The sequence below is a fragment of the Streptomyces sp. NPDC107538 genome (genome assembly GCF_055657445.1).
Genome location: NZ_JBVKAY010000005.1, coordinates 100,083 through 214,402, shown reverse-complemented (window position 1 = coordinate 214,402; position 114,320 = coordinate 100,083). Strand labels below are relative to the sequence as shown.

Sequence of the window (114,320 nt, the reverse complement as noted above, 5' to 3'; positions counted from 1 at the left end):
GAGGCGAGGCGGCGGGGCGCGCGGTCGCCGGTGGCCCGGGGGAGGTGGGCGATCTCGATCGCGTCCTCGCCCTCCGCGTCCGTCACGTACGCCACCTGCCCGCCGGAGCCGAGCATCTCCGGCAGCCGGACGCGGACGCCGGGGGTGTCGGCGATGGTCCGGGCGGGGCCGTCGCGATGCGTCAGCCAGTACAGGCTGCCGCGTACGACGACCGCGCTCGCCCGGCCCGTGTCGTCGACCGAGAGACCGTCGACGTGCTGCGCGGCCGGCACCTGGTACGGCCGCCGCCCGGTCAGCGCACCGCCGAGCGTCACGTCGAGGCGGCGGGGGACGGAGTCCGGGGCGAGGTCGTCCACGAGCCACAGCTCGCCCGCGCACTGGTACACCACCCGGGTGCCGTCGCTCGCCGCGTGCCGGGCGTAGAAGGCGTCGTGATCGGTGTGGCGGCGCAGGTCGGAGCCGTCGTAGGCGCAGGAGTAGAGGTTGCCGACGCCCTCGTGGTCGGAGAGGAAGGCGATCCGGCCGCCGACGAACATGGGGGAGTGGAGGTGCCCGTCGAGGTCGGCCAGCAGCCGTTCGCCGTGCAGCCAGAGGCGGCCCATGGCCCCGCCCCGGTAGCGCTTCCAGGAGGCCGGTTCGTGCGGCGGGGTGCCGGTGAGCAGGAGGGTGCGGCGCTCGCCGTCGATCTCGGCGCACTGGATGTCCGAGACCGGGCCCCAGGGAAGCTTGCGGCCGGGGTCGCCGTCCGTGGGGACCTTGTAGGCCCAGGTGAAGTGCGAGAACGGCTCGCCGTGCGAGGCGACGGCCAGGATGTCCGAGCGGCCCTTGTCGTTCGGCGGCGTCCAGCCGCGGACCTCGGTGTCGGGGCTGCCCCAGTGGGTGAGCCGCCGGGCGGGGGCGCCGCCGTCCACCGGGGTCAGCTGGATCTCCGGGAGGATGCTCCGCCAGCTCGTGTACGCGATGTGCCGGCCGTCCGGCGAGAAGCGGGGACCGGCGACCTTCGTACGGTCGACGGTGAGCCGCCAGGCGCGGTCCGAGCCGTCGAGGGGGGCCAGCCACAGGTCGTCCTCGGCGACGAAGCAGAGGCGGTCGCCGTGGAGGTGGGGGAAGCGGAGGTAGCCCGGCGCGCTGTCGCCACCGGCCGCGCTCTCGTAGGCCCTCGCCGCGTCCGCGGGCGCGTTCTCGTTCTCGTCGCTCACCTCCCCATGCTTTTCCCCTCGGGGGGCTCCGGCAACTCCACCGCGTGAGCCACACCACGTACGAAACGGTTTCGTTTTCTTTGATGCTCGGGTATCTTCGTAAGCGTACGAAACCGTTTCGTTCGAGAAGCGGGTCGTCCGGTCCGCGCGTGCCGTGCGGCCGGTAGCCTGGCGCCTCGAACGTGCAACCGGAGCAAGGGGAGTGGGATGTCCGAGACCGCGACGGTGCGCCGCAGCCGGATCACGCCCGAGCGCGAGGCCGAGCTGTACGCGGCCGTCCTCGACCTGCTCCGCGAGGTCGGCTACGACGCCCTCACCATGGACGCCGTGGCCGCCCGCACCCGGTCCAGCAAGGCCACCCTCTACCGCCAGTGGGGCGGCAAGGCCGAGCTGGTCGCGAGGGCGATGCGGCACAACAAGCCCCATCCCGACATCGGCTCGGTCGACACCGGGTCACTGCGGGAGGATCTGCACGCCCTGGTGATGAGCACCGACGACTGCGCCATGGAACAGAACAACGCGCTGATGCGGGGTCTGGCCATGGCGGTGCACGGAAACCCCGACCTGCTGAAGGCCTTCCGTGAGCTGATCATCGAGCCGGAGGTGCTGGAGATCCGCCGCGTGGTGCAGCGCGCCGTCGACCGGGGAGAGGTCCGTGCGGACAACCCCGCCGTCGAGTACGTGGTGCACATGTTCGTCGGCGCCTTCGTCGCGCGCGGCATGATCGAGGATCAGCCGCCCACGCAGAGCTTCCTCCGCTCGTACCTCGACGCCGTGGTCCTCCCCGCTCTCGGCGTGTCCACCACCCGGTAGCCCCCGCGGCCGGCACGAACCCCTCACCACCACCCCCGTCTGACGCCACCTGACGCCACCCGCTCATGCCGTCGGGCCGATCACCCCTGCCTCGCCCCGCCTCGCCCCGCCCTGCCTGTTCGCTCCCCGAGGCACGGGCTGATCCGTCCTGCCCTCCGCACGTCCACGACCTGAACGGGAGTACCGCCCCGTGGCCACATTCCTCTACAAACTCGGTCGATTCGCCTTCCGGCGACGACACTTCACCGCCCTCCTCTGGGTGGCCCTGCTGACGCTCGCGGGCGTCGGCGCCGCCTCCGCGCCCGCCGCGGGCTCGACCTCCTTCTCCATCCCCGGCACCGAGGCGCAGAAGGCCTTCGACCTGCTGGACCAGCGCTACCCCGGGATGAGCGCCGACGGGGCCACCGCCCGGGTCGTCTTCAAGGCGCCCGAGGGCGAGAAGATGGCCGACCCCGCCAACAAGGCGATCGTCGAGAAGACCGTCAAGGAACTCGGCGACGGCTCCGAGGTCGTCTCCGCCAGCGACCCGTTCACCACCCGCGCGGTCAGCCAGGACGGGACGGTCGCCTACTCCTCGGTGACGTACAAGGTCCCGGCCATGGAGCTGGAGGACTCCTCCAAGGAGGCCCTGGAAGCCACCGCGCACAAGGCGCAGAGCGCCGGGCTGACCGTCGAGATGGGCGGTGACGCCCTCCAGGCCGAGCCCGAGACGGCCGTCGCCGGTGAGATCATCGGCCTCGCCATCGCCGCGGTCGTCCTCGTCATCACCCTGGGCTCGCTCGTCGCGGCCGGACTCCCGCTGCTCACGGCGATCATCGGCGTCGGCATCGGCGTCTCCACAATCACCGCCCTCGCAAGCGCGCTCGACCTCGGCGACACCACCTCCACGCTCGCCCTGATGATCGGGCTCGCGGTCGGGATCGACTACGCGCTGTTCATCGTCTCCCGCTACCGGTCCGAACTGGCCGAGGGCCGCGAGCGCGAGGACGCGGTCGGCCGGGCCGTCGGCACCGCCGGTTCGGCGGTGGTCTTCGCCGGGCTCACCGTCGTCATCGCGCTGGCCGGACTCGCGGTCGTCAACGTCCCGATGCTGACCAAGATGGGGCTCGCGGCGGCCGGAACGGTCGTCGTCGCCGTCCTCATCGCCCTCACCATGATCCCGGCACTGCTCGGCTACGCGGGCCGCAAGGTCCGGCCGGCCGACGAGAAGGGCAAGCGCGGCCGCAAGCTGTTCGGACGGGGCGGGCCGAAGGGCTCCACGGAGGGTTCTACGGGGGGTTCCGCGAAGGGCTCAACGGACGGTTCCACTGTCGGCTCTGACGGCTCCGCCAAGGACGCCGCCGCGGTGAAGGTCGGCCTGGGCACCCGCTGGGCGAGCTTCGTGGTCCGCCGTCCGGTCGCCGTGCTGCTGCTCGGTGTGGTCGGCCTGGGCACGATCGCCCTCCCGGTCAACCAGCTCGAACTGGGCCTGCCCGACGACGGTTCGCAGCCCACGTCCACCACCCAGCGCCGCGCGTACGACCTGCTCTCCGAAGGCTTCGGGCCCGGCTTCAACGGCCCCCTGGTGGTCGTCGTCGACGCCGAGGACAGCGAGTCCCCGCAGAAGGCCGCCACCGCGGTGACCGACGAGATCAAGGGGCTCGACGACGTCGTGACGGTGACCCCGGCGACGTTCAACAAGGCCGGTGACACTGCGATGATCACGGTGATCCCCGACTCCAAGCCGTCCTCGACCGAGACCGAGGACCTGGTGCACGCGATCCGGGACGCGGGCGCCGGTGTGACGGCGGAGACGGACGCGAAGGTGCTGGTCACCGGCGCCACGGCGATGAACATCGACTTCTCGCAGAAGCTCACCGACGCGCTGGTCCCGTATCTGGCGCTGGTGGTCGGGCTCGCGTTCCTCCTGCTGATCGTGATCTTCCGGTCGATCCTGGTACCGCTGAAGGCGGCCCTCGGCTTCCTGCTCAGCGTGCTGGCCGCGCTCGGCGCCGTGGTCGCGGTCTTCCAGTGGGGCTGGCTGAGCGGGCTCATCGGGGTCGAGGAGACCGGCCCGATCATGTCGATGATGCCGATCTTCATGGTGGGCGTGGTCTTCGGCCTGGCGATGGACTACGAGGTGTTCCTCGTGACCCGGATGCGCGAGGCGTACGTCCACGGGGAGAACGCGCACCAGGCCGTGGTGACCGGCTTCCGGTACAGCTCCCGGGTGGTCGCGGCCGCCGCGGCGATCATGATGGCCGTCTTCGCCGGGTTCATCGGCTCCGGCGAGTCGATGATCAAGATGATCGGCTTCGGCCTCGCGATCGCCGTCTTCTTCGACGCGTTCGTCGTCCGTATGGCCATCGTCCCGGCCGTCCTCGCCCTCCTGGGCGACAAGGCCTGGTGGCTGCCGAAGTGGCTCGACCGCGCGCTGCCCAACGTCGACGTCGAGGGTGAGGGCCTGCGGACGCGGGACGACACCGCGAAGACCTCGGCCGCCGAGGACGACGAGGACAGGGAGCTGGCCCGCGCCTGACGCGCGCGGGACGGCTGCCGGGCGGGATCGGCCGCCGAGCGGGACTGCCGGTGAGGGTCCGTGGGGACGGGCGCCCTCACCGGCTTCCGCGTCGCGGGTGAGCGGGGTAAGTATGACGAGTGACCGATGAGACCAGCGAGATCAGCGAGACCAGCGAGACCAGCGAGATCAGCAAGACCGGTGGGGTCGGTGGGACCGGTGGGACCGGCGGGACTCATGACAACCGCGTGGGCCCGCCCCACTTCGGCACCGAACGCGAGACGCTCCGCGCCTTCCTCGACTACCACCGGGCGACGCTCGCGATGAAGTGCGAGGGGCTCACGGACGAGGAGTTGCGCAGCCGGTCGATGCCGCCGTCGACGCTCTCGCTGCTGGGCCTCGTCCGGCACATGGCGGAGGTCGAACGCGCCTGGTTCCGCCGGGCGTTCGAGGACCGCGACGCGCCCATGGTGTGGTCGAAGGAGATCGACTTCCAGGCGGCGTACGACGCGAGCGCCTCGACGCGGGCGGAGGCGTTCGGGGCGTGGGAGGCGGAGGTGGAGACCTCACGCCGTATCGAACGCGAGGCGGACTCCCTCGACCTCACGGGCTACCAGCCGCGCTGGGACGAGGCCGTCTCCCTGCGCATGGTCATGACCCACGTCCTCCTCGAATACGCCCGCCACAACGGCCACGCGGACTTCCTGCGGGAGGGGGTGGACGGCACGGTGGGGGCGTGAGCCCCTGTCCTCGGAGGTGCTGCTCGGCCGTCGTGACGAGGCGGCTGCCAGCGGGGCGCGGACAAGCTGATCGCGGGGTGACGTGTGCGGACAGAGGGGTGGCGACGGATGGGGCCGTGGCGGACGTGGGTGGGGAGACTGAGGCGGGCCTTTCTGGACTTCGACCGGCGCCACGGTGGCGCGGAGCCGCCACCGAAGGCCCAGGTCTTCGCGGCCCGGCACCCGGTGGGCATGGGCCTGCTCTTCGGTGTGCCCGTCGGTCTGCTGGTCGCCTCCGGACTGTCCGCGTTCGACGACCCCGTACGTCTGCTTCAGGCGGCCCTGCTGGGAGCGGGTCTGGGGCTCTTCGTATGGTTCTTCTGTCGCGTCGAACGCCGCCGCCAGGCTCACTACGCACGCCACGGAGACTTCCGCCGGACCGCTCTCCAGCCGCCTCCCGATGTGAACGACACCGTGCCGGTCTGGAACGAGGGCGTGCACTGGCTCGGCTACTGGACCATCGTCTTCGTGCTCGTCCAGCTCGTGGGGCAGCTGCGGAACCCGCCCTTCACCTGGATCCAGAGCGCGATCTACGCCGGGTTCATCGTCGTGGGAAGCTGGGCGGCGCACCTGGTCAAGGAGCGCCGCCGACGCGGCCGTTGACCATCACCCGTCACTTGTCACTCGTCACTTGTCACCCGTCACCCGTCACTCGTCAGCCGTCACTCGTCAGCGAGGCGAGCACAGGTCGAAAGGGCTCACCCATGTCGCGAAGGACCGAGCGGCCGCCGGCCCGGGCGACGCGGCTTCGGAGGCGCGTACGGGAGGCGGACGGGCGGATCGCGGTCGGGGTGGGGGCCGGGGACGTGGTGGTGTGCGGGGTGCTGCTGCTCGTGGCCGTCGGGGCGCTGTTCGTCGAGCCCACCACGCGTGAACAGGAGACCCAGGCCTGGCAGCTGGCGGGGCGGATCTACGGGTGGTGGTTGGTGGGTGGGCTCGTGCTGCTGCCCGTGCTGGGGGCGGTCCGGGCGGCGGTCGTCCACCTGGCCACGATGATCGCGGCGCCCGTCGCGCTGATGCTGATCCTCGTCCTCCTGCCCGCCGCCCTGTGACCGATAGCCGTCGCGGTCGGCGTCGGCTGACAAGATGTGCACGGCAGACACCTGGGAATCGCACAGGAACCGCTCATAGCATCCGGCCATTCCATGACGGGAACATTCGGAAAGCGCGGTTCGGCATCATGAGCACAGCACCCAGGAACGGCAGCGGCAGTCACGGCCACGACCACCACCACGAGGACGAGTTCGACAGAGGGCTCTCCTACGACCTCCCCGTGTTCGCCCGCCGCCGCATGATCAGACTGCTGGCCGGCGCGAGCATGGTCCCCCTGGTGGCGGCCTGTTCCTCGGACGACTCCGGCAGCGGCACCGCGTCGGACTCGGCCTCCTCCGGCTCGTCCTCGTCCGGCACCTCCGGCTCGGACTGCGAGGTCATCCCGAGCGAGACGGCGGGCCCGTACCCGGGTGACGGCTCCAACGGCCCGAACGTCCTCAAGGAGAGCGGTGTCGTCCGCAAGGACATCACCAAGAGCTTCGGCTCGGCGAGCGGCGTCGCCGAGGGCATCCCGCTGACGATCACGCTGACCGTCGTCGACCAGGCCTCCGGCTGCGACACCCCGAAGGAGGGCGCGGCCGTCTACCTGTGGCACTGCGACCGCGAGGGCAGGTACTCCCTCTACTCCGACGGCGTCACCGAGGAGAACTACCTGCGCGGCGTCCAGGAGGCCGACGACAAGGGCCAGGTCACCTTCACCTCGATCTTCCCCGCCTGCTACACCGGCCGCTGGCCGCACATCCACTTCGAGGTCTACGACAGCCTGGACGACGCCACCGCCGCCCAGAACATCGCCGCCACCTCGCAGCTCGCCTTCCCCAAGGACGTCTGCGACACGGTGTACGCGACGGACGGGTACAGCCAGAGCGTCCAGAACCTCGGCCAGCTCACCCTGGAGACCGACAACATCTTCAGCGACGGCTACGACCAGCAGCTCGCCACCCTGGAGGGCAGCACCGACAAGGGCTACACGGCCACGCTCACGGTCCCGGTGTGACGCCCAGGTGCGACGTGTCCCCCCACCGCGCCGGCCGCAGCCGTCCCCCGTCGTCGCGCTCCCACGACGAGACCGAGGCGTTGGGGACGGGCGGCAGCCGGCCGGGGAACGTCGCGCCGAGCCCCGCGCACACGAGACGTACGGCCACGACGACCGCGTCATGGGCGATCAGCAGCACCCGCCGGCCGGGCGCGACCCGGTCCAGCTCGGTGACGAAGTCCCGTACCCGCAGCACCACATCGGTCAGCGCCTCCCCGCCCGGCGGCCGGTAGAACCACTCACCGACCAGCGCCCGCCGCGCCGCCTCCTCGGGCGCGCGGGCCCGTAGCGCGGCCGGCGGGTGCATCTCGAAGATCCCCATCTCCCGGTCCCGCAGCCGCTCGTCGACGAGGAGCGGCGGCGGGACCACACCCGGGTGCCCCGCCATCACCTCCCAGGTCTGCCGCGCCCGTACGTACGGCGAACAGACCACCAGGTCGGGCCCCGGACCGCCATCCCCGTCCCCGTCTCCATCCCCGGCGGCGACCCCGGCCAGCCATCCCCCCAGCGCCCCGGCCTGCGTCCGCCCCAGCTCGGAGAGCGGTACGTCCGCGCCCCGCCCCGGAAGCGGCTCCGTCGACCCCGTCCGCTCGGCCTCGGCGTACGCGGCGTTCGCGGTGCTCTCCCCGTGCCGTACCGCCCACAACGCGGCGAGCGCGTACGGCGGTGCCAGACCCAGGTGTGCTGTCATGCGTCCCCCATGCCTTCCCGGCGGTCGTGCCTTCGGGCATCCCTACCCCCGGACGCGCGCCGTCAGTGCGCCACCGGCACCGCCGTGTACGTCCGCCGCAGGAAGCGGATCAGCGCCTTCGTGTCGAACTGCAGCACCGCCACCTCCTTCGCCGAGTGGAACTCCATGACGGCCTGGACCCGGCCGCAGGGCCAGATGCTCACGGGGCCCGAGGTGGTGGGGGTGCGCAGACCGCGTTCGAGGAGTTCACGGGGGAACGTCCACTCGGCGGGGCCGGGCAGCCGCACGCGTACGGCGGCGGCGTCGGTGTCGGGGTCGTAGCGGAGGACGACCGGCACGGTGTCCCGGTCCTCGGGGGAGTCCGTGACGACATGGGCCTGGGCGTACTGCTCGACGGTGACGGACATCGTGCGGCTCCTCACGCTGAGTGACACTGCGGAAGCTGTGAATCCGCTGTCCACTGCCTCTCCAATGTCGCATATTTTCCGCGGCACGCCCCCGCGGGGCTTTCCTTGCTTCGGCGAGGTGTTCGCTAATCGGCTCTGCATCGCTCTTGCAAGAGACTCGCAACAGGGCTCTATCATCGTAAGGTTCCAGCCAATCCAGCCAATCCAGCCGTCCGCAGGCCAGGAGAGCGAGCCCTCGTATGCACGTCCCCGACGGATTCATCAACGCCCCCGTCTCGGCGGTCGCCGGTGTCGTCGCCGCCGGCGCGGTCGCCGTCAGCCTGCGCGGCGCCCGGCGCGAGCTGGACGAGAAGACGGCGCCCCTCGCCGGGCTCGTCGCCGCCTTCATCTTCGCCGTGCAGATGCTGAACTTCCCGGTCGCGGCCGGGACCAGCGGACATCTGCTCGGCGGCGCCCTGGCCGCGATACTCGTGGGCCCCTATACAGGGGTCCTGTGCGTCTCCGTGGTCCTCCTCATGCAGGGCATCCTCTTCGCCGACGGCGGCCTCACCGCCCTCGGCGTGAACATCACGATCATGGGCGTGGTCACCTCGGTCGTCGGCTACGCCGTCTTCCGCGGCCTGGTCACCCTGCTGCCCCGGAAGCGCGGCTCGGTCACCGTCTCCGCCTTCGTCGCCGCCCTGGTCTCGGTGCCGGCCTCGGCCGCCGCCTTCACCCTCGTCTACGCGATCGGCGGCACCACCCAGGTCCCGCTCGGGTCCGTCTTCACGGCCATGGTCGGCGTCCACACCCTCATCGGCATCGGCGAGGCCGCGATCACCGCCGCGACGGTCGGCGCCGTCATCGCCGTACGCCCGGACCTCGTGCACGGCGCCCGCGGTCTGACCGCCCCGCTGAAGCTGCGCGTCAACGGCGAACTGGTCGACGCCCCCGCCGCCGAGCCCACCCCCGCGCCCGTCGCCGCGCGCTCCACCCGCAAGCTCCTCCTCGCCGGGCTCGGCACCTCCCTCCTCCTCGCCGGGGTCGTCAGCTTCTACGCCTCCGCCGACCCCGACGGTCTGGAGAAGGTCGCCGCCGACAAGGGCTTCGACGCCAAGGTCGAGGACCATGACGCCGCCGGCTCCCCGCTCGCCGACTACGGCGTCGAGGGCCTCACGAACGCCCGGATCTCCGGCGGTCTCGCGGGTGTGATCGGCGTCGGCGTCACCGTCGTCGCCGGTACGGGCGTCTTCTGGGCCGTACGCAAGCGGCGCACCGGCGAGGACGTGTCCCCGTCCGCCGTGCCCGGGAACGTCGGCTGACATGGGCGCCGGCCACGCCCACAAGCTCTACCGGCACGCGCACTCGCCCGTGCACGCCCTGCCGCCGCACACCAAACTCGCGGCCGTCTTCGCCTTCGTGCTCGTCGTGGTGTCGACGCCGCGGGAGGCGATGTGGGCGTTCGGGCTGTACGCCGTGCTGCTGGGCGTGGTCGCGTACCTGGCCCGGATACCCGCCGGGTTCCTGCTGCGGCGGCTGCTGATCGAGATCCCGTTCGTCGCGTTCGCCGTGCTGATGCCGTTCGTGGCGCAGGGCGAGCGGGTGGACGTGCTGGGGATGTCGCTCAGCGTCGAGGGGCTCTGGGGTGCCTGGAACGTCCTCGCCAAGGGCACGCTGGGCGTCGCCGCCTCCGTCCTCCTCGCCTCCACCACCGAACTCCGCGCCCTCCTGCTGGGCCTCCAGCGGCTCAAACTCCCGCCGCTGCTCGTCCAGATCGCGTCCTTCATGATCCGCTACGGGGACGTCATCACCGACGAGATGCGCCGCATGCGGATCGCCCGCGAGTCACGCGGCTTCGAGGCGAGCGGCGTACGGCACTGGAGTGTGCTCGCCAAGTCCGCCGGGGCGCTGTTCATCCGCTCCTACGAACGGGGCGAACGGGTCCATCTGGCCATGATCAGCCGGGGGTACGCGGGCACGATGCCCGTCATCGACGAGGTGACCGCGTCCCGCGCGCAGTGGTCGTACGCGTTCGCCCTCCCGGTCGCCGCGCTCGTCGTCTGTCTGCTGGGATGGACTCTGTGACCGCATCCGAAGTGTCCGCAGCGCTCGAAGACCTCGTGCCCCCGTCCCTCGACGTCGCCGGGCTCGCCTTCGCCTACCCCGACGGCCATCAGGCGCTGTTCGGCGTCGACTTCAGCATCGGGCGCGGCGAACGGGTCGCGCTGCTCGGGCCCAACGGGGCCGGGAAGACCACCCTCGTGCTGCACCTCAACGGCATCCTCACCGGGGGCGCGGGCACGGTGACCGTCGCCGGGATGCCCGTCGGCAAGCGGCACATGGCCGAGATCCGGCGGAAGGTCGGCATCGTCTTCCAGGACCCCGACGACCAGCTCTTCATGCCGACCGTACGGGAGGACGTGGCCTTCGGGCCGGCCGCGGCGGGGATGACGGGCGCCGAGCTGGAGGCGCGGGTGGACCGGGCCCTCGACCAGGTCGGCATGGGCGAGTTCAAGGAACGGCCGCCGCACCACCTGTCCTTCGGGCAGCGGCGCCGGGTGGCCGTCGCCACCGTCCTCGCCATGGAGCCCGAGATCCTCGTCCTCGACGAGCCGTCCTCCAACCTCGACCCCGCGTCCCGCCGTGAACTCGCCGACATCCTCCGCTCGTTGGACGTCACGGTGCTGATGGTCACGCACGACCTGCCGTACGCCCTCGAACTGTGCCCCCGTTCCCTCATCCTCAGCGAGGGCGTCATCGCGGCGGACGGCCCGACCGGCGAACTGCTCGTGGACGAGGACCTGATGCGCGCCCATCGCCTGGAACTGCCCTTCGGCTTCGACCCGAGGTCGGTCACGACGGGGCGTTGAACGACGGGGGCCCTCCGGTCGAGGGCCCCACCTCCCACTCGGCGAGCCGGGCGAGGATGCGCCGCGGAGAACTGATAGCGCCCCCTGCTGTTCGGCTCGCCCACCATCGCGGCGAACACGGCACTCGGTATCAGCCACGCCGTCATGACCGCCCCGCGCTCGACGTCCACGGCGACGCACAGCAGGTCCAGCCCGGGGCGCGGCTGGAACGTCTGCGACCGTACGAAGGCCATCAACCTGCCTTGCCGGACCTGTGTCCCCGTGGACATTTGGGCGTGGCGGAGGCCGCGACCAGGTACTCGGCGGCCTTGCCCATCCGGGCGGCCGCCGGACTCTTGTCCAGGTACTCCTCGTCGTCACTCATGGCGAAGCATCCAACCAGGTGTCCCAGCAGGTGTCTCGGCAGGTGCCTCGGCAGGAATTCCGCCGCCGGGAGCCAGGCCCCCGAGGCGCTCCACGGGACATCCGTGACAATGGGCGCGTGACGAATCATGAGGAACCCGAACGGCACGGTTCGCTGCTCCTCGACGAGCAGTTGTGCTTCGCGCTGTACGCGGCGCAGCGCGCGGTCACCGCCGCGTACCGTCCGCTGCTCGACGAACTCGGCCTCACCTACCCGCAGTACCTGGTCATGCTCTCCCTCTGGGAGCGCGACGAGACCACCGTCAAGGAACTGGCGGGCGCCCTGCGGCTCGACTACGGCACCGTCTCCCCGCTGCTGAAGCGGCTGGAGTCGGCTGGGCTGCTCCGCCGGGAGCGGTCGCCGCGGGACGAGCGCTCGGTACGGATCACCCTCACCGGACGTGGCGAACAGCTCCGCGACCGGGCGACGGCCGTCCCCGCCACCCTCGCCTCCGCCACCGGCCTGCACGGCCCCGAGGTGACCCGGCTGCGCGAGGAACTCTGGCAGCTGACGGCACGGGCGACGAAGGCGGCGGGCCGCTGAGCGGCCGGTACGTTCGGCGGTGACCTTGTGTTACCCATGGTTACTACCCCCTGGTAACCGCGCGCTGCCTACCGGTCGGTACCTTGTGCACGATGTATTCGTGCGCGCCTGTCCTGGGGAGGCCACGCGCTCGTCCTGGGGGAGGCCAAGGGAATGACTGACGACGCCGCGGTGGAGACCGGTCCCGACACCCGTACCGATGGCCGTCCGGACACGCGTCCGGCGAAGATCATGTACGTCGCCGAGGCCACCGCGCACGGCGGTCGCGACGGCTACATCAGCAGCCAGGACGGCCAGATCGACCTGAAGGTCGCGATGCCGCCGGCGATGGGCGGCGACGGCGACGGCACCAACCCCGAGCAGCTCTTCGCCGCCGGGTACAGCTCCTGCTTCCACAACGCGCTGGTCCTCGTCGGCCGCCGCGAGGGCTTCGACCTGACCGGCTCCACCGTCGCCGCGAAGGTCGGCATCGGCCCCAACAAGCAGCGCGGCTACGGCCTCGCCGTCGCCCTCAGCGTCTCCCTCCCGGTCATCGACCAGGACATCGCGGCCAAGCTCGTCGACGCGGCCCACCAGGTCTGCCCGTACTCGAACGCGACCCGCGGCAACATCGACGTGACGATCGTGCTGGGCTGACGGATCCGCACGGGCCGGCGTCCGGGATGTCCGGGACGGCCCCGGGCGGGGGAATCCGGGGCTGTGCCTGTACGTTGCATCCGTCGTCGTCGCGGTGCGTGGCCGGGGCGGGCGAACGGACAGCACGAACAGCACGGACAGCACGAACGGCGAGGAGCGGCGGCGTGGACGTGAACGGGACGGTCGCCGAGGGCTTCGAGCCGGTCAGGACCGCGTTCGTACGCAACTTCGAGACGCTGGGCGAGCGGGGCGCGGCGGTCGTGGTCTACCGGCACGGACGCAAGGTCGTCGACCTGTGGGCCGGCACCCGGGACGTGGACGGCGACGAGCCCTGGCTCCACGGCACCGCCCAGATCATGCGCTCGGCAACCAAGGGCGTCGCCGCCGCCGTCCTCCTGATGCTGGCCGAGCGCGGTGAACTGGACCTGGACGCACCGGTGGGCCGGTACTGGCCGGAGTTCAAGGCGCACGGCAAGGACCGGGTGCTGGTGCGGCATGTGCTGAACCACCGGGCCGGGCTCCCCGTCCTCGACCGCCCGCTCACTCCCGCCGAGGCGCTGGACCCGCGCCGGGGTCCCGCCGCCGTGGCCGCCCAGGCGCCCGCCTGGGAGCCCGGCACCGATCACGGCTACCACCCCCTGACGTACGGCTGGATGCTCGACGAACTGGTCCGGCGGGTGACCGGCCGGGGGACGGGTGAGTGGATCGCGTCGGACATCGCCGCCCCGCTGGGCCTGGACACTGATCTGTGGCTGGGCCTGCCGGACGCGGTGGCGGCGACGGGCCGGGTCGGCCTCGCGGGCCGGTTGGACGCGGCCCCCGAGCCCACGGGCGGACTGCGCGTCCGCGCCAAGCGCTCGGTCACCGAGGCCTACGACGACCCGGACTCCCTCACCCGCCGCGCCTTCGCCGCGATCACCCCGTTCCCCGACCAGAACGACCCCGCGTACCGCGCGTCCGCCCTGCCCGCGACCAACGGCATCGCCACGGCGGACGGCCTGGCCCGCTTCTACGCGGCGCTCATCGGCGAGGTCGACGGCGTACGGCTCCTCGGCCCCGAGACCCTGGAGGCGGCCCGCGCCGAGGAGTCCTCCGGCCCCGACCGTGTCCTCGTCATCAACACCCGCTTCGGCCTCGGCTACATGCTCCACGGCACAGCGTCCCCGCTCCTGGCCCCCACCTCCTTCGGCCACCCCGGCCGAGGCGGCCCCCTCGGCTTCGCCGACCCGGAATCAGGCCTCGCCTTCGCCTACCTCACGAACGGCTACCGCAAGACCGTGACAGCGGACCCGAGGGCCCAGGCGCTGGTGAGGGCGCTCCGCGCCCTCTAGGGGCGCGGGGAACTGCGCGAGCAACCACGACGCACCCGCACCCGCCGAAGCACAGTCGCCCCCGAGCTATGAGGCGCCTAACCCCCGCCTAACACCCAGCCGCACCGCGAAGGACGGCCGTCACGGATGAGCGGCCGGACCGGCCCAGGGCTCCCCCGCTGGTGTCCTGGCCCGATCCCGGAGATCCGGACGACCGCCCTCCGCGGCGGCGATCACCAGGATGCGGGGAAATCCAGCCAATGTCGTTGGCTGACGGTCCACTATCACTTGGCAACGCGTCCACTGTTCACCCCGTCCCGCCCCGCACCCACCCCACGTCCACGTCACCGCGCCCCGCCCGCCGCAGCTCACTCGGCGGCACCCCGTACGCCGCCCGGAACGCCCGGCTGAACTCGGCGGCCCGCGGAAACCCCCAGCGTGCCCCGATCACATGGATCGGCGTGGCCCGCAGCACGGGGTCGGGGTCGGTGAGGTCGCGGTACGCGTTCCGCAGCCGCTGGTCGCGGACGTACGCCGCCACGGTCAGGCCCTCCGTCTGGAAGAGCCGGTGCAGATAGCTGCGCGAGATGTGGTGCGCGGCGGCGATGGCCGTGGGCGTGAGGCCGGGGTCGCCCAGATGCCGTCGTACGAACGCCTTGACGGTCAGCAGCAGCGTCCGCCCGTGCGCCTCCGGGGTCAGCCGTGGCTCGGTGTCGACGGTGTGTGCGAAGAGGGCGGTGACCAGGTCGGCGACGACCATGCCGAGGCGGGGCGCGTCGGCCGGCCGGTAGGGGTCCGTGTCCGCCGCCAGCCGCATCAGGAACTGGGCGAGGAGCGCACCGACGCCGTCCCGGCCCGACAGCCGGCTGCCGACCACCCGCTCCGCCTTGCGCGGGGGCAGGGCGACGAGCGAGCGGGGTATCTCGATGCCGACGGTGGTGACCGGCTCGGTGCCGGTGAGGATCTCGTACGCCATCGAGGTGCAGTTGACGTGGAAGTCCTGTGCCTCGTACGCGACCTGCTGCCGGCCCCAGGTGGCGGCGCCCTCGCCCTGGAGGAGGAGGGAGAGATGGAACGTCTCCGGATCGGACTGGCGGACCATCTTCGGGGTGCGGCGGAAGACGATCGGATCGAAGGTGGCCGGCCAGATCGTCACGTCGCCGAGGGGGATGACGCGTTGATGCGCGTGGTAGTCGGCGCCGGGGTGGTGACCCCGGTCGGCCGTCGACAGCGGGATGGGGACCAGGTCCATGGGGGCGTGTGTCTGCCGCAGCATCTCCGCCCAGGCCTCGAAACGGGCGTCCACCGGGAGGTCCACGGACCGGAAGACAGACTCGTGCAACACGGGGCAAGTCAATCACAGGGCCCGCCCACGGCCGAGGGGGTGTGGACGGCCGCGGGCGGCCGTATCGCGTGTGTCAGAGCGCGATCGGGTGGGACGTCCTGCCCGATGCCTCGTCTATCTCGTCATGGGCCTTGGTGAGGAGCTTCATGGCCAGCTCGTTCAGGGCCCTCGCCCCGGCGATCTCCTCGCCGACCCGGGGCTGGTTGGAGTCGGTCTGGTGGCGGCTGGCGTAGCCGTTGGCACGTACTTCCTTCCCGTCGGGGAGCCGTACGAGGGCCGCCGCCCGTGTGCGCTGATCGTCCTCCTGGAACTCCAGCTCGATGTGCCATCCGACAGCGGTTTTCATCATGACGATCACCTCCGGAACCACTCCCTCCAGAGTGCCCCTCCCGGCCCCCGCACGCACGGCCTGTGCACCGCCGGTCCGTGCCGTGTCTACCCGGCCCGCAGCATCAGCCCGATCCCCACCACCAGCAGTCCGGCCGCCATCAGACGCGGCGCCCCGAACCGCTCCTTGAAGAACACCGCTCCGATCGCCGCGCCGACGATGATCGAGGACTCGCGCAGGGCGGCGATGGGGGCCAGTTCCGCCTTGGTCTGGGCCCACAGGACCAGGCCGTACGCGGCCACGGACAGGGCGGCGCCGAGGAGGCCGAGGGTGGCGAAGGGGCGGAGGCGGGTGACCGTCTCGCCGCGCCAGCGCCAGACCGCGTACGCGGGGATCGCCAGCCCCTCCAGCGCCATCAGCCAGGCGATGTAGCTCATGGCGGACCCCGAGGCCCGTACGCCGAGGCCGTCCACGACCGTGTACGCGGCGATCGACAGGCCCGTCGCCAGCGCCGCCCCGATCGCCGCCCAGTGCGGCCGGTCGCCGCGCAGGCCCCACAGCGCGACCCCGGTCAGCCCGGCGCAGCTCAGCAGGATGCCCGCCGCAGCCCAGCCGTCCGGCACCTCGTGCGCGAAGACGGCGGCGAGGACGGTGACGACGAGGGGCGCGGAGCCTCGTGCGATGGGGTAGGCCTGGCCGAAGTCGCCCAGTCGGAAGGACGTCATCAGCAGGACGTAGTAGACGAGGTGGATGATCGTGGAGGCGATCAGATACGGCCACGCGGCGGCCTCCGGGAGCGGTACGAACGGCAGCATCGCGAACCCGATCAGCGCCCCGCCGCCGGCGATCAGCGTGAACCCGACCAGCTTGTCCGTGATCCTGTGCGCGATGGCGTTCCAGCTGGCGTGGGTGACCGCGGCGAGCAGCACCGCCGCGGCGACGGCCGGTGTCACGCGTCCGTCTCGCGGACGTCCACCAGGGTGGCGCCCGCGTGCGCGATCAGCGTCTTGGGGTCCATGGGGAAGACGGTGTACGGGGTGCCGGCCGCCGCCCACACCGTCGCGTGGTCGAGGAGCGAGCGGTCCGCGAGGACCCGGGTGCGGGTGCGGTGCCCGAAGGGCGGGACGCCGCCGATCGCGTACCCCGTCGTCTCCCGTACGACGTCGGCGCGGGCCCGGGTGACCTTCGTGGCGCCGAGTTCACGCCGGACCAGCTCCACGTCGACCCTCGACGCGCCGTCCATCAGCACGAGCACCGGGACGCCGTCCGCGGCGAAGATCAGTGACTTGCAGATCTCGCTCAGCTCACAGCCGAGGGCGGCGGCCGCCTCCGCCGCGGTGCGGGTGGCCTCCGGGAAGCGGCGGATCTCGGTGTGGAGTTCGGTGAGGCCGAGGGTGGTGAGGGCTTGGGTGAAGAGGGGGTGGGCTGCGGAGTCGGCGGGGTTCTGCGGGGTGTTCGTCATGTGCGGCACGGTAGTGGTGGGTGTAGCGGCCATGCGACTGGGTTGTGGGGGTGCGTGGGCGGGTGCGGGTGAGTGGGGGTTGCTCGCGCAGTTCCCCGCGCCCCTGAAAAACAGGGGCTGCGCCCCGTGCTTTTCAGGCCCGCCGCCGGACGCTTCTCACGCTCGCCGTCGTCGCCTTTCAGGCACGCGGGGGGCTGGTCTTTCAGGCCCCAGGGCCGCGGCTTTCAGGCCCGCAGGGGCCTGGTCTTTCAGGGGCGCGGGGAACTGCGCGAGAAGCCCCACCGGGCCCGCGCTCGACCCGCGACCCATCCATCCAGCCACAGAGACGGCACTGGACCCACTGATCCGTTTCGCTGACGATCGGGAGATGACTAGAACCCCGCCCGCCGACGGCACCCGCGCCTTCCTCATCCTGCACGGCTGGCAGAACCACCGCCCGGCCCCCCACTGGCAGCACTGGCTGGCCGACCGTCTCACCGACCTGGGCCACGAGGTGGCGTACCCGCAGCTCCCGGAGGCGGACGACCCGGACCTGGAGCGCTGGCTGGCGGAACTGGACGCGCTGCTGGGCGAGTTGGCGGGCCGGCGGATCACCGTGGTCTGCCACAGCCTGGCCTGTCTGCTGTGGCTGCACGCGGTCGCCCGGGACGACATCCTGTCCGGCCCCGTCGACCGCGTCCTGCTCGTCGCCCCGCCCGCCCCCGAAGTCGCCCTGGAACACCCGGAGATCGCCGAGTTCGCCCCGCCGCCGCTGACGCCCGCCCGGCTGGCCGCGACCGCCGCGTACACCCGGGTCGTCGGCAGCGACAACGACCCGTACTGCCCCGGCGGCGCGGCCACCACGTACGCCGAACCCCTGGGCCTGCCCGTCGACGTGCTGCCGGGCGAGGCCCACCTCGACCTCGACGCGGGCTACGGTTCCTGGCCGTCGGTGTTCGACTGGTGCCTGGACGCCTCGCCCCCATCGGAGTCGTACGAGAAGGTTCCGATCCACGGCCGTACGCGCGGTCGATGATCCCCGGCGCTCAGCCCCCGCTGCCCGCCTTGAGCAGCGCGGCCACGATCGGGCCCGCCGACTCGCTGCCGTGGCCGCCCTGTTGGACGACTCCGGCGGAGGCCAGGTCGCCCTTCCAGGCGGTGAACCAGCCGTTGGGCTCCTTCTGGCCGTCGACCTCGGCGGAGCCGGTCTTGGCGCCGTAGTCGGGGCCGAGACCGGACATCGCCTCGGCCGCCGTACCGGCCGCGGCGGTGTACTTGAGGAGTTCGACGAGCTGGGTGCGGACCGTCTCCGACATGGGCCGGGAGGCGGTCGCGAGCGCGCGGTCGTCGACCGACGGCGGGACCAGGTACGGCTGCTTGAAGACGCCCGTCTTGGCGGTCGCGACCACCGACGCCATGTTCAGCGGGTTCATCCGCACCCCGCCCTGGCCGATCAGCGAGGCTGCCATCGGGGCGTCGCTCTGCACCGGCACCGCGCCGTCGAAGCTGGGGACGCCGATGGCCCAGTTGTTCAGGCCCAGCCCGAAGACCTGCTGGGCCTCCTGGGTCAGGGAGTCGTCGTCCAGCTTCTTCGCCTGGGAGATGAAGGCGGTGTTGCAGGAGCGGGCGAAACTCGCCTTGAACGTACCGCCCTTGATCTCGAACTTGTCGTCGTTCTGGAACTTCCAGCCGCCGTACGACGAGAACTTGGGGCACGGGTGGACCTTGTCCGCCGAGGCCAGGCCCTTGTCGATGAGCATCGCCGACGACACGATCTTCATCGTGGAGCCGGGGGCGAGCGAGCCCTGGAACGCCACGTTGAAGCTGCCGGAGTTCGCCGCCGCCAGGATCTCGCCGGTCGAGGGGCGCATCACCACCACCGACGCGCGCTTCGTGGCCGCCACCTTCTCCTCGGCGGCGGCCTGCAGCGCCGGACTGAGCGTCGTCCTCAACTCCCCGGGAGTACCCTCGCTCAGCTCCAGCAGCGTCTTGTCGGCGGCCTTCTCCTTCGCGGACTTGGTGGACTTGGTGGAGTTCCCGGTGGGGTCGGCGGAAGACTTGTCGTCGCCCTTCGCCGGGTCCGCCCGGACGATCCGCAGTTCGACGCCCGCCTTGCCGCCCGCCTTCTTGCCGTACTTCTCCCGCAGACCGTCCAGCACCGAGCCCAGCGACGGGTACTTCTCCGTCGTCAGCTCGCCGCCGTCCCGGTCGAGGGCCTTCACCGGGGGTGTGCCCGCCTCGCCGGTCACCAGCCGGTCGCCCTCGGCGAGTTCGGGGTGGACGACGGACGGCTGCCACTCGACGACCGGTTCGCCGTCCTTCTCGGCCCGTACGACCGTGAGGGCCGACTTGTAGGTGAGCGGCTTCTCGGTGCCCTTGTAGGAGACGGTGCCCTTCACCGTGAACGGCACCTTGTCGCCCGAGCGTTTGCCGCGGGTGAGGGTGACGTCCTCGATGTGGGCGTCCTTGGTGAAGCCGGTCAACGCGGTCTTCGCGGCCGCCGAGTCGTCCGTGGCGGCGGCGGCCTTGGTGACGGTGCCCTTCTGCCAGGCGGTGAGGAAAGCGGTCGAGGCGGTGCGGACCTCGGCGGCGGACAGGGGTCCGGTCTTCACGGCCTTGCCGTCGGCCGAACCGTCGTCGGCGGACGCGCCCGCGCCGAACACCGTGTACACGGCGACCGCGCCGCCGCCGAGGGCCGCGACGGCGACTCCGCCCAGCAGGAGATGCCGTCTCGACCTCCCCGACTTCGCGGTCTTCCGCTCGTCGACACGTCTTCTCTTACCCACGCTCCGACCTTCCGCTGCCCCGGCTGCCTCTCGTTCCCCCGACTCTCAACGAGAACCACCACACTAGAGTCCCGCGGGGCACTCCGTGGGTTGGGCCGTTGTTCGGTGCGGGTGCGTGGGGCTTCTCGCGCAGTTCCCCGCGCCCCTGAAAAAGCGGGGCTGCGCCCCTGCTTTTTCGGCCAGAAGAGCACGGGGCGCAGCCCCGGCTCTTCAGGGGCGCGGGGAACTGCGCGACCAGCCCCCACGCACCCGCACCCGGCAACGCGCCCGCACCCCCTACGGCGTGGCCCCCAGCACATCCACCACGATCGGCCCGGCCGCCTCACCCCCGCGGCCACCGCCCTCCGACATGGCCGCCGCGGCGACGTCACCCCGGAATCCGGTGAACCAACTGTCCGCCACGGCCTGCCCGTCGATCTCCGCGGAGCCGGTCTTCGCGCCGATGTCGCCGGTGAGCCCTTGCATGACGGTCGCGGCGGTCCCCTGGGTCGCGGTGAGCCTCATCATCTGCTTCAACTGGGACGACGTACTGGGGGACAGCCCCTTCGCGGTGGCCAGTTCCCGGTCGTCGAGCTTCGGTGACACCAGATACGGCTGCCGGAACGCGCCCGTGATGGCCGTGGACGTGATCGACGCCATGTTCAGCGGGTTCATCAGCACATCGCCCTGCCCGATGGCGTTGGCGGCGCGGTTGGGGCCGTCGGACGGCGGTACCTTGCCGTCCATGGAGACGATGCCCGTCTTCCAGTCGTCCCGGCCGATCCCGAACCGCTCCTGCGCCTCCTCGGTCAATGAGGCGTCGGTGAGCGGCTTTTCGTCGATCAGCTTGATGAAGGCCGTGTTGCAGGACCGCATGAAACCGTTGGCGAGGGTGGCGGTCGGCGTCTCGTCGGCCTTGAGCCCCGGCAGGTTCTTGAAGGTCTGGCTCTTCCAGGTGGCGGTGTCGGGGCAGGGGGCGGGGCCGTTCATCGAGGTCACGCCGTTGTCGATGAGCATGGCGGCGGTGACGATCTTCATGGTGGAGCCGGGCGGGAGTTCGCCCTGGAAGGCCGCGTTGAAGCCGTCCTGGCGGTTGTTGGCGACCGCGAGGACCTGACCGGTGCTGGGCTGGACGGCGACCACGGACGACTCGCCGTACTTCTTGACCGCCTGCTCGGCCGCCGCCTGTCTGCTCGCGCTGATCGTCGTCTCCAGCTTGCCCGCCTTGCCCTTGGCGAGGGTCAGCAGAGTGGTGTCGGCGGCCTCGGTGGCGGCGTGCTTGATGCCCAGCTCGATACCGGGGGTGCCGCCCGCGTCGGCGCCGTACCGTTCGCGCAGGGTGTCGAGGACGGTGCCGAGGGAGGGGTACTTCTCCTTGGTCAGCACCTTGCCGTCCCGGTCCACGGCCTCGATGGGCGGCGCCTCCGCCTCCCCGGTGAACAGCGTGTCGCCGTCCTTGAGTTCGGGGTGCACGACGGACGGCTGCCAGTCGACCAGCGCGCGGCCGGTCGTCTTCCCCCGTACGACGGTCAGCCGGCTCTTGTAGGCGAGCTTCTGGCTCTTCCCCTCGTACGACACGGTCGCCGCGACGGAGAACGGGACGGTCCTGCCGCCGGCGCCGGTCGGCTTCCCCGGCTCGATCCTCACGTCCTCGACGCGGGCGACGCCGACGAAGCTGTCGAACACCTTCCCCGCGTCCACCGCGTCGTTCGTGTACGACGCCGCCGTGGCCGCGTCCCCCTTCTCCCAGGCCCCGAAGAACTTCTCCGACGCCTCCTCGACCTCGTCGGAACTCGGCGGCCCACTCCGTTTCTCGGTACCGCCCCCGCTCCCGTTGAGCGCGGTCACGAAGTTGTATCCCCCGTACCCCGCACCCCCCACCATCGCCGCGAACACCCCGCCGACTATGGCGACCTTGACCCCCTTGCGCATGACACGACCCCCGTAAGAACTTGAACGCGTTCAGAAACCGCTTGCCGAGGCTCACTGTAAACACGAGGGAGTAACGCGTGGGAAAAATGCTTCCTGTGTGTGCCCTGATTGTTAGCCAGGGGTCCCGGCGAACCGGGTTCAGGCCATCACACCCAGGTATCCAGCCACATCCGGGAACGCCAGTCGTCGATGGGGATGGGCTGGCCGGTGTAGAGGGGCCAGAAGTAGATGAAGTTCCAGGTGATGAGGAGGATCAGGACGCCGGCGGCGGCTGTGCCGGCGACTCGGCGGCGTTCGGGGGAGCCGGGGGGGCCGAGGATGGCGCCGATCATCATGGTGAGGGCTAGGCAGAGGAAGGGGAGGAAGACGACGGCGTAGAAGTAGAAGATGGTGCGTTCCTGGTAGAGGAACCAGGGGAGGTAGCCGGCGGCGATGCCGCAGGCGATCGCGCCGGCGCGCCAGTCGCGGCGGAAGAACCAGCGCCACAGGACGTACAGGACGGCGAAGGCGGCGGCCCACCACAGCAGGGGCGTGCCGATGGCCAGCACCTCGCGGGCGCACTTGTCGGTGGTGTCCACCGCGCAGCCGTCGTTGCCGGGGGACGGCGACTCGTAGAAGTACGAGACCGGGCGGCCGGCGACGATCCAGCTCCACGGGTTCGACTGGTACGTGTGGGGCGAGGAGAGGCCGACGTGGAACTCGTAGACCGCGTGCTCGTAGTGCCACAGGCTGCGCAGCCAGTCCGGGAGCCAGCTGAACCAGCCGCCCTTGCCCTCGGTCGCGGCCCAGTTGCGGTAGTAGCCGCCGGAGCCGTCGTCGGGGGAGAGGATCCAGCCCGTCCAGGAGACCAGATAGGTGGCGATCATCACCGGGACCGTGGAGAGGAACGCCAGGCCCAGGTCGCGTTGCATCGTCGCGATCAGCGGCTGCCGGGCGCCGGCGACCTTGCGGGCCGCGTAGTCCCAGAGCACCGTCATGATCCCGAAGAACACCATGAAGTAGAGGGCGTTCCACTTGGTGCCCAGCGCCAGGCCCAGGCAGAGACCGGCCATCCAGCGGTACGGGCGCCAGCCCAGGCGCGTCGTCTCGGCGATGAGGGAGTTGGGGCGTACGACCCCGTCGCCGTCCGGGGGCAGTGCGTCCGCAAGGCGTTTGCGTGCGCGGTCACGGTCGATCATCAGACAGCCGAATGCCGCCAGCACGAAGAACATCAGGACCTGGTCCAGCAGCGCCGTGCGGCTCATCACGAAGTGCAGACCGTCCACCGCCATCAGCGCGCCCGCGAGACAGCCGAGGAACGTCGAGCGGAAGATCCGGCGGCCGATCCGGCACAGCATCAGGACGGAGAGCGTGCCGAGCAGCGCCGTCATGAAACGCCAGCCGAACGGGTTGAACCCGAACATCAGCTCGCCCAGGCCGATGACGTACTTGCCGACCGGGGGGTGGACGACATAGGCCGCGTCCGTCGGGATGGGGACGTTGCCGTTGTTCTGGAGGATCAGTTCGTTGGCGTTCTTCGCCCAGTTGACCTCGTAGCCGCGGTGGACGATCGCCCACGCGTCCTTCGCGTAGTACGTCTCGTCGAATATCACCGCCTTGGGGCTGCCCAGGTTGTAGAACCGCGTCAGCCCGGCCAGCAGCGTCACCAGCAGCGGGCCGCCCCACGCCGACCAGCGGACCAGGCGCGCCCCGACCTCCTCGCGCAGCCCGAGCACTGCCCACACGCGTGGGCTCGGCCGGGTGTACGCGGGCACCAGGCGGGTGCGGACGTCGCCTCTCGGCGGCACGGCGTAGCCGAATCGGCGCAGGCGGTGCTGCCACGACGGCCGCGGGTCTTCGGTGGCCTGGTCCTGCCGGGTGTCCGTGGAGGACGCGGTACTGGTCACCGCGCCATCGTAGGGAACGGGGCTGTGGGAGTCCCGTGGGATCGGGATGTAGGGCGCCTATCGGGGCGGAAGTGCGTGCGGTAAGCGCCTACGGGGCCGGGGGTGCGTGTGGTGGGGCGACTGCGGGTGGAGTGTGGCTGGTCGCGCAGTTCCCCGCGCCCCTTTTGGGGCTGCGCCCCTCAGGGGCGGGCCCTGGGAGGATGGGGGTGTGACTGGAATCCTTGTGCTGGCAGGTACCCCCATCGGTGATGTCGCGGACGCGCCGCCCCGGCTCGTCCAGGAGTTGGCCGGGGCCGATGTGGTCGCCGCCGAGGACACGCGGCGGCTGCGGCGGCTCACCCAGGCGCTGGGGGTGCAGCCGGGCGGGCGGATCGTCTCCTACTTCGAGGGCAACGAGGCCGCGCGTACGCCGGAGCTGGTCGAGGCGCTGGTGGGCGGCGCCCGGGTGCTGTTGGTCACGGACGCGGGGATGCCGTCGGTCTCCGACCCCGGGTACCGGCTGGTCGCCGCGGCCGTGGAGAAGGACATCCGGGTCACCGCCGTACCCGGGCCGTCCGCCGTCCTCACCGCGCTCGCGCTGTCCGGGCTGCCCGTGGACCGGTTCTGCTTCGAGGGGTTCCTGCCGCGCAAGGCCGGGGAGCGGCTCGGGCGGCTGCGGGAGGTCGCGGAGGAGCGGCGCACGCTCGTCTACTTCGAGGCGCCCCACCGCCTGGACGCGACGCTCGCGGCGATGGCCGAGGTCTTCGGCGCGGGGCGGCGGGCCGCGGTGTGCCGTGAGCTGACCAAGACGTACGAGGAGATCAAGCGGGGGCCTCTCGGGGAGCTGGCCGAGTGGGCGGCGGCCGGGGTGCGCGGGGAGATCACGGTGGTGGTGGAGGGGGCGCCGGAGAAGGGGCCCGAGGAACTGGACGCGGTCGAGCTGGTGCGGCGGGTTCGGGTGCGGGAGGAGGCGGGGGAGCGGCGCAAGGAGGCGATCGCGGCGGTGGCGGTGGAGGCGGGGGTGCCGAAGCGGGAGGTTTTTGACGCGGTGGTGGCTGCGAAGCGGGGGGCGCCGTAGGGGGTGGGGGGTGGGGGTGCGTTTGCGGGTGCGGGTCCGGTGGGGCTTCTCGCGCAGTTCCCCGCGCCCCTGAAGAGCAGGGGCTGCGCCCCGTGCTCTTCGGGCCGAAAAAGCAGGGCGCAGCCCGCTTTTTCAGGGGCGCGGGGAACTGCGCGACCAGCCCCCACGTACCCGCACCCGACCACCGGTCAGACCATGCCGCGGCAAAGTCGAGCAAAGCACAGACCAGCTACGGGCGGGCTTCCCACAAGGGGAGGCCAAATGCGCTTCAACAGTCGGCAGGTGGGGTGCGCGAGGGGCCCGCGCGGGCGTCCACTGGGTGGTGAGGACGTACACGTCACGTCCCCACCGTCCAGCGGACCAGAGGAGCTGGCAATGACCGAGATCGCAGAGCGCGCAGTGCTGCGCGACACCGCCACCGCCATCGTTCACGAGTCGTACGCGTTCGCGTGCATGCGATGCGGGCACGGCTGGGAGCAGTCGTACGAGATAGAGCACCACAACGACGCCCAGGGCCGGGACTTCGTGATGTACGTGGCCGACGGCAAGGTCGTGCCGTCCCCGCTGTCGAGGCCCGCGTGCCAGAACTGCGACGGTCATGTCGTCCGCATCATGCGGGCGGGCCAGGTGGCGTCGATACGGGACGCCGAGCGCCGCCGGCACCTGCCGAAGCCCCGCCCGGCGGCGGACACGCAGGACGCGGAGGACACGGAGGCGCAGGGTTCGGAGCCGGGGGAGCACCACCACTGGCACCTGTCGGACCTCCTGCACCCGTTCCACCGCAAGGCGAGCTGATCCTCCCCCAGTGAGCCTGGAGGGCATGCCCCGCTCCCGCGATTCGTGCGCTTCGTGCGATTCGTAGGATCGGGGCATGCCTTCGAACGACTCCGGCAACGTCTCCGGCAAAACCTCCGGCAAGAACGACAAGAACGCCGCGCCCCCGCTCCCCGCGCCCCTCGGGGTGCCGGTCGCGGACTCGCACACGCACCTGGACATGCAGTCCGGCACGGTCGAGGAGGGCCTCGCGAAGGCCGCCTCCGTCGGGGTGACGACGGTCGTCCAGGTCGGCTGCGACCTCAAGGGCTCGCGCTGGGCCGCCGAGACCGCCGAGCGGTTCGCGGCCGTGCACGCGACGGTCGCGCTGCACCCGAACGAGGCCCCCCGCATCGTCCACGGAGACCCCGACGGCTGGTCCCGGCAGGGCGCGCGGACGCCCGGCGGGGATACGGCGCTCGACGACGCGCTCGCCGAGATCGACCGGCTGGCCGCGTTGCCGCAGGTCAAGGGGGTCGGGGAGACGGGTCTCGACTACTTCAGGACCGGGCCGGAGGGCAAGGCCGCCCAGGAGCGGTCGTTCCGCGCGCACATCGAGATCGCCAAACGGCACGGCAAGGCGCTGGTCATCCACGACCGCGACGCCCACGACGACGTGTTGCGGATCCTGAAGGAGGAGGGCGCGCCCGAGCGGACCGTCTTCCACTGCTACTCCGGCGACGCCGACATGGCCGCCGTCTGCGCCGCGCACGGCTACTTCATGTCGTTCGCCGGGAACATGACGTTCAAGAACGCGCAGCCACTGCGCGACGCGCTCGCCGTCGCGCCCCTCGAACTCGTCCTCGTCGAGACCGACGCGCCCTTCCTGACACCGGCGCCGTACCGCGGACGGCCCAACGCGCCGTATCTCATTCCGGTCACGGTTCGGGCGATGGCCGCGGTCCGGGGCATCGGCGAGGACGCGCTGGCGACGGCGATCGCGGCGAACACGGCGCGGGCGTTCGATTACTGACGGGTCACGCCGGTTCGGCCGTCCGGGGGGCCCAAAAAGATGATCAGCGGCCCGTGTCGCGACACTGTGTGACCACGTTGCTTTGGAGGGTGACCGGAGTCCGCTAGGTTCACGTCGCCCGACCCGGACCCGGATCCCCTCTGGAGCGTGTCGTCGTGAGCAATGCGCAGCCGAATGTGTCGACGAGTGTGCCGCCGAATGTGCCGCCGAATGTGCCGAATATGCCGAATGTGCAGGCGAACGTGCGGTCGTCGTCGTACGAGGCCGAGACGTTGCCCTACGGGGTGTACGAGGGCACCTACCGCCCCGAGGACACCTACCGGCCCGCTTACGAGGATCTCGCTCCGGACGGGCCTCCCGGCGGCGGCCGGGCCTCCTCGCGGCGGGCCGTGCGGCGCAGACGGGCCGCCGACCGGCCCGGGTCGCTGCGGCGGCTGGTGCCGCAGGCGCTGGTGGTGGCGTTCCTCGCGGGCGGGACCTCCGCGTTCGTGGCGAAGGACAAGGCGATCGAGCTGACCGTCGACGGGCGCCCGCGCACGCTGCACACCTTCGCCGACGACGTCTCCGAACTGCTCGCCGACGAGGGGGTCGCCTTCGGCGCCCACGATGTGATCGCGCCCGCCCCCGGCACCGCGCTCAGCAGCGGCGACGAGGTCGCCGTGCACTACGGGCGGCCCGTCGCCCTCACCCTGGACGGTCACCGGCGCAAGGTCTGGACGACCGCGCACACCGTGGACGGGGCGCTCCAGCAGCTCGGGGTGCGTGCGGAGGGCGCGTACGTGTCGACCTCGCGCTCCCAGCGGATCGGGCGGGAGGGGCTGGAGCTGGACGTCCGTACGGAGCGTGCCGTCACGATCATGGCGGACGGGCGGACGCGGACGATCCGGACGAACGCGGCGACCGTGGGGGAGGCCGTGGAGCAGGCCGGGGTCACCCTGCGCGGGGAGGACACCACGTCGGCCGAGTGGACGAGCTTTCCCCGGGACGGGCAGACGGTGACCGTGCTGCGGGTGACCGGGTCCACGGAGGTGCGGGAGGTGCCGATTCCGTTCCGGGTGCGGCGGGTCGAGGATCCGTCGCTCTTCCGGGGGACCGAGGTCGTCGAGCGGGCCGGGCAGGCGGGGGCGCGGCGGGTCACGTACGCGCTCCGGTCGGTCAACGGGGTCGCGCAGCGGCCGCGGCTGGTGGGGACCGAGGTGGTGCGGGAGCCGCGGGATCAGGTCGTGAAGGTGGGGACGAAGGCGGTGCCGACGTCTGTGGCGGGGGCGGACGGGTTGAACTGGTCGGGGTTGGCGGCGTGTGAGTCGGGGGGTCGGCCCAACGCGGTCGATCCCTCCGGGACGTACGGGGGGCTGTACCAGTTCGATACGCGGACCTGGCAGAGCCTGGGGGGGAGCGGGCGGCCCCAGGACGCGTCGGCGGGCGAGCAGACGCTGCGGGCGAAGAAGCTGTATGTCCAGCGGGGGGCGAGTCCTTGGCCGCATTGCGGGGCGCGGCTTCGGGGGTGACGGGGGTGCCTAACAGCTCGGGGGTGCGGGAGCGTTCGCGACTGCGGGCCCGGTGGGGCGTCTCGCGCAGTTCCCCGCGCCCCTGAAAAACAGGGGCTACGCCCCATGCTTTTCAGGCCCGCAGGGCCTGGTCTTTTAGGGGCGCGGGGAACTGCGCGAGACGCCCCACCGGAGCCGCAGTCGCCCACGTACCCGTACCCCCGAGCTATCAGGCGCCCCGGTCCCAACCCGTACCCTGGTGCGGTGAGCAGCACCCCCCGCCTCCCCGACGCCCTCCTGGGCCCCGCCGACGTCCGCGAGCTCGCGGCAGCGCTCGGCGTACGCCCCACCAAACAGCGTGGCCAGAACTTCGTGATCGACGCGAACACGGTCCGCAGGATCGTGCGGACCGCGGACGTCCGCCCGGAGGACACGGTCGTCGAGGTGGGCCCGGGCCTCGGCTCGCTCACCCTGGCCCTGCTGGAGGTCGCCGACCGGGTCACGGCCGTCGAGATCGACGACGTCCTCGCCGCCGCGCTGCCCGCCACCATCGCCGCCCGGATGCCCACCCGCGCCGCCCGTTTCGCCCTCGTGCACGAGGACGCGATGCAGGTGACCGAGCTGCCCGGCCCCCCGCCCACGGCCCTCGTCGCGAACCTCCCGTACAACGTCGCCGTCCCCGTGCTGCTGCACATGCTGGAGACCTTCCCCACCATCGAACGCACCCTCGTCATGGTCCAGGCGGAGGTCGCCGACCGGCTCGCCGCCGGGCCGGGCTCGAAGGTGTACGGCGTGCCCTCGGTGAAGGCCAACTGGTACGCGGAGGTCAAGCGCGCCGGGGCCATCGGGCGGAACGTCTTCTGGCCGGCGCCTAACGTCGACAGCGGGCTCGTCTCGCTGGTCCGCCGGACCGAGCCGATCAAGACCACCGCGGCCAGGCGGGACGTGTTCGCGGTCGTCGACGCGGCCTTCGCCCAGCGCCGCAAGACTCTGCGCGCCGCCCTCGCCGGATGGGCCGGTTCGGCCGCCGCCGCCGAGGCCGCCCTCGTCGCCGCCGGGGTCTCCCCGCAGGCCCGCGGCGAGTCCCTGACGGTCGAGGAGTTCGCCGCCATCGCCGAGCACCGCGTCACCGAGGGCACCACCGAGAGCGCCACCGACAGCAGGACCGACAACACGACCGACACCGAGGAGCCCAGCCAGCCGTGAGCGTCACCGTTCGCGTCCCCGCCAAGGTCAACGTCCAGCTCGCGGTCGGCGGGGCCCGGCCCGACGGGTTCCACGACCTGGCCAACGTCTTCCTCGCCGTCGGGCTGTACGACGAGGTCACCGCCACCCCCGCCGACGAACTGACCGTCACCTGCGAGGGCCCTGGCGCCGACCAGGTCCCCCTGGACCGCACGAACCTCGCCGCACGCGCCGCCCTCGCGCTGGCGGAGCGGCACGGCGTCGAGCCCGCCGTCCACCTCCACATCGTCAAGGACATCCCCGTCGCGGGCGGCATGGCCGGCGGCAGCGCGGACGCGGCCGGCGCGCTCCTCGCCTGCGACACCCTCTGGGGGACCAACGCCTCGCGCGCCGAACTGCTCGACATCTGCGCCGAGTTGGGGAGCGACGTGCCGTTCAGCCTGGTGGGCGGGGCGGCTCTCGGGACCGGGCGGGGCGAGCGGCTCCAGGCCCTCGACGTGGGCGGGACCTTCCACTGGGTGTTCGCCGTCGCCGACGGCGGGCTCTCCACGCCCGCCGTCTACCGCGAGTTCGACCGGCTGCACGCACACGACACCGTCCCCGAGCCCGTCGCCTCCCAGGTGCTGCTGGACGCGCTCGCCAAGGGCGACGCCGACGCGCTCGCGGCCTTCCTGTCGGACTCCAACGGCCTCCAGCCCGCCGCCCTCTCCCTCTTCCCGCGCCTGGCCGACACCCTCGACGAGGGCCGCGCGGCCGGCGCGCTCGCCGCGCTCGTCTCCGGCTCGGGCCCGACCACGGCCTTCCTCACCCGGGACGCCGACTCCGCCCACGCCGTCGCCGAGGGACTCCTCGCGTCCGGCACCTGCAAGGCCGCGCGCGTGGCCGCCTCGCCCGCGCCCGGGGCGACCGTGATCCGGGGAGCCCGGGCGTAGGCGCGTAGGTACTCAGAGGTGAGCTGAGTACGGGAGCGCTGCCGCCCACCCCGGCGCCCGCGCGACCGTACTCCCATGACCGCAACAGCCAGCGCAACAGCCGGGGCAGCAGCCGGCGCGAAGGCCGGTGCAGGCGCGACCGCGAGCGCACTCGCCGCCGCCACCCCGGCCACCCGCGACCGGTACGTCGATCTCCTCCGCGTCGCCTCCCTCGGCACGGTCGTCCTCGGCCACTGGTTGATGGCCGCGGTCACGACCGGCGCCGACGGCCGGGTGGAGGTGGGCAACCTCCTCGCCGTCGAGCCGAAGCTCCAAGTCCTCACCTGGGCCCTGCAGATCATGCCGGTGTTCTTCTTCGTCGGCGGCTTCTCGCACGCCCTCTCCTACCGCTCGCTCAGCCGGAAGCACGCGGCCGGGCACCAGGACGGCGAACCGGGCGGCGAACCGGCCGGCGCGTCCGTCTACCCCGCGTTCCTGCGCGCCCGCCTCCAGCGGCTGCTGCGGCCGACCATGGTGTTCATAGGGGTGTGGGGCGCCGCCGCCGTGCTCCTCCATCTCGCGGGCCGGGGCGGCGGACTGCTCGACGTGGCGCTGCGGCTGGTCGCGCAACCGCTGTGGTTCATCGGGATCTACTTGGCGATGGTCGCCTTCACCCCGCCGCTGCTGAAGCTCCACGAGCGGTTCGGCTGGGGCGCGTTCGGCGGGCTTGTCGCGGCCGCCGCCCTCGTGGACGTACTGCGCTTCGCGCTCGACGTGCCGTTCGTCGAGTTCCTCAACTTCGCCTTCGTCTGGCTCGCGGTCCACCAGCTCGGGTTCCTGCGCGCCGACGGGCGGCTGACCCGGCCGTACCTCCTCGCCGGGGCCGGGCTCGCGGGGGCCGCGCTGCTGGTGGCGTACGGGCCGTATCCGCTGTCGATGGTCGGGATGCCGGGCGAGAAGGTGTCGAACATGGCGCCGCCGACCTTCGCACTGCTGTGCCACGGGCTGTGGCTGGTCGGCGCGGTGGAGTGGCTGCGCGGGCCGGTCGGACGGTGGCTGGAGCGGCCGAAGGTGTGGCGGACGGTCGTGGCCGCCAACGGCATCTCCATGACCGCGTTCCTGTGGCACCTTTCGGCCATGCTCGGCGTCTACGGCGTACTGCTCGCCCTCGATGTCGACCTGCCCGCACCCGCGTCGGGTGCCTGGTGGGTCCAACTGCCGCTGCGGTTCGGGGCGGCGGTCCTTCTGACGGCGGTGCTCGTGGCCGTCTTCCGGAGTTTCGAACGGCCTGCCGCGCGGTCCGGGCGGATCGGGAGTTCACGCAGGTCTGGGGCGTATTCCGGGCCCGCGGCCGCAGTTGGGGTGACCCTGTGCCTGTTCGGTGTGCTCGGGCTCTCCATGGTCGGGTTCGGCGGGCTGTTCGAGGGGCGTACGGCTCTGCTGATCGCCGTTCAGGTCAGTGCGCCGGTGGCCGTGGCGATGACGCTCGCCGGGTGGGCACTGGTGGAACTCATTGGTGGTGGCGCACGGTCAAGTGCCTGACCGGAGGGGTCCCGTGGAGGAAATGTGCAGGTCAGGCAATGGTCCGCCAAACCCTTCAGTTTGTAACCCACGCCACAGTCTTTTAATGTTCACGGAATTCCCTTCTGGGCCCCTTTCCGGTGATCTGCGGCTCATTTTCGGGTGGCATGATCTCGATCCCCGGTGCCTCGTTACCGGCGGTACTTCCCGTGCGCGTGGTGTCGTCCCCGCGGCGGGCGAGAGGGGTTCCTCATGGGACACATGGACCACTTCAGCGCCGGATGGGTCACCCCCGTCCTCTCCTATGTCATGGCCTGCGTCGGCTCCGCGCTCGGACTGCGCTGCACCGTCAGGGCACTTGAGGCCGAGGGTGCCTCGAAGCGGAACTGGCTGACGCTCGCCTCGTTCGCGATCGGCTCGGGCATCTGGACCATGCACTTCGTCGCGATGATGGGCTTCGGGGTGGAGGGGACACCGATCCGCTACGACGTCCCGATGACCGTCCTCAGCCTCGTCATGGCGATCGCCGTGGTCAGCGCCGGTGTCTTCACCGCCGGTTACGGCCGCTCCCGGGTCCGCGCGGTGGCCTTCGGTGGCCTCGGCACCGGGCTCGGCGTGGCCGCGATGCACTACACCGGCATGGCCGCGCTCAATCTGCACGGCCAGGTCAGCTACGACCCGTCCCTGGTCATCGCCTCCGTGGTGATCGCCGTCGTCGCCGCGACCGCCGCGCTGGCGCTGACGCTGGTCGTGCGCGGGGGTGTGCTCGCCGCGATCGCCGCGCTCGTGATGGGGCTCGCGGTCAGCAGCATGCACTACACCGCGATGTACGCCGTGAACATCGATCTCGCGCCCAGCACAGCCCAGTTGGCGGGCGCCACGGCTACCGAGTTCCTGTTTCCGCTGGCCGTGATGCTGGGGTCGTTCCTCTTCCTGACCTCGGCGTATGTGGCGTTGTCGCCGACGGGGAAGCGGGCCGAGTCCTCTTTCGCCGATGAGCTTCTGCGTGAGGTCGAGCTGTCGACTGCGTGAGCGCTCCGCTTTGAGCGCCGTGTATTGAGCGCCGTTTTTGGCTGCGGGCCCGGTGGGGGCTGGTCGCGCAGTTCCCCGCGCCCCTTAAGGCCTACGGCCCTTTCGGGGCGCTCGAATCGCCCTTTCTCAGCGAGGTCCCCAAATGAAAATCTTCCGTGCGACCACCCGGCTGCTGCGGCCCAGATCTGTGCGGGCCAAGATCGTGGCCCTGTTGATGCTGCCCATCGTGTCGCTGATGGCGTTGTGGAGCTATGCGGCCGTGACGACCGTGGCCGCCATCGGTGACACCGAGCGGGCCAAGGACGTCAACAGTGAACTGCTGGCGCCGGTCGCCGAGTTCGTGACCGTGCTGCAGGACGAGCGGACGGCCGCGATGCGGTACGCCGCGAAGCGCAGCGAGACGGGTCTCGACGAGCTGCGGGCCGATCAGCAGGCCACCGACAAGGCGGTGACGGCGCTCCGCGCGGGCCTCAACTCGTCGAGTTCGGACGCGGGTCTGATCGACACGGGCCTGCCCGACCGGCTGGAGACCCTCGAAGCCGACTTCAGCGACCTCGCCGCCCTGCGCGCGGACACCACCGGGTCGGGTGCGAAGGACGCCAAGAGCACGGTGTCGACGGCGTACACCAAGTACTCCACGGTCATCGACCACGCCTTCGCCGTGACCGGCGCGCTGACCAGCGAGAAGGGCACCGACGCGACCTCCGAGGCGCGGGTCGTCCTCGAACTCTCCCGGGTCCGGGACGCCGTGGCCCGCGAGCAGGCGCTGCTGGCCGCCGCCACCGCCTCCGGGACGCTGACCAAGGAGGAGTACGCGCGGTTCGTCGGTGCCGTCGCCACCCAGCGCGAACTGCTGAAGCCGGCCGTCGCCGACCTCAAGGCCGAGCACCAGCCCGCGTACAACGTGCTGCTGGACAGCGACAGTTACGCCACCCTCGTCAAGGTCGAGGACGGGGTGACCGACGCCGGGGCGGGACCGGTGTCGGCGGCCGTGCTGAAGGACTGGGACGCCTCGTCGCAGGCCGTGCTGGAGGGCCTGGCCGCGGCGGAGGAGGACGCGGGAACGGGCGCGGCCGCGAAGGCGGACGTCTTCGGCTGGGACACGCTCGGCGCCTCCGGCGTCGCCGTCGTCCTCGGCCTGGTCGGCGTGCTCCTGTCGCTCCTGGTCTCCGTGGGCGTCGGGCGCGGCCTCATCGTCGAACTCCTCGACCTGCGCAACTCCGCCCTGGAGGTCGCCGGGCGCCGGCTGCCGCAGGCCATGCGCAAGCTGCACGCCGGGCAGGGCGTCGACATCGACGCCGAGGCCCCGATGCGGCGTCTCGCCGGTGACGAACTCGCCCAGGTCGGCACCGCGTTGACGGCCGTGCAGCGGGCCGCGCTCAAGGCGGCCTCCGAGCGCGCGGAACTCCTCAGCGGCATCTCCGGGGTGTACGTCAGCCTCGCCCGCCGCAGCCAGGTGCTGCTGCACCGCCAGCTCGACCTGCTCAGCGTCATGGAGCAGCGCCAGCAGGAACAGCAGAACCACGCCGAGCTGTACGACCTCTACCGCGTCGACTACCTGGCCACCCGGATGCGGCGCCACTCCGAGTCGCTGCTGATCCTGTCCGGGATCGCCCCCGGCCGCGGCTGGCGGGACCCGATCGCGCTGACGGACGTCCTGCGGGCCGCCGTCGCCGAGATCGAGGACGCGACCCGGGTGCAGATCTGGGCCGCGCCGAAGGTGTCGCTGAACGGCGGTTCCGTCGCCGACGTCATCCATCTGCTGGCCGAACTCGTCGAGAACGCCGCCGCGTTCTCCCCGCCCTCCACCAAGGTCCAGCTGCGTGCCGCCCGGCTGCGGGACGGCGTCCTCATCGAGGTCGAGGACAGCGGCTTCGGCATGAACGACGAGGCGATGGCCGACGCCAACCGCAAGATCCAGTCGGACCGGGTCGACCTGCTCGACGCCAAGCAGATCGGCCTGATCGTGGTGAACCGGCTCGCCGAACGGCAGGGGCTGCGCGTCGAATTGCGGCACTCGACCAACGGAGGCGTCGCCGCCGCCGTCTTCATCCCCGAGAACCTGATCCGCGACGACATGCCCGTCCACCAGGAGCCGGCGGTCGGCGACGCCCGCTCCCTGGCCCCGGCGTCGGCGCTGATCCAGCAGCGGCGCCGGTAGGGCGCCCAGGGCCCCAGGGTCTCGCAGGACCGCCGTGTGCCCCGGGTGGTGGTGTCCCCGGGGCGCACGGCCTTTTCTCCGGCTGCCTGGTCCGTGTGGCTTGGTCGGTGTGGCTAGAAGGTCAGCTTCCAGCTGTTGATGTAGCCGGTGTCCGCGCTGTAGACGTCCTGGACCTTCAGCTGCCAGGTGCCGTTGACCGTCGTCTCGCTGGAGGCGTCGACCGTGTAGGTGGCGTCGACGTTGTCCGTGGAGTCGGAGGAGCTGCTGCTCTTCAGGCGGTACGTCGAGCCGTCCGGGGCGACGAGGTCGATGACCAGGTCACCGCGGTAGGTGTGGACGATGTTGACGTACACCGACAGGTCGCTGGGGGCGCTGCCGGTGAGACCGCTGACGGCGATGGGCGAGTACACGGCGGACCCGGCGTCGGGGATCGACACGTCGGTGGCCGACTCGAACGCCGTACCGGTGTCGCCGCCGTCGTCCCCGCCGTCGTCGCCGTCACCGCTCGGGGTGACCTGGAGCAGCAGGTTGGGGCTGCCCGTGCCGACGCTGGTGAGGGTGGACGCGGAGGCCGCCGAGGTCAGGGCCGTGGTGACCGCGGAGGGCGAGGCGCTGGGGTTCTCGCCGAGGTAGACGGCCGCCGCGCCGGCGACGTGCGGGGACGCCATCGACGTACCGGAGTAGGTCGCGGTGGCGGTGTTGGAGCTGTTCGACGCCGAGGTGATGGACGACCCGGGCGCGAAGATGTCCAGGGACGATCCGTAGTTGGAGAACGAGGACCGGGCGTCGGCGTTGGTGGAGGCGCCCACGGTGATGGCGCTCGCGACCCGGGCGGGGGAGTAGCTGGACGCGTTGGCGTTGTCGTTGCCGGCCGCGACGGCGTAGGTGATGCCCGCCGCGATGGAGTTGGCGACGGCCGCGTCCAGGGTGGAGTCCGCGCTGCCGCCGAGGGACATGTTGGCGACGGCCGGGAACTGGGCGTTGTCGGTCACCCAGTCGATGCCCGCGACCACACCGGCGGTCGTGCCGGAGCCGTCGTCGTCGAGGACGCGGACGGCGACGATGTCGGCGGCCTTGGCGACCCCGTAGGTGGTGCCCGCGACGGTGCCGGCGACGTGGGTGCCGTGGCCGTTGCCGTCGTCGGCGCTGGAGTCGTCGTCGACGGCGTCGTAGCCGTAGGAGGCCCGGCCGCCGAAGTCGGTGTGGGTGATCCGTACGCCGGTGTCGATGATGTACGCCGTGACACCGCTGCCCGCGCTGCTCGGATAGGTGTACGACGAGTCCAGGGGCAGGTCGGCCTGGTCGATGCGGTCCAGGCCCCAGGTGGCGCCGGTCTGGGTGTCGCTCATGTGGACGGTCTTGTTGGCGGCGACGGTGGCCACGGCCGGGTCGGCGGCGAGCTGCTTCGCCTCCGCCTCGGTCATCTCGGTGGCATAGCCGTTCAGCGCCTTCTTGTACGTCTGCTCCACCTCGGCGCCGTACCGGGTCGCGACCGCCTTGCCCTTCGCGGAGGCCGCCTTGAAGGGCAGGCTCTCCTTGAGGGTGACGATGTAGCTGCCCTTGATGGCGTTCTCGGCGTCGGCGCCGACGATCCGGCCCACCGCGGGTGCCGCGACCGCGGGGGCGGCGGTCGCGGCACCGACGGTGAACAGGGCCGCGGCGGAGACGACGGCGAGGAGCGCCGTGCTGTGTCTGCGGCGGCCGGGGGTGTGGGGGGCGCGGGAGTTCTGCACGAACATTGGGGGTGGTTCCCCTCTCGTGAAGACTTGCTCGGACGGGCCATCGTGGGGGGTGGCGTCCTGGTCACATACGGTGATGGGTGTGACGCGTTCACGTCAATGAGGGGAATCCCTACGTCCGGTCTGCGACGCTTGGGCGGGGCGCCTGAGGGGTGGGGGTGTCCTGTGATCGGGCGACTGCGGGTGGTTCGTGGTTGCTCGCGCAGTTCCCCGCGCCCCTGAAAAAGCGGGCTGCGCCCTGCTTTTTCGGCCCGAAAGGGCCGTAGGCCCTTAAGGGGCGCGGGGAACTGCGCGAGAAGCCCCACGCACCCGCACCCGACAACGCACCCCGTACTCCCACCCCCGTACCCCCGGATACTCCCGCCGGCAGACGCCCCCGGCGGAGCCACCCGGCACCGTGGCTCACATGAAGACGAACCCCAGCCCCCTGCGCCGCCCCGTACGCCGGACCCTCCTCGTCGTCCATGTCACCGCCTCCGCCGCCTGGCTCGGCCTCACGCTCGGGCTGCTGGCGCTCGGGGCCACCGCGGGCACCACCGGGTCCGCGGCGACGGTGGAGGCGTCGGTGCGGGCCATGAAGCTGTTCGCGGACTGGCTGCTGATCCCGGTCGGGGTCATGACCTTCGCCAGCGGGCTGGCGCTGTCGCTCGGCACGAAGTGGGGGCTGGCCCGGCATCGCTGGGTCTGGACGAAGTTCTGGCTGACCCTGGCCACCCTCACCGCGACCGTCCTCGCCCTGCGCCCCGGCGTGAACACGGCCGTCACCGCCGTCGCGGCAGGCGGCCCGCTGCCCGACGCCGGGGACGTCCTCTTCGGGCCGGTCGTCTCCCTCTCCGCGTACGTCTTCATGACCGTGATCTCGGTGCTCAAGCCCTGGGGCCTCACCAGGCGCGGCCGCCGCCTGCGGGAGGCCGCCGGACGCCGGGGCGAGCGCCCCGTCACGGCCTCCCGGCCCGCCGACTACCCTGGAGGGTCGATCGTCCGCGTGGCAGGAGAGTAATGGCCGTCAACCTGGTCAATGTCGAGAACGTCAGCAAGGTGTACGGCACCCGCGCCCTGCTCGACGGGGTCTCGCTCGGCGTCTCCGAAGGGGACCGGATCGGCGTCGTAGGGCGGAACGGGGACGGCAAGACCACCCTCATCCGGATGCTCGCCAAGCTGGAGGAGGCCGACTCCGGGCGGGTCACCCACTCCGGCGGACTGCACGCCGGCGTACTCACCCAGCACGACTCCCTCGACCCCGCCGCCACCGTCCGGCACGAGGTCATCCGGGACCTGGCGGACCACGAGTGGGCGGGCAACGCCAAGATCAGGGACGTACTCACCGGGCTGTTCGGCGGGCTCGACCTGCCCGGCTTCCCGCAGGGTCTCGACACCGTCATCGGCCCCCTCTCCGGCGGTGAGCGCCGCCGTATCGCGCTCGCCAAGCTGCTCATCGAGGAACAGGACCTGATCGTCCTCGACGAGCCCACCAACCACCTCGACGTCGAGGGCATCTCCTGGCTCGCCAACCATCTGCGCGAGCGGCGCTCCGCGCTCGTCTGCGTCACCCACGACCGGTGGTTCCTGGACCAGGTCTGCACCCGGATGTGGGATGTGCAGAAGGGCACGGTCTTCGAGTACGAGGGCGGTTACTCCGACTACGTCTTCGCCCGCGCCGAGCGCGAGCGGATCGCCGCCACCGAGGAGACCAAGCGGCAGAACCTGGTCCGCAAGGAGCTGGCCTGGCTGCGGCGCGGCGCCCCCGCCCGTACGTCGAAGCCGCGCTTCCGCGTCGAGGCGGCCAACGAGCTGATCGCCGACGTACCGCCGCCGCGCGACAAGAGCGAGCTGATGAAGTTCGCCTCGTCCCGGCTCGGCAAGACCGTGTTCGATCTGGAGAACGTCACCGTGCAGGCCGGGCCGAAGGTGCTGCTGAAGCATCTGACCTGGCAGCTCGGCCCCGGCGACCGCATCGGCCTCGTCGGCGTCAACGGCGCCGGCAAGACCTCCCTGCTGCGGGCCATGGCCGACGCCGCCCGCAGCGAGGGGGAGAAGCAGCCGGCCGCGGGGCGGGTCGTCACCGGCAAGACCGTCAAGCTGGCGTACCTCTCCCAGGAGGTCGCCGAGCTGGACCCGAATCTGCGGGTCCTCCAGGCCGTGCAGCAGATCCGCGACCGCGTCGACCTCGGCAAGGGGCGCGAGATGACGGCCGGGCAGCTCTGCGAGACCTTCGGCTTCAACAAGGAGAAGCAGTGGACGCCGGTGGGCGACCTCAGCGGTGGTGAGCGGCGGCGGCTGCAGCTGCTGCGGCTGCTGATGGACGAGCCCAACGTCCTCTTCCTCGACGAGCCGACCAACGACCTCGACATCGAGACCCTCACCCAGCTGGAGGACCTGCTCGACGGGTGGCCCGGGTCGATGGTCGTGATCTCCCACGACCGGTTCTTCGTCGAGCGGACGACGGACCGGGTCTTCGCGCTGCTCGGCGACGCGGCGCTGCGGATGCTGCCGCGGGGGATCGACGAGTACATCGAGCGGCGGCACGCGATGGAGGAGGCCGCGGCGGCCTCCTCGCCCGTCGCCGCGAAGGCCGCCTCGGCGAAGTCCACCTCGGAGAAGACCGTCTCCGCCGCGGACTCGCGCGCCGCGAAGAAGGAACTCCAGAAGATCGAGCGGCAGTTGGACAAGGTCTCCGAGAAGGAGGCGAAGTTGCACGCGCGGATCGCCGAGAACGCGACGGACTTCTCGAAGGTGGGGGAGCTGGACGCCGAGTTGAGGGCGTTGGCCGGGGAGAAGGAAGAGCTGGAGATGCGGTGGCTCGAACTGGCCGAGGACGCGTGAACGCCCCGCTGGGGGCATAGGGCGCACGTCCCGTGAAGGGGGCGTGGAGGAGCGTAACGAGGGCATCACGGGCCGGTTCTCCCTTGGGAACAGGGGAGCGACCGGCCCCGTGCGTGGAAGTGTCGCAGTGATAGAAAGAGGCGTCTGAGAAGAGTTTCGGCAGTCCGAGACAGTCCGAGACAGTCCGAGAAGCGACACCACGCGTGACCACGGGTGGCTCGAAAGAAGCGAACACACAGCGAACAGGGGGAGAGCGCTGATGGTTCAGCCACCCGATCAGCCGCCGCAGGGCGGTTACGGAGTACCGCAGAACCCACCACCGCCGTCGCAGCCGCAACAACCGCAACAGCCGTACGGCTACCCGCAGACGCCTCCGCCGCAGGGCCCGCCCGCACCGGGACCCGGCTACGGCTACCCGCCCCAGCAGCAGCCGCCCGCGCAGCCGGGCCCGTACACCCAGCCCGGCCCGTACGGACAGCCGCAGCAGTCCGGTCCCTACGCGCAGCCCGGCCCGTACAACCCGGCGTCGCAGGCCGGTTACGGCTATCCGCAGGCGCAGTACGCGGGCGCGCCCACGCCGCCCGCGCCCCCGGCCGGTGGCGGTGGTCCTGGTGGCACCGGTGGTTCGAAGAACCCCTTCAAGGGCAGGCCCGCGCTGGCGATCGGCGCCGCCGTGGTCGCGCTGCTGCTGGTCGGCGGCGCGGTGTTCGCGGTGACAACCCTCGGCGGGGACGACGAGAAGAAGCCGGTCGCCAAGGAGAGCACGAACCCGACCGGGGACGACAAGCCCTCCACCGACCCCTCCACCGACCCCTCCACGCCCGTCAACCAGGGCGACGGCAGCGGCGACGGCGGCGAGGACCTCGACGTCTCCGACCTCAACGCGGACCGCAAGGACGGCGAGGCGAAGGTGCTCTGGTACAAGAGCGCCCCCGACGCCCCCGGTTCCGGCGCGAGCGCCCCCGGCCTGTGGGTCACCGACAAGGTCGCGGTGAAGGCCGCGTACAAGCAGCTGTTCGCGTACAACGTCGGTGACGGCGACCCCGCTTGGGACCCGATCGAGTTCCCGGGCAAGATCTGCACGGTCACGCCGACGGCGACCGCCGACGACCGGGTCGTGATCGCGTACCAGAAGAGCACCTCGAAGAACGCCGAGTGCGACCAGCTCCAGCAGATCGACCTGAACACCGGTGACAAGGGCTGGCAGGTGGAGGTCGAGGAGGGCGAACTCTTCGACAGCAACATCAGCGTCGGGCTGTCCGTCACCGGGGACACGCTGATGGTGGGCCGTTCACAGTCCGGGACGGCGTACGACATCAACACCGGCAAGAAGCTGTTCGACAAGAAGAGTTACGGCCAGTCCTGCTACCCGGCCGGGTTCGCGGGCGGCGCACGGCTGATCCTGGTCTCCTCCTGCGCGGTGACCACCGACAAGGAGCACGACGAGGTCCAGGAGCTGGACCCGAGGACCGGCAAGGCCAAGTGGACGCGGAAGATCCCCAAGGGCTGGAAGGTCGAGCACGCGTACTCGGTCGACCCGGTCGTTCTCTACCTCACCAACGAGGAGGAGAACACCTGGAACATCTCCACGCTCAAGGCCGACGGCTCGACCCGCTCGCAGGCCGACTCCGACGCCACGTTCGCGCCCGACTGCGACGGCGGGATCCTCACCCGTGACATGCAGGGCTGCACGGGCGTCGCGGCCGACGCGAACACGCTCTACCTGCCGACCGAGGAGAAGGACGGCACGAACGAGATCGTCGCGCTGAACCTCGCGACCGGCAAGGAGAAGTGGCGCGTCAAGTCGCCGTCCGCCGACGCGGAGATCTCCCCGCTGAAGACCGAGGGCGGCAAGCTCCTCGCGTACGTGGAGTCCACGCGCGACGCGGGCGGCCAGGTGGTGTCCGTCCCGACCGGCGGCGGCAGCCCCAAGGCCACCAAGCTGATCCAGATGCCGGCGAGCGCCGCGCAGATCGAGAGCTCCTTCTACGCGAAGGCCCTCGACTACGTGGACGGACGCTTCTACATCTCCACGACTTTGCTGAACGGTGTCGACGACGCGAAGGAGAAGTTGATGCTGGCCTACGGCAAGTGACCACTTCGCACGTCCCCGACCCGTCCACCCAGGTCTCCCAGATCCGCTTCGAGGTATTCACGTCATGACACAGCCGCCGCCCCCGCCGAACCAGCCGCCGGGCCCGCCCCCGAACCAGCCGCCCGCCCAGCCCCCGGCACAGGGCCAGCCGCCGGCCCAGCCGCAGCCGCCCGCGCAGCCGCCGCAGGGCACCCCGCCGCCGCAGGGTGGTTTCGGCGCGCCCACGCCTCCGCCGGCCGGCGGTTTCGGCGCGCCGACGCCCCCGCCGCAGGGCCCGCCCGCGCCCGGCCCGGGGTACGGCTACCCGCAGACGCCCCCGCCGCAGCAGCCCGGCTACGGCTACCCGGGCCAGCCCGGTCAGCCCGGCCAGCCGGGTCCCTACGGCCAGCCGCAGCCGGGGCCGTACGGCCAGCAGCCGCAGCCCGGCCCGTACGGGCAGCAGCCGTACGGCTACCAGCCCCAGACCATGCCGATGCAGCCGCAGGTGGGGCACGCCCCGGGCGGTCCGGGCGGTCCCGGTGGCAAGAAGAAGGTGAACTCCGCGGCGATCATCATCACCGCGGCGGTCGCTGCCATCGCGCTCATCGTCGGCGGCGGCGTCTACATCGCCACCTCCGGTGGGGACGACGACAACGGCAAGAAGGACACCGCCAGTTCGGAGGGCACCTCCGGCGGCAAGGACGACACCAAGGGCGACGACGGCGGTTCGTCCTCGTCCGGCGGTTCGTCGTCCGGCGGCGTGGAGATCCCGACCGAGGCCCAGGAGAAGGCGCCGTCCAGCACCAGCGCCAAGATCCTCTTCCAGGTGCCCGCGCACGAGGTCAAGGAGAAGCTGACGATCGACAGCGTCAAGGGCTCCTGGCTGACGAAGACCACGTACGCCAAGTCCGCGCTCAACAAGATCGTCGGCTATGACCCGGACAGCGGGAAGGCCAAGTGGACGCTGGACCTGGCCGGTCAGACCTGCGCGGGTTCCCGTGAGATCACCACCGAGGGCATCGCCGTCGTGGTGACCGAGTCGGCCAAGCGCAAGAACAACGACGACCGCCAGCCCTGCTCCGAGGTCACCGCGTTCAACGTCGAGACCGGCAAGGAGGTGTGGACCAAGAGCGCCGACCTCAGCGGCAGCAAGGTGCCGTTCGGCGAGGTCACCATCTCCGGTACGACGGTCGCCGCGGCCGGCGGCTACTCCGGCGGCGCCGCGTTCGACGTCAACTCCGGCAAGGTGCTGTGGTCGCCGAAGGCCGGCGAGTGCACCGACGAGGGCTACGCGGGCGGCGCCCAGCTGATCGCGGTCCGCAAGTGCGGCGACTACGGCAGCGAGACCTTCGAGATCCAGCTGCTCGACCCCAAGTCCGGCAGCGTCAAGTGGACGTACAAGGTGCCCTCCGGCATCCAGCGCGCCAAGATCATCTCCACCAACCCGGTCGTCTTCGGTGTGGTGACGGGCAGCGACGTCCCGCTGACCGGCACGACCGACATCTTCTCGCTCGACGACAAGGGCAAGCTGCGCGCCAAGATCTCCATCCCGGACGACAAGTACGACTACGAGTGCCCGGTCCGCGGGGTCTGGGCCTGCCGGGGCATCTACGTCGGCAACGACAAGGTGTACATGCCGACCAAGAGCCACGACGGCACCGGCGCCTACAGCTCCACCAACGAGATCGTCTCCTTCTCCCTCGCCACGGGGAAGTCCACCGGCGACCGGGTCGACGCGGGCGACGACTACGAGCTGTTCCCGATCCGGATGGACGGGCCGAACATCATCGCCTTCAAGGACGGCCCGTACGACAAGGGCGCCCAGATCGTCTCCGTCGACGCCAAGACGCTGAAGCAGACCAAGCTCCTGGAGACCCCGTCCTCGGAGTCGGTGCTGCGCGCGATCAGCGCGATGACGCCGACGATGAGCGAGATGCTCTACACCGACGGACGCTGGTTCATCGGCTCCGAACTGGTCAGCAAGCCCTACTCGGACGACGAGAAGGAGTACACGGCGCTCGGCTTCGGGGCGAAGTAACCCCACGCGCCCCCTCCGATCTTCTTCGGTCCCCGCCGACGCCCTCCGACGGCCCCGCCCCAGCTCAGGGGCGGGGCCGTGCACTTATCCCTCATCCCGCTCGAATGGGAGGGAATTTCGGTAATCCGGGGCACTTCTCTCTCATAGGGGGAGCGCAACGTCGAACAAGCGTGTAGCTTCCGGGGGCATGAAGAGCGGGCGTCGACGGGTGAGTCGGCGGGAAGTCGGGGGGCTTCTGTCCGCGAGGTCCGGTGGGCGGCCATAGTGGGCAACCATCTGGGGGACCGTGGGGGACTGGGGGGTGGGGTGGCTCGATGGGAGTGCGGCTGATGGTGGTCGACGACCACCGACTGCTGGCCGAGGCGCTGGCCTCGGCGTTGAAGCTGCGGGGGCACCGGGTGCTGGCGGCGGCGGCGCCCGCCGCGGGCGCGGCGGAGCTGGTGATCACAAGGGCACCCGAGGTGTGCCTGCTCGGCACGGCGACACCCGCCGAGCCGGGGATGTTCGACCCGGTGGTGAAGATCAAGCGCGAGCGCCCGCAGGTGGCGGTCCTGGTCCTCGGACCGGTCCCCAACCCGCGCGGTATCGCGGCGGCGTTCGCCGCGGGAGCCTCCGGCTATGTCCGGCACGACGAACGCATCGAGGGCGTCGAGCGCGCCATCATGAAGGCCCGGGCGGGTGAGGCGGCGGTAGCCCCCCAACTCCTCCAGAGCGCCTTCGGCGAACTCCTCAACCCCGCCGCCCAACCGGACGACGAGGGCCAGCGCCTGCTCCAGATGCTGACCCCACGCGAGGTCGAGGTCCTGGTCCGCGTCGCGGACGGCGAGGACACCCGCCTGATCGCGGCAGGCATGGGCATCGCCCCGTCGACGGCCCGCACCCACGTCCAACGGGTCCTGATGAAGCTGGGGGTGGGTTCGAGGCTGGAGGCGGCGGCTCTGGCGGCCCGCACGGGCTTGCTGGACCGGGCGGGGCCGGTACCGCACGGCCCGCCGCCGGGGATGGAGGCGTAGGGCCGGCTACCTCTGCGACGTCTGCGGCTTCTGGGGCTTCTGGGGCTTCTCGTGCCGGGCGCACAGAGCGTGGTCGATGAGATCGGTGATGCCCCGGATCTGCCGTACGGCGGTGTCCTCGTCGCCCGGCCGGCTGTGTACGGCGACGGTGACGGAGGTACGTCCGTCAGCCGTCGTCCCGGGCCACGTCAGAGAGCCGAAGTTGCTGCCGCTGTGGCCCCAGTAACCGCCGCCGCACGTCAACGGTGTCCACTCCAGCCCGAGTCCGTAGCGCGCCCCCGGCACCTCGCCGGGGGCGTCGGGCACGGCGACGGTACGGCGCATCTCGGCGAGCTGGGCGGGGGCGAGGAGCCTGCCGCCGAGCAGCGCGGAGAAGAAGCGGTTGGTGTCGGCGGCCGTACTGATGATCGACCCGTCGGCGTCCCCGTCGAAGGGGAGGTAGGCGAGAGTGGTGTCGGTCATCCGGCCGTCCTCGCCCCCCGGCTCGAACTGCTGGTAGTTACGGGCGTGGGGGCGGGGCAGCCGGGGATCGTCACCCGGCGCGTACGTCCGCGTGAGCCGCAACGGCCTCAGGATCCGGTCGCGCACCTCCTCCTCCCACCCCCTGCCGGTGACCGCCTCGATCACCATCCCGGCGAGGACGTAGTTGGTGTTGGAGTACTCCCAGCGGGTGCCGGGCTCGAAGACGGGAGGGTGATTCATGGCGAACGCGACGCGCTGCGCCGAGGTGTACGTGGTCGACCGGTGCTTCAGATACCCGGCGGCACTCAGCTCGGGCACGACATCGCCGATGTAGTCGGGCACCCCACTGGTGTGCTGCAACAGCTGCCGCACGCTGACCCGCTCGCCGTCGTTCCCGCTCCCCTTCACCACCCCTGGAAGCCACCGCTCCACCCGGTCCTCCAGCCCCAACCGCCCCTCCCCGACGAGCTGCAGCACGACGGTCGCGACGTAGGCCTTGGTCGTACTCCCGATCCGGATGTACCCGGCGGGGGGTACGGGCGCGCCGGTCTCAAGGTCCCCCACACCACTGCGGACGGTCCGGGTGCGGCTGGGTTCGTCCAACCGCACGGACACCCCGGTCACCCCGCTGTCCCGCAGGGCATCGGCGTCCCGCTGGAGGGGGTCCGCTCCGGCCCGGGCGTGGGCGGGGGCGAGGCTGGCGAGGAGCGCGAGGGCAAGGGCGACGAGCGCGGCCGGGGCGGTACGGGGGGTGGCGGTCATGGGGCCACCGTAAAAACACGCGCCCCAGCCCTGCCATCCAGCGAACCCCCGCGTGTCGCCGGGGGATTACCTCAGCTTGTCGTACGAAGCCCGCGGCTCTTTAGGTGGTGGAGCAGAGCGGCGAGGGGGGTGGGGGTGGTACGGAGGTGGGTGGCGGGGGTGTCGGATTCGCGGAGGCCGAGGAAGTGGGTTGATATGGCGGCGAGTTCGACACAGGTGTCTCCCTCCCCGCCGTCGGAGAACGTCGACTTCTGCCAGCGCGGGGTGTGGTCCATGGGGCGCATCACAACTCCTTCGCCAAGCGGTGGATGAAGTCCCGCGACGCCACCGGTTCCAGTGCCGCCGCCTCCACTCTACGAAGGAGTGTTCGGAGCCGTTGCAGCTGCGGTTCCGCATCGATGAACACGACGCCGGTAGGGGCGTCCCGGAAGACGGTGTCCAGCTTCGGCACCGGACCACCCGCGTACACCATGGAGGCCCCGGCACCGGCGAAGCCGTCCTGGTCGACAGGGATGACCCGCACGGTGGCGTTGCCTTGCTCGATCCGGTCCAGAATCCACCGGAGCTGAACGGCGGAGGTCTGACGGTCGGCCACTCGGACGCGCAAAGCGAACTCGTGGACGGTCGTCTCGTACGGGGTGGGGGCCTGGCCCTCGATGATCGAACGCCTCTTCAGCCGATACTCGACGCGGGGTGCAAGCTCGCTCTCGGACAGCTCCGGGCGCATGTAGCCGAAGACCGCTCGGGCGTAGTCCGGGGTCTGGAGGAGTCCGGGGACGCGGTTGATGACGACCTCGCGCAGGTACGTCGCATGGTGCTCTGCCTCCGCCACGTCCAGGTTCACCTGGGGCAGGACGCCCCGGTACTCGTTCCACCAGCCGCGTGTGCGATCACCCGCCATCGCCGCGAGCGCGTCGATCAACTCCACGTCCTCGCAGGCGTAGTGGGCTGCGAGGCGGCGGATGCGCTCCGCGCTGACGGCCGCAATGCCCGACTCGATCTGACTCATCTGGGTCGAGGTGGAGTTCAGGAACGCCGCGACCCCGCGAGCCTTCAGGCCCGCGGTCTCCCGCAGCTTGCGTAGCTCCGCTCCCAGGCGTACTTGCCTCGCGGTGGGGTTGCTCCTCGCCGCCATGTACTCCCCAACGTCCTTGTAGCCGTGCCACGTTCGGGTGCCAGATTACGACAGCGGGTTGCGTGGGCCTAAATTAATGCCCTACTTTCAGTGACGCGCCGCACACTCTGCGAGACGCCGGACCCCGGAAGCGCACCACTCCGTCACGCCACGACGGCTGCGGCAATGCCACCGCGCACCCCACTCAACCCCCCACCCCCGAACGGAGTTCACCCATGCCCGAAGCGGCAGTCGAACCCTGGGAGTACGTGCTCCACATCCCCCACGACCCCCGAGCCGTCACCGTCTCCCGTCGCACCCTGCGCCTGATCCTGACCGCGCACGGCCTGGCCACCCTCCTCGACCCCGCCGAACTCCTCGCGACGGAGCTGATCGCCAACGCCGTACTCCACACCAAGGGCCCCGCCGCCCTGCGCGTCCGCTGGTCGGGCAGCGCGCTGTGGATCGGAGCGTGGGACGCCGACCCCGAGCCCCCGGAGCCGCCAAGCCGTTTGGTGAAGCCAGACACCGAGACCGGCCGGGGCCTCGCCCTCGTCCGCGCCTGCACCGACATCTGGGGCTGGCAGCCGTCCTCCCGGTTCGGCCACCCCGGCAAATACGTGTGGTGCGAACTGCTGACCGCCTAGCTCGTTGAGCACCCCGACAGAAAGGAGATCCGATGGTCAGCTCGCCGCACGAGGCACTGCACCGCATCTTCCAGAAGGATCCCGCGCTGCTCACCCGCGCCCTGCAACAGGTGCTGGACGTGCCCTTCCCCGAGCCGCGCGAGTTCGCGGCCATGAACATCGACCTCACGGAGATCGAACCGGTCGAGCGGCGCGTGGACACGCTGCTGCGGGCGGAGACCGACGAGGGGACGTACCTCCTGGTCGTCGAGTCACAGGGGAAGAAGGACGAGGGGAAGCGTCGCAGCTGGCCCTACTACCTCAGCTACCTCTACACGAAGTACCACTGCGACCCGGTGCTCATCGTGATCACCCAGAGCGCGGCCACGGCGCGCTGGGCGGCGGAGCCCATCCACCTGGGGGTGCGGGGTCGCCCATCGCTCACGGTACGGCCACTGGTGCTGGGCCCGGACAACGTACCGGTCATCGCGGACGAACGGGCGGCCGAGCGGGACGTACCCCTCGCGGTGCTCTCGGCGATGACACATGGCAAGGGCCGCAAGGCTGCCGCCATACTGGAATCCCTGGTGGCCGCCCTGCGGACCATCGACGCGGAGAGTGCCGCGGTCTTCGTGCAGTTCGTCGACTCGTGCCTGAAGGACCCTGTGGCACAGCAGATCTGGAGGGACCTCATGACGGATACGCAGTACTTCTGGCGACACCCGCTCGCCGAGCAGACGCGCGAGGAGGGCAGGGAAGAAGGCCGGGAGGAAGGCCGGGAGGAAGGCCGGATCGAGGCTCAGGCCGAGATGATCTTCAAGACCCTCGAATGGCGTGGCATCGCGGTACCGGACCGGGTCCGTGAGCGAGTCACCGGTTGTCCCGACCGAGCCCAGCTCATGGTCTGGGCGGAACGGGCCCTCCGCGTCGCCGACGCCACCGAGCTGTTCGACGACGACAGCAGCAAGGGCTGATCCGACGGGAGCACGGGCGAGGGGTCACCGCAGGTCCACGTGTGCGAACCGGGCCGCCAGGGCGGCCGGGACGCACGACGGGTCGTCCTCGTCCTGCTCGTCCGCGACCAGCAGGTCGTACACGTACAGGGATTCCAGCTGAGGCAGGATCGGGGAGTCCACCAGGCCGGTCAGGACCTCTCGCGTCGTCGCGTCGAACTGCGCCTCGCTGAGGTCGAGATGGCGGAGCGCGGGGAAGTGGGCGGGCTGGAGTTCGTCGAGTTGTTCCACCGGGCAGAGGCAGCCGAAGACATCGCTGCCGATCTCCACCTCCAGGGACACCAGGGCCGCGTTCGGGCCGAGGCCGAAGAGGAAGCCGTCGGAGATCGCCGGGCCCCGGAGCCGTAGTGAGGTCAGGCCGCCATGGCTCACGGAGTGGAACAGGAACGCGCCTTCGAGGTCCAGTGAGCGCAGTGCGGGAAGCGCGTCCCATATCTCCGTCTGGACCAGCCCTTCGTGGTGGAAGTCCAGCGGGTCGATGCTCCCGCCCGTCGACGTCTTGCTCGACTCGTACAGATACGCGTAGCCGTAGCCGAAGCGGAGGCTCTTCAGCCGGGGGCGCCGGTGGCCGGCCAGTGCCCGCGCGGCGTGCTCCGCCGAGTGGTGGTAGTCCGTGAGGGACAGAGCGAGGAAGCGCAGACGGCGGGCGGCGGGGTGGGAGAGCAGGGCGTCGATCAGCACGCCCTCCCACCGCTCCGGATCGGCCGGGTCGACGGGCACCGTGTGCCGGTGGTCCGCCAGCAGACGTTCCACCAGCGCACCGCGGTGCGGTCGGGTGTCCGCGGCCAGACAGAAGGTCGCCTCGTCCAGGAAGCCGCGCGACCAGGTGAACTGCCAGGACCCGTCCGCCCGCAACCCGTCCAGCCCCAGCTGCCGTTCCACCCGCGCGTAGGCCGCGTGCAGCGCGGCGGCCGTGTCCGGGTCTGTGTGCGGGTGCGTGTCCACGGCCTCGTCCCCGACCTCCCGGCGACGCGCCTCATGCGCCCGATGCTCCAGCCGGATCGCCTCGCCCCTAGGGTCCCCCGCCCCGGTCAGCCGTTCCGCGTACGCGAGCCAGGCATCCCAGTCGTCCTGGCCGTCCGGCTCCGGAAGCTCCGGAAGCTCCGGAATCTCCGAGGTGGCCGGGGTGTCGAGGGGCCGCATGTCGTTCTCCTATGGGGGTCTTCCGTCGTCAACCGCACGATAGGAGCCCCCACTGACACCGGCCCCACTGACCCGACGCGCTCACCCCGGGTCACTCGGAACCCCGCTCCTCGCCCAACCTCCCCCCACCCACCGGCGGAGCCACCGGCCGCAACCACAGCCACCCCAGGAAGAACACCCCCAGCCCCAACATCCCCAACCCCGTCCACAGGTTGATGTTCACCCCCTCCGCCTTGTCGATGTCCGCGTCGGACGCCGTGATGCCCGCCAGCGTGACGATGACGCCGTAGACGACGAACAGGCCGCCGATGATGCGGCGGATGTCGAAGAGCTGGGCCGCGGTCGCGGACCTGCCCTGGAGTTCGGTGACCTCGCGCTGGAGGTCACGCTCGGAGTACCCGGAAGAACCGGAGTGGTCGGACATCGTGCTCCTCGGTGCCTAGAACGAGAACGGGATGTAGCAGGCGGCGGCCAGAACGATCGCGCCCCAGCCGAGCAGCGCCGGCCGCCGGTACCACGCGTCGTCGCCCTCGCCGGGCGGCTCGTCCATGCCGGGGGAGCGCGTGCCGTAGACCAGGCCCTGGAGGTCCGCGTCCGGCTTCGGGGCCGTGAAGAGGGAGACGGCGACCATCACGACGCCGCCCGCCACGAACCCCGCGATGGCCGAGACGAAGTTCGCGCCCTGGTCGGTCGGGATGTCGACGATGTCCCGCTTGTAGAGGACGAAGTAGTTGACCATCGCGGTCGTCGTGCCCGCCAACAGCCCCCAGAAGCCCGACTTCATCGACGCGCGCCGCCAGAACATGCCGACGATGAAGACCACGAACATCGGCACGTTGAAGAAGGAGAACAGCGTCTGGAGGTAGCTCATGATGTTGGAGAAGGAGGAGGCGAGGAAGGCGGTCCCGATGGACGCCAGGACGCCGATCGCCGTGATCAGACGGCCGAAGCGCACGTAGTAGCCGTCCTCCCGGTCCCGCACCACGTACTTCGCCCAGATGTCCGTCGTGAACACCGTGTTGAAGGACGAGACGTTCGCCGCCATGCCCGCCATGAAGGCGGCGAGGAGGCCCGTCACCGCGATGCCGAGGACGCCGTTCGGGAGCAGGTCCTCCATCAGGTACGGGATCGCGTCGTTGTACTGCAGGTCCGACTCCGGCGTGCCGATCCTCGGGACCAGGACCGCCGCCACCAGCCCCGGGATCATCACCAGGAAGACGATGAAGATCTTCGGGAAGGCGGCGATGAGGGGCGTGCGCTGGGCGGCCGAGAGGTTCTTCGCGCTCAGCGCGCGCTGGACCTCCGCGAAGTTCGTCGTCCAGTAGCCGAAGGACAGCACGAAGCCGAGGCCGAGGACGATCGTCAGCCAGTTCGCGCCCAGCGGGTTGTCGCTGCCGATGCCGGTGCCGCCCCAGGCCGTCACGAAGTCCGGGCCGTGGGTCGCCGTCAGGGAGTCCGACAGGCCGTCCCAGCCGCCCACCTTCTTCAGGCCCAGCACGGTGATCGGGATGAGGGCGGCCAGGATCACGAAGAACTGGAGCACCTCGTTGTAGATCGCCGAGGAGAGACCGCCGAGCGTGATGTACGCCAGCACGAAGATGCCCGCGACCACGATCGACACCCACTCCGGCCAGCCGAGCAGCGCCTCGACGACGATGGCGAGGGCGTACAGGTTCACCCCGGCGATCAGGATCGCGGCGCACGCGAACAGGACCGAGCTGAGCAGATGCGCGCCCCGGTCGAAGCGCAGCAGCAGGAACTCCGGCACGGACCGGACCTTGCTGCCGTAGTAGAACGGCATCATCACCAGGCCGAGGAAGACCATGGCCGGGATGGCGCCGATCCAGTACCAGTGCGTGGTGTAGACGCCGTACTGCGCGCTGTTGGCGGCCATCCCGAGGATCTCGGTGGCGCCCAGGTTGGCCGCGATGAACGCGAGGCCCGTCACCCAGGCCGGCAGCGACCGCCCCGAGAGGAAGAAGTCCAGGCTGGTCCGCACCGACCGCCGGGCGGCGAAGCCGATGCCGAGGACGACGACGAAGTAGAGGGCCAGGATCGTGTAGTCGAGCCAGTCGACGGGGAGCCGTAGCTCGGCCGCGAGATTCTCCATGCGCAGCTCACTTCAGTTGGCATCTGGTGATCTTTGTTTGTTTGTGATGGTGACGGGCGTGGGAACTTGTGCTTTGATGTGTTTGGTTCTGTTTGATGGGTGGGATGGTGGGAGTCCGGCGTGAAGAAGACCTCGACCCGGCTGGCCGACGGTCGTGAGCTGATCTACTACGACCTGCGCGACGACGCCGTGCGCGACGCGGTGGACAAGCGACCCCTGGAGCGCACGGTCACCACTTCGGAGGTACGCAGGGACCCGCTGCTCGGTGACTCCGTCGCGATCGCCTCGCACCGGCAGGGCCGCACCTACCACCCCCCGGCGAACGAATGTCCGCTCTGCCCCTCCGAGGGCGACCGGCTCAGCGAGATCCCGGACTCCTCGTACGACGCCGTGGTGTTCGAGAACCGCTTCCCCTCGCTCGCCGGGGACTCCGGCCGCTGCGAGGTCGTCTGCTTCACCTCGGACCACAACGCGGCCTTCGCCGACCTGACCGAGGAGCAGGCCCGGCTCGTCCTGGAGGCGTGGACCGACCGCACGGCGGAGCTGTCGCATCTCCCCTCCGTCGAGCAGGTGTTCTGCTTCGAGAACCGGGGCGCCGAGATCGGCGTCACGCTGGGGCACCCGCACGGGCAGATCTACGCGTACCCCTTCACCACCCCCCGCACCGCGCTGATGCTGCGCTCCCTGGCCGCCCACAAGGACGCCACCGGCGGCGAGAACCTCTTCGACGCCGTCCTGGAACGGGAGCTGGCGGACGAGCGGGTCGTCCTCGAAACCGAACACTGGGCGGCCTTCGTGCCGTACGCGGCGCACTGGCCGTACGAGGTGCACCTGTACCCGAAGCGCCGGGTGCCCGACCTGCTCGGGCTCGACGAGGAAGCGCGCTCAGAATTCCCCCAGGTTTATCTGGAACTCTTGAGGCGCTTCGACCGGATCTTCGGCGAGGGTGAGCCTCCGACGCCGTACATCGCCGCCTGGCACCAGGCGCCGTTCGGCACCCTGGAGGAGTTCGAGGGCGTCCAGCGCGAGGACTTCGCGCTCCACCTCGAGCTCTTCACCATCCGCCGCACCTCCGGCAAGCTGAAGTTTCTCGCGGGTTCCGAATCCGGCATGAACGTGTTCATCAACGACGTGCCGCCGGAGCGCGCGGCCGAGCGACTGCGAGAGGTAGCGAGTTCATGAGCGGGCAGCAGGACGGGAAGCAGCGCGGACAGCAGGACGGGAAGCAGCGCGGCAAGTACCTGGTCACCGGTGGCGCGGGGTACGTCGGCAGCGTGGTCGCCCAGCATCTGCTGGAGGCGGGACACGAGGTCGTCGTCCTCGACAACCTCTCCACCGGCTTCCGCGAGGGCGTGCCCGCGGGCGCGTCCTTCATCGAGGGCGACATCCGCGACGCCGCCAAGTGGCTGGACGACTCCTTCGACGCCGTCCTCCACTTCGCCGCGTTCTCCCAGGTCGGCGAGTCCGTCGTCAAGCCCGAGAAGTACTGGGACAACAACGTCGGCGGCACCATGGCGCTGCTCGCCGCGATGCGCGACGCGGGCGTCCGCAAGCTGGTCTTCTCCTCCACCGCCGCCACCTACGGCGAGCCGGAGACCACCCCGATCGTCGAGTCCGCGCCCACGAAGCCGACCAACCCGTACGGCGCCTCCAAGCTCGCCGTCGACCACATGATCACCGGCGAGGCCGCCGCCCACGGCCTGGGCGCCGTCTCGCTGCGCTACTTCAACGTGGCCGGCGCGTACGGCACCTGCGGTGAGCGCCACGACCCCGAGTCGCACCTCATCCCGCTGGTCCTCCAGGTCGCCCAGGGCGGCCGGGACGCGATCTCCGTCTTCGGCGACGACTACCCGACCCCGGACGGCACCTGCATCCGCGACTACATCCACGTCGCCGACCTCGCCGACGCCCATCTGCTGGCGCTGGACGCGGCCGTCGCGGGCGAACACCTGATCTGCAACCTCGGCAACGGCAACGGCTTCTCGGTGCGCGAGGTGATCGAGACCGTCCGCCAGGTCACCGGCCACCCGATCCCCGAGGTCGTCGCCCCGCGCCGGGCCGGCGACCCGGCCACCCTGGTCGCCTCCGCCGCCACGGCCCGCGAACGCCTCGGCTGGAACCCGTCCCGCGCGGACCTCGCGGAGATCGTCGCGGACGCCTGGGAGTTCGCGCAGGCGCGCGCCAAGTAGCAAGCAGGGTGCCGGTACGGCCAGTTCCGGCCGGTTCATCAGAAAAGTACGGAAAGGTCAGGAGCACGGCATGAGCGAGGCTGTCGTCGTCGCCGAGCGGTTCGAGGGGCTGTACGGGGCGGAGCCGGAGGGAGTGTGGGCCGCGCCGGGCCGGGTGAACCTCATCGGCGAGCACACCGACTACAACGACGGCTTCGTCATGCCCTTCGCCCTCCCGCACACCACGGTCGCGGCCGTGTCCCGGCGCACCGACGGCGTCCTGCGTCTGCACTCCGACGACGTCGAGGGCGGGGTCGTCGAGCTGACCCTGGACGGGCTGACCCCCGGCGCCGACCGGGGCTGGACGGCGTACCCGTCCGGCGTGGTCTGGGCGCTGCGCGAGGCGGGCCACACGGCGGTGACCGGCGCGGACATCCACTTGTCCTCCACGGTCCCGACGGGCGCGGGCCTGTCCTCCTCGGCGGCCCTGGAGGTCGTCGTAGCCCTCGCGCTCAATGACCTCTACTCCCTCGGCCTCAAGGGCTGGCAGCTGGCCCGCCTGTGCCAGCGCGCGGAGAACGTCTACGTCGGCGCCCCGACCGGGATCATGGACCAGACGGCCTCCGCGTGCTGCGAGACCGGCCACGCCCTGTTCCTCGACACCCGCGACCTCTCGCAGCGGCAGATCCCCTTCGACCTGGCCGCCGAGGGCATGCAGCTCCTCGTCGTCGACACGCAGGTCAAGCACTCCCACAGCGAGGGCGAGTACGGCAAGCGCCGCGCCGGCTGCGAGAAGGGCGCCGCCCTGCTCGGCGTCGACGCGCTGCGGGACGTCGCGTACGAGGACCTGGCCGCCGCCCTGGACCGTCTCGGCGACGACGAGGAGGTCCGCCGCCTGGTCCGCCACGTGGTGACCGAGGACCAGCGCGTCGAGCGCGTGGTCTCCCTCCTCCGGTCCGGCGAGACCCGTGCGATCGGCCCCGTCCTGGTCGAGGGCCACGCCTCCCTCCGCGACGACTTCCGTATCTCCTGCCCCGAACTCGACCTCGTCGTCGACACCGCCCTCGCCTCCGGCGCCCTCGGCGCCCGCATGACCGGCGGCGGCTTCGGCGGCTCCGCGATCGTCCTCGCCGACGCCGGCGACACGGACGCGATCACCAAGGCGATCGAGGAGGCCTTCGCCGAGGCCGGCTTCACGGCCCCGCGTGTCTTCGTGGCGGTGCCTTCGGCGGGGGCGCGGCGGGTTTCGTGATGTGACGTGACGTGGCCCGTGGCGGCCTGACACACGAACGGAAGGCGGTGGTACCCGGGAGGCCCGGGTACCACCGCCTTGCTGCTACCGGCTACCGGCTACCGGCTATCGGCTATCGGAGGGTGATTCGCGCATTTCATACGCGAACACCCGCTCAACTCCCCCGGCAGGGGCAGAACTCGGCCAAGTCGCGCCCCGACTGAGCACACATACCCGTGCGTTCCGCTCTCCCCGGCGCCCACGCTGTCACTGCACATAGCTAAAGTTATTGACGGGACGCTGGCTTACGGGGAGGGCAGTGATGCTGGACGGCGGCGGGTCGGGCGGCGGGTCGGGACCTTCCAGCGGGACGGGACCTTCGTGGATGTCCGGGGTGTGGGATGCCGCGCAGGACGCGGCAGCGGACGTGTACACGGAACTGTCCTCGTTCCAGACGTTCAAGAAGCGCATCGACCAGCTGGTCGTCGACCTCAAGGGCTCCGACGCCGGCCCCGGCAAGGTGGGCCAGGACCAGCTCGTACGCGCCCGGTTCGGCGGCGGTGACGGCGAATGGGCGGAGGCGGCGGGCCTGTTCACCGCGTACGAGACGGTCATCACGGAACTGCAGAACCTCTCGAAGTTGCTGTCCGACTCGATGGAGGGCGTAGGCATCGCGGTCATGGCCTCCCACAAGGGCTACGAGAACATCGACCTCGACATCCGCGACCGCATGGTGGCGATCAGTTCGGAGACGACGGAACACTACGGCGGCACGTACGAACCGAAGCTGCCGGGCGGCGGGTCGGGCGACACGGGCCAGGTACGTCGAACGGACCAGCCGGGGCCGGGGCAGCCGGAGCAGTCGCCGTCGGGTGGCGACGCGGGAGGCACGATCTGATGACGGACGGCGACGGGGGAGGCGGAGCCTGATGGCGGGCGGCATGTTCGAGAACATGAGCCACGAGCGCATGCTGGCGTGGCTGGACCAGGCGAACAGCGGCACCGTGCAGGGTGCGGCCGAACGCCTGGCGAAGGTGGCCGAGGAGATCCACAAGATCGCCGACGAACTGAAGGTCCGCCCCCAGCTGGTGGAATGGAAGGGCGAGGGTGCGGACGCGTTCCGCACCTGGACCGCTGACCTGGCCAACTCCACCCTCCGCCTGGGCGACTTCAGCGTGGAGTCGGCGAAGTGGCTGGCCGAAGCCTCCGGCGCCATCGCCCGAACCCAGGCGGCGATCCCACGTACGCAGGAAGACGCGGAGGGGAACCTGGCGGCCACCGCGTCGGCCCCCAACGACCCCGACTCCGCCACGATTTCCGGCAAGTCGGCGGACGAGCTGGCGGCTCTGGCAGCCGGCAAGGAGAAGGCCCGCCAGGAAGCCGCCTACGAGATGACCAAGCTGGGCCAGGCTTACGAGTTCTCGGCCGTGCAGCTGAACGCACTGGAGAGGCCCAGGTTTCCGCCGCCGCCGGAGGTTGTTCTGCCGCCGGAAGCCGTTTCAGTTGAGGAGATGAGCGACAGGGAACGGAACACCACACAGGTCCAGAGTGTTGCTCCGCCGGTCGACGACGTCTCAGTCGATCGTCCACGGAACCTGGACACAGCGCCGGACACCTCTGACAAAAGGCGGCCGCTGGACGATCCTGCATCAGAGCGCGCCACACAGACGAAGGATGCCCCTCCGACTCGGATGGGTATCGATTCCGTAGAGACATTGCTACCTGATCGACAGCCCGTGACGGGCCCGGTAGGCACCCCTGGCACGGAACGGACCGACGGGACCAGAACCAATCCGTATGCAGGCTGGGCTCCTCCGCTGCTGCGCAGAGAAGGTTCCGTCAGCGATCCGCCGATGCAAGGGCGGCCGTCAGCGAATGGGCGCACGCCGCAACTACCCGGCCAGGTCCCCCCGTCCTCCGGTTCCGTCCGTGGGCCGAGTGGTAATGGCGTCGTGGGTGGTCGCCCTGTCGCACCACACTTGGGCGGGCAGACCGGCTCGGCCCATCGTGGAACGGTCGTGGGGGCGCCGGGTGCGACCGGCCGTGCCCCGTTGGGGCCCACCGCCAATCCCACGACCTCCGCTGGGCGCGGGGTCGGCCAGCATGGTCAGACGGCGGGCGGCCGTATCCCCGCATCGAACGGCGGTGTCATCGGAGGTACTCCACAGCGCGCAGGTCGTGCGGTACCTGGCCCCGCTGGCGTGGTCGGGCCGGGAGCACCAGGATCCGGCTCAACGGGCTCCGGCACGGCACGTGGAGGCGTCGTAGGAGGTGTACCCCACTCGACTCGGCCTGGAGAGAGAGCGGGAGGCGACGCCCCCCACGTACGTCGGGCGGCCTCTTCGGCAGGTGTTGATGGTGCGAAAGCGCGACCACGTCGCTCAGGTGAGCAAGAGGACACCCCACGACAGCGCAACGGACGTCCAGTACCCCCGGTCATCGACTGACGCGTATCTATGAACGGAGACAGCGAAGCTCATGCGCACCAACGGCCCTCGATACACGGGCCCCCGTGCTGCGGCATCGGCGCTACTTGGCCTGCTGTTCGTGGGTGCTGTGGGGGCTCCGGCCCATGCAGAGTCAATTCGCGAGGAACAGTGGTTCCTCGATGCCATGAAGGCTGAGCAGATGTGGCAGACCAGCACGGGCAAGGGTGTCACGGTTGCGGTGATCGACACTGGAGTCGACCCGACCAACCCAGACCTGAAGGGCCGCGTCCTACAAGGTAAGGACTATGCCGAGGGGCAGCCCGGTGATGAGCACACCGACTACGAGGGCCACGGTACGGGTATGGCCGGGCTCATCGCTGGAACAGGTGCTTACGGAGGTGGCCAGGGTGCCTTCGGGCTCGCTCCCGGGGTGAAGATCCTTCCTATTCGTATGCCCAAGTCGCTGGCGGCAGCCAACCAGGCCGACGCCATCCGCCAGTTCAACAAGGCCGCACCGGAGGCGATTCGCTACGCAGCCGAAAAGGGCGCCCAAGTCATCAACATCTCTCTTGCAGTTTCGGAGGGCTCAGCAGGGCTGACCAACGCCGTGAAGTACGCCTTGGACAAGGGTTCGTTGGTCTTCGCCGGCGTGGGTAATGACGGAGACACGACCAATCGGCTCATGTACCCGGCGGCCACGCCCGGAGTGGTCGGGGTGGCCGCAGTCGGCAAGGACCTCCGCAGGACGGCTGAGTCCCAGCACGGCCCTCAAGTAGACATGGCTGCCCCGGGCGAGGAGATGGTGCACGCCTGCGGAACCAAGAGCGGCCTGTGCGAAGGGCATGGCACCAGCGACGCCACAGCCCTCGCCTCCGCCAGCGCCGCCCTGATCTGGTCCAAGCACCCCACCTGGACCAACAACCAGGTCCTCAGAGTCATGCTGAACACCATCGGCGCCCCCACCGACGGTTCCAAGCGCAACGACTCCATCGGCTACGGCATCGTCCGCCCCCGCATCGCCCTGCAGAACCCCGGCGACCCGGGCCCGGCGGACGAATACCCACTCCCGGACCTCGCGGCCGCATCCTCCGCATCGCCGTCCCCTGAGCCCTCGGCCACCGATGCCGACAACGCCCCGGCGGAGGACAAGACCACCGATGAGGCGGCAGCCTCAGATTCCTCCAAGGAGAACAACATGCTGTCCATCGTCCTGGCCGCGGCCGCGGTCGTCGCACTACTCGGCATCGGCGCGGCGGTCTTCGCCCTCGTCCGCAACCGCCGCCCCGCACACCCCACGGCACCGCACCCGACAGCCCCGTACGCACCCCCGCCAGGACAACCCCAGTACCCGGCCCCCCAATACCCGCCTTACGCCGCCCCGCCCAGCGCTCCTAACGGCAACATCACTCCCGGCCAGCACCCTGGCCCCGGCCCTGGCTGAGCTACCGGAAGGCCAGCGGAGGCTACCCGTCGAGGGGACAAACGCAGTTCAACTGGACCGAGTACTGCGACCTGCTCATCGCCGCCCACCAGTAACTCGGCGCACCCATCGAGCTGGTGTGGGACAACCTCAACGTCCACAGAGACCGTCGGCTGCGGGAGTTCATCGACACCCACGACTGGATCACCTGCTACTTCCTGCCGACCTATGCACCGACCTCAACCCCGTCGAAGGCAGCCGGTCACTGCTGCGACGCAGCAACCAGGGCCGACACTGCCCCCCGTCGCACCGTCTCTTGCTTCCGTCCTGCTCCTGGCCATTCATGCCCACAACATCAAGAGGATTCCGGCGAGCGGCCGTTGTCGAAGACGACCCCGCGCTCGCCCACGCTCACCGGGACATTGACCCACCGGGCCTTTCCGTCGACGAACGAGGCGTACTGGCAGCGGTGACCGGTGTCTTGGCCGTATGCGACGAGTTCGAGGTCCGGCATCTCTTCGCAGCGGAGGTGCTTGCTGACCCGGTTGTACTCCCTCCAGAACTCGCCGTAGACAGACTTTGCCGTCAGCGCGGCCTGGCCCGCGTTGGTGATTTCGTATGGTTTCAAATCACCGGCCGGCTCGTCGAAACGAATGGACCAGGGGACCTTCACGCCGTTGTAGGTGACGGTGCACCGTGTGGTCACGCCCGGCTCCTCGCTCACCTTGCCGCCCTCGCATGCAGCGCTGGTCTTCCCTGGTATTCCGGCCATGGCCACCGTTTGTTTACGCATCATCCACAGCACCCGTTCGGTGAACGGGGCCTCGTCGGTGGGTTCAGGCGGCAGAGCACCGAGCAGCGTCTTCACCGTCAGGAGCCCAGGCTCTGCCGAGGTGATCGCGACGGGGAGTTCCTTGCCGCTCTTCGGCGGCGCGCTGTCCGCAGCGCTGGAGGCGTTGTCATTGGATCCCGACCCGCCGCAGCCCGCGGTGACGAGAGCGATCATGGCTATGCCCAGGAGAGTCCTACCGATGCCCATGCAGCCTAACTTTAGCCAGACGCGCGGCCGGTCGAACTGTTCGCAGTTAACGACTTCGGCATGCTCCGGCGCTGTACCGAACGCCGAAGAACGGCCGACGAGTTTTTCCTTGCCCTGGCCAGCACCGTCATCACGGTCCGCTGCCTGATCTGATGAGCCTGGACCCTCTACCGCAGGAACATCCGTCCCCGAAGCCCACGCATCCGGGGACCTACTGGCGGACGCCCTGAGTCCTGATCGATGCGCCGGCGCGAGTGTACGCCGACCACTCCGAATCTGGTTGAACAGAGAGACGTAGGAGGGTGACGGCGGTTGCGCCTGTGATCCCAGCGGGCTGGGCATAATCCGGCGATCATGTGAGGTCTGGCCAATTTCTATTCTTGTTGTGTGCGAGCAGAGCTGACCGGACCTCCGCTGCTGGCAGCGGCGCGACACCGCCGCTTTGAACGCTTGGCGCCGTTCAGCCCGTCGAAGAATCCCACCGGATCAACCTACGGCCGCCGCGCGCGGCACTTGGCGGGAGCACCCGAAATCGGGTCGGCCCACGCGGACTCGACGGTGATGTCGGCCCAGACCGTCATGCTGTCCCGCGTCCCCCGCCGCCCCAGCGACTGGCCAGGGTCTCGGTGATCAGCAGTCCACGCCCCGGCTCCCGCTCAGCTCCCGGCAGCACCCGTGTCAGCGGCAGCGATGCCGTGATCCCCCGACTCGGGCCCGCGTCGGTGACGGCGATGGTGACCGTCGCCGTGGTGAGTACGAGTGCGACCGCCATGCGGTCACTGCCGCCGTGTTCCAGGGCATTGGCCGCCGACTCGCCGACGATGTTCTCCGGATCGTCCACGGCATCCGACGGGAGCCTCCACGACCGAGGCATGTCGCACGCGTAACGGCGAGCGGCACCTGCGGAGGCGAGATCCATGCTGGGCAACGACAGCATCCCGAACGCCCGGAACCCGGCCCCCCTCCCCTCCTCGACAGGTACAAAGCCTTCCCGCTCCACCCTCACCGAAGAGGCTCAGACGACTGCTCCCACCGCTCCTCCAGGATGCGCACCTCGCGCTTCTTCAAGTCCAGCCGCATCCACCGCAGACTTGTGTCCCTGCAACGACCTTGTAGTCGTCCGGAACTCCGTCGCCTTCCTCGTCCCCTCCGCAACCCGTGGCTCCGAGAAGCGACGAGCCGGCCATGGCCACGGAGAGGGGTCCGCGTGTATTGACCTGCGACTGATCACTGTCCGCATCCTTATGTGCCTCGGCCGTCCATCGGCCTCAGCCGGTTTCCGGACCGTTGCCCTGTTGCTTCGCCCGGTCGTTACCGAGCCCATAACCGAGCACCATCGATTCGTATAGGTCCCGCGCGAACGGATCCTTGCCGGGGACCACACCGTGGTGCTCCAGGAAACCCTCCATTGGGGCCTCGGCCATGCTTTCACCGGAGGAGTAGATCTTGACCTTCTCCTCGTCGATAAGGTCCTCCACCTTCTCCTTGTGCTCATCCACCGAGTTGCCAGAGATATCGCCGACCATCTGGCCGATGACCTGTTCGGCAGCGCCGGCGGCGGTATCCGTCGCCAGCGGGATGAGCACCGCGGCCGTGCCCACGGCCGCGGTCGCGGGCAGGAAGGCGACGCCCGCCGCGATACCCGCCGCGGCTCCGAACTGGACCCAGCCCGCCCGCTTTTCGACCGCCTTCTCGTAGTCCTCGTGGGTCTTGAGGTTCGTCGCTTCCACCTGGTCGGCCCGGGACTGATCGAGCATGCCCTGCACCTCGGCGCCAACGAACACGGTCGCCCTGGCAGCGCCCTCGCTGATCTTTCCGTCCGGGCCCACTGTCCCTTCCAGCACACTACGGGTGTAGACCTGCTCCGCGGCCGAGACCGTCGCGTAGGCGTCCGGATGCTGACCCAGGGTGCTGAGAAAGCCCCGGACGATACTCCGCCCGTGCCCGTCCCCGGTGTCCGCGAAGTCGATGTGCCCCTCCGGGTTCTTGCCCGGCGCGAACACGCTCTCCGGATGGTTCTTTTCCAACGCCCAGTTGATGTCGTCGATGTAGCCGCCGCCCATGACGCCCAGACTGTCGGACATTGCCTCGTGGTGCTCCTTGAGGAGGGCTGGGTCCGCGGCGTACTTCTCCATGACCTTCTGCATGACCGCGGCGTTGTCCGCGTCCCGCACCACGTCGGCGTCCGGGTGCCCGGCCGAGTAGCCGAGGGTCGCCGCCTCCAGGGCGTGGCCGAGGGCGTCGGGCATGTAGTCGAGTGACTTCTCGTGTTCGTCGACCGAGTTGACGTCGGGGAAGGACTCCCACTTCTCGTCGCTGAAGAAGTCCAGGTAGTTGTTGAACGGCTCGCCGTCCTTGTTCTTCCCCAGCTCGGCCGTGGCGCCGCGGTCGACCGTGCCGTCCTCGTTGTACGCGGTCGGCGTGTCGGTGAAGAACTTCTTTGCCGCTTCCGGGCTGTTGCCGAGCGCTTCCAGCATGGCGGTGGCCGGGTCGTAGCCGGCGCCGTTCACGCCGGAGGGGTTGTACGGGTTCTTGAACGCACTGTTCACCGTCTTGCTCTCGGCGAACATGTCCGGGTCCTTCGCGTGCAGTTGCGCCACGTGTTCGGCGATCGGGTTGAGGAACTTCGCGTCGTAGTTCCCGTACCGCATGATCCCGCCGAGGAGTTGGTATCCGAACGGCCCGCCGGAGTAGTCGTACTTGGACAGCGGAATGCGCTCCGTACCCAACTTGCGGAGCTCCGGGCCCCACTTGTCGGCGAATTCCTTGTCGTGGGAGGCCGTGGCCAGGTTGAGGCCGAGGTTCTCCTGGAGCTGCTGGACGTCCTTGAGGCGCTGCGGGTCGACCTTGCCGAGATCGTATGTGTCCGTGGAGAGCTGGCCGAAGAACGCCAGCGACTTCTCGGGGCCGAGCTTCTCGTAGAAGCTCTTGGAGAACTCCACCGACTTGCTGTTGTCCTTCAGCAGTTCGTTGAGCTGCTTGAGTTCGGAGTGGGTGAGGTCCGAGCCCTTGCCCGCCAGAGCGGCGGCGCGGGCGGCCTCCTCCTGGTCCAGTTTCGTGTACGTCGGAGCGCTGAAGTCCTTGCGGTCGGTGACGTTGGTCTCAAGGGTGTTCCTGAGGGCGACATCGGTGTCGTTGCAGTTGTCTACGATGAGGTCGATCCTCTTCTGCCACGACTCGATGTTCCGCTGTTCCTGCAGCAGGGGCTCTTTGTAGTCGGGGTCCTTCAGCGCCCCGGGGATCTCGGACAGCGGGTTCTTCGCCGTCACCTTGCCCTTGCCGTCCACACGGATGCCGGCCGCAGGCCCCTCGTGGTCCCGGATGGCGATCAGGTCGTCCTTGGCCTTCTTGATGGCCAAGTACCCCTCTTCCAGGATCAGCCTCACACCCTTGGCCTCGGCCGCGGCGTCCGCGAACTCCTTGGCCGTCTTGCCGATGAACGCCTTGGTGACCCCTGCGTTGACGCCCTCCCAAGCCGCCCTGTCCGCCTTTTTCTTCATCCCGTCGGTGGCGTCCGTGGCGAGAGTGTCCAGCTTCTTCGCCATCTCCGACCAGTCGTCGACGGCGGCCTTCAGCTTCGCCACCGGGGCGTCGATGATGTCCTCGTACTTCAGCATGGTGCGCGCTCCCCCGAGCCTTATTTCATGTATTGCGAGAGCACGGACACCCGCGTCAGCTCTCCCTCGATCTTCACCTCGTCCTTGGCATGCTGCGCCTTGCTGTAATCGAGGTGATTGGAGATCTGCGAGCAGGCGTCCAGCAGCGTCCTCAGGTGGGTCTGCCAGAAGTCGTGCACCTTCAGCACGGCCGAACCGCTCACGAAGTTCCCGTTGGTCAGCGCTATCGCCGCGTCGAACGTGGCGGGACGGGCGATGTCGCCCTCCTTCCCCAGCCGGCCCAACAGGTCATACGCGTCATTGCCGATGGCGCCGAGATCGTCCCGATTGACCACCAGGTCTTTTCCGCCGCCGCCACCTCCGCCACCGCCGCCGCCCGCGGCCGGAGCGCTGTTGATCCGCATGGCAGTCCGCTCGGCCGCCGCCGCGCGCAGTTCGGCCCATTCCTGGTCGAACGTCATGAATTCCCCCAAGTCCATCCGGGCAGGCGAGTCCATCCGGGCAGGCAGCTCCACCGTACTTGCGCGGCCACCGACCTGATCACCTGGCTCTCATATCATCACCCGCCCATGGGGCGCCCGTTGCTGACGTCGTTGCCGTGATGTCGTCAAGGTGAGGCCGGCTTCGGCGAGACATTCGTCGATGAGGTTGCCGCGGTACGGATCTGGCGGAGACCGTGCCGAAGCGCGCCGAATGGTCATCAAGGTTCACCTTGTGGCATCATTGGCGCATGACTGAGATTGCGATCAGTGCGGCCCGCTCCCAGCTCGGCGACCTTGTCCGCCGAGCCGCTCACGGCCGCGAGACCATCGCCCTCACCGACCACGGGCACGTGGCCGCACTTCTTGTCTCTCCGCAGGTGATAGAGGATCTCGAAGACGCCCTGGCGGTCGCGGACTACCAGCGGCGCAAGGCGGAGGGGACGCTCGGGGAGGGCATCCCGCACGAAGAGGTCGGACGGATGCTGGGGCTGCGTCCGTGACCTATCGCATCATCTGGGAACCGGGTGCCACGAGCGCGGCCGTGCGGTTCCTCGCGGACGACCCCACAGGTCTCGCCGCTGTGTACGAGGCCGTGGACACTCTCGCCAAAGCCCCGCGCCCCGCCAACTCCACCGCCTACGGCCCCAACATCCGGCGCCTGCGGGTCGGCGACTACCGGGTCCTGTACATCATCGACGACGACGTGATCCACATTCTCGTCACCAACCTCGGACGCACCCTCTAGTAGCCGCCTGAGCCCGTCCCCCACCGCTCACCCGATCCTCTTCGTCAACGTGTACTCCGTGATCCCCGGCGGATAGTCGGGGATCACGCACACCACCTCGTAGCCGAGGCGTTGGTAGAACTCCGGGGCCTGGAAGTCCCAGGTCTCCAGGCGGGCCGAGCGGCAGGCGCGGTCCTGGGCGGCCAGGTGTTCGGCGGTCGACATCAGGCGGGTGCCGAGGCCCGCGCCCCGGTGGCGTTCGTCGACCCAGAGATAGGTGATGTGGAGCCAGCCGGCCCAGGTGTGGCCGACGAGGCCGCCCGCGAGACCGCCGACCTCATCCATGATCCACACATGGAGCGGGACTTCGCGTTCGCCGGGCGTTCCGCGCAGCTCGCGGAGAATCGGTGAGGCGGCGGTGTTGCTGGCCCGCAATCGGGAATGAAGCAACTGCCTTCGTTCTTTGTCGACTTCTGTCTCCATACGAAACATGCGGCACACCATAAACGTGTCGGACAACCAGTTCTGCAAATTGCCTTCCGCTCCTGCCCCCCGGCCGTACCCTGATGAACAGCGCCGGTGGGGGCCGGTGCTGATCAGGGGGCGAGACAGTCGGGTACGACGCCCGGAGTGGGGGTAGCGGTTCAGCACGGCGGCGGCCGTGCGGCTGCGACGCCCCGTCCCAGGTGTAAACCGGGGCACGCTCCGGGCGCCGTACTCGCGCCGGTCGTCCCCCGACCAGTGGGGGTTTCAGTGGTTCGCATCCGAGTCCTGGTCGTCGACGACCACCGCATCTTCGCCGAGTCGCTCGCCGCGGCGCTGGCCGCCGAGCCGGACGTCGACGTGTCCGCGGCCGGCAGCGGCCCGGCCGCGCTGCGCTGTCTGGACCGCGCGGCGGCGGAGGGCCGCAAGTTCGACGTGCTCCTGGTCGACGCCGACCTGGGGGGCCATGCCCATGTCCCCGGCGCGCGTCCGGCCGCCGTGCCCGTCCCGGAGGGCGGCGGGGACGGCCTCGTGGACGGCATATCGCTCGTCGCGGGCGTGCGTTCGGGCCAGCCGAGCGTACGGACCGTCGTGCTCGCCGAGAAGGACGATCCGCGCCGGGCCGCGCTGGCCCTCCAGGCGGGCGCGTCCGGCTGGGTCGCCAAGGACTGCTCGCTGTCCCGGCTGCTCACCGTCATCCGGGGAGTGCTGCGCGAGGAGACCCATCTGCCGCCCGCGCTTCTCACGGGCGTCCTGCGGGAGTTGACCGCCGCCCGCAAGCACCGCACGGAGAGTGAGCGGCTCGTCGAGTCCCTCACCCCGCGTGAGCGGGAAGTGCTTCGGTGCATGGTGGCGGGGCTGGGGCGCAAGGCCGTCGCCGAGCGCCTGTTCCTCTCCCCGCACACCGTCCGCACGCACATGCAGAACGTCCTCGGAAAGCTGGGCGTGCACAGCACCCTCGCCGCGGTCGCCCTCGCGCGCCGGGCCGGGGTGGGGCCCGTGGACCTAGCCGGGGATGTTGTCGAACGGGGCGGTCAACTGGCGTAGCAGGCCCGCCAGATCGCCCCGCTGGGCGCGGGACAGCTCGGCCAGGATCGCCCGTTCCTGGTCGAGGAGTCCGGCGAGTGCCTGGTCCGCCCGGTCCCGGCCCTCGTCCGTCAGCCGGACGAGCACGCCCCGGCGGTCACTGGGGTCGGGCAGCCGCTCGACCAGGCCCTTCTTGGTCAGCCGGTCGATACGGTTCGTCATCGTGCCCGAGGTCACCAGCGTCTGCGTCAGCAGCTGGCCGGGCGAGAGCTGATACGGGTTCCCGGCGCGCCGGAGAGCCGTCAGCACGTCGAACTCCCATGGCTCCAGCTGATGCTCGGCGAAGGCCAGCCTGCGGGCGCGGTCCAGGTGCCGGGCGAGCCTGCTCACCCGGCTGAGTACTTCCAGCGGCTCCACGTCGAGGTCGGGGCGCTCCCGGCGCCACGCTGCGACCAGCCGATCGACCTCGTCCTCCATGGCGATCAGTGTAGTGGTTGTGTCGATGTGAAGTCTCTTGAGATCAAGATGATTAGGTCGGAGTCTCTTGACTTCGAGATACTTGGGGGTGAGGGTGGGGTGCAGCGACGACAGTCATGACGAGGAGGCCGTCCCCATGCCCGCCACCAGCCCCACCTGGGACCCCCAGCAGTACCTGCGGCACGCCGGCCACCGGGCCCGCGCCTTCGTCGACCTGCTCGCCCACGTCCCCGACCCGCCCGCCGCGCACCCCCGCGTCGCCGACCTCGGCTGCGGCCCGGGCAACGTCACCCGCCTCCTCGCCGACCGCTGGCCCACCGCGCACATCACCGGGTGCGACAACTCGCCCGAGATGCTCGACAGGGCCCGCGCCGACCACGAGGGGCCCACCCCGGGCGGCGGCCGGATCGACTTCGCCGCGGCGGACGTCCTGACCTGGGCGCCCCCGGAGCCGTACGACCTGATCGTCAGCAACGCCACCCTCCAGTGGGTGCCGGGCCACCTCGACCGCTTCCCCGCCTGGATCGACGCGCTGGCCCCCGGCGGCACGTTCGCCTTCCAGGTCCCGGGCAACTTCGACTCGCCCAGTCACCGCCTGATGCGCGAACTGGCCCACTCGCCCCGCTGGCGCGACCGCCTCGGCGACACCCTCCGCCACGACGACGCGGTCCACACCCCCGTCGCCTACCACGCCGCCCTCGCCGACCTCGGCTGCGAGACCGACACCTGGGAGACGACCTACGTCCACCTCCTCCAGGGCGAGGACCCGGTACTCGACTGGGTCAAGGGAACGGGCCTACGCCCCATCCTCACCGAACTCGGCCCGGACGCGGCTCCGTTCGTCGCCGAGTACCGCGCCGCCCTGCGCGATGCCTATCCCCCCACCCCCCACGGCACCCCGTTCCCGTTCCGCCGCATCTTCGCGATCGCCCACAAGTCACACGCCGACCGGTGATCACGGCCGCCGACCAGGTGCTGGTTCGCGGCGGGGGACGCGAACCTGCGACAGGTGATGTTGTGCAGAATATTGACGGCAGGCATCAGCGCGCCTACCTTCGCGGGTGTTCCTCCCTCGTTCCCCCTTAGCTCCAGGGAGACCCGCATGGCCCCGTCCCCACTCCCCAACCCCGCCGAGCAGGCCGAAGAGGCGCAGCGGACGCGGCAGTTGCGTCGTGTCGCGTTGTCCGGGCTGCTCGGTACGGCCGTCGAGTTCTATGACTTCCTCGTCTACGGAACGGTCGCCGCGCTCGTCTTCGGTGAACTGTTCTTCCCCGGCGCCGACCCGGCCGTCGGCACCATCGCCGCGTTCGGCACCTTCGCCGCCGGATACGTCGCCCGCCCCCTCGGCGGCATCCTCTTCGGCCACTTCGGCGACCGCCTCGGCCGCAAGTCCATGCTCCTGCTCACCATGGGCCTCATGGGCGGCGCCAGCTTCCTCATCGGCCTGCTGCCCACCTACGACACCATCGGCGTCTGGGCGCCCGTCCTCCTGATCACCCTGCGCGTGCTGCAGGGCATCGCCATCGGCGGTGAATGGGGCGGCGCCACCCTCATGGTCGTCGAGCACGCCGGTGAGAAGCGGCGCGGGCTGTGGTCCAGCTTCACCCAGATGGGAGCACCGCTCGGCTCCCTGCTCTCCTCCCTCGTCGTCACCCTCGTCGTCGCCATGCCCCGCGACCAGTTCGCCGCCTGGGGCTGGCGCGTGCCGTTCCTGCTGAGCGTCGTGCTGCTGGGCGTGGGCCTCTTCGTCCGCCTCAAGGTCGTCGAGAGCCCGCTGTTCGCCCAGGTCAAGAAGGACCGCACGGAGTCCCGGCTGCCGATCGTCGACGTGCTGCGCCGCCCGCGCCCCCTGCTGCTGGCCTGCTGCGTCGGCATCGGAGCCTTCACCGCCCAGTCCCTGCTGACCAGTTACCTCATCGCCTACGCCACCGGCATCGGCTATCCCCGCCCCCAGGTGCTGACCGCCCTCACCGTCTCCGCCTCCGTCGCCCTCGTCGTCCTGCCCTGCGCCTCGGCCCTCTCCGACCGCGTCGGCCGCCGCCCCGTCGTCCTCACCGGGGCCATCGCCTCCGCCGCACTCGCCTTCCCCGTCCTGGCGCTGGTCGACTCCAAGTCACCGGGGCTGCTGATCCTCGCGGTCGTCCTCGGCCACGGCTTCGCGCAGTCGGTGATGTACGGGCCACTGGGCGCCCTGCTCACCGAGATGTTCGGGACGAAGGTCCGCTACACCGGGGCGTCGCTCGGGTACCAGGGCGCCACCCTCATCGGTGCCGGGTTCTCGCCGATGATCGCGGGGAGCCTGGTGGCGGCCAACGGGGGTTCCAGCACGCCGATCTCGCTGCTGATCTGCGGGGGCGCGGCGATCACCGCCGTGACCGTGTGGTTCGTACGGGAGACGCACCGGGAGTCGCTGGGGGACGCGTCCCTCCGGGAGGGGGCCGCCGCGAAGGAGGAGGTGGCCTCCTCGTAGGCCGGGCGGGGGACTGCGGGGCGTCGTCGTCGGCCGCGGGCCGGTGGGGCTTCTCGCGCAGTTCCCCGCGCCCCTCGCGGGGCGCGGCTCCCCGTACCCTTACCGCTGTGGAGGACCCGATCCTGGACACCGATGTCACCGATGCCGTCGATGCCGTCGACGCGCCGCAGTTGCGGCCGCAGTCGCTGGTGATGTCCTTCTTCGGGAACCACGTGCTGGACCGTGCGGAGGGCGCCCTCGGGGTGTACTCGGGGAGCATCATCGACGTGCTCGGGCGGGTCGGCACCGGGGAGCAGGCCGTGCGGTCGACGCTGACCCGGATGGTGAACCGGGGACTGCTGCGACGGCAGCGCGAGGGCCGGCGGATGTTCTTCGGGCTCACCCCGCACGCGGAGGCCATCCTGCGCGACGGCGGCCAGCGCATCTGGCGCGACGGCGCCGTGAACGAGGACTGGGACGGCACCTGGACCCTCCTCGGCTTCTCCCTCCCCGAGTCCTGGCAACGCCAGCGCCACGACCTGCGCTCCCGGCTCACCTGGTCCGGGTTCGGCGCCCTCTACAGCGGACTGTGGATCGCGCCGGGCCGCGTCGACGTACGGGAGATCGTCTCCGAACTGGGGCTCGACGCCCATGTGAAGGTGTTCCACGCGCAGGCCGACGAGTTCACCGACGTCGGGCTGATGATCCGCGAGAGCTGGGACCTGGAGACCCTCGCCGCGCGCTACGTCGCCTTCGACAAACGGTGGACCACCGCCGACCTCGCCGCCGCCGACCCGATCGCCGCCCGGCTGCGGCTCGTCGCCGAATGGTTGCGCGTCATCCGCACCGACCCGCGCCTGCCCGTACAGCGGCTGCCCGACGAGTGGCCCGCGCGACAGGCGCAGGACACCTTCCGGCGCATCGCCGCACAGACGGCGGGCCCGGCCGGACGCAGGGCCGCGGAGGTTCTGGAAACGACCCCGCTGCGCCCCGCCGCATCCGAAAAGCCGTAGCCGAAACGGATTCTTATATTCCGTGTGCGGCGCTCCGCGCGGGGCTCCTGTTGCGTAAGTGGCTGATATTGTTCTTTGGCTTTCCTTTGTGCGGGATATATTCTCAGTTCACTTTTGTTGCCTCCCGCGCGATGTTCGGGGAAGCGGGGGCCGATGCTGTGACCAGGGGGGATCTGGGGCCAGTGGTGATCTGTCGCGCCGTCCGGCGCGCTTGACGGGGTTTGTGACGCGCGCCGCCTAGGCTTGCTTGCCGTCCGGCCGGTCGTTTCCGCTGTGCCCATTCATTCATTCACTTGTGCATTCGTACGTTCGTTTGTCGATTGTCGACCACGTAATAGCCGTGCCCATTCACGGCCCCCTGTCCTGACCACCGGGGGGCCGCGGGCGCGATGCCGCCCGCCCGGCGCCGAAGCGGCCCGGGCGGTCTCCAGGGGGAAACACCTATGAAGATCGCGTTCCTGATCAACAACGCCTTCGGTATCGGCGGCACCATCCGCTCGACCACCAATCTGTCGGCCGCGTTCGCCGACCGCCACGACGTCGAGGTCGTCAGCGTGCACCGCTCCCGCGACGAACCGGCCCTCCCGTTCGACCCGCGCGTCCGTCTGACCTCGCTGATCGACCTGCGCGAAGGCCCCGGCTGCGAGAGCGGCCACCCGCTGACCGAGCGGCCCGGCACGATGTTCCCGTACAGCGGGGCCACCGGGAACCAGCCCTACACCGCGCTGCAGGACGAACGTATCGGCGGCTTCCTCGACCGCACCGAGGCCGATGTCGTCATCGCCACCCGCCCCGACCTCAACGGCTACCTCGCCCGCGACGGACGCGGCCGCTACCTCCGCGTCGGCCAGGAGCACCTGAGCCTCGACCAGTACCGCGAACCGCTGCGCACCGACCAGAACCGGGCCGTCGCCGGACTCGACGCCTTCGTCACCGTCTCCGAGGCCGACGCCGCCCAGTACCGCGCCGCGCTGCCCGACGTCACCACGGCCATCGTGTGCGTCCCCAACGGCGTGCGGGCCTCCGCCGTCCAGCGGTCCGCCCTGGACTCCCGGATGATCGTCGCCGCCGGCCGGCTCATCCCCATCAAGCGGTACGACCGGCTGATCGACGCCTTCGCCAAGGTGGCCGCCGAACACCCCGGCTGGACCCTGCGGATCTACGGACGCGGCCCGCAGAAGGAGAACCTGCGGGAGCAGATCGACCGGCTCGGGCTGCACGACCGCGCGTTCCTCATGGGCGCGGTCTCACCGATCGAGACCGAGTGGGCCAAGGGCGCCGTCGCCGCCGTCTCCTCCGACATGGAGTCGTTCGGCATGACCATCGTCGAGGCCATGCACTGCGGGGTCCCCGTCGTCGCCACCGACTGCCCGCACGGCCCCGGCGAGATCATCACCGACGGCGAGGACGGCATCCTCGTCCCGCTCGACGGAGACGTCGACGCCTACGCCGACGCCCTGAACCGCGTCGTCACCGACGAGGAGCTGCGGGAACGCCTCGGCAAGCGGGCCGTCGAGAAGGCCGAGACCTACGCGCCCGCCGTCATCGCCCGCCGCTACGAGGACCTCTTCGAGGAGCTGACCAGGTCCCGGCGCCGCGGCCGGCCCGCCGTCGCCCGGCTGAGACGGCTCGCCGCACGCTTCACCGGCCCGCGCCCCGCGAAGGCGGCACCCTCCGCCGAGGCCGAGGGGAGCGCTCCCACGCCCACCGCGCACGCCCGCGCGACTTCCGACGGCGGTGTCACCGTCCTCCTCGACCCGGCCGAACTGCCCGCCGGCCCCCTCGACTTCATCGCCCGCCTGCGTCGCGACCCCGGAAAACGGCAGGTCGTCGTCCCGGTCCTGCCGAGCGCCGAGGCCCCGGACACCGTGCTGCGGGCGAGCCTCCGCCCGGCCGAGCACACCCTCGCCGAAGGCCGCTGGGACTGCTACGTCGCGCCGCGCGGCACGAGCAAACGGGTGCGGCTGGCCGTACGGATGGTCGAGCAGGCCGCGCTGGTCGGGCGGGAGCCGGGCGTCGACCACCGGGGGGTGGGGGCGTGGATCCCGTACCCGACCGCCGACGGGTTCCTCGCGGTACGGACCTGGCTGCGGCCCGCGCACGCGGAGATCGACTCCGTCGAGGTGGGCGAGGCGTCGGTGACCGTCACCGCGACGCGGTACGGCGCGGGTGGCCCCCTGGGGGAGGGGGCCGTGGTGCGGGTCGTCTCCCGGGCCGACTCCGCGTACGACTTCTCCGTGGCCGCGCGGGCTGTGGGGGAGCGGGGGGTCCGGTTCACCGTTCCGTACGCGGAGGTCATGGGGCGGCGGAGTGTCGAGCACGATCTGTGGGATCTGCGGCTGCGGCTGGGCGACGCGGAGGTGCCCGTGGGGCGGATCGGGGGTGACGTGGTGGAGCGGCGCAAGACGGACGTGGTGCCCGGTCGCGTGGCTGAACATCCTGAGCGGGGGCTCACCCGGGTGCGGCCGTATTTCACCGTGAACAACGAGCTGGCGCTCAGTGCGAAGGATGTGGGCGAGGGCGCCTAATGGGGTGGGGTGCGGGGGTTCGTGGGCGGGTGCGGGTCCGGTGGGGCTTCTCGCGCAGTTCCCCGCGCCCCTGAAAGACGCAGGCCCCCGAGGCCCGGAAAGGCGACCGGCGGCGGGTCTGAAAAGCATGGGGCGCAGCCCCTGCTTTTCAGGGGCGCGGGGAACTGCGCGACCAGCCCCCACTCACCCGCACCCCGCGACGAAACCACACCGCCGCTAACTCTTCCGGTGGCCGATCAGCCGCGGCTTCTGGTTGAGGCCGTCCAGGCCGTGCCACGCCAGGTTCACCAGGTGCGCCGCGACCTCCGCCTTCTTCGGCCGGCGGACGTCCAGCCACCACTGCCCGGTGAGCGCGACCATGCCGACCAGCGCCTGGGCGTACAGCGGCGCGAGCTTGGGATCGAAGCCGCGGCTCTTGAACTCGCGGCCGAGGATGTCCTCGACCTGCGTGGCGATGTCGGAGATCAGGGACGCGAAGGAACCCGTCGACTGGGGGATCGGGGAGTCGCGGACCAGGATGCGGAAGCCGTCCGTGTACTCCTCGATGAAGTCGAGGAGCGCGAAGGCCGCCTGTTCGAGGAGTTCACGCGGGTGGCCCGCCGTGAGGGAGCTGGTGACCATGTCCAGCAGCCGGCTCATCTCCCGGTCCACCACCACCGCGTACAGGCCCTCCTTGCCGCCGAAGTGCTCGTACACCACCGGCTTGGACACCCCGGCCTTCGCCGCGATCTCCTCCACCGACGTGGCCTCGAAGCCCTTCGCGGCGAAGAGGGCCCGGCCGACCTCCAGCAGCTGTGCCCGGCGCTCGGCGCCCGTCATCCGGGTGCGGCGCACACGCCGCGGCTTCTCGTTGCTCGGGGTGCTGCTGGAGTCGGTCGCCACGGCGTCAATCATGCCGCCTCGGCGGCCGCCTTCCGGTGCCCGGAGCCGTCCTCACCCGTGTTACGCCTGGAATCGATACGCGAGCGTGACGGCCAGCGGACGTCGTACGCCCAGCCGAACACCTCGAACCAGCGGATGAGCCGCGCGGAGGAGTCCAGCTGGCCGCGCTCCACCCCGTGCCGGGCGGACGTGGGGTCGGCGTGATGCAGGTTGTGCCAGGACTCGCCGCAGGACAGGACCGCCAGCCACCACACGTTGCCCGAGCGGTCGCGGGACTTGAAGGGGCGCTTGCCGACCGCGTGGCAGATCGAGTTGATCGACCAGGTGACGTGGTGCAGCAGCGCCACCCGGACCAGCGAGCCCCAGAAGAAGGCGGTGAACGCGCCCCACCAGGACATCGTCACCAGACCGCCGATCAGAGGCGGGAGGGCGAGGGAGAGCATCGTCCAGTAGATGAACTGGCGGGAGATCGCGCGGAGCGCCGGGTCCTTGACCAGGTCCGGGGCGTACTTCTCCTGCGAGGTCTGCTCCTCGTCGAACATCCAGCCGATGTGCGCCCACCACAGGCCCTTCATCAGCGCGGGGAACGTCTCGCCGAACCGCCACGGCGAGTGGGGGTCGCCCTCGGCGTCGGAGAACTTGTGGTGCTTGCGGTGGTCGGCCACCCAGCGGACCAGCGGGCCCTCGACGGCCATCGAACCGGCGATCGCCAGCGCGATCTTCAGCGGGCGCTTGGCCTTGAACGAACCGTGGGTGAAGTGCCGGTGGAAGCCGATGGTGATGCCGTGGCAGCCGAGGTAGTAGAAGAACACCAGCAGGCCGAGATCCAGCCAGCTCACGCCCCAGCCCCAGGCCAGCGGCACGGCCGCGAGGAGCGCGAGGAACGGGACGATGATGAAGACGAGCAGACTGATCTGCTCGATCGAACGCTTCTGCTCGCCGCCCAGGGTGGCCGAGGGAGCTGCGGAGTCGGTCGCTGCGGAGCCCGGGGAACCGTTCGCGTTCGGGGAGTCTTCGATCACATCGGACCTTGTGCTCATGGGCGTCCCCTGTGGGGTCGAGGGTGGAGAGAGGGGGGAAGTGCCTGCGGAAACAGCGTGCGGGGGCTACCTGTCGGCTTTCCCTACGGTTCCGTAACCTACGGCATCGTAAGTATGGCAGCGCGGTGCCGGGCGGCAAGGGCCCGCCGGTCTGCGCGTCACGGGTGTAGCGGACGGGTCCGATGGACAGGTGGCACTCAGTGCCGCAAAAGTGGCACCTGTCGCCGGAGGTGCCCGAAAGGCCACCTATCCTGGACTCGGTCGGACAGCGCGGTCCGCTCTGAATCCAGCCCGGATGCCAGGACCCACGACAGGGGACCGGGCCGCCGGGGCCCCACCCGGGTTCCCCTCCAGACGAGCTTCAACACTGCAAGGAGCCGCACCTGTGAGCAGTGCCGACGACCGGACCACCACGGTCAGCAGCGAGTTGCGCGCCGACATCCGGCGCCTGGGTGACCTGCTGGGCGAGACCCTCGTACGCCAGGAGGGCCCCGAACTCCTGGAGCTGGTCGAGCGCGTCCGCCGCCTGACCCGCGAGGACGGCGAAGCCGCCGCCGACCTGCTGCGCGGTACCGAACTGGAGACCGCCGCCAAGCTGGTCCGCGCTTTCTCCACCTACTTCCACCTGGCCAACGTCACCGAGCAGGTGCACCGCGGCCGCGAGCTGAGGGCACGCCGTGCCGCCGAGGGCGGACTTCTCGCCCGTACGGCCGATCGCCTGAAGGACGCCGACCCCGAACACCTGCGCGAGACGGTCCGGAACCTCAACGTCCGCCCCGTCTTCACCGCCCACCCCACCGAGGCCGCACGCCGCTCGGTGCTCAACAAGCTCCGGCGCGTCGCCGCGCTGCTGGAGACCCCGGTCATCGAGTCCGACCGCCGCCGCTACGACACCCGACTGGCCGAGAACATCGACCTCGTCTGGCAGACCGACGAGCTGCGCGTCGTACGCCCCGAGCCCGCCGACGAGGCCCGCAACGCCATCTACTACCTGGACGAACTGCACGCCGGCGCGGTCGGCGACGTCCTGGAGGATCTGACGGCGGAGCTGGAGCGCGTGGGCGTGAAGCTCCCCGACGCCACGCGCCCCCTCACCTTCGGCACCTGGATCGGCGGCGACCGCGACGGCAACCCCAATGTCACCCCCCAGGTGACCTGGGACGTCCTGATCCTCCAGCACGAGCACGGCATCAACGACGCCCTCGAACTCATCGACGAGCTGCGCGGCTTCCTCTCCAACTCCATCCGCTACACGGGCGCCACGGAGGAACTGCTCACGTCGCTCCAGGCCGACCTCGAAGCGCTGCCCGAGATCAGCCCCCGCTACAAGCGCCTCAACGCCGAGGAGCCCTACCGGCTCAAGGCCACCTGCATCCGGCAGAAGCTGGAGAACACCAAGCAGCGCCTGGCCAAGGGCATCCCGCACGAGGACGGCCGCGACTACCTCGGCACCGCCGAACTGCTGCGCGACCTCACCCTCATCCAGACCTCGCTGCGCGAGCACCGCGGCGGCCTCTTCGCCGACGGCCGGATGAACCGCACGATCCGCACGCTCTCCGCCTTCGGCCTCCAGCTCGCCACGATGGACGTCCGCGAACACGCCGACGCCCACCACCACGCCCTCGGCCAGCTCTTCGACCGCCTCGGCGAGGAGTCCTGGCGGTACGAGGACATGCCCCGCGAGTACCGCCACAAGCTCCTCGCCCGCGAGCTGCGGTCCCGGCGCCCGCTGGCGCCCACCCCCGCGCCGCTGGACGCCGAGGGCGCCAAGACCCTCGGTGTGTTCGAGACCGTGAAGAAGGCGCTGGCCGTCTTCGGCCCCGAGGTCATCGAGTCGTACATCATCTCGATGTGCCAGGGCGCCGACGACGTCTTCGCCGCCACCGTCCTCGCCCGCGAGGCCGGGCTCATCGACCTCCACGCCGGCTGGGCCAAGATCGGCATCGTCCCGCTGCTGGAGACGACCGACGAGCTCAAGGCCGCCGACACGATCCTCGAAGAGATGCTCGCCGACCCGTCGTACCGGCGGCTCGTCGCCCTGCGCGGCGACGTGCAGGAGGTCATGCTCGGCTACTCGGACTCGTCGAAGTTCGGCGGCATCACGACCTCGCAGTGGGAGATCCACCGGGCCCAGCGCCGGCTGCGCGACGTCGCGCACCGGTACGGCGTACGGCTGCGGCTCTTCCACGGCCGCGGCGGCACCGTAGGCCGCGGTGGCGGCCCCTCGCACGACGCGATCCTCGCGCAGCCGTGGGGCACGCTGGAGGGCGAGATCAAGGTGACCGAGCAGGGCGAGGTCATCTCCGACAAGTACCTCGTGCCGTCCCTGGCCAGGGAGAACCTGGAACTGACGGTCGCCGCCACGCTCCAGGCCTCCGCCCTGCACACCGCCCCGCGCCAGTCCGACGAGGCGCTGGCCCGCTGGGACGCGGCGATGGACGTCGTGTCGGACGCCGCGCACGCCGCGTACCGCGGGCTCGTCGAGGACCCGGACCTGCCGACGTACTTCCTCGCGTCGACGCCGGTGGACCAGCTCGCCGACCTGCACCTCGGCTCACGGCCCTCCCGCCGCCCCGGCTCGGGCGTCTCCCTCGACGGACTGCGGGCCATCCCGTGGGTCTTCGGCTGGACCCAGTCACGGCAGATCGTGCCCGGCTGGTTCGGCGTCGGCTCCGGCCTGAAGGCGCTGCGCGAAGCGGGCCTCGACACCGTGCTCGACGAGATGCACGAGCAGTGGCACTTCTTCCGCAACTTCCTCTCCAACGTCGAGATGACCCTCGCCAAGACGGACCTGCGGATCGCCCAGCACTACGTCGACACGCTCGTCCCCGACGAGCTGCGGCACGTCTTCGACACGATCCGGGCCGAGCACGAGCTGACCGTGCGCGAGGTGCTGCGCGTCACCGGGGAGGGCCGGCTGCTCGACGCGAACCCCGTGCTGCAGCAGACGTTCTCCATCCGGGACGCCTATCTCGACCCGATCTCGTATCTTCAGGTCGCCCTGCTCAAGCGGCAGCGGGACGCTGCGGCGGCGGGGGAGGCGGCTGATCCGTTGTTGGCGCGGGCGTTGCTGCTCACGGTGAACGGGGTTGCGGCGGGGTTGCGCAACACGGGGTGACTTCGGGGGGTTCGTCGGCGGCTGACCGTTCGGTGGGGGCTGGTCGCGCAGTTCCCCGCGCCCCTGAAAAAGCAGGGGCTGCGCCCCGTGCTTTTTCGGCCCGAAAGGGCCGGAGGCCCGCAAGGGCTGCGGCTCTTGAGGGGCGCGGGGAACTGCGCGAGAAGCCCCACCGGGCCGTCAGCCGGAAACGAACCCTCAGAGCGCCACCCACGCCGCCGTGATCAGCGCGACCCCGAGCCCACCCAGCACCCACGCCACCCGCACCATCCGCAGGCCGCCGGCCACCACCACCGCCGCCAACAACAGCGCACCCCCCAGCGGCACCCACGCGTGCAACAGCCCCGCCGGGCCCGTGCGTACGACGTCGCTGCTGCCCGGCTTCACGACCACGCTGTACGTCCGGCCCGACTCCACCGCCACCGACCGCTCGATATCGACCCGCTCCCGGGCCCGCGACCCCGTGGACACCGGCTCGTACGGCCCCCAGCAGGTCTCGTCCGCGCACCGGGACACCGTGATCGTGCCCTGCTCGCGCCCCTTGCTCAGCATCACGTGCTGTGCGCAGCCCCAGGAACCCCACACCCCGGCGATCAGGATCAGCAGCGCGATCGCGCCCATGGCCCCCAGCCGCCCGTACCGCAGCGCGGTCGACGCACCGCCGCCGCTCGGGCGCGCACGGCGCCGCGAACGGGGAGCGGGGGCTTTGCTGGCAGGCATGGCGGGGATCATTGGCCATGGCACAGCGGTCGGTCAACTCCCGCAGGCCAGCGCGGGGATCGAGCAAATCAGGACTTATGTGTATCGGGTCAGGAGTTGTACGTCCCCTGCGCCCGCTCCAGCCCCTCGATGACCAGACACTCCACCGCGTCCGCCGCGCGGTCCACGAAGTAGTCCAACTCCTTGCGCTCGGCGGACGAGAAGTCCTTCAGCACGAAGTCCGCGACCTGCATCCGGCCCGGCGGACGACCGATCCCGAACCGCACCCGGTGGTAGTCCGGCCCCATCGCCTTCGTCATCGACTTCAGCCCGTTGTGACCGTTGTCACCGCCGCCCAGCTTCAGCCGCAGGGTGCCGTAGTCGATGTCCAGCTCGTCGTGGATCGCGACGATGTTCGCCACCGGCACCTTGTAGAAGTCCCGCAGCCCCGTCACCGGCCCGCCCGAGAGGTTCATGTACGACATCGGCTTCGCCAGGATCACCCGGCGGTTCGCCGGCCCCGGCGGCCCGATCCGCCCCTCGACGACCTGCGCCTGCGCCTTCCCGGCCCGCTTGAACCTCCCCCCGATCCGCTCGGCCAGCAGATCGGCCACCATGAACCCCACGTTGTGCCGGTTCGCCGCGTACTCGGGCCCGGGATTGCCGAGCCCGGCGATCAGCCAGGGGGCGCTCGGGTCGCTCGTCACGTCCATGTCTCCTTGATACGCGCCAGCCGCCGCTCCCGTGAAGGAAGCGGCGGCTGACGAACCGATGACAGAGCCTGGGCTCAGGCCTCCGCGGCCTCGTCGCCCTCGGCGGACTCCTCCGACGGCTCTTCCGCCTGCGCGGCCAGGACCTGGAGGACGACGGCGTCCTCGTCGGTCACCAGCGTGGTGCCCTTCGGCAGCGGGATGTCCTTGGCGAGGATGGAGGCGCCGGCCTCCAGGCCCTCGATGGAGACGGTGACCGACTCGGGGATGTGGGTGGCCTCGGCCTCGACGTTCAGCGTGCTCAGCACGTGCTCGAGCAGGTAGGCACCCGGGGCCAGGTCACCCTCGGTGTGGACGTAGACCTCGACGTTGACCTTCTCGCCGCGCTTCACGAGAAGCAGGTCGACGTGGTCCAGGAAGCCCTTGATCGCGTCGCGCTGCACGGCCTTCGGGATGGCCAGCTGGGTCTTGCCCTCGATGTCCAGGCTGATCAGGACGTTCGGGGTGCGCAGGGCGAGCTGGAGCGCGTGACCCGGCAGCGTGATGTGCACGGGGTCGGCACCGTGGCCGTAGACCACGGCGGGAACCTTGTCGGCACGACGGATACGGCGGGCGGCGCCCTTGCCGAACTCGGTGCGGGTCTCGGCTGCGAGCTTGACCTCGGCCATGTTCACTCCTCGTAGAAAACTGGGGAAAGGTGGTCACCCGGCCAAACCATCGGCCTGCTACGAAGAGCGCGTCGATAACGGACCGCCGTACACACGTGAACACACGCGTACGGCCTCCCTCGCCGAGCAACTGTGACAGCTTACGCAGCGGGAAGGCCGTACAAGAAATCGATCTAGACCCGGACCGGACCCGGACCGGACGAGGACCGTCAGTGCTCGTCGAACAGGCTCGTCACCGAACCGTCCTCGAACACCTCACGCACCGCGCTCGCGATCGTCGGCGCGATCGACAGCACCGTGATCTTGTCCAGCTCCAGCTCGCCCGGCGTCGGCAGCGAGTCCGTGAACACGAACTCGCTCACCTTCGAGTTCTTCAGCCGGTCCGCCGCCGGACCCGACAGCACACCGTGCGTCGCCGTCACGATGACGTCCTCCGCGCCGTGCGCGAACAGCGCGTCCGCCGCGGCACAGATGGTGCCACCGGTGTCGATCATGTCGTCGACCAGGACACACACCCGGCCCTTCACCTCACCGACGACCTCGTGGACGGTGACCTGGTTCGCCACGTCCTTGTCACGCCGCTTGTGCACGATCGCCAGCGGCGCGCCGAGACGGTCGCACCAGCGGTCCGCCACCCGCACCCGGCCAGCGTCCGGCGAGACCACCGTCAGCTTGTTCCGGTCGACCTTGGCGCCCACGTAGTCCGCCAGCAGCGGCAGCGCGAACAGGTGGTCGACAGGGCCGTCGAAGAAGCCCTGGATCTGGTCCGTGTGCAGGTCCACGGCCAGAATCCGGTCCGCACCCGCCGTCTTCATCAGATCCGCGACCAGACGCGCCGAGATCGGTTCACGCCCACGGTGCTTCTTGTCCTGCCGGGCGTAACCGTAGAACGGCACGATGACGGTGATCGAGCGGGCCGACGCGCGCTTCAGCGCGTCGATCATGATCAACTGCTCCATGACCCACTTGTTGATCGGAGCCGTGTGGCTCTGGATCAGGAAGCAGTCCGCACCTCGCGCCGACTCCTCGTAGCGGACATAGATCTCGCCGTTGGCGAAGTCGAAGGCCTTCGTCGGGACGACCCCGACACCCAGCTGCTGGGCGATCTCCTCGGCAAGCTCGGGGTGGGCGCGGCCGGAGAAGAACATCATCTTCTTCTCGCCGGTCGTCTTGATCCCGGTCACAGCACTGTCTCCTCAGAGGTTCTCAGCCGGGCACGCGAAAGCCGCTCGCTCAGCTGGGGTGCGGGTGTGCACTTATCACGGTACGACGTCCTTGGCGCACCTGTTTCCGGTCAGCTTTCGCTTTCGCCCTCCCGGGAAGCCGTCTCGGCGGCCTTGGCCGCCGCGCTCCCGGGACGCTTACGGGCCACCCAACCCTCGATATTCCGCTGCTGGCCACGGGCCACGGCCAGCGAACCGGGCGGCACATCCTTGGTGATCACGGACCCGGCGGCGGTGTACGCGCCGTCCCCGACCGTGACAGGCGCCACAAACATGTTGTCGGAACCCGTCTTGCAGTGCGACCCCACGGTGGTGTGGTGCTTGTGCTCGCCGTCGTAGTTCACGAACACGCTGGCGGCACCGATGTTCGAGTACTCACCGATCGTCGCGTCACCGACGTACGACAGGTGCGGGACCTTCGTCCCCTCGCCGATGTTGGCGTTCTTCGTCTCGACGTACGTGCCGATCTTGGACTTGAGGCCCAGACGGGTACCGGGGCGGAGGTACGCGTACGGCCCGACGGTCGCCTGCGGCCCCACCTCGGCGCCGTCGGCCACCGTGTTGTCGAGGCGCGCGCCGGCCCCGACCTTCGTGTCCTTCAGCCGGGAGTTGGGCCCGACCTCCGCGCCCTCGGCGAGGTGGGTGGCGCCGAGGAGCTGGGTGCCGGGGTGGACGACGGCGTCCTGCTCGAACGTCACGGTCACGTCGACCCAGGTGGTGGCGGGGTCGATCACGGTCACCCCGGCGAGCATCGCCTCGGTCAGCAACCGGTCGTTGAGGATGCGGCGGGCCTCGGAGAGCTGGACCCGGTTGTTGATCCCGGCGATCTCCCGGTGGTCGCCGGCGACGGAGGCCCCGACCCGGTGCCCGGCCTCCCGGAGGATCCCGAGGACGTCGGTCAGGTACTCCTCGCCCTGGCTGTTGTCGGTCCTGACCTTGCCGAGGGCGTCGGAGAGGAGCTGGCCGTCGAACGCGAAGACGCCCGAGTTGATCTCACGGATCGCGCGCTGCGACTCCGTCGCGTCCTTGTGCTCCACGATGGCGGTGACGGCACCGCTGGCCCCGTCGCGCACGATCCGGCCGTAACCGGTGGCGTCCGGGACCTCGGCGGTCAGTACGGTCACCGCGTTGCCGTCGGCGGAGTGGGTGGCGGCGAGGGCCTGGAGCGTGGCGCCGGTGAGCAGCGGGGTGTCGCCGCAGACGACGACCACGGTCCCGTCGACGACCCCGCCCAGCTCCTCCAGGCCCATCCGTACCGCGTGCCCGGTGCCGTTCTGCTCCGCCTGGACCGCCGTGCGTACGCCGGGGTCGGCCTCGGTGAGGTGCGCGGTGACCTTCTCGCGGGCGTGCCCGACGACGACGACCAGGTTCTCGGGGTCCAACTCGCGCGCCGCGGCGAGTACATGGCCGACCAGCGAACGGCCACAGAGGCTGTGCAGGACCTTCGGTGTGGCCGACTTCATACGGGTGCCCTCACCCGCTGCGAGGACGACGACGGCTGCCGGGCGGGTTGCGCTCACGGGGATGCCCTTCGGCTGTGGATGAGGAGGGGGTTGTCATCCGCAGGATACCGGGGCGTTGTGAGGGGGAAATGTGAGTCGGGTCCCGACGTTGTCCTGCTTGGGTCGGGACCCGAACTGGGTGAGCTCCCCCGCCAGGACTCGAACCCGGACATATGGCACCAAAAGCCACAGTGCTGCCAATTACACCACAGGGGATCAATCTCGACTGAGCCGGACATCTGGCCGGTTCGCCGAGTGGCGGCTTCTACTATGCCGCACCATCCGCCCTCGACGCGACGGGATAGGTCCGCGCTCTGGCGGACCTTGATCCTGGGACGCGCGCGGGCGTGCCGGAACCGCGTTCACCGGGGTGGGGCGTGGTGTGGGGCGGTACGGAAAACTCGCCGGAAAAGCGGGGGCGCTCGAACGTAGGCTTGGGTTATGACCACGACGGGGGAAGACCGCACCGGGGCCGAGGCGGGGGGCAGGGCCGGGCCGTGGTGGTGGGAGCGGTGGCGGGGGGCGGTCCTCGACGGCGGGCTGGCGCTGGTGTCGGCCGTGGAGTGTTCGATCGAGGGCGTGGAGTTCGCCCGGAACGCCGCGCTGCCGGAGGGCGTGGGGGTCGTCTTCGGGGCGCTCGCGGGGTCCGTGCTGCTGGTGCGGCGGATGTGGCCCGTGGCCGTCGTGCTCGTCTTCATCGCTGTCGCGCCCGCTCAGATGGGGTATCTGATGGGGCTCGTCGGGCTGTACACGCTGGCGGCGTCCGAGGCGCCGCGGCGGATCATTGCGGCGCTGTCGGGGATGGCGTTCGCCGGTGTGTTCATCGTGTGGTTCGTGCAGGCGACACAGAACGACCTGCGGGGGGACGGGGCGGTCGGGGGCGGGGACGCGTTCGCCACGTTCCTGGCGCTGACGATATCGATCGGGCTGACCGCGCCGCCGGTGCTGCTGGGGCTGTATGTCGGGGCGCGGCGGCGGCTGATGGAGAGCCTGCGGGAGCGGGCCGATTCGCTGGAGCGGGAGCTGCAACTGCTCGCGGAGCGGGCGGAGGAGCGGGCGGAGTGGGCGCGGGGCGAGGAGCGGACCCGGATCGCCCGCGAGATGCATGACGTGGTCGCGCATCGGGTGAGCCTGATGGTGGTGCACGCGGCCGCCCTGCAGGCGGTGGCGCGGAAGGACCCGGAGAAGGCGGTACGCAACGCGGCGCTCGTGGGGGACATGGGGCGGCAGGCGTTGACCGAGCTGCGGGAGATGCTCGGGGTGCTGCGGTCGGGGGAGGGGTTCACGTCGATGGCGCGGGTGGACGCGGTGTCGGGGCCGGCGCCGGTGCCGTTGGCGGCGGTGGGGGCGGCCGCGGCGGCCGCCGCGGCCGCCGCGTCGCGGGCCGAGGACGAGGCCGGGGAAGGGCCTCGGCTGGCCGAGCTGGAGGTGCTGGTCGGGCAGTCTGCGGCGGCGGGGATGGTCGTGGAGTTGTCGGTGGAGGGGGAGGTGCGGGTGTACGCGGCCGAGGTGGAGCAGACGGCGTACCGGGTGGTGCAGGAGGCGTTGACGAACGTCCACAAGCATGCGGCGGGGGCGAAGACGCAGGTGCGGCTCGCGCATCGGGCGGCGGAGATCGCGATGCAGGTGGAGAACGGGGCGCCGCCGGAGCCGGGGGCGGCGGGGGCGGCGCGGTTGCCGAGCGGGGGGAACGGGTTGCTCGGGATGAAGGAGCGGGTGGCCGAACTGGGGGGTGTGTTCGTGTCCGGGCCCACGGATGCGGGGGGGTTTCGGGTGTCGGCGGTGATTCCGGCGGCGTAGGGGGCTTGGGGCGCCGGGTTGCTCGGGGGCGCCCGGTGGTGGTGGCTCGGCACCCGGCGGTTGTGGCTCGGCGGGGGTGGGTCCCGCTGCTCGGCGGTTACGAGGTGCCGCCTGCGCCCACCCGTGCCGCCCCTAGCGGCACGATTGCCCGCAGGAGGGGAAGGCCGGGTGGTCAGTTCGCTGTCAGGCGTACTGGGGTCGTGCCTGCTAGCAGGGTGGTGAGGGCTGTGTCGATGGTGGGGCCGAGGTACCAGTCGCCGGTGTGGTCGAGGGCGTAGGCGCGGCCCTCGGTGTCGATGGCGATGAGGGAGCCGGTGGCGGTCTCGTGGCCGAGGGGGCAGACCTCGGTGTCGAGGGCGCGGCCGAGGTCGCCGAGCGTGCGGGCCATGTGGAGGCCGTGCAGCGGGTCCAGGTGGAGGTCGGCGGGGGCGAGCCGGCGGCCGGGGCCCTGCGCGGTGAGGCGGAGGCCGCCGAACTCGGCCCATGCCTCGACCGCGGCCGGGAAGACCGCGTGGCGGTGGCCGGCCGGGGAGACGTGCTCGCGCAGGGTGTCGGCCCAGATCTCGGCCTGCTTTATGTCCCAGCGGCCCGGCTGCCATCCGGCGGCGCGCAGGGCGGCGTCGACGGGGACGGAGAAGCGCGTGGTGGAGGTGCGGTCGGTGTGCATCTGCCCTTTGTTCGTCGGGGGTTCGTGGGTCGTTCGAACTCGGGTCGAATGTCGAATAGGGGCCCGGTTCGGGGTGTCCTGTGGGGGGACGCGTTCCGCGGCCCGCTCAGTTCTCCCGTGCCGGGTCCACGATGCGGACGCCGAAGTGGGCGCTGAGGGCCGTGCAGGAGCGGCAGGGAGCGGCGAAGGCACCGTGCAGGGGGTCGCCGTCCTCGCGGATGTGGCGGGTGGTGAGCTTGGCCTGCTTGAGGACCTTGCGGGCCTCGCCGTTGGACATGGGTCTGCGCGCGGCCCGCTTGCTGCGGCCGGCGTCCGCGCTGGTGATGTGCCGGGAGATGAGGATGGCCTCGGCGCAGCGGCCGGTGAAGCGGTCGCGCTGCGCGGTGGCGAGGGAGTCGAGGAACTCCTGCACCAGCGGATGCAGCGGCGGTGCGTGGTCGCCGCGCGCGGCGGTGCCGGTGAGGGTCTCGCCGCGTACGGACAGGGCGGCGGCCACGGTCGGCAGGATGCCGTCGCGGCGGTGGAGGAGGGCCGGGGCGTGCGGCTGTTCCGCGGCGCTCCAGCCGATGCGAGGGTCGCCCGAAGGCCCCGCCTGCGTCGCGCTCATGGTCGTGATCCCCTCCTGTTGCATCCCCCGCCAGGGGACACAGAGTGCCAAACGGCGTGGCTGGTGCGGAAGCTGGGGCAGTACGACACGCCCGGGCTTCGGCGTTCCGTAAGGGTGGTGTGACGGCTGGTCACGGAAGCGGAGGCCCGGTGACCGGTGCCGCCGTACCGCATAGGCTGTCGACGACTGCGATCCGTTCGGTCTTGCGATCGAGGGCGGACAGAACAGGCCGTAACGGGGCTTTTTCTGCTGCCGGAGAGCGGTGCGACACAGCGACAACGCAGCCAGAAGCAGCCAGAAGCAGCCAGTACAGGTCTCACAGAACGCCGCAGGGGGCTACCGCCATGACGACAGGTCGGCTCGGGCAGCAAGCCGCGCCGCCGAACGCGGCCTACGCCGGGCAGGTCGTGCAGTTTCCGGACCCGGTCCGGGCCGCGCGTCATCCGAGGGGTGTCCGTGTTGACGCGCACGGCTATCCGGACTTCTCGCCCTACGCGCGCGCCGCGGCGGAGATCGCCGATCCCCCGGAGGGCTTCGGGGTCGATGAGCTGCGGTTGACGGACTATGTGTCCGCGAACGCGGCGCTGGCGGCGACCGGGCACGAGCTGTGGGACACGATCCCGCCGGTGGCGACGCCGCACGGCTGGACGTGGCATCACGTACCGGGCGGCCGGCGGCTGGAGCTGGTGCCGGTCGAGGTGAAGGCGCTGCTGCGGCATCACGGAGGCATCGCGACGGCGCGCGTGGACCAGCACAAGCGGGGCACGCGGCCGTTGCAGGAGACCCGGCCGGCGCACTTCGGGCTGCCGAAGTCGTCGGCGGTGGCGGTGACCGAGGCGCAGGTGCAGGGGGTCGAGGAGGACCTCGGGTACCGGCTGCCGGGCGCCTACCGGTCGTTCCTGAAGGCGGCGGGCGGCTGTGCCCCCGTCGGGGCGGCGCTGGACGCGGAGTTGGGGCTGCTGGTCGACCAGCCGTTCTTCACGGTGCGCGACGAGGCCGCGGTCAACGACCTCGTGTACGTCAACAAGTGTCTGCGGGACCATCTCACCAAGGACTATCTGGCCGTCGCGTTCGCGCAGGGCGGGATCCTCGCGGTGAAGGCGAAGGGAGACCGGATCGGGTCGGTCTGGTTCTGCGCGTACGACGACGCCCGTGACATCGATCCGTCGTGGCCGCCGGCCGAGCGGGTGGAGCGGCTGCTGCTCCCCGCCGGTGCGGACTTCGACGTGTTCCTGTCCCGGCTGGCGGGCAATCCGCCGGAGTTGGAGACGGTGGCCAATCTGATGGTGGACGGTGGCTTCGCGCGTGCCGTGCCGGTCGCCGCGGGTGCCGCCGTGTCTTCGGGGTCCTCGGCGTCGTCGGTGTCCTCGGTGGGGGAGTGAGTTTTCGATGGTGACGTTCGCTCAGGCGCAGGAGCGCGCCGAGGAGTGGATCAACGGGGATCTTCCCGCCTACCAGCACCGTGAGGTGCGGGTACGGGAGTTCGATCTCGGGTTCGTGGTGTGGGCCGAGGACCGGGCGGACGGACCCCGGTCCGACGGCGGTGCGCAGCGGCTGGTCATCGCCCGGGACAGCGGGGAGGCCACGCTGTGGCCGTCGCTGCCGGTGGGCGAGGTGATCCGCCGGTTCGAGGAGGAGTACGGCCGCGCGGAGGAGGCACCGGCCGCCGCGCCGGCGCCCCCGGCCCGGGTGGATCTGAACCAGACGTCGTTCCTGCTGACTCCGCCGGAGTGGTTGCAGGACGCGGCGGACAAGCTGGGGATCCCGGACCGTCGCGCGGGTGCGGGCTCCGGGTCCGGCAACGGGTCCGGTGCGTCCGACGGTGCCGGGTCGCGCCCGGCCGCCGCCTCCGTGGGTGCCAACGGGGCGTCCGGGGGCGGTGCTCCGCTGCCCGAGACGATGGCCGGGCCGGTGGGGCAGGCGCCCTCGGCGGGGCGCGGGGCGGCTTCCACGCCGGCGGACGCGACGCCGTGGCCGGCCGCCGCGTCGGTGGACGACGAGGTACGGGACGCGGTGCCGCCGAGGCACACGGACCCGCAGGACGCGGTGCCTCCGGGGGCGACCCCGTGGGCCGGTACGGACACCAACGCCGATGCCGAGGACGACCGTTCGGTGCCGCTGCCGGAGACCGTGTTCGCGCCGCAGCTGTCCGAGGTGCGCGAGGAGGACGACACCCCGCCGCCGAGCTCCCTGCCGGAGGCCAAGACCGCGCTGATCTCCGGCGGCAGCCAGCTCCCGCGTACGACGGTGGCCCCGGCCCTGGGTGGCCCCGGCTCCGACTCGGCTGCGCGGGGCGGTCCTTCGCAGCCACAGCCGCCCCAGCAGCAACCGCCCTCGGGTCCGGGGACTCCGCCGCCGGGTGCGCAGTCGTACGGGTATCCCCAGGGTCCCGGTGGTCCGCAGGGGCCCGGTACGCCGCCGCCTGGTGCGCAGTCGTACGGGTACCCCCAGGGCCCCGGGGGTGCGCAGGGTCCGGGGACTCCGCCGCCGGGTGGGTCGTCGTACGGGTATCCGCAGGGTCCCGGGGGTGCGCAGGGTCCCGGGACTCCGCCGCCGGGGCGGCCGTTGCCGTCGCATGCGGGTGACATCGCCGACGCCGCCACGAGCAAGGCCGCGCCGCCGCCGCGCCGGGGCGGTGGGCAGGGCGCGCCGCCGCCTCCGGCTCCGCCCGGGACCCCGGGGACGCCGGGCGCCCGGCCCGGTGCCACGCCTCCGCCGCAGTCCGGGCCCGGTGCGCCGGGCACCCCGGCGGGCGGGTACGTGCCGACCCAACTGGTCTCCTCCCTCGGCCCGAACGGGCCGGAGGGCTTCCCCGGGGCCCCTGGCGCCCCCGGCCAGCCGGGTGGACCTGGTGCGCACGGGGCGCCCGGTGCTCCTGGCGCCCCCGGTGCGCCGAATCCGCCGGGGGGTACGCCCGCCGGTGGTGTGCACCATGCGGCGACGATGCTGGCCGGGCCCGCTGTCGGTGGCCCGGGTGCGCCGCTGCCGCCGGGGCCTCCCGGTGCTCCGGGGCAGCCGGGTGTTCCCGGCCAGCCCGGCGTGCCTGGCGTCCCCGGGGCTCCCGGTCAGCCGGGTGCTCCCGGCGCGCCCGGTGCTCCTGGCGCCCCTGGTGCGCCGAATCCGCCGGGGGGTACGCCCGCCGGTGGTGTGCACCATGCGGCGACGATGTTGGCCGGGCCCGCTGTCGGCGGCCCGGGCGCTCCGGGTGCGCCCGGGGCTCCGGGGCAGCCGCCGGGTGCCCCCGGTCCCGTACACCATGCCGAGACGATGCTGGCCGGGCCGGCGGTCGGTGGACCCGGGATGCCGCCGCCCGGTCCGCCCGGGATGCCGCCGGGGGCGCCCCACGGGATGCCCGGACAGCCGATGCCGGGGCAGCCGGGGCCGCCGATGGGGGCTCCGCCGGCGTACGGGTATCCGCAGCCGCCCGCCGGGCAGCCGACCGTCGGCCCCGGCTACCAGGCCGTACTGCGGTTCCGGGCGCCGGACGGCTCCGAGCAGCAGGTGATCCGGCGTTCGGCGCCGGGCACGCCGCACCCGGAGTGGCAGATCTTCCACGAGCTGCGCGGGATGAACATCCCGCCGGAGGCGGTGCTGGAGCTGCACACCGAGCTGGAGTCGTGCGAGCTGCCGGGGGCGTACTGCGCGCGGATGATCCGTGAGCAGTGGCCGAACGCGCGCATCACCTCCATCGCCCCGTACGGCAAGGACCACGCCAGCCGGCAGCAGGGCATGGCGCAACTCATCGCGCACCAGGGCGAGTTGCACCAGGTCGCGGACGGTCCGGCGCGGCCCGCGCCGGTGCGGGCGCCGTTGCACCCGGTGCAGCCCGCGCCGCCCATCCCGCCGGAGGCGATCGGGCAGGAGCTGGCGGCGGCGTTCGGGCCGGGCGTGTTCCGGTTCGACCAGCAGGCGGTGTCGCGGCAGGGCGTCCCGCCGATCGTGGCGCACACGCTCGTCGTGGCCGGACTCCCCGTCGACATGGGCCCGTTCTTCTGGGCGCAGGCCCAGCCGGGCCGCCCGGTGCCGACGCTGGCGGAACTGGCCCAGGAGCGGGGTGTGCAGCCGGCGGCCGACGCGGGCTCGTACCTGGTGATGGGCAGTGACTTCGGCAAGGCGCTCTGTGTGCAGTACGGCACGGCGAACATCGTGGCCGTACCCGTGGAGGCGGGGCCGGGCGGCGCTCCCGTACCGCCGCAGTTCGTGAACACCGGGCTGCCCGAGTTCGCGCGCTGCCTGGCGCTGCTCGGCCGGATGTGGCGGCTGCGCTTCGGCCTCAACCAGGAGCAGGCGGGCCGCTGGACCGTCGACTTCCAGGCCCAGCTCGCCGGCCTGGACCCGGCGGCGCTGGCCTCGCCGGAGAGCTGGTGGTCGGTGCTGCTGGAGCAGATGTGGGACGGGCTGCTGTGACCCGTCGCGGCTGGGGCCCTTCTGACGGATCTCCGCGGCGTCGCGACGCCCGGCACGCACTCTCGCCGCACCGGGCAAAAGCCCTAGTAGCTCCGCTACGAGGACTTCCGCCCGGCAAGCCGAGAGCACGCACCGAACGCCGCTCCTTCTCCCACGGAGATCCACCAGAAGGGCCCGACGTCCGCGTCGGCCGCCGTACCGCCTGACGCGTGGGCCCGGCCCGGTCTCGTAGGAGACCGGGCCGGGCCCACGCGCGTGTCCGGTCGTCCTCTCCCGTGACCCCGCACGGAGTGTCGCGTTATGAACACTTCTGCCCGATACATCAAGATGTGCGCGAAATCATCATTTCGTGTGCGTCCGGCGGAGAGGGCCCAGCATGAGCAGCGCACCGACGGCACCCCATGACTTCGAGTTCGACGTCGTACGGCGTGGGTACCGTCCCGACCAGGTCGACACCCACACGGCGGCGCTCTCCGCGGACCGGGACGCGGCGTGGGAGCGGGCCGCCCGGCTGACCGTGCTGGCCCGGGAGATGGGCGCGGACCTCGACGAACTGCGCGAGACGGTCGCCGGGCTGACCCCGCAGACCTACGAGGCGCTCGGGGAGAGCGCCCGGCATCTGTTCGCGCTCGGCGTCGAGGAGGCCGCGGCCGTCCGTGAGGGCGGGCGGGACGACGCCCGGCGGATCGTCGCCGAGGGGGAGGAGACCGGGCAGCGGCTGCGGGACGCCGCGCGGGCGTACGCCGACGGGTTGCGCGACGAGGCCGAGGAGCGGGCCCGGCAGCTGCTGCTGGCCGCCCAGGCCGAGGCGGACGAGCTGCGGATCGAGGCCCGGCGCGGGGTGAAGGAGGCGCGGGGCGAGGCGCTGGCCGCGCTGCGGGAGGTGCGGGAGCGGACCGAGGGGATGCTCGCGGAACTCGCCAAGGAGTACGACGAGCGGGTGGCCGGGATCGAGCGGGAGGTCGCCGAGCGGGAGGCCGCGTTCGACGCGGGGCAGGCGGAGCGGGTGGCCCGGGCGGAGGCGGCTCTCGCCGATGCCGAGCGGGAGTTCGCGGAGGCGGAGGCCGGTGCGGTGCGGATGCAGGGGGATGCGGAGGAGCGGGCGGAGGAGGCGTTGGCCGAGGCTCGGCGGCGTGAGGAGTGGGTGGTGCGGGAGACCGAGCGGGTGTTGCGGGAGCACGGGGAGAGGTGGGACGGGGTTCGTGCGCAGATGGACTCCATCCGGGACAGCCTGTCGGCGCTCACGGACTAGGGGGAGGGGTTTCCGGGGTGCGTTGTCGGGCGCGGGCCCGGTGGGGCTTCTCGCGCAGTTCCCCGCGCCCCTGAAAAACCAGGCCCCTACGGGCCTGAAAAGCAGGGGGCGTAGCCCCTGCTTTTCAGGGGCGCGGGGAACTGCGCGAGAAGCCCCACTCACCCGCACCCGCCCACGAACGCCGCACCCCCCACCCCCTCACGCGCCCCCGTCCCGACCGGCCACCCCCGCCAGGATCCGCCCCTCCACCGCCTCGTACTGCCGCCGCTGCTCCACGGCCTTGGTCCGGCCGGAGGCCACCGTGCCGAGCCAGCCGGCGAGGAAGCCGACGGGGATGGAGACGAGGCCGGTCGTGGTGAAGGGGAACCAGTTGAAGTCGGCGCGGGGGAAGGCGGAGTGGGGTGAGCCGGAGACCAGGTTGGTGCCGGTCATGAGGACGAGCACCGAGAGCGTGCCGCCGATGAGCGTGCACATCAGCCCCGTACGGGTGTAACGGCGCCAGAAGAGCCCGTAGACGAGCGCGGGCGCGATCGCGGATGCGCCGAGGCAGAAGGAGAGGGTGACCAGCGGCTGGAGGTTGCGGTGCTGGACCATCGTCGCGAGGACGATCGCGGTGACACCGACCGCGCCCGCCGAGAGCCGCGCGAGGGTCATCTCGCGGCGCGGGGTGAGGGGCGTGGTGGCGAGGGCCGCGAAGACGTCGTGGGCCAGGGAGTTGGCGCAGGCGAGGATCATGCCGGCCACGGAGGCGAGGAGGGTCAGGAAGACCGCCGTGGTGACCGTGGTGAAGAGCAGGGTCTCCGCCGTGGACACCTCCGCGCCGAACGCGGCCATCGAGCCCAGCAGATAGGCCGTGTTGCCCTGCGGGTCGGCCGTCGCGATCACCTCACGGCCGATCAGGGCCGTCGCGCCGAAGCCGATCACCGAGATGATCAGGACGAAGAACGCGACGGCGGGGACCGCCCAGGACAGCGAACGGCGGACCTGACGGGCGCTGTTGGCCGTGTACATGCGCATGGTGACATGGGGGAGGCACGCGCCGCCGAGGACGACCGTCAACTGGGCGCTGATCATGTCGAGTTCGGGGTGCGGGCCGCCCGAGAACTGCAGCCCGGAGTGCAGAAAGCCGGTGCCGATACCGCTCTGGTCGGCCGCCGCGCCGAGCAGCGCGCCGGGGCTCCAGTCGAACTTGTTCAGGATCAGTACGGCGATCAGCGCGCCGGAGCCGAGCAGCATCACGATCTTGATGATCTGGATGAGGGCGGTGCCCTTCATGCCGCCGATGGCCGCGTAGCCGATCATCAGCGCACCGACCACGACCACGACACCGGTCTTCAGGCTGTCGTTGGAGAAGCCGAGCACGAAGGCCAGCAGATCACCGGTGCCCGCGAGTTGGACCAGCATCATCGGCATCAGCGCGGCGATCGTGACGACGCAGGCGGTGATGCGGACCATGCGGCCGGGCATCCGCCGGGCCAGCGCGTCGCCCATCGTGAACCGGCCCGCGTTCCGCAGGGGTTCGGCCAGCAGGAACATCAGCAGCATCAGGGACAGGGCCGTGCTGAGGGCGAGGACGACACCGTCGTAGCCGAAGAGGGCGATCACCCCGCCGGTGCCGAGCACCGTGGCCGCCGAGATGTAGTCGCCCGCGATGGCGAGGCCGTTGCGCAGGGGGGAGAGCGAGCTGTAGCCGGTGTAGAACTCGTCGAGGTCGTCCCGGTCGGGGCCCGTCATCACGCACAGCAGAAGGGTGATCGTGGCAACCGCCGTGAAGCCGACGAGCGACATGGCCTGGGCCGAGCCGCTGAACTCGGCGAGGGCGCCGGCGGCCGTGGTGGTGCGTGTCATCGGGTGGCCCTCCGCCGCGCGTCCACCGCGGCCAGTTCGCGGATGCGGTCGGCGAGCGGGTCGACCCGGTGGCGCGCGGTGTGTTCGTAGAGCCAGATGGCGAGGCAGGTCACCGGGACCTGGAGCAGGCCGAGCAGCAGGCCCGTGGAGAGGCCGCCGCTGACCTCGCTGGTCATGAACGACGGGGCGAACGCCGACAGGATCAGGAACAGCACGAAGTAGCCGAGCGCCGCCAGCGTCGCCACCCGCCGCTGCCAGCGGTACGCGCTCCGCAGCACCCGCAGGTCGCTGTGGTGACCGAGCGGGGGCGGGGGCGGAGGCGAGACCGAGGGATAGGTCCGGTACGACGGGGACGAGCGGGGCGGTGGGTACGGCGGGCGGTGCGGGGGTGACGAGAACGCGTCGGTCATCCCTTGGTCTCCTTGCGCGGCTCGGGTCCGATGAGGACCGCAGGGAGGGGGGCGGGCGTGACGTTACTCGTGGGTTCGGGCATACGCGAGGCTTTCGGCAAACTGATCGGTCGGTATGCGCTTACTTGGAGGATCCGGCGCTGACCTCGGGTGTTACCCGGATTAACTCAGATTTTTGAACGAGGGTCAGGAGAGGGTCAGGAGTTGTTCCCGGGGGCGAGCACCGGGAACCGCCGCGGCGCCACCACCAGCAGGACCACGAACGCGACCGCCGCCGCGCACGCCGCGCCGAGGTAGACGGCGTGGACGGCGTCCGCGACCGCGCGGCGGACCGGCTCCGCCGCGTGGCCGCTGTCGAGGGAGTGGGTGACCGCGTCGAGGTCGCCCGCGCCGCCGAGCCGGGCGGCGAGGACCGCGTTGGCGACCGCGCCGAAGACCGCCGCGCCCAAGGTCTGCCCGGTCTGGCGGCAGAAGAGGATGGAGGCCGTGGCGGTGCCGCGCTCCTCCCACTCCACCGACGACTGGACGCCGATGATCAGCGGGAGTTGGAAGAGACCGAGGGCCGCGCCCAGCAGGAGCATCAGCAGCATCGGCTGCCAGGCCTCGCCCGGGTAGGGCAGCAGCGGGAAGGCGAAGAGGAGGGCCGCCGCCGCGGCGATGCCGGTCAACGCCGTGTTCCGGAAGCCGATGCGGCGGTAGACGTGCTGGCTGAGGGCCGCCGACACCGGCCAGCTCAGCGTCCAGATGGAGACCACGAAACCGGCGGCCACCGGGGCCAGGCCCAGCACCGACTGGGCGTAGGTCGCCAGGAAGACCGTGGGCGCGACCATCAGCAGGCCGAGCGCACCGAGGGCCAGGTTCACCGCGGCGATCGTACGGCGGCGCCACACCCAGCCGGGGATGATCGGTTCGGCGGCCCGGCGTTCGATCAGCACCAGTACGGCGATCAGGGCAAGCCCCGTGCCCAGCAGCGACAGCGAGGGCCAGGAGAACCAGTCCCAGGCCACGCCGCCCTGCACCAGCGCCATCAGCAGGGCACCGCCGCACGCGAAGATCGTCAGCGCGCCCGCCCAGTCGATCCGGGGCCGGCGGCCCGTCGACTCCCGCGCGGGCTCGTGCAGATGACGGACCAGCAGCCACAACGCCGCCGCGCCCAGCGGGAGGTTGATGAGGAAGATCCACCGCCAGTCCGCGTACGCGGCCAGGGCGCCGCCCACCCCGGGGCCCGCCACCGCCGACACCGCCCACACCGTGGACAGCTTGGACTGGATCCTGGGGCGCTCCTTGAGGGGGTACAGGTCGGCGGCCAGGGTCTGGACCGTGCCCTGGAGCGCCCCGCCGCCCAGCCCCTGGACGATACGGAAGGCGATCAGGGAGCCCATGTCCCAGGCCAGCGCGCACAGCAGGGAGCCCAGCAGGAACAGGGCCGCGCCCACGACGAGCACCGGTTTGCGGCCGAAGGTGTCGGAGAGCTTGCCGTAGACGGGGAGGGTGACCGTGACGGCGAGCAGATAGCCGGAGAAGAGCCAGGAGAAGACGGAGAAACCGCCGAGGTCGGCGACGATCTGCGGGACGGCGGTGGAGACGATCGTGGAGTCCAGCGCGGCCAGGCCCATGGCCAGCATCAGGGCGGCGGTCACGGCTCTTCGACGGCCGGTCCCGCCGGTGAGCTGCCCGGCCTCTCCGGCCTCGCCGGTGGGGGGCGCGGCCACTCCGGCCTCCCCGGTGGGCTGCCCGGCCACTCCGGTGGGCCGTACCGAGTCGTGTGCCGCGGGCCGTATGTCGCCCGTCTGCTCGCCGTCCACCCGATCCCCGCTCGCCTGTTCGCCGTCCACCGGATGCCTTCCCCTTGCACCTATCTGCCGCCGACCACCCTGCCATTGACCCTCACGCCACGGCAGGGTGCAGCCTGGTCGCACCGCGAGGAGGAGGTGAACCCCGAGACGGTCTCCTCCCAGGGGGCGAGATCCCTTAGGGGGACCTCCGTACTAGGGCTGGGGGCGGGTTCGTACCGCCGGAGGACGAGAGGGAACGCCTCCCGTCCTTAACCTGGCTTTACGCCGCCAGGGCCTGTCGTCACATTCCCGTCTGCCCCGCGACGCCTGGCACGCACTCTCGCCGCACCGGGCGCAGACCCGAGTACATCCAGTACGCGGGTCCACGCCCGGCACGCCGAGAGCACGCACCAGACGCCGCGGGGCCGCCCTTCGGGCGACGACGGGAATGTGACGACAGGCCCTGGGGGGCGGCACACCAGACCCGCGGGGGTGGGGTTTTCCCCCGCAGAAGACTGCGCTGGGCACCAGCGCGCCGGACCCCGTCCGGGGGCCAGACTCATCGGCATACCAAGTCGAGCCGCTCCTACGGCTCACCGGGATCGTCCACTGAGCGGCGGAACCATCCGCTGCCCGACTTAGGAGACATACCGTGACATCGGCTGTGACCATCACCAGGCACGGGGGTACTGGAGGGACTACGGCCGTTGCCGCGCGGGCGCGGCAGGTCGTGAAGGCGTACGGGTCCGGTGAGACCCGTGTCGTCGCCCTCGACCATGTGGATGTGGACATCGCGCGGGGCCAGTTCACCGCGATCATGGGCCCCTCGGGGTCCGGCAAGTCCACCCTCATGCACTGCCTTGCCGGACTCGACACCGTGACCTCGGGTCAGATCCACCTCGACGACACCGAGATCACCGGGCTCAAGGACAAGAAGCTCACGCAGCTGCGCCGGGACCGGATCGGGTTCATCTTCCAGGCGTTCAACCTGCTGCCCACGCTCAACGCGATAGAGAACATCACGCTCCCCATGGACATCGCGGGGCGCAAGCCGAACAAGGAGTGGCTGGGCCGGGTCGTCGACACCGTCGGGCTCTCCGACCGGCTCAAGCACCGGCCCACCCAGCTCTCCGGCGGCCAGCAGCAGCGCGTCGCCGTGGCCCGCGCCCTGGCCGCCCGGCCGGAGATCATCTTCGGCGACGAGCCCACCGGCAACCTGGACTCCCGGGCCGGCGCCGAGGTGCTGGGCTTCCTGCGCAGGTCGGTCGACGAACTGGGCCAGACCATCGTGATGGTCACCCACGACCCGGTGGCCGCCTCCTACGCGGACCGGGTGCTGTACCTGGCCGACGGCCGCATCGTCGACGAGATGTTCAAGCCGACCGCCGACGCCGTGCTGGACCGCATGAAGGACTTCGACGCGCGGGGGCGTACGTCATGAGTGTCATGAAGACCTCGATGCGCAACTTCTTCGCGCACAAGGGACGCATGGCGCTCTCCGCCATCGCGGTCATGCTGTCGGTGGCGTTCGTGACGGGGACCCTGGTCTTCACCGACACGATGGGCACCACGTTCGACAAGTTGTTCGCGGCCACCTCCTCCGATGTCACGGTCAGCGCCAAGGGCGCCTCGGACAGCGGGGAGACGCAGTCCGACACCGGCAAGCCGCCGGTCATGCCCGCCTCGGTGGTGGACAAGGTGGGCGGCGCGGAGGGTGTGAAGTCGGCCGAGGGCACGGTCTTCTCGACCTCGGTGACGGTCGTCGACGCCGACAAGGACAACCTCTCGCCCACCAGCGGCGCCCCGACCATCGTCGGCAACTGGAACGCCAACGACGCCCGCACCATGAAGATCTCGTCCGGCAACGCGCCGCGCGGCCCCGACCAGATCATGGTCGACGCGGACACCGCCGACAAGCACGGCCTGAAGCTCGGCGACGAGATCGGCGTGATCAGCGCCGTCGGCACGCACCAGGCGAAGATCTCCGGCATCGCCGACTTCCAGGTCACCAACCCGGGCGCCGCGATCTTCTACCTCGACACCGCCACCGCGCAGAAGACCCTCGTCGGCGAGACCGGCGTGTACACCAACGTCAACATCACCGCGGACACCGGCTTCACGGACGCGCAGGTCAAGAAGAACGTCTCCGCCGAACTGGGCGGCGCCTACAAGGTGCAGACCGCCAAGGAGATCGCGGACGCCAACGCCAAGGACGTCGGCGAGTTCATGAGCGTGATGAAGTACGCCATGCTCGGCTTCGCCGGGATCGCCTTCCTGGTCGGCATCTTCCTGATCATCAACACCTTCTCGATGCTGGTCGCCCAGCGGACCCGCGAGATCGGCCTGATGCGGGCCATCGGCTCCAGCCGCGGCCAGGTCAACCGGTCGGTCCTCGTCGAGGCCCTGCTCCTGGGCGTCTTCGGCTCGATCCTCGGTGTCGCCGGCGGTGTCGGCCTCGCCATCGGCCTGATGAAGCTGATGAGCGCCACCGGCATGAACCTGTCCACCGACGACCTCACCATCGCCTGGACCACCCCGGCGGTCGGCCTGCTCCTCGGCATCGTCGTCACCGTCCTCGCCGCGTACGTACCGGCCCGGCGTGCCGGGAAGGTCTCCCCGATGGCCGCCCTGCGCGACGCCGGCGCCCCGCTGGACGCCAAGGCCGGCCTCGTCCGGGCCGTCATCGGTCTGCTCCTGACCGGCGCCGGCGGCTTCTGCCTCTACCTGGCCTCCACCGCCGACAAGGCGGCCGAGGGCTCGATGTGGCTGGGCGGCGGGGTCGTCCTGTCCCTCATCGGCTTCGTCGTCATCGGCCCGCTGCTCGCCGGCGCGGTGGTGCGGGTGCTGGGCGCGGTCGTCCTGCGGGCCTTCGGCCCCGTCGGCCGCATGGCCGAGCGCAACGCGCTGCGCAACCCCCGCCGTACGGGGGCCACCGGCGCCGCCCTGATGATCGGCCTCGCCCTGGTCGCCTGCCTCTCCGTCGTCGGCTCCTCCATGGTCGCCTCGGCCACCGAGCAGCTCGACAAGACGGTCGGCACGGACTTCATCATCCAGTCCGACACCGGGCAGCTGATCACCCCGCAGGCCGTGAAGGCCGCGAAGTCCGCCGAGGGCGTCGCGAACGTCACCGAGTACAAGTGGACCGAGGCCGACTTCACCACCCCCGACGGCAAGACCCTCGAGAAGACGGCCATCACCGCCGCCGACCCGAGCTACGCCACCGACCTCGCCACCGAGGTCGTCGCGGGCAAGCTGGCGGACGCCTACAAGCCCGACTCGATGTCCGTCCACGAGAAGTTCGCCAAGGACCACGACGTCAAGCTCGGCTCGAAGATCGCCGTCGCCTTCAAGGACGGCCGCACGGCCGACCTGACCGTCCGCGCCATCACCAGCAGCGACGTCGTCATCGACGCCGGCGCCATGTACACCTCCATCGACACGATGGCGAAGTACGTCCCGGCCGACAAGATGCCGCTGGACCAGCTGCTCTTCGCCTCGGCGAAGGAGGGCCAGGACGCGGCGGCGTACAAGTCCCTCAAGGCCGCGCTGCACGACTACCCGCAGTACGAGGTCCGCGACCAGACCGACTACAAGGAAGCCCTGAAGGGCCAGATCGACCAGCTCCTGAACATGATCTACGGCCTGCTCGCCCTGGCGATCATCGTCGCGATCCTGGGCGTCGTGAACACGCTGGCCCTGTCGGTCGTCGAGCGGACGCGTGAGATCGGCCTGATGCGGGCGATCGGTCTCTCCCGCCGCCAGCTGCGCCGCATGATCCGGCTGGAGTCGGTCGTCATCGCCCTCTTCGGCGCACTCCTCGGCCTCGGGCTGGGCATGGGCTGGGGCGCCACCGCGCAGCAGCTCCTCGCCCTGGAGGGCCTGAACGTCCTCGACATCCCCTGGCCGACCATCATCGGCGTCTTCATCGGCTCGGCCTTCGTGGGCCTGTTCGCCGCGCTGGTCCCGGCGTTCCGGGCGGGCCGGATGAACGTCCTGAACGCGATCGCCACCGAGTAGTCGCGGAGGCCACCGAGCACGGGGGACACGGGGGAACGGGGGAACGGGGGAACGGGGGAAACCGGGGGAGAGCCCGGCGCCGGGAAGCGGAGGCTTCCGGGCGCCGGGCTCCACCCGTGTCAGGACGTCAGGACGACGAGGGCCCGGCGGTGGCGGGAGACGTGCGCTTGAGGAGCACGTACCCCTGGATGACGCCCCGCAGGACGTACGTGTCGCGCGGATGCAGCTGACGGGCGAAGGCGGGCACGTCCTTCACCCAGCGAGAGTTGTTGTTGAAGACGATGTAGTCGGGGGCGAGACCCTTGGTCCGGCCTATCCAGAAGACCCGGCAGCGGGAGGTCAGCCGGGCGATCGGGCCGATGTTGGCCTCGACGGTCGACCCGTCGGGGATCGTGGCGATCAGCCTCTCCACGGCCTTGACGCCGTCCGGCACCCGATAGGCGTCGGACTTGGTCAGGTTGCCCAGCGGCAGCGCGGTCGTCAGCGCGAGCGAGGCCGCGAGGACCGCGGCGGGCAACTGCAGCGCGTACGAGCGCAGCCAGGGGCGGGCGCTCTGGCGGGCGGCCGGGAGCACGTCGACGAGCGCGAGGGTGATGATCGGCATCAGGACGGCGCTGTAGTGGAAGGCCGTGCTCCAGTAGTTGTCGTCGGCGGACACGAACCGCCAGCCCAGGGTGGGCAGCACGGCGAGCAGGATCGGGGAGCGCAGGGAGAGCAGTCCGCTGGTCGGGATCAGCAGCCAGAGAACGGTACGGATCTTGACGTCCAGGCCGTCGAGGGGACCCGCGCCGCCGACCTTGGTCAGATAGTCGGAGGAACCGGTGGTGTTGAAGGCCGGGATGATCATGGTGAAGGCGAGCAGCGTGGCGACCGCGCCGAACGCCGCGACCCCGAGCGCGTACGGCACCACGGGGGACGCGCCGTGCCGCCGGGCCCGGAGCGCGACGACGACCGCGATCATCGCCAGGGTCAGCCCCTGGTCCTCCTTGACCAGCACCAGCGGCAGCCCCCACAGCAGCGCCGCCCGCCATCGGTGCCGGAGCAGCGCCTCCAGGGAGAACGCGATCAGCGGGACCGCGAAACAGATCTCGTGGAAGTCGAAGTCCACGGCGTTCTGCAGCCCCCACGACAGCCCGTACGCCACCCCCAGCGCGAGCCCCCGGGCCCGCCCCAGCGCCCGCGTCGCCGCCCGCGTCACCGGCACGGCCGACAGCGCGAACAGCGCGGCCTGGACCACCAGCAGCGTCACCGGGGACGGAAACACCCGGTAGACCGGCGCGAGCAGCATGATCACCGGGCTGAAGTGATCCCCGAGCACGCTGTACCCCGGCCCCTTCAGCTCCACGATCGGCGCCTGGAGGTGCGCGTACGCCCGTATGGCCTGCTCGTAGATCCCCAGGTCGTACGACCGGGTCCCCAGCCGCAGATACCGCCCGACCGACACCACCGCATACGCCACGAACAGCCCGACCGCGAGCAGGTACGGCTCCCGTCCCGCGAGAGAGAACCGCCGGCCAGGACGACCGGACGACCCCGACGCCATGACCGGCACGGGTATGAGCGCCGACGACTGCGCGGACGGTGCGCTCGGGACCATGGGGGCTCACGTTCGGGTAGGGGCGGGGGTGCCCTAAGAGGGTAGGCGCCCTGAAAAGCGGCCTGGAAAGCAGAGGGCGCAGCCCCTGCTTTCCAGGGGCGCGGGGAACTGCGCGAGAACCCCCACCGGACCCGCGCCTACCCACCCACTCCGCGCGGAGCGCGAAGGGGGTCACAGGGGCGCAGCCCCTGAGGATGGGACGGGTAGGGGCGGCGGGGGCGAGAAAAGTCGCCCCCACCCCCGACACCGCTCGTCGTACCCTGGACACCCCCGGCCGTTCACACGAGTCCGGGCGTTCGTGTTGCCCCCGGCAGCCGATCCGCAGTCCAATCCGCCGCCCCACAGCCGAGCCCACCCGGACGGGAAACGCCCCGAATGAGCCTCCACGGCCTGCTAGACGCCGTAGTCCAGGACGCCCCCCTCGCGGAAGCGATCAGGGCGGCATCCGACGGCCACCGCACCCACATCGACCTGGTGGGCCCTCCCGCGGCCCGCCCCTTCGCGGTGGCCGCCCTCGCCCGGGACGCCGCCCGCCCCGTACTCGCCGTCACGGCGACGGGCCGCGAGGCCGAGGACCTGGCGGCGGCCCTGCGCTCCCTGCTCCCCCCGGACGGCGTCGTGGAGTACCCGGCCTGGGAGACCCTCCCGCACGAGCGGCTCAGCCCGCGCAGCGACACCGTCGGCCGCCGCCTCGCCGTCCTGCGCCGCCTGGCCCACCCGCGCCCGGACGACCCGGAGACCGGCCCGGTCTCGGTGGTCGTCGCCCCCGTCCGCTCGGTCCTCCAGCCCCAGGTCAAGGGCCTCGGCGACCTGGAACCGGTCGCGCTGCGCACGGGCGAGACGGCCGACCTGAACCGTACGGTCGAGGCGCTGGCGGCAGCGGCGTACTCCCGGGTGGAACTGGTCGAGAAGCGCGGCGAGTTCGCCGTGCGCGGCGGCATCCTGGACGTCTTCCCGCCGACCGAGGAGCACCCCCTGCGGGTGGAGTTCTGGGGCGACGACGTCGAGGAGATCCGGTACTTCAAGGTCGCCGACCAGAGATCGCTGGAGGTCGCCGACCACGGCCTGTGGGCGCCGCCCTGCCGCGAACTCCTTCTCACGGACGACGTACGCGCCCGCGCACGCGCCCTCGCCGAGCGCCACCCGGAGCTGGGCGAGCTGCTGGGCAAGATCGCCGAGGGCATCGCCGTCGAGGGCATGGAGTCCCTCGCACCGGTCCTCGTCGACGACATGGAACTGCTGATCGACGTCCTGCCGAAGGGCGCGATGGCGATCGTGTGCGACCCGGAGCGGGTGCGCACGCGCGCGGCGGACCTCGTCGCCACCTCGCAGGAGTTCCTCCAGGCGTCCTGGGCGGCGACCGCCGGCGGCGGCGAGGCGCCCATCGACGTCGGCGCGGCCTCCCTGTGGTCCATCGCGGACGTCCGCGACCGGGCCCGTGAGCTGGACATGATGTGGTGGTCGGTGTCGCCGTTCGCGGCCGACGAGGAGCTCGACGCGGACACCCTCAAGCTCGGTATGCACGCCCCCGAGACCTACCGCGGCGACACCGCGAAGGCGCTCGCCGACACCAAGGGCTGGCTCGCCGACGGCTGGCGCACGGTGTTCGTGACCGAGGCCCACGGCCCGGCCGCCCGCACGGTCGAGGTCCTCGGCGGCGAGGGCATCGCGGCCCGCCTGGAGGCCGAGCTGGGCGAGATCGCCCCGTCGGTCGTGCATGTGGCCTGCGGCTCGATCGACTACGGCTTCATCGACCCCGCCCTCAAGCTCGCGGTGCTCACCGAGACCGACCTCTCCGGCCAGAAGGCGGCCGGCAAGGACGGCGCCCGGATGCCGGCCCGCCGCCGCAAGACCATCGACCCGCTCACCCTGGAGCCGGGCGACTACATCGTCCACGAGCAGCACGGCGTCGGCCGCTACATCGAGATGGTCCAGCGGACCGTGCAGGGCGCGACCCGCGAGTACCTGGTCGTCGAGTACGCCCCCGCCAAGCGCGGCCAGCCCGGCGACCGGCTCTACATCCCGACCGACCAGCTGGAGCAGATCACCAAGTACGTCGGCGGTGAGGCGCCCACCCTGCATCGCCTCGGCGGCGCCGACTGGACGAAGACCAAGGCGCGCGCGAAGAAGGCGGTCAAGGAGATCGCCGCCGACCTCATCAGGCTGTACTCCGCCCGGATGGCGGCGCCCGGACACGCGTTCGGCGCGGACACGCCCTGGCAGCGGGAGCTGGAGGACGCCTTCCCGTACGCGGAGACGCCCGACCAGCTGACGACGATCGCCGAGGTCAAGGAGGACATGGAGAAGACGGTCCCGATGGACCGCCTGATCTGCGGCGACGTCGGCTACGGCAAGACGGAGATCGCCGTCCGGGCCGCCTTCAAGGCCGTCCAGGACGGCAAGCAGGTGGCCGTGCTGGTGCCCACGACCCTGCTGGTGCAGCAGCACTTCGGCACGTTCAGCGAGCGGTACTCGCAGTTCCCGGTGAACGTCCGGGCCCTGTCCCGCTTCCAGACGGACACCGAGGCCAAGGGCACCCTGGAGGGGCTGCGCGAGGGCGCGGTCGACATCGTCATCGGCACCCACCGCCTCTTCTCCTCCGAGACCAAGTTCAAGGACCTGGGCCTGGTCATCGTCGACGAGGAGCAGCGGTTCGGCGTCGAGCACAAGGAGCAGCTGAAGAAGCTCCGCGCGAACGTGGACGTGCTGACGATGTCCGCGACCCCGATCCCGCGCACCCTGGAGATGGCGGTCACGGGCATCCGCGAGATGTCCACGATCACGACGCCGCCGGAGGAGCGCCACCCGGTCCTGACCTTCGTCGGCCCGTACGAGGAGAAGCAGATCGGCGCGGCGATCCGCCGTGAACTCCTGCGCGAGGGCCAGGTCTTCTACATCCACAACCGGGTCGAGTCCATCGACCGCGCGGCGGCCCGGCTGCGCGAGATCGTCCCCGAGGCGCGCATCGCGACCGCCCACGGCCAGATGTCCGAACAGGCCCTGGAACAGGTCGTCGTCGACTTCTGGGAGAAGAAGTTCGACGTCCTCGTCTCCACGACGATCGTCGAGTCGGGCATCGACATCTCCAACGCGAACACGCTGATCGTGGAGCGCGGCGACACCTTCGGTCTGTCGCAGCTGCACCAGCTGCGGGGGCGGGTGGGCCGAGGGAGGGAACGCGGCTACGCGTACTTCCTCTACCCGCCCGAGAAGCCCCTGACCGAGACGGCCCACGAGCGCCTCGCGACCATCGCCCAGCACACGGAGATGGGCGCGGGCATGTACGTGGCGATGAAGGACCTGGAGATCCGGGGCGCGGGCAACCTGCTCGGCGGCGAACAGTCCGGCCATATCGCGGGCGTCGGCTTCGACCTGTACGTGCGGATGGTCGGCGAGGCGGTCGCGGACTACCGCCGCCAGCTGGAGACCGGGGAGATCGAGGAGGAGCCGCCGCTCGAAGTGAAGATCGAGCTGCCGGTCGACGCGCACGTCCCGCACGACTACGCGCCGGGCGAGCGGCTGCGACTGCAGGCCTACCGGGCCATCGCCTCCGTCAACACCGAGGCCGACATCGCCGCCGTACGCGAGGAACTCGTCGACCGCTACGGCAAGTTGCCCGAGCCGGTGGAGAACCTGCTGCTGGTCGCCGGGCTGCGGATGCTCGCCCGTGCCTGCGGGGTCGGCGAGATCGTCCTCCAGGGCACCAACATCCGCTTCGCCCCGGTGGAGTTGCGGGAGTCGCAGGAGCTGCGGCTCAAGCGGCTGTACCCGGGGACGGTCATCAAGCCGGCCGCCCACCAGGTGCTGGTGCCCCGCCCGAAGACGGCGAAGGTGGGCGGGAAGCCGCTGGTCGGGCGGGATCTGCTGGGGTGGACCGGGGAGTTCCTGGCTTCGATTCTGGGGTCGTAGTCGGTCAGTCAGTCGGTCAGTTGGCCGGTCTGGGGCTCGGGCTGGGACTGGCCGTCGGGCCCGGGCCCGGGCTCGGGCTGGGACTGGGCGTCGGGGCCGGGCTGGGCGCGGGGGTGGGTGGCGCGGCCCGGAACAGCAGTTCCGTGGCCGTGCGGAACACCTCCTCGGGGTCCTGGTCGCCCACGACCCCGGCGAGGTTGCCGCTGAGCAGCAGCGTGGCGAAGCCGTGGGAGAGGGACCAGGCGGCGATCCCGGCCAGCCGGGGGTCGGCGTCGAGGGCGTCCAGGGTGCCGGGGCGGGCCTGGGTGACGGCGGTGCGCAGCCGCTCGCGGGACAGGGCGCGGGCGGTGGTCAGTTCGAGGTCGTCCTCGCGCAGCAGCTCGGGCCGGAACATCACCTGGAAGTGCGCGGGGTGCTCGCGCGCGAAGCGGACGTAGCGCACGCCCGCGTCCCGCAGGTCCCTGGCCTCCGCGAGCGCCGCCGCCAGCAGGGCGTGCCCTTCCGCCGCGATGGCCGTGAGCAGACCCGTGCGGTCCTTGAAGTGATGGGCCGGCGCGGCATGGGAGACCCCAGCGCGCCGCGCCAGATCCCGCAGGCTCAGCGCGGACGGGCCCTCGGCGGCGATGACGTCGAGCGCGGCGTGGAGGATCGCGCGGCGCAGGTCGCCGTGGTGGTACGGGCGGTCAGGCCGCGGGGCCGGTGAGGGCTGTGCGGGCTGTACGGGTCGTGCGGCTTGTTCCGGCTGGTGATCGGCCGTGGTGTCGCGAGGCATGGACACAGCGTAGATCCCCCGGGGGCTTCAATCTAGTCGTTGACAAGTTTGCTGCGGTCGGGCAATCTAGCCAGTGACAAGTTATGGCTCCGGTCGCCGTCGCGGCCGGGATGAGCGGCAAGGAGGATGCGCCATGTCCGAGTACGGCAACGACACGGGAAGCGAAGCCGGACGCGCCACCGTGGACCTGGGCGAGGTGCGCCGCATGTGGCACCTGCTGGAGCCCCTGCACGCCGTCCTCTATTGCGCGCCTGAGGCCTTCGAGGAGGCGGCCGCGCTGGGGTACGACGTGGCGGAGCGATGGCCGAGCTACTTCCCGTTCCGCGCGGCACCCCTGGGCGCCGTCGGGGCCGGGCGGACGGCCTCCGCCTTCTACAGCTTCAGCCCCCGCATGGTCGCGGAGCACATCGAACGGGCCTGGAAGACAGCGCCACCGGACGCCGTGCTGGCGGCCCGGGACCGGGCGGTCGACCGGGCCTACCGGGAGATATTCGGTGACCGCGTCCACAGCGCCGAACTGACGGAGGCCGCGACCCTGGCCCGCCGTGCCGCGGAGTCCGCGACCACCGAGGGCCGCCCCCTCGCCGCGGCCAACGCCGAGCTGCCCTGGCCCGAGCCCGCGCATCTCCAGCTCTGGCGGGCGGCCACGATCCTGCGGGAGCACCGGGGAGACGGCCACCTCGCGGCGCTGCTGACCGCGGACCTCGACCCCACCGAGTCCCTCGTCTCCTTCGCCGCGATAGGCGCTGCCCCGGTGGAGCGTTTCGAGAGCCGGGGGTGGAGCCCGGAGGAGTGGAGGGCCGCCCGCGCCCGCCTCGTCGTACGCGGCCTGGTGGAATCGGACGGTACGGCCACGGAGGCCGGCCGGAGCCTGCGCCGGCAGGTCGAGCAGCACACCGACCGGCTGGCCGCCGCGCCCTGGCGGCTCCTCGGCGCCGACGACACCGCCCGACTCGCCGATCTGCTGGGCGAGTTCTGGGTGGCCGTCATCGGCTCGGGCCTGCTGCCCACGGAGACGACCCTGGGGATAGGCAAGGTGTGAACGGCTCCTGACGGGTCGGAGGGGCCATCCCGGTCGGCGGGGACGGGCCGGAGGGACGGTCCCGCCGACGGACCTCCCCGGCCGCTCACCCCCCACCCCCTCACCCCCGGAGATACGCCCGGCGTGCACCCGCCGACTGTCGATGCCGCCGGGTGCCGGTACGGCCGATCCGGGTGGCCGCTACGGTGTTGAGCAGGCGTGACGGGGAACCCACGCGAGACCGCGTGCGAGCACGGACAGAGGAAAGGGGTGTCGCGTGGTGCGTTGGAGGGGTGGGGTCGCCGTCGTCGCTCTGGTGCTGGTCACCGCGACCGGCTGCGAACTGGACAGCACGGGCGGCTCGGCCGGACCGCAGGAGAACCCCGGCGGGGGCGGCGGCGGTGCCGCGTTCGCCGCGGCGGAGGCGCTGACCGTGAAGGGGAGGGCGCCCAAGACCGGTTACGACCGCGACGAGTTCGGCAGCCCCTGGGCCGACACGGACTCCAACAGCTGCGACACCCGCGACGACATACTCAAACGCGACCTGGACGACGTGAAGTTCCGGGACGATGACTGCACGGTGGTCTCCGGTGTGCTCGACCCGGACCCGTACACCGGCGGGGACGTGCCGTACGTCCGGGGCCGCAGCAAGATCGACGTGGACCACATCGTGGCCCTCTCCGACGCCTGGCAGAAGGGCGCCCAGAAGTGGGACGACAGCAAGCGCATAGCGCTGGCCAACGACCCGCTGAACCTCCTCGCGGTGGACTCCGGCACCAACCGAGGCAAGGGTGACGGTGACACGGCCACCTGGCTCCCGCCCAACAAGGCGTACCGCTGCACGTATGTGGCCGCGCAGGTCGCGGTGAAGACGAAGTACGGCCTCTGGGTCACCTCCGCCGAACAGGACGCCATGAAGCGGGTCCTGACCACCTGCCCCGAGCAGAAACTGCCGACGGGCGGCAACCCGACCAAGGCCCCGGCCCGCTTCCACGCGGACTGAGAAGGTCGTGGCGCCGGTCGTGGTGCCGCCCGGCGGGAGAGCGCGTCAGCTGAAGTCCTCGTCCAGGTCGATGACCTTGCCCTCGGGGGCCTTGGCCGGGACCGGCTTGTCGTAGTCGGTGAAGGCGAGGTCGCCGGGCTCCTTCGCGGACTTGCTGACGACCCGCAGCAGGTACGGCTTGCCCTCGGTCGCGACGTACAGCGTGTAGCGGTCCTTGCCGTCCTTCTCGTCGAGGACGATCGCGGGGGTGCCACCGGTCTCGGTGGTCTTGCCGCGGGTGGCGTCGGAGTTCACGTCCTCGAAGTCGGCGAGGACGGTGTCGAGGTCGCAGAAGCTCGCGATGTCCTTGGAGTCCTCGGCGGTCGCGGACGTCTTGGCCCACTTGCCGGCGAGCATGTCGACCACCATGTCGGCCTCCTCCTTCGAGGAGCCCTTCGACTGGGCGCGCAGGAACGCCTCGTCGTACTTCATGTAGAGGGTGTCGCCGACCTTGATCAGCTCGGCCTCGCCCTCGCCGCCCATGCTCATCGTGCCGGCGCAGTCGCCCTTCTTGTTCATCGCCATGTCCAGCTGGACCGTGCCGCCGGCGGACTCGTCCTGGATCTCGCCCTTCATCCGGAGCGAGTCGGCGCCGGAGGTGGCCTTCATGGCCTTGTCGGCGATCTCGCCGCCGGAAAGCCCGGCGAACGGCCCCTCGGCCTTGTCCTCACCCGGCAGGCAGCCGGTGAGCGAGACGGTGGCCGCGGCGGCGACACAGAGAGCGGCGATTGCGGTGCGACGGGTGCGACGCATGGGAGTTCCCCCCTGGGAATGTGACAAAGCGGCCGACGTGTGACCACCCGGCTCGGGCGGCACGCCGTTCGATGGGTCAATGACAGCAGAGCTTGTGAACCGAGTCAACACGGTTCACGGGATCGAGTGTGTACACGATGTGTATGGGTAGATCTTGCGTGCGTCGGTATGCTCGACGTCACACCACCAGGTACGAGGGGAGCCGGGCGCGTGCAGGGGAACGGGACAGAGGTCACGGCCGCGGACATCGCGCGGCTCGCCGGGGTGGGCCGCGCCGCCGTCAGCAACTGGCGCCGACGGCACGCCGATTTCCCCAAACCGGTCGGCGGCACCGAGACCAGCCCGGCCTTCGCGCTCGGCGAGGTGGAGAAGTGGCTGCGCGCTCAGGGCAAGCTCGCCGAGGTGCCCCTGAAGGAGCGGGTGTGGCAGCAGGCCACCGGCCACCCGGAGGGCCCCGTCACCGCCCTCGTGCACGCGGGCTGCGCCCTGCTCCACCTCCATGACCGGCCCCTGGTCTGGCTGGAGTTGAGCGCCTGCCCCGACGACGAGCAGCTGTCCCGGATGCTGCCCGACGCGCTCGGGGACGTCCTCACCCCGCGCTTCGGCCCGGCTCACGCCCCCGCCGTACCGCGGCCCACGCCCGCCGAACTCCTGCCCTCGATCCCGTTGCTGCGCGGCGCCACCGAACTCGCGGCCGACCTGGGGGCGAAGCAGACCTTCGAGTTCCTGCTCGCCCGGCACCTCGACGCCAACCCGCGCCAGTACACGCTGACCCCGGGCGAGCTGGCCGAGCTGATGGCCGAACTCGCCGGTCCCGCCCGCACGGTGCTCGATCCGGCCTGCGGCACCGGCGCCCTGCTGCGCGCCGTCGCCGCCCGCCCCGGCCAGGAGCTGTACGGCCAGGACAGCTCCCGCGAACTGGCCGCCCTGACCGCGCTCCGCCTCGCCCTGCGCACCCCGAGCACCGTCCGTACGGCCCCGGGCGACAGCCTCCGCGCGGACGCCCACGAGCACCTCAGGGCCGAGGCGGTCCTGTGCCACCCGCCGTTCAACGAGCGCAACTGGGGCCACGACGAACTCGCCTACGACCCCCGCTGGGAGTACGGCTTCCCGGCCCGTACGGAATCCGAACTCGCCTGGGTGCAGCACGCGCTGGCCCGTCTGGAGGACGGTGGCACGGCCGTCCTGCTGATGCCGCCGGCCGCCGCGAGCCGCCGCTCGGGACGCCGTATCCGCGCCGACCTGCTGCGCCGGAGCGCCCTGCGTGCCGTGATCGCGCTACCGGTCGGCGCGGCACCCCCGTACAACATCCCGCTGCATCTGTGGGTGCTGCGCCGGCCCGGAAAGGCGCCCGCGACCCCCGAGTTGCTGCTCGTCGACACCGGGCGGCTCGTGCCCGAGGGGCGGGGTGGGTTCGACTGGGCGGCGGTGCGCGCCGCCGTGCTGGACGCCTGGCGGCCCTTCGACCGGGCGGGCGAGGTGGCGGAACGGCCGGGGCTCAGCCGTTCGCTGCCGGTCATCGAACTGCTGGACGACGATGTGGACCTGGCCCCCGCCCGGCATCTGCCGCCCCCGGCCGCGGGCGGCGGCGCCGGCGAACTGGCCGCCGTACGCGAACGCCTCGGCGAGACCCTCCGGCTGACCGCCGACCTCACGCCCCCGCTCACCGAGGAGGAGCGGTCCGCGCGCTGGCCGCTCACCACGGTCGGCGAACTCGCGCGCGGGGGAGCCCTGGTGCTGCGCACGGGCGGCAGCGGCCCCCACGCGCGCGTGCTCACCGACCACGACGTCCTGTCCGGCACGGCACCCTCGGGAACACTGCCCGAGACCGGCGAGGCCCCGGTGCTCGTCGAACTCGGTGATGTCGTCGTCCCGGTGCTCGGCGGCGGCGGGGTCGCACGCGTGATCGACGAGGAGACCGCAGGCGCCGCCCTCGGCCGCAACCTCACCCTGCTGCGCCCCGACGGAGCCGCGCTGGACGCGTGGTTCGTCGCCGGTTTCCTGCGCTCCACCGCCAACAGCCGCCAGGCCAGCAGCTATGCCTCCACCGCGACCCGCCTCGACGTACGCCGCCTCCAACTGCCCAGGCTCCCCCTGGACCAGCAGCGCCGCTACGGCGAACGGTTCCGCGCCCTCGCCGCCTTCGAGGACGCCCTGCGTCAGGCGGGCCGTCTCGGCGAACGCCTGGTGCGGGGCATGTACGACGGGCTGACGGACGGTTCGGTCGCGCCGGACTGAACCCTACGATCACCCCTACCGGACGGAACCGCTCCGCCTGAGGCGGCGTGACCAGCACTGCGGTACTACAACGGTTGTCCACAACCCTGGACCTCATGTCGTGGTCGACCGATACCCTCGGGACGACATCGCACATCCGCTCTCACCAGGCCCTCAGGAGCAGCCATGCAAGGCCACGGCTATGCGCCGACACCGCCCCCCGGCCCCGACCAGGGGGGCCAGATCACACTCCGTGTGATCTTCGTGGTGGTCGCGGTCATGAGCTGTGGCCTGCTCGCCTGGGCCTGCCTGCTGCGGCTCGCCTCGGTGACCCGCAAGACCCTCGACTGGTGGCTGTTCGCCCTCGCGGTCGTCCAGATCGTCGTGACGCTCTATCTGATCGGCACCGACCCGGGCAAGGACGAGTTCACCACCTGGAGGGGCGACGTCGGCATGTCGCTCCTCTTCGGCGGCCTGATGGCGATCGTCGCCTACTACCTGGCCGCGGACATACGCCACTTCAGCCGGCTCCGGACCGCCCCGCCGTCGCCGTACGCCCAGACCACGGCGTACTCGCAGCAGACCGGGTACAGCCCCCAGCAGACCGGGTACAGCTACCCGCCGGTCCAGGTCCCGCAGCCCTACACACCGGCCCCGCCGGTCCCGCAGCCTCCCGTGCCGCACCAGCCCCCGCCGCAGCAGGCGCCCGAGCCGCAGCGCCCCGGGCCGGCCCGTATCGACCAGGTGCGCGCCGAGTTGGACGAGCTGAGCGACTATCTCCGCAACCACGAGGGAGACCGGTGACCCAGGGGCACGGGACCGGACGTGTGATCACCGGCCGCTACGAACTGTCCACGCTCATCGGCCAGGGCGGCATGGGCCAGGTGTGGACGGCGTACGACCAGCGTCTCGACCGGCGCGTGGCGGTCAAGCTGCTGCGCCCGGACAAGGTCGCGGGCCAGGAGGCCGACGAGCTGCGCCGCCGCTTCGTGCGCGAGTGCCGGGTCACGGCCCAGGTCGACCACCCCGGCCTGGTGACCGTGCACGACGCGGGCAGCGAGGGCGAGGAGCTGTTCCTCGTCATGCAGTACGTCGACGGCGCCGACCTCGCCGACCATCTCGCCGAGCACGACCCGTACCCGTGGCAGTGGACCGTGTCGGTCGCCGCCCAGCTGTGCGCCGTGCTGTCCGCCGTGCACGCGGTGCCGATCGTCCACCGCGACCTCAAGCCGCGGAACGTCATGGTCAAGCAGGACGGCACGGTCACCGTCCTCGACCTCGGTGTCGCCTCCGTGATGGACACCGACACCACCCGCCTCACGCACACCGGTTCGCCCATCGGCAGCCCCGCCTACATGGCCCCCGAGCAGGCCATGGGCGGCGCGGTCGGCCCGTACACCGACCTGTACGCGCTGGGTGTGCTGATGCACGAACTGCTCAGCGGGAACGTCCCGTTCACCGGCTCCACGGCCCTCGGCGTCCTCCACCGCCACCTCTACGAGCCGCCGGTCCCCGTCCGCCGCCTGCGCCCCGAGGTCCCCGAGAACCTGGAGGCCCTGGTCCTCCGCCTGCTCTCCAAGGACCCGCAGCACCGCCCGTCCTCCGCGCAGGAGACGTACGAACAGCTCCTGCCGCTGCTCCCCGCGCGCGGGATGCCCACCGGCTCCCCGCTCGACCCCACGCGCCCCTTCCTGCGCCCCCACGCCCCCTGGCCGGACCGGGCCCGGATACCCGCGCCGCAGCCGTCGGCCGCGCCCGACCCCGCGCCCGCCGTCGACAAGCCCGATGTGGCGGGCGCCGTCGACGAGGTCAAGCGGCTCCTCGGCGAGGGCCGCATCACCCAGGCCGTCGACATCCTCGGCGCGATCCTCCCGGCCGCCGCCGCCCAGCACGGCGAGCACTCACCCGTGGTCCGTACCCTGCGCAAGCAGTACGCGGCCACGCTGATGGACGACGGCCAGTACCGCCGCGCCCTGCCCGAGCTGCGACGCCTCGGCGACGAGCGGGCCGCCGAGGCGGGCCAGGCCGACCCCCAGGCGCTGCGTTTCCGCTACGACTCCGCCCAGTGCCTCGAACAGCTCGGCGAACCGGCCGCGGCCCTCGCCGAGTACCGCTCCCTGCTGCCGTACTACGAGAACCAGTACGTCGGCGGCGACCCCGAGCTCTCCCTCGACGTCCGCCGCCGCATAGGCCACCTGCTCCTCGCCCTCGGCGACCGCGGCGCCGCCCACGAGACCCTGGGCCGGCTGCTGCTCGACGTGGAGCGGCTGCGCGGACCGTCCCACCCCCTGGTCGGCGAGGTCCGCCGGACCCTGCAGTGGCTGGGCCAGGTACGCGGCTGACACTCCCGCCGGACCGTACGTTGTACGCCGCCTCGGCCGAAGTCCGGGGCCGGTGGCGATCGTGGGCCGAGCCGGGTGGTGTGCGGGGGCGGCGGCTCGTGGTGTGCGGGGGCTGAGCCGGACGTGGCGGGGGCGGTGCCCGAAGTCGGCGTGAATCGTTGGTCGAATGGCTGGCCGAGAGCAGGGCCACTGCCTACCATCGATCACCGCAAGACTTTGTGCACCGCCGCACAATCTCCTCGGGAGGCTCACTTGCACCGCCGCCGTCGCACCGCGCTCGTCCTCTCCGCCGCGATCACCGCCGCGGCGCCGCTCCTCACCGCCTGCGGAAGCGACGCGCATCCCGGCGCGGCGGCCGTCGTCGGCGACGACCGGATCACGGTCGCGCAGCTGGAGAACCGGGTGAACGAGGTGCGCACCGCCCAGCGCGCCGCCAGCACGGACGAGAGCCAGTACCAGCAGGCTGTCTCCCAGAGCAGCGCCCTCACCCGCAACACCCTGAACAGCATGGTCCTGGAGAAGGTCCTCGACCAGGCGCTCGCGGACGCCGACGTGACCGTCAGCCGCAAGGAAGTCCAGCAGTACCGCTCCGATCTGCAGGCGCAGGCCGGCGGGGCCGAGGCCCTGGAGACGGCGTATCTGCAGCGTTACAGCGTCGCCCCCGACCAGCTGGACGAGAGCCTCCGCAGCGACGTCGAGGTCCAGAAACTCTCCACCGCCCTGGGCGCCGACCTGAACACACAGGAGGGCGGCACCGTCTTCTGGAAGGCCCTCTCCGAGGCCTCGAAGAAACTCGACGTCGACCTCAACCCCCGCTACGGCAGCTGGGGCATCGACCCCACCTCCGGCAGAGTCGGCCTCCTCGACGCGAAAACACCATGGCTGAAGGAAGTCACGACGACCCAGCAAAAGCCGGCGTAGCGGGCAAGCCCGCCCGGCCTGTGGAAGGGGGCGCGCGCGTCGCGGTTTGCGGAGCCGGGGGATTCAGC

General features: G+C 71.1%; 94 protein-coding genes, 1 tRNA gene and 2 pseudogenes (1 of these 97 only partly in view). 57 read left to right on the top strand and 40 right to left on the bottom strand.

The features are described 5' to 3' along the window. On the bottom strand, positions 1–1,199 hold the beginning of the coding sequence (locus ACZ7MG_RS19320) for a S41 family peptidase (protein ID WP_471393781.1). The gene continues 2,119 nt to the left of window position 1, outside the view; the window shows 1,199 of its 3,318 coding nt (coding positions 1–1,199); its start codon is at positions 1,197–1,199; its stop codon lies off the left edge, out of view. Positions 1,200–1,406: 207 nt separating this feature from the next. On the opposite strand from ACZ7MG_RS19320, the gene ACZ7MG_RS19315 reads away from it, so the two are divergent. The 6 genes from ACZ7MG_RS19315 (at position 1,407) to ACZ7MG_RS19290 (ending at position 7,338) form a co-directional block, all read left to right on the top strand. Then, positions 1,407–2,012, top strand: a complete 606-nt coding sequence (locus ACZ7MG_RS19315) for a TetR/AcrR family transcriptional regulator (protein ID WP_471393784.1) — start codon at positions 1,407–1,409, stop codon at positions 2,010–2,012. Between the two features lie 190 nt (positions 2,013–2,202). Further along, positions 2,203–4,530: an MMPL family transporter gene (locus tag ACZ7MG_RS19310; protein ID WP_471393786.1), complete on the top strand. Its 2,328-nt coding sequence runs from the start codon at positions 2,203–2,205 to the stop codon at positions 4,528–4,530. Between the two features lie 167 nt (positions 4,531–4,697). Further along, positions 4,698–5,249: a DinB family protein gene (locus ACZ7MG_RS19305; protein ID WP_471393908.1), complete on the top strand. Its 552-nt coding sequence runs from the start codon at positions 4,698–4,700 to the stop codon at positions 5,247–5,249. Between the two features lie 129 nt (positions 5,250–5,378). Next, positions 5,379–5,891: a hypothetical protein gene (locus ACZ7MG_RS19300; RefSeq protein ID WP_471393789.1), complete on the top strand. Its 513-nt coding sequence runs from the start codon at positions 5,379–5,381 to the stop codon at positions 5,889–5,891. A 101-nt stretch (positions 5,892–5,992) separates the two neighbouring features. After that, positions 5,993–6,340, top strand: coding sequence for a hypothetical protein (locus tag ACZ7MG_RS19295; RefSeq protein WP_471393792.1), 348 nt, complete (start codon positions 5,993–5,995; stop codon positions 6,338–6,340). A gap of 128 nt (positions 6,341–6,468) precedes the next feature. Then, the gene (locus ACZ7MG_RS19290) at positions 6,469–7,338 is read left to right on the top strand and encodes an intradiol ring-cleavage dioxygenase (RefSeq protein WP_471393795.1); all 870 of its coding nucleotides are present in this window, start codon (positions 6,469–6,471) and stop codon (positions 7,336–7,338) included. On the opposite strand, the gene ACZ7MG_RS19285 is transcribed toward ACZ7MG_RS19290, so the two are convergent. Together ACZ7MG_RS19285 and ACZ7MG_RS19280 are read right to left on the bottom strand one after the other, a co-directional pair. Beyond that, positions 7,322–8,068, bottom strand: coding sequence for a histidine phosphatase family protein (locus ACZ7MG_RS19285; RefSeq protein WP_471393798.1), 747 nt, complete (start codon positions 8,066–8,068; stop codon positions 7,322–7,324). The two genes, ACZ7MG_RS19290 and ACZ7MG_RS19285, sit on opposite strands and share 17 nt — an antisense overlap. 62 nt (positions 8,069–8,130) lie before the next feature. Continuing rightward, positions 8,131–8,475, bottom strand: coding sequence for an SsgA family sporulation/cell division regulator (locus ACZ7MG_RS19280; protein WP_471393800.1), 345 nt, complete (start codon positions 8,473–8,475; stop codon positions 8,131–8,133). A 239-nt stretch (positions 8,476–8,714) separates the two neighbouring features. On the opposite strand from ACZ7MG_RS19280, the gene ACZ7MG_RS19275 reads away from it, so the two are divergent. The 3 genes from ACZ7MG_RS19275 to ACZ7MG_RS19265 are packed head-to-tail and all read left to right on the top strand — an operon-like array spanning position 8,715 to position 11,324. After that, entirely contained in the window at positions 8,715–9,776 is a 1,062-nt protein-coding gene (locus ACZ7MG_RS19275) for an energy-coupling factor ABC transporter permease (protein WP_471393803.1), read from the top strand. A 1-nt stretch (position 9,777) separates the two neighbouring features. Continuing rightward, entirely contained in the window at positions 9,778–10,539 is a 762-nt protein-coding gene (gene cbiQ, locus ACZ7MG_RS19270) for a cobalt ECF transporter T component CbiQ (RefSeq protein ID WP_471393804.1), read from the top strand. Beyond that, positions 10,527–11,324 carry an energy-coupling factor ABC transporter ATP-binding protein gene (locus tag ACZ7MG_RS19265; protein ID WP_471393807.1) on the top strand — a complete coding sequence of 266 codons (798 nt, stop codon included), beginning with the start codon at positions 10,527–10,529 and terminating at the stop codon, positions 11,322–11,324. Before cbiQ ends, ACZ7MG_RS19265 begins: the two co-directional genes overlap by 13 nt. A gap of 232 nt (positions 11,325–11,556) precedes the next feature. On the opposite strand, the gene ACZ7MG_RS19260 is transcribed toward ACZ7MG_RS19265, so the two are convergent. Next, positions 11,557–11,688, bottom strand: coding sequence for a hypothetical protein (locus tag ACZ7MG_RS19260; RefSeq protein ID WP_471393809.1), 132 nt, complete (start codon positions 11,686–11,688; stop codon positions 11,557–11,559). A gap of 117 nt (positions 11,689–11,805) precedes the next feature. Here ACZ7MG_RS19260 and ACZ7MG_RS19255 point away from each other — a divergent pair, with 117 nt between their 5' ends. The 3 genes from ACZ7MG_RS19255 (at position 11,806) to ACZ7MG_RS19245 (ending at position 14,237) form a co-directional block, all read left to right on the top strand. Continuing rightward, positions 11,806–12,270, top strand: a complete 465-nt coding sequence (locus ACZ7MG_RS19255) for a MarR family winged helix-turn-helix transcriptional regulator (protein WP_471393810.1) — start codon at positions 11,806–11,808, stop codon at positions 12,268–12,270. A 153-nt stretch (positions 12,271–12,423) separates the two neighbouring features. Continuing rightward, a complete protein-coding gene (locus ACZ7MG_RS19250; RefSeq protein WP_471393814.1) occupies positions 12,424–12,906 on the top strand; it encodes an organic hydroperoxide resistance protein in 483 nt (160 codons plus the stop codon). Positions 12,907–13,070: 164 nt separating this feature from the next. After that, the gene (locus tag ACZ7MG_RS19245) at positions 13,071–14,237 is read left to right on the top strand and encodes a serine hydrolase domain-containing protein (RefSeq protein WP_471393817.1); all 1,167 of its coding nucleotides are present in this window, start codon (positions 13,071–13,073) and stop codon (positions 14,235–14,237) included. A 286-nt stretch (positions 14,238–14,523) separates the two neighbouring features. Here the strand turns inward: ACZ7MG_RS19245 and ACZ7MG_RS19240 are convergent, their stop codons facing one another. The 4 genes from ACZ7MG_RS19240 to ACZ7MG_RS19225 form a co-directional block, all read right to left on the bottom strand. Continuing rightward, positions 14,524–15,561, bottom strand: a complete 1,038-nt coding sequence (locus ACZ7MG_RS19240) for a helix-turn-helix domain-containing protein (protein WP_471393820.1) — start codon at positions 15,559–15,561, stop codon at positions 14,524–14,526. Positions 15,562–15,634: 73 nt separating this feature from the next. Next, positions 15,635–15,910: a DUF1876 domain-containing protein gene (locus tag ACZ7MG_RS19235; protein ID WP_045556434.1), complete on the bottom strand. Its 276-nt coding sequence runs from the start codon at positions 15,908–15,910 to the stop codon at positions 15,635–15,637. Between the two features lie 86 nt (positions 15,911–15,996). After that, positions 15,997–16,842 carry an EamA family transporter gene (locus ACZ7MG_RS19230; protein ID WP_471393823.1) on the bottom strand — a complete coding sequence of 282 codons (846 nt, stop codon included), beginning with the start codon at positions 16,840–16,842 and terminating at the stop codon, positions 15,997–15,999. Next, the gene (locus tag ACZ7MG_RS19225; protein ID WP_471393825.1) at positions 16,839–17,351 is read right to left on the bottom strand and encodes a YbaK/EbsC family protein; all 513 of its coding nucleotides are present in this window, start codon (positions 17,349–17,351) and stop codon (positions 16,839–16,841) included. The genes ACZ7MG_RS19230 and ACZ7MG_RS19225 overlap by 4 nt, the downstream gene beginning before the upstream one ends. Positions 17,352–17,718: 367 nt before the next feature. Here ACZ7MG_RS19225 and ACZ7MG_RS19220 point away from each other — a divergent pair, with 367 nt between their 5' ends. Further along, entirely contained in the window at positions 17,719–18,366 is a 648-nt protein-coding gene (locus ACZ7MG_RS19220) for an RBBP9/YdeN family alpha/beta hydrolase (RefSeq protein ID WP_471393828.1), read from the top strand. A 10-nt stretch (positions 18,367–18,376) separates the two neighbouring features. On the opposite strand, the gene ACZ7MG_RS19215 is transcribed toward ACZ7MG_RS19220, so the two are convergent. From ACZ7MG_RS19215 to ACZ7MG_RS19205, 3 genes are all read right to left on the bottom strand, one after another. Continuing rightward, entirely contained in the window at positions 18,377–20,116 is a 1,740-nt protein-coding gene (locus tag ACZ7MG_RS19215; RefSeq protein WP_471393830.1) for a penicillin-binding transpeptidase domain-containing protein, read from the bottom strand. A 276-nt stretch (positions 20,117–20,392) separates the two neighbouring features. Beyond that, positions 20,393–22,027 carry a penicillin-binding transpeptidase domain-containing protein gene (locus ACZ7MG_RS19210; RefSeq protein WP_471393832.1) on the bottom strand — a complete coding sequence of 545 codons (1,635 nt, stop codon included), beginning with the start codon at positions 22,025–22,027 and terminating at the stop codon, positions 20,393–20,395. 146 nt (positions 22,028–22,173) lie between these two features. Continuing rightward, positions 22,174–23,913 carry a dolichyl-phosphate-mannose--protein mannosyltransferase gene (locus ACZ7MG_RS19205; protein WP_471393835.1) on the bottom strand — a complete coding sequence of 580 codons (1,740 nt, stop codon included), beginning with the start codon at positions 23,911–23,913 and terminating at the stop codon, positions 22,174–22,176. A gap of 208 nt (positions 23,914–24,121) precedes the next feature. On the opposite strand from ACZ7MG_RS19205, the gene rsmI reads away from it, so the two are divergent. The 9 genes from rsmI (at position 24,122) to ACZ7MG_RS19160 (ending at position 35,053) form a co-directional block, all read left to right on the top strand. Further along, entirely contained in the window at positions 24,122–24,970 is an 849-nt protein-coding gene (gene rsmI, locus ACZ7MG_RS19200) for a 16S rRNA (cytidine(1402)-2'-O)-methyltransferase (RefSeq protein WP_471393837.1), read from the top strand. A gap of 375 nt (positions 24,971–25,345) precedes the next feature. Further along, on the top strand, positions 25,346–25,765 hold the full coding sequence (locus ACZ7MG_RS19195) for a hypothetical protein (protein WP_471393840.1): 420 nt from the start codon (positions 25,346–25,348) through the stop codon (positions 25,763–25,765). 76 nt (positions 25,766–25,841) lie between these two features. Further along, the gene (locus tag ACZ7MG_RS19190; protein ID WP_471393842.1) at positions 25,842–26,756 is read left to right on the top strand and encodes a TatD family hydrolase; all 915 of its coding nucleotides are present in this window, start codon (positions 25,842–25,844) and stop codon (positions 26,754–26,756) included. Positions 26,757–26,977: 221 nt separating this feature from the next. Next, on the top strand, positions 26,978–28,264 hold the full coding sequence (locus ACZ7MG_RS19185) for a ubiquitin-like domain-containing protein (RefSeq protein ID WP_471393845.1): 1,287 nt from the start codon (positions 26,978–26,980) through the stop codon (positions 28,262–28,264). 243 nt (positions 28,265–28,507) lie between these two features. Continuing rightward, positions 28,508–29,449 (top strand): 16S rRNA (adenine(1518)-N(6)/adenine(1519)-N(6))-dimethyltransferase RsmA, encoded by a 942-nt coding sequence (rsmA, locus tag ACZ7MG_RS19180; RefSeq protein ID WP_471393848.1) that lies wholly within the window; start codon positions 28,508–28,510, stop codon positions 29,447–29,449. Further along, complete coding sequence (locus ACZ7MG_RS19175) at positions 29,446–30,360, top strand: 4-(cytidine 5'-diphospho)-2-C-methyl-D-erythritol kinase (protein ID WP_471393851.1); 915 nt, start codon at positions 29,446–29,448, stop codon at positions 30,358–30,360. The genes rsmA and ACZ7MG_RS19175 overlap by 4 nt, the downstream gene beginning before the upstream one ends. Positions 30,361–30,435: 75 nt before the next feature. Further along, positions 30,436–31,881: an acyltransferase family protein gene (locus ACZ7MG_RS19170; protein ID WP_471393854.1), complete on the top strand. Its 1,446-nt coding sequence runs from the start codon at positions 30,436–30,438 to the stop codon at positions 31,879–31,881. 231 nt (positions 31,882–32,112) lie between these two features. Next, a complete protein-coding gene (locus ACZ7MG_RS19165) occupies positions 32,113–32,892 on the top strand; it encodes an MHYT domain-containing protein (protein WP_471393856.1) in 780 nt (259 codons plus the stop codon). A gap of 142 nt (positions 32,893–33,034) precedes the next feature. After that, positions 33,035–35,053, top strand: coding sequence for a sensor histidine kinase (locus ACZ7MG_RS19160; protein WP_471393859.1), 2,019 nt, complete (start codon positions 33,035–33,037; stop codon positions 35,051–35,053). A 113-nt stretch (positions 35,054–35,166) separates the two neighbouring features. On the opposite strand, the gene ACZ7MG_RS19155 is transcribed toward ACZ7MG_RS19160, so the two are convergent. Further along, positions 35,167–36,792 carry a S8 family peptidase gene (locus ACZ7MG_RS19155; protein ID WP_471393862.1) on the bottom strand — a complete coding sequence of 542 codons (1,626 nt, stop codon included), beginning with the start codon at positions 36,790–36,792 and terminating at the stop codon, positions 35,167–35,169. Positions 36,793–37,198: 406 nt separating this feature from the next. Between ACZ7MG_RS19155 and ACZ7MG_RS19150 the strand changes: the two genes are divergently transcribed. The 5 genes from ACZ7MG_RS19150 to ACZ7MG_RS19130 all read left to right on the top strand — a co-directional run bounded on the left by ACZ7MG_RS19150 (position 37,199) and on the right by ACZ7MG_RS19130 (position 44,740). Then, positions 37,199–37,792: a DUF2269 domain-containing protein gene (locus tag ACZ7MG_RS19150; RefSeq protein WP_471393864.1), complete on the top strand. Its 594-nt coding sequence runs from the start codon at positions 37,199–37,201 to the stop codon at positions 37,790–37,792. After that, positions 37,792–39,615 (top strand): ABC-F family ATP-binding cassette domain-containing protein, encoded by a 1,824-nt coding sequence (locus ACZ7MG_RS19145; RefSeq protein WP_471393867.1) that lies wholly within the window; start codon positions 37,792–37,794, stop codon positions 39,613–39,615. The genes ACZ7MG_RS19150 and ACZ7MG_RS19145 overlap by 1 nt, the downstream gene beginning before the upstream one ends. A gap of 259 nt (positions 39,616–39,874) precedes the next feature. Next, entirely contained in the window at positions 39,875–41,710 is a 1,836-nt protein-coding gene (locus ACZ7MG_RS19140) for an outer membrane protein assembly factor BamB family protein (protein WP_471393870.1), read from the top strand. A gap of 64 nt (positions 41,711–41,774) precedes the next feature. Beyond that, positions 41,775–43,727 (top strand): outer membrane protein assembly factor BamB family protein, encoded by a 1,953-nt coding sequence (locus tag ACZ7MG_RS19135; RefSeq protein WP_471393872.1) that lies wholly within the window; start codon positions 41,775–41,777, stop codon positions 43,725–43,727. Positions 43,728–44,041: 314 nt separating this feature from the next. Then, a complete protein-coding gene (locus ACZ7MG_RS19130; protein WP_471946146.1) occupies positions 44,042–44,740 on the top strand; it encodes a helix-turn-helix transcriptional regulator in 699 nt (232 codons plus the stop codon). 6 nt (positions 44,741–44,746) lie between these two features. On the opposite strand, the gene ACZ7MG_RS19125 is transcribed toward ACZ7MG_RS19130, so the two are convergent. The 3 genes from ACZ7MG_RS19125 to ACZ7MG_RS19115 all read right to left on the bottom strand — a co-directional run bounded on the left by ACZ7MG_RS19125 (position 44,747) and on the right by ACZ7MG_RS19115 (position 47,099). After that, complete coding sequence (locus ACZ7MG_RS19125; protein WP_471395019.1) at positions 44,747–45,964, bottom strand: serine hydrolase domain-containing protein; 1,218 nt, start codon at positions 45,962–45,964, stop codon at positions 44,747–44,749. A gap of 71 nt (positions 45,965–46,035) precedes the next feature. After that, positions 46,036–46,248, bottom strand: coding sequence for a DUF397 domain-containing protein (locus ACZ7MG_RS19120; RefSeq protein ID WP_471395018.1), 213 nt, complete (start codon positions 46,246–46,248; stop codon positions 46,036–46,038). Then, positions 46,248–47,099: a helix-turn-helix domain-containing protein gene (locus ACZ7MG_RS19115; protein WP_471395016.1), complete on the bottom strand. Its 852-nt coding sequence runs from the start codon at positions 47,097–47,099 to the stop codon at positions 46,248–46,250. The genes ACZ7MG_RS19120 and ACZ7MG_RS19115 overlap by 1 nt, the downstream gene beginning before the upstream one ends. 215 nt (positions 47,100–47,314) lie before the next feature. Between ACZ7MG_RS19115 and ACZ7MG_RS19110 the strand changes: the two genes are divergently transcribed. Then, positions 47,315–47,725, top strand: coding sequence for an ATP-binding protein (locus tag ACZ7MG_RS19110; RefSeq protein ID WP_471395014.1), 411 nt, complete (start codon positions 47,315–47,317; stop codon positions 47,723–47,725). 32 nt (positions 47,726–47,757) lie between these two features. Beyond that, positions 47,758–48,678, top strand: a complete 921-nt coding sequence (locus ACZ7MG_RS19105; protein ID WP_471395012.1) for a hypothetical protein — start codon at positions 47,758–47,760, stop codon at positions 48,676–48,678. A gap of 24 nt (positions 48,679–48,702) precedes the next feature. Here the strand turns inward: ACZ7MG_RS19105 and ACZ7MG_RS19100 are convergent, their stop codons facing one another. The 3 genes from ACZ7MG_RS19100 to ACZ7MG_RS19090 form a co-directional block, all read right to left on the bottom strand. Continuing rightward, the gene (locus ACZ7MG_RS19100; protein WP_471395010.1) at positions 48,703–49,860 is read right to left on the bottom strand and encodes a hypothetical protein; all 1,158 of its coding nucleotides are present in this window, start codon (positions 49,858–49,860) and stop codon (positions 48,703–48,705) included. A 91-nt stretch (positions 49,861–49,951) separates the two neighbouring features. Further along, positions 49,952–50,284 (bottom strand): hypothetical protein, encoded by a 333-nt coding sequence (locus ACZ7MG_RS19095; protein ID WP_471395009.1) that lies wholly within the window; start codon positions 50,282–50,284, stop codon positions 49,952–49,954. Positions 50,285–50,299: 15 nt separating this feature from the next. Next, entirely contained in the window at positions 50,300–51,970 is a 1,671-nt protein-coding gene (locus ACZ7MG_RS19090; protein WP_471395006.1) for a sodium:solute symporter family protein, read from the bottom strand. Between the two features lie 120 nt (positions 51,971–52,090). Here ACZ7MG_RS19090 and galT point away from each other — a divergent pair, with 120 nt between their 5' ends. The 6 genes and pseudogenes from galT to ACZ7MG_RS19060 form a co-directional block, all read left to right on the top strand. Next, positions 52,091–53,152 (top strand): galactose-1-phosphate uridylyltransferase, encoded by a 1,062-nt coding sequence (galT, locus tag ACZ7MG_RS19085; protein WP_471395003.1) that lies wholly within the window; start codon positions 52,091–52,093, stop codon positions 53,150–53,152. After that, positions 53,149–54,159 (top strand): UDP-glucose 4-epimerase GalE, encoded by a 1,011-nt coding sequence (gene galE / locus ACZ7MG_RS19080; RefSeq protein WP_471395000.1) that lies wholly within the window; start codon positions 53,149–53,151, stop codon positions 54,157–54,159. Before galT ends, galE begins: the two co-directional genes overlap by 4 nt. A gap of 70 nt (positions 54,160–54,229) precedes the next feature. Beyond that, positions 54,230–55,390, top strand: coding sequence for a galactokinase (gene galK, locus ACZ7MG_RS19075; protein WP_471394997.1), 1,161 nt, complete (start codon positions 54,230–54,232; stop codon positions 55,388–55,390). 364 nt (positions 55,391–55,754) lie between these two features. After that, positions 55,755–56,267, top strand: coding sequence for a hypothetical protein (locus ACZ7MG_RS19070; RefSeq protein ID WP_471394994.1), 513 nt, complete (start codon positions 55,755–55,757; stop codon positions 56,265–56,267). Between the two features lie 1,580 nt (positions 56,268–57,847). After that, positions 57,848–59,239, top strand: a complete 1,392-nt coding sequence (mycP, locus tag ACZ7MG_RS19065) for a type VII secretion-associated serine protease mycosin (RefSeq protein WP_471394991.1) — start codon at positions 57,848–57,850, stop codon at positions 59,237–59,239. Between the two features lie 35 nt (positions 59,240–59,274). Continuing rightward, a pseudogene (locus tag ACZ7MG_RS19060) lies at positions 59,275–59,504 on the top strand (transposase); the annotation flags it as partial. Between the two features lie 69 nt (positions 59,505–59,573). On the opposite strand, the gene ACZ7MG_RS19055 reads toward ACZ7MG_RS19060, so the two are convergent. After that, positions 59,574–60,224, bottom strand: a complete 651-nt coding sequence (locus ACZ7MG_RS19055) for a hypothetical protein (RefSeq protein ID WP_471394988.1) — start codon at positions 60,222–60,224, stop codon at positions 59,574–59,576. Between the two features lie 78 nt (positions 60,225–60,302). Here ACZ7MG_RS19055 and ACZ7MG_RS19050 point away from each other — a divergent pair. Next, a pseudogene (locus ACZ7MG_RS19050) lies at positions 60,303–60,410 on the top strand (IS5/IS1182 family transposase); the annotation flags it as partial. 424 nt (positions 60,411–60,834) lie between these two features. Here the strand turns inward: ACZ7MG_RS19050 and ACZ7MG_RS19045 are convergent. The 3 genes from ACZ7MG_RS19045 to ACZ7MG_RS19035 form a co-directional block, all read right to left on the bottom strand. Next, entirely contained in the window at positions 60,835–61,176 is a 342-nt protein-coding gene (locus tag ACZ7MG_RS19045; protein ID WP_471394985.1) for an ATP-binding protein, read from the bottom strand. A gap of 349 nt (positions 61,177–61,525) precedes the next feature. Continuing rightward, positions 61,526–63,874 carry a hypothetical protein gene (locus ACZ7MG_RS19040; RefSeq protein ID WP_471394982.1) on the bottom strand — a complete coding sequence of 783 codons (2,349 nt, stop codon included), beginning with the start codon at positions 63,872–63,874 and terminating at the stop codon, positions 61,526–61,528. Between the two features lie 20 nt (positions 63,875–63,894). Beyond that, entirely contained in the window at positions 63,895–64,335 is a 441-nt protein-coding gene (locus ACZ7MG_RS19035) for a hypothetical protein (RefSeq protein WP_471394980.1), read from the bottom strand. Between the two features lie 269 nt (positions 64,336–64,604). Between ACZ7MG_RS19035 and ACZ7MG_RS19030 the strand changes: the two genes are divergently transcribed. Then, entirely contained in the window at positions 64,605–64,856 is a 252-nt protein-coding gene (locus ACZ7MG_RS19030) for a type II toxin-antitoxin system Phd/YefM family antitoxin (RefSeq protein ID WP_033531977.1), read from the top strand. After that, complete coding sequence (locus ACZ7MG_RS19025; RefSeq protein WP_471394976.1) at positions 64,853–65,101, top strand: type II toxin-antitoxin system RelE family toxin; 249 nt, start codon at positions 64,853–64,855, stop codon at positions 65,099–65,101. Before ACZ7MG_RS19030 ends, ACZ7MG_RS19025 begins: the two co-directional genes overlap by 4 nt. Positions 65,102–65,128: 27 nt before the next feature. Here ACZ7MG_RS19025 and ACZ7MG_RS19020 read toward each other — a convergent pair whose 3' ends face one another. Further along, the gene (locus ACZ7MG_RS19020) at positions 65,129–65,584 is read right to left on the bottom strand and encodes a GNAT family N-acetyltransferase (protein ID WP_471395043.1); all 456 of its coding nucleotides are present in this window, start codon (positions 65,582–65,584) and stop codon (positions 65,129–65,131) included. 249 nt (positions 65,585–65,833) lie between these two features. On the opposite strand from ACZ7MG_RS19020, the gene ACZ7MG_RS19015 reads away from it, so the two are divergent. Then, positions 65,834–66,610 carry a LuxR C-terminal-related transcriptional regulator gene (locus ACZ7MG_RS19015; protein ID WP_471394974.1) on the top strand — a complete coding sequence of 259 codons (777 nt, stop codon included), beginning with the start codon at positions 65,834–65,836 and terminating at the stop codon, positions 66,608–66,610. Here the strand turns inward: ACZ7MG_RS19015 and ACZ7MG_RS19010 are convergent. After that, positions 66,569–67,066: a MarR family winged helix-turn-helix transcriptional regulator gene (locus ACZ7MG_RS19010; RefSeq protein WP_037705601.1), complete on the bottom strand. Its 498-nt coding sequence runs from the start codon at positions 67,064–67,066 to the stop codon at positions 66,569–66,571. The genes ACZ7MG_RS19015 and ACZ7MG_RS19010 overlap by 42 nt on opposite strands. Positions 67,067–67,202: 136 nt before the next feature. Here ACZ7MG_RS19010 and ACZ7MG_RS19005 point away from each other — a divergent pair, with 136 nt between their 5' ends. The 4 genes from ACZ7MG_RS19005 (at position 67,203) to ACZ7MG_RS18990 (ending at position 73,056) form a co-directional block, all read left to right on the top strand. Further along, the gene (locus ACZ7MG_RS19005; RefSeq protein WP_471394971.1) at positions 67,203–68,021 is read left to right on the top strand and encodes a trans-aconitate 2-methyltransferase; all 819 of its coding nucleotides are present in this window, start codon (positions 67,203–67,205) and stop codon (positions 68,019–68,021) included. Between the two features lie 147 nt (positions 68,022–68,168). Beyond that, positions 68,169–69,536: an MFS transporter gene (locus tag ACZ7MG_RS19000; RefSeq protein ID WP_471394969.1), complete on the top strand. Its 1,368-nt coding sequence runs from the start codon at positions 68,169–68,171 to the stop codon at positions 69,534–69,536. Positions 69,537–69,643: 107 nt separating this feature from the next. Next, positions 69,644–70,528, top strand: coding sequence for a PaaX family transcriptional regulator (locus ACZ7MG_RS18995; protein WP_471394966.1), 885 nt, complete (start codon positions 69,644–69,646; stop codon positions 70,526–70,528). Between the two features lie 443 nt (positions 70,529–70,971). Further along, positions 70,972–73,056: a glycosyltransferase family 4 protein gene (locus tag ACZ7MG_RS18990; RefSeq protein ID WP_471394963.1), complete on the top strand. Its 2,085-nt coding sequence runs from the start codon at positions 70,972–70,974 to the stop codon at positions 73,054–73,056. A 216-nt stretch (positions 73,057–73,272) separates the two neighbouring features. Here the strand turns inward: ACZ7MG_RS18990 and ACZ7MG_RS18985 are convergent, their stop codons facing one another. Both ACZ7MG_RS18985 and ACZ7MG_RS18980 read right to left on the bottom strand, forming a co-directional pair. Then, on the bottom strand, positions 73,273–73,950 hold the full coding sequence (locus ACZ7MG_RS18985) for a TetR/AcrR family transcriptional regulator (RefSeq protein ID WP_037724988.1): 678 nt from the start codon (positions 73,948–73,950) through the stop codon (positions 73,273–73,275). Next, positions 73,947–74,978: an acyl-CoA desaturase gene (locus tag ACZ7MG_RS18980; RefSeq protein ID WP_471394960.1), complete on the bottom strand. Its 1,032-nt coding sequence runs from the start codon at positions 74,976–74,978 to the stop codon at positions 73,947–73,949. The genes ACZ7MG_RS18985 and ACZ7MG_RS18980 overlap by 4 nt, the downstream gene beginning before the upstream one ends. Before the next feature lie 385 nt (positions 74,979–75,363). Between ACZ7MG_RS18980 and ppc the strand changes: the two genes are divergently transcribed. Next, positions 75,364–78,096 (top strand): phosphoenolpyruvate carboxylase, encoded by a 2,733-nt coding sequence (gene ppc / locus ACZ7MG_RS18975; protein WP_471394957.1) that lies wholly within the window; start codon positions 75,364–75,366, stop codon positions 78,094–78,096. A gap of 195 nt (positions 78,097–78,291) precedes the next feature. Here ppc and ACZ7MG_RS18970 read toward each other — a convergent pair whose 3' ends face one another. From ACZ7MG_RS18970 to ACZ7MG_RS18945, 6 genes are all read right to left on the bottom strand, one after another. Beyond that, positions 78,292–78,825 (bottom strand): hypothetical protein, encoded by a 534-nt coding sequence (locus tag ACZ7MG_RS18970; protein WP_471394955.1) that lies wholly within the window; start codon positions 78,823–78,825, stop codon positions 78,292–78,294. Positions 78,826–78,902: 77 nt separating this feature from the next. Then, positions 78,903–79,505, bottom strand: coding sequence for an aminoacyl-tRNA hydrolase (gene pth, locus ACZ7MG_RS18965; RefSeq protein ID WP_471394952.1), 603 nt, complete (start codon positions 79,503–79,505; stop codon positions 78,903–78,905). Between the two features lie 74 nt (positions 79,506–79,579). Beyond that, entirely contained in the window at positions 79,580–80,170 is a 591-nt protein-coding gene (locus tag ACZ7MG_RS18960) for a 50S ribosomal protein L25/general stress protein Ctc (protein WP_471394949.1), read from the bottom strand. Between the two features lie 209 nt (positions 80,171–80,379). After that, on the bottom strand, positions 80,380–81,354 hold the full coding sequence (locus ACZ7MG_RS18955; protein WP_351406570.1) for a ribose-phosphate diphosphokinase: 975 nt from the start codon (positions 81,352–81,354) through the stop codon (positions 80,380–80,382). A 110-nt stretch (positions 81,355–81,464) separates the two neighbouring features. Next, positions 81,465–82,913 (bottom strand): bifunctional UDP-N-acetylglucosamine diphosphorylase/glucosamine-1-phosphate N-acetyltransferase GlmU, encoded by a 1,449-nt coding sequence (gene glmU, locus ACZ7MG_RS18950; protein WP_471394946.1) that lies wholly within the window; start codon positions 82,911–82,913, stop codon positions 81,465–81,467. Between the two features lie 126 nt (positions 82,914–83,039). Then, positions 83,040–83,111: transfer RNA gene (locus ACZ7MG_RS18945), tRNA-Gln, on the bottom strand. A 225-nt stretch (positions 83,112–83,336) separates the two neighbouring features. On the opposite strand from ACZ7MG_RS18945, the gene ACZ7MG_RS18940 reads away from it, so the two are divergent. After that, positions 83,337–84,695 (top strand): sensor histidine kinase, encoded by a 1,359-nt coding sequence (locus ACZ7MG_RS18940; protein WP_471394943.1) that lies wholly within the window; start codon positions 83,337–83,339, stop codon positions 84,693–84,695. A 172-nt stretch (positions 84,696–84,867) separates the two neighbouring features. Here the strand turns inward: ACZ7MG_RS18940 and ACZ7MG_RS18935 are convergent, their stop codons facing one another. Next, the gene (locus ACZ7MG_RS18935; protein WP_471394941.1) at positions 84,868–85,362 is read right to left on the bottom strand and encodes an SUKH-3 domain-containing protein; all 495 of its coding nucleotides are present in this window, start codon (positions 85,360–85,362) and stop codon (positions 84,868–84,870) included. A gap of 106 nt (positions 85,363–85,468) precedes the next feature. Further along, positions 85,469–85,969, bottom strand: coding sequence for a YwqJ-related putative deaminase (locus tag ACZ7MG_RS18930; protein WP_471394938.1), 501 nt, complete (start codon positions 85,967–85,969; stop codon positions 85,469–85,471). A 344-nt stretch (positions 85,970–86,313) separates the two neighbouring features. Between ACZ7MG_RS18930 and ACZ7MG_RS18925 the strand changes: the two genes are divergently transcribed. The 3 genes from ACZ7MG_RS18925 to ACZ7MG_RS18915 all read left to right on the top strand — a co-directional run bounded on the left by ACZ7MG_RS18925 (position 86,314) and on the right by ACZ7MG_RS18915 (position 91,628). Continuing rightward, positions 86,314–87,351 (top strand): SMI1/KNR4 family protein, encoded by a 1,038-nt coding sequence (locus tag ACZ7MG_RS18925; protein WP_471394935.1) that lies wholly within the window; start codon positions 86,314–86,316, stop codon positions 87,349–87,351. A 7-nt stretch (positions 87,352–87,358) separates the two neighbouring features. Next, positions 87,359–90,376 carry an SUKH-4 family immunity protein gene (locus ACZ7MG_RS18920; RefSeq protein WP_471946145.1) on the top strand — a complete coding sequence of 1,006 codons (3,018 nt, stop codon included), beginning with the start codon at positions 87,359–87,361 and terminating at the stop codon, positions 90,374–90,376. 376 nt (positions 90,377–90,752) lie between these two features. Next, positions 90,753–91,628 (top strand): cellulose-binding protein, encoded by an 876-nt coding sequence (locus ACZ7MG_RS18915; RefSeq protein WP_471394930.1) that lies wholly within the window; start codon positions 90,753–90,755, stop codon positions 91,626–91,628. A gap of 198 nt (positions 91,629–91,826) precedes the next feature. On the opposite strand, the gene ACZ7MG_RS18910 is transcribed toward ACZ7MG_RS18915, so the two are convergent. The 3 genes from ACZ7MG_RS18910 to ACZ7MG_RS18900 form a co-directional block, all read right to left on the bottom strand. Next, positions 91,827–93,476, bottom strand: a complete 1,650-nt coding sequence (locus ACZ7MG_RS18910; protein ID WP_471394927.1) for a sodium/solute symporter — start codon at positions 93,474–93,476, stop codon at positions 91,827–91,829. Beyond that, a complete protein-coding gene (locus ACZ7MG_RS18905) occupies positions 93,473–93,886 on the bottom strand; it encodes a DUF485 domain-containing protein (RefSeq protein ID WP_471394925.1) in 414 nt (137 codons plus the stop codon). Before ACZ7MG_RS18905 ends, ACZ7MG_RS18910 begins: the two co-directional genes overlap by 4 nt. 197 nt (positions 93,887–94,083) lie before the next feature. Next, the gene (locus tag ACZ7MG_RS18900) at positions 94,084–95,598 is read right to left on the bottom strand and encodes an MFS transporter (protein ID WP_471395041.1); all 1,515 of its coding nucleotides are present in this window, start codon (positions 95,596–95,598) and stop codon (positions 94,084–94,086) included. Positions 95,599–96,313: 715 nt separating this feature from the next. On the opposite strand from ACZ7MG_RS18900, the gene ACZ7MG_RS18895 reads away from it, so the two are divergent. Further along, complete coding sequence (locus ACZ7MG_RS18895) at positions 96,314–97,102, top strand: ABC transporter ATP-binding protein (protein ID WP_184893186.1); 789 nt, start codon at positions 96,314–96,316, stop codon at positions 97,100–97,102. Further along, complete coding sequence (locus ACZ7MG_RS18890) at positions 97,099–99,678, top strand: ABC transporter permease (RefSeq protein WP_471394920.1); 2,580 nt, start codon at positions 97,099–97,101, stop codon at positions 99,676–99,678. The genes ACZ7MG_RS18895 and ACZ7MG_RS18890 overlap by 4 nt, the downstream gene beginning before the upstream one ends. A 127-nt stretch (positions 99,679–99,805) precedes the next feature. Here the strand turns inward: ACZ7MG_RS18890 and ACZ7MG_RS18885 are convergent, their stop codons facing one another. After that, positions 99,806–101,275, bottom strand: coding sequence for a DUF2079 domain-containing protein (locus tag ACZ7MG_RS18885; protein WP_471394917.1), 1,470 nt, complete (start codon positions 101,273–101,275; stop codon positions 99,806–99,808). A gap of 375 nt (positions 101,276–101,650) precedes the next feature. On the opposite strand from ACZ7MG_RS18885, the gene mfd reads away from it, so the two are divergent. After that, positions 101,651–105,184, top strand: a complete 3,534-nt coding sequence (mfd, locus tag ACZ7MG_RS18880) for a transcription-repair coupling factor (RefSeq protein WP_471394914.1) — start codon at positions 101,651–101,653, stop codon at positions 105,182–105,184. A gap of 16 nt (positions 105,185–105,200) precedes the next feature. Here the strand turns inward: mfd and ACZ7MG_RS18875 are convergent, their stop codons facing one another. After that, entirely contained in the window at positions 105,201–105,956 is a 756-nt protein-coding gene (locus ACZ7MG_RS18875) for a TetR/AcrR family transcriptional regulator (RefSeq protein ID WP_471394911.1), read from the bottom strand. A gap of 133 nt (positions 105,957–106,089) precedes the next feature. On the opposite strand from ACZ7MG_RS18875, the gene ACZ7MG_RS18870 reads away from it, so the two are divergent. Both ACZ7MG_RS18870 and ACZ7MG_RS18865 read left to right on the top strand, forming a co-directional pair. Further along, a complete protein-coding gene (locus ACZ7MG_RS18870) occupies positions 106,090–106,998 on the top strand; it encodes an SCO6745 family protein (RefSeq protein ID WP_471394908.1) in 909 nt (302 codons plus the stop codon). A gap of 256 nt (positions 106,999–107,254) precedes the next feature. Beyond that, positions 107,255–107,980 carry an HNH endonuclease family protein gene (locus ACZ7MG_RS18865; protein ID WP_471394907.1) on the top strand — a complete coding sequence of 242 codons (726 nt, stop codon included), beginning with the start codon at positions 107,255–107,257 and terminating at the stop codon, positions 107,978–107,980. A gap of 45 nt (positions 107,981–108,025) precedes the next feature. Here ACZ7MG_RS18865 and ACZ7MG_RS18860 read toward each other — a convergent pair whose 3' ends face one another. Continuing rightward, positions 108,026–108,772 carry a hypothetical protein gene (locus ACZ7MG_RS18860; RefSeq protein ID WP_471394905.1) on the bottom strand — a complete coding sequence of 249 codons (747 nt, stop codon included), beginning with the start codon at positions 108,770–108,772 and terminating at the stop codon, positions 108,026–108,028. A gap of 210 nt (positions 108,773–108,982) precedes the next feature. Here ACZ7MG_RS18860 and ACZ7MG_RS18855 point away from each other — a divergent pair, with 210 nt between their 5' ends. The 4 genes from ACZ7MG_RS18855 (at position 108,983) to ACZ7MG_RS18840 (ending at position 114,252) form a co-directional block, all read left to right on the top strand. Continuing rightward, positions 108,983–111,010: an N-6 DNA methylase gene (locus ACZ7MG_RS18855; protein ID WP_471394902.1), complete on the top strand. Its 2,028-nt coding sequence runs from the start codon at positions 108,983–108,985 to the stop codon at positions 111,008–111,010. Positions 111,011–111,175: 165 nt separating this feature from the next. Beyond that, complete coding sequence (locus ACZ7MG_RS18850) at positions 111,176–111,793, top strand: hypothetical protein (RefSeq protein WP_471394900.1); 618 nt, start codon at positions 111,176–111,178, stop codon at positions 111,791–111,793. Positions 111,794–111,837: 44 nt separating this feature from the next. Further along, positions 111,838–113,331, top strand: a complete 1,494-nt coding sequence (locus ACZ7MG_RS18845) for a protein kinase domain-containing protein (protein ID WP_471395039.1) — start codon at positions 111,838–111,840, stop codon at positions 113,329–113,331. A 252-nt stretch (positions 113,332–113,583) separates the two neighbouring features. Continuing rightward, positions 113,584–114,252: a SurA N-terminal domain-containing protein gene (locus tag ACZ7MG_RS18840; RefSeq protein WP_471394897.1), complete on the top strand. Its 669-nt coding sequence runs from the start codon at positions 113,584–113,586 to the stop codon at positions 114,250–114,252. Positions 114,253–114,320 lie beyond the last annotated feature (68 nt).

Bases quoted from the DNA above. Each gene is read 5' to 3' on its own strand.
- ACZ7MG_RS19315 (WP_471393784.1), top strand. From the start codon at position 1,407: ATGTCCGAGACCGCGACGGTGCGCCGCAGCCGGATCACGCCCGAGCGC.
- ACZ7MG_RS19295 (WP_471393792.1), top strand. From the start codon at position 5,993: ATGTCGCGAAGGACCGAGCGGCCGCCGGCCCGGGCGACGCGGCTTCGG.
- ACZ7MG_RS19290 (WP_471393795.1), top strand. From the start codon at position 6,469: ATGAGCACAGCACCCAGGAACGGCAGCGGCAGTCACGGCCACGACCAC.
- ACZ7MG_RS19285 (WP_471393798.1), bottom strand. From the start codon at position 8,068: ATGACAGCACACCTGGGTCTGGCACCGCCGTACGCGCTCGCCGCGTTG.
- ACZ7MG_RS19280 (WP_471393800.1), bottom strand. From the start codon at position 8,475: ATGTCCGTCACCGTCGAGCAGTACGCCCAGGCCCATGTCGTCACGGAC.
- ACZ7MG_RS19275 (WP_471393803.1), top strand. From the start codon at position 8,715: ATGCACGTCCCCGACGGATTCATCAACGCCCCCGTCTCGGCGGTCGCC.
- cbiQ (WP_471393804.1), top strand. From the start codon at position 9,778: ATGGGCGCCGGCCACGCCCACAAGCTCTACCGGCACGCGCACTCGCCC.
- ACZ7MG_RS19265 (WP_471393807.1), top strand. From the start codon at position 10,527: ATGGACTCTGTGACCGCATCCGAAGTGTCCGCAGCGCTCGAAGACCTC.
- ACZ7MG_RS19260 (WP_471393809.1), bottom strand. From the start codon at position 11,688: ATGAGTGACGACGAGGAGTACCTGGACAAGAGTCCGGCGGCCGCCCGG.
- ACZ7MG_RS19250 (WP_471393814.1), top strand. From the start codon at position 12,424: ATGACTGACGACGCCGCGGTGGAGACCGGTCCCGACACCCGTACCGAT.
- ACZ7MG_RS19235 (WP_045556434.1), bottom strand. From the start codon at position 15,910: ATGATGAAAACCGCTGTCGGATGGCACATCGAGCTGGAGTTCCAGGAG.
- ACZ7MG_RS19225 (WP_471393825.1), bottom strand. From the start codon at position 17,351: ATGACGAACACCCCGCAGAACCCCGCCGACTCCGCAGCCCACCCCCTC.
- ACZ7MG_RS19220 (WP_471393828.1), top strand. From the start codon at position 17,719: ATGACTAGAACCCCGCCCGCCGACGGCACCCGCGCCTTCCTCATCCTG.
- ACZ7MG_RS19210 (WP_471393832.1), bottom strand. From the start codon at position 22,027: ATGCGCAAGGGGGTCAAGGTCGCCATAGTCGGCGGGGTGTTCGCGGCG.
- ACZ7MG_RS19195 (WP_471393840.1), top strand. From the start codon at position 25,346: ATGACCGAGATCGCAGAGCGCGCAGTGCTGCGCGACACCGCCACCGCC.
- ACZ7MG_RS19190 (WP_471393842.1), top strand. From the start codon at position 25,842: ATGCCTTCGAACGACTCCGGCAACGTCTCCGGCAAAACCTCCGGCAAG.
- ACZ7MG_RS19185 (WP_471393845.1), top strand. From the start codon at position 26,978: ATGCCGAATGTGCAGGCGAACGTGCGGTCGTCGTCGTACGAGGCCGAG.
- ACZ7MG_RS19170 (WP_471393854.1), top strand. From the start codon at position 30,436: ATGACCGCAACAGCCAGCGCAACAGCCGGGGCAGCAGCCGGCGCGAAG.
- ACZ7MG_RS19165 (WP_471393856.1), top strand. From the start codon at position 32,113: ATGGGACACATGGACCACTTCAGCGCCGGATGGGTCACCCCCGTCCTC.
- ACZ7MG_RS19160 (WP_471393859.1), top strand. From the start codon at position 33,035: ATGAAAATCTTCCGTGCGACCACCCGGCTGCTGCGGCCCAGATCTGTG.
- ACZ7MG_RS19155 (WP_471393862.1), bottom strand. From the start codon at position 36,792: ATGTTCGTGCAGAACTCCCGCGCCCCCCACACCCCCGGCCGCCGCAGA.
- ACZ7MG_RS19150 (WP_471393864.1), top strand. From the start codon at position 37,199: ATGAAGACGAACCCCAGCCCCCTGCGCCGCCCCGTACGCCGGACCCTC.
- ACZ7MG_RS19145 (WP_471393867.1), top strand. From the start codon at position 37,792: ATGGCCGTCAACCTGGTCAATGTCGAGAACGTCAGCAAGGTGTACGGC.
- ACZ7MG_RS19140 (WP_471393870.1), top strand. From the start codon at position 39,875: ATGGTTCAGCCACCCGATCAGCCGCCGCAGGGCGGTTACGGAGTACCG.
- ACZ7MG_RS19135 (WP_471393872.1), top strand. From the start codon at position 41,775: ATGACACAGCCGCCGCCCCCGCCGAACCAGCCGCCGGGCCCGCCCCCG.
- ACZ7MG_RS19130 (WP_471946146.1), top strand. From the start codon at position 44,042: ATGGGAGTGCGGCTGATGGTGGTCGACGACCACCGACTGCTGGCCGAG.
- ACZ7MG_RS19125 (WP_471395019.1), bottom strand. From the start codon at position 45,964: ATGACCGCCACCCCCCGTACCGCCCCGGCCGCGCTCGTCGCCCTTGCC.
- ACZ7MG_RS19120 (WP_471395018.1), bottom strand. From the start codon at position 46,248: ATGCGCCCCATGGACCACACCCCGCGCTGGCAGAAGTCGACGTTCTCC.
- ACZ7MG_RS19115 (WP_471395016.1), bottom strand. From the start codon at position 47,099: ATGGCGGCGAGGAGCAACCCCACCGCGAGGCAAGTACGCCTGGGAGCG.
- ACZ7MG_RS19110 (WP_471395014.1), top strand. From the start codon at position 47,315: ATGCCCGAAGCGGCAGTCGAACCCTGGGAGTACGTGCTCCACATCCCC.
- ACZ7MG_RS19105 (WP_471395012.1), top strand. From the start codon at position 47,758: ATGGTCAGCTCGCCGCACGAGGCACTGCACCGCATCTTCCAGAAGGAT.
- ACZ7MG_RS19100 (WP_471395010.1), bottom strand. From the start codon at position 49,860: ATGCGGCCCCTCGACACCCCGGCCACCTCGGAGATTCCGGAGCTTCCG.
- ACZ7MG_RS19095 (WP_471395009.1), bottom strand. From the start codon at position 50,284: ATGTCCGACCACTCCGGTTCTTCCGGGTACTCCGAGCGTGACCTCCAG.
- ACZ7MG_RS19090 (WP_471395006.1), bottom strand. From the start codon at position 51,970: ATGGAGAATCTCGCGGCCGAGCTACGGCTCCCCGTCGACTGGCTCGAC.
- galE (WP_471395000.1), top strand. From the start codon at position 53,149: ATGAGCGGGCAGCAGGACGGGAAGCAGCGCGGACAGCAGGACGGGAAG.
- galK (WP_471394997.1), top strand. From the start codon at position 54,230: ATGAGCGAGGCTGTCGTCGTCGCCGAGCGGTTCGAGGGGCTGTACGGG.
- ACZ7MG_RS19070 (WP_471394994.1), top strand. From the start codon at position 55,755: ATGTCCGGGGTGTGGGATGCCGCGCAGGACGCGGCAGCGGACGTGTAC.
- mycP (WP_471394991.1), top strand. From the start codon at position 57,848: ATGCGCACCAACGGCCCTCGATACACGGGCCCCCGTGCTGCGGCATCG.
- ACZ7MG_RS19055 (WP_471394988.1), bottom strand. From the start codon at position 60,224: ATGATCGCTCTCGTCACCGCGGGCTGCGGCGGGTCGGGATCCAATGAC.
- ACZ7MG_RS19045 (WP_471394985.1), bottom strand. From the start codon at position 61,176: ATGGATCTCGCCTCCGCAGGTGCCGCTCGCCGTTACGCGTGCGACATG.
- ACZ7MG_RS19040 (WP_471394982.1), bottom strand. From the start codon at position 63,874: ATGCTGAAGTACGAGGACATCATCGACGCCCCGGTGGCGAAGCTGAAG.
- ACZ7MG_RS19035 (WP_471394980.1), bottom strand. From the start codon at position 64,335: ATGACGTTCGACCAGGAATGGGCCGAACTGCGCGCGGCGGCGGCCGAG.
- ACZ7MG_RS19030 (WP_033531977.1), top strand. From the start codon at position 64,605: ATGACTGAGATTGCGATCAGTGCGGCCCGCTCCCAGCTCGGCGACCTT.
- ACZ7MG_RS19020 (WP_471395043.1), bottom strand. From the start codon at position 65,584: ATGGTGTGCCGCATGTTTCGTATGGAGACAGAAGTCGACAAAGAACGA.
- ACZ7MG_RS19010 (WP_037705601.1), bottom strand. From the start codon at position 67,066: ATGGAGGACGAGGTCGATCGGCTGGTCGCAGCGTGGCGCCGGGAGCGC.
- ACZ7MG_RS19005 (WP_471394971.1), top strand. From the start codon at position 67,203: ATGCCCGCCACCAGCCCCACCTGGGACCCCCAGCAGTACCTGCGGCAC.
- ACZ7MG_RS19000 (WP_471394969.1), top strand. From the start codon at position 68,169: ATGGCCCCGTCCCCACTCCCCAACCCCGCCGAGCAGGCCGAAGAGGCG.
- ACZ7MG_RS18990 (WP_471394963.1), top strand. From the start codon at position 70,972: ATGAAGATCGCGTTCCTGATCAACAACGCCTTCGGTATCGGCGGCACC.
- ACZ7MG_RS18985 (WP_037724988.1), bottom strand. From the start codon at position 73,950: ATGATTGACGCCGTGGCGACCGACTCCAGCAGCACCCCGAGCAACGAG.
- ACZ7MG_RS18980 (WP_471394960.1), bottom strand. From the start codon at position 74,978: ATGAGCACAAGGTCCGATGTGATCGAAGACTCCCCGAACGCGAACGGT.
- ACZ7MG_RS18970 (WP_471394955.1), bottom strand. From the start codon at position 78,825: ATGATCCCCGCCATGCCTGCCAGCAAAGCCCCCGCTCCCCGTTCGCGG.
- pth (WP_471394952.1), bottom strand. From the start codon at position 79,505: ATGGACGTGACGAGCGACCCGAGCGCCCCCTGGCTGATCGCCGGGCTC.
- ACZ7MG_RS18960 (WP_471394949.1), bottom strand. From the start codon at position 80,170: ATGGCCGAGGTCAAGCTCGCAGCCGAGACCCGCACCGAGTTCGGCAAG.
- ACZ7MG_RS18940 (WP_471394943.1), top strand. From the start codon at position 83,337: ATGACCACGACGGGGGAAGACCGCACCGGGGCCGAGGCGGGGGGCAGG.
- ACZ7MG_RS18935 (WP_471394941.1), bottom strand. From the start codon at position 85,362: ATGCACACCGACCGCACCTCCACCACGCGCTTCTCCGTCCCCGTCGAC.
- ACZ7MG_RS18930 (WP_471394938.1), bottom strand. From the start codon at position 85,969: ATGAGCGCGACGCAGGCGGGGCCTTCGGGCGACCCTCGCATCGGCTGG.
- ACZ7MG_RS18925 (WP_471394935.1), top strand. From the start codon at position 86,314: ATGACGACAGGTCGGCTCGGGCAGCAAGCCGCGCCGCCGAACGCGGCC.
- ACZ7MG_RS18920 (WP_471946145.1), top strand. From the start codon at position 87,359: ATGGTGACGTTCGCTCAGGCGCAGGAGCGCGCCGAGGAGTGGATCAAC.
- ACZ7MG_RS18915 (WP_471394930.1), top strand. From the start codon at position 90,753: ATGAGCAGCGCACCGACGGCACCCCATGACTTCGAGTTCGACGTCGTA.
- ACZ7MG_RS18910 (WP_471394927.1), bottom strand. From the start codon at position 93,476: ATGACACGCACCACCACGGCCGCCGGCGCCCTCGCCGAGTTCAGCGGC.
- ACZ7MG_RS18905 (WP_471394925.1), bottom strand. From the start codon at position 93,886: ATGACCGACGCGTTCTCGTCACCCCCGCACCGCCCGCCGTACCCACCG.
- ACZ7MG_RS18890 (WP_471394920.1), top strand. From the start codon at position 97,099: ATGAGTGTCATGAAGACCTCGATGCGCAACTTCTTCGCGCACAAGGGA.
- ACZ7MG_RS18885 (WP_471394917.1), bottom strand. From the start codon at position 101,275: ATGGTCCCGAGCGCACCGTCCGCGCAGTCGTCGGCGCTCATACCCGTG.
- mfd (WP_471394914.1), top strand. From the start codon at position 101,651: ATGAGCCTCCACGGCCTGCTAGACGCCGTAGTCCAGGACGCCCCCCTC.
- ACZ7MG_RS18875 (WP_471394911.1), bottom strand. From the start codon at position 105,956: ATGCCTCGCGACACCACGGCCGATCACCAGCCGGAACAAGCCGCACGA.
- ACZ7MG_RS18870 (WP_471394908.1), top strand. From the start codon at position 106,090: ATGTCCGAGTACGGCAACGACACGGGAAGCGAAGCCGGACGCGCCACC.
- ACZ7MG_RS18860 (WP_471394905.1), bottom strand. From the start codon at position 108,772: ATGCGTCGCACCCGTCGCACCGCAATCGCCGCTCTCTGTGTCGCCGCC.
- ACZ7MG_RS18850 (WP_471394900.1), top strand. From the start codon at position 111,176: ATGCAAGGCCACGGCTATGCGCCGACACCGCCCCCCGGCCCCGACCAG.